Annotated in this window: 69 protein-coding genes and 3 pseudogenes; 17 read left to right on the top strand and 55 right to left on the bottom strand. The window is 37.1% G+C overall.

The window, feature by feature from the left end:
* The 5 genes from AC1W31_RS04750 to AC1W31_RS04730 all read left to right on the top strand — a co-directional run.
* Positions 1-1,392 (top strand): glycoside hydrolase family 43 protein (locus AC1W31_RS04750; protein WP_481733259.1); only part of this gene is annotated, 1,392 nt, incomplete at its 5' end.
* Positions 1,393-1,414: 22 nt separating this feature from the next.
* Complete coding sequence (locus AC1W31_RS04745; RefSeq protein WP_481733258.1) at positions 1,415-3,505, top strand: alpha-L-fucosidase; 2,091 nt, start codon at positions 1,415-1,417, stop codon at positions 3,503-3,505.
* Positions 3,506-3,581: 76 nt separating this feature from the next.
* Positions 3,582-4,745, top strand: a complete 1,164-nt coding sequence (locus AC1W31_RS04740; protein ID WP_481733257.1) for an esterase — start codon at positions 3,582-3,584, stop codon at positions 4,743-4,745.
* Between the two features lie 32 nt (positions 4,746-4,777).
* Complete coding sequence (locus tag AC1W31_RS04735; protein ID WP_481733256.1) at positions 4,778-5,890, top strand: alpha/beta hydrolase; 1,113 nt, start codon at positions 4,778-4,780, stop codon at positions 5,888-5,890.
* A gap of 76 nt (positions 5,891-5,966) precedes the next feature.
* Complete coding sequence (locus AC1W31_RS04730; protein ID WP_481733262.1) at positions 5,967-7,847, top strand: alpha/beta hydrolase-fold protein; 1,881 nt, start codon at positions 5,967-5,969, stop codon at positions 7,845-7,847.
* A gap of 209 nt (positions 7,848-8,056) precedes the next feature.
* Here AC1W31_RS04730 and AC1W31_RS04725 read toward each other — a convergent pair whose 3' ends face one another.
* From AC1W31_RS04725 to AC1W31_RS04705, 5 genes are all read right to left on the bottom strand, one after another.
* Complete coding sequence (locus tag AC1W31_RS04725) at positions 8,057-8,461, bottom strand: PepSY-like domain-containing protein (protein ID WP_481733255.1); 405 nt, start codon at positions 8,459-8,461, stop codon at positions 8,057-8,059.
* A gap of 75 nt (positions 8,462-8,536) precedes the next feature.
* A complete protein-coding gene (locus AC1W31_RS04720; protein ID WP_481733254.1) occupies positions 8,537-9,550 on the bottom strand; it encodes a YncE family protein in 1,014 nt (337 codons plus the stop codon).
* A gap of 92 nt (positions 9,551-9,642) precedes the next feature.
* On the bottom strand, positions 9,643-12,672 hold the full coding sequence (locus tag AC1W31_RS04715) for an efflux RND transporter permease subunit (protein WP_481733253.1): 3,030 nt from the start codon (positions 12,670-12,672) through the stop codon (positions 9,643-9,645).
* A 1-nt stretch (position 12,673) separates the two neighbouring features.
* Positions 12,674-13,606, bottom strand: coding sequence for an efflux RND transporter periplasmic adaptor subunit (locus AC1W31_RS04710; protein ID WP_481733252.1), 933 nt, complete (start codon positions 13,604-13,606; stop codon positions 12,674-12,676).
* Positions 13,603-14,853: a TolC family protein gene (locus AC1W31_RS04705; protein WP_481733251.1), complete on the bottom strand. Its 1,251-nt coding sequence runs from the start codon at positions 14,851-14,853 to the stop codon at positions 13,603-13,605. The genes AC1W31_RS04710 and AC1W31_RS04705 overlap by 4 nt, the downstream gene beginning before the upstream one ends.
* A gap of 237 nt (positions 14,854-15,090) precedes the next feature.
* Here AC1W31_RS04705 and AC1W31_RS04700 point away from each other — a divergent pair, with 237 nt between their 5' ends.
* Both AC1W31_RS04700 and AC1W31_RS04695 read left to right on the top strand, forming a co-directional pair.
* Positions 15,091-15,231: a hypothetical protein gene (locus AC1W31_RS04700; protein ID WP_481733250.1), complete on the top strand. Its 141-nt coding sequence runs from the start codon at positions 15,091-15,093 to the stop codon at positions 15,229-15,231.
* A 481-nt stretch (positions 15,232-15,712) separates the two neighbouring features.
* Positions 15,713-15,805, top strand: a pseudogene (locus AC1W31_RS04695) (hypothetical protein); the annotation flags it as partial.
* Positions 15,806-16,155: 350 nt separating this feature from the next.
* Here the strand turns inward: AC1W31_RS04695 and AC1W31_RS04690 are convergent.
* The 3 genes from AC1W31_RS04690 to AC1W31_RS04680 are packed head-to-tail and all read right to left on the bottom strand — an operon-like array spanning position 16,156 to position 16,779.
* Positions 16,156-16,443 carry an IS1 family transposase gene (locus AC1W31_RS04690; RefSeq protein WP_481733249.1) on the bottom strand — a complete coding sequence of 96 codons (288 nt, stop codon included), beginning with the start codon at positions 16,441-16,443 and terminating at the stop codon, positions 16,156-16,158.
* Between the two features lie 23 nt (positions 16,444-16,466).
* A complete protein-coding gene (locus tag AC1W31_RS04685; protein ID WP_481733248.1) occupies positions 16,467-16,655 on the bottom strand; it encodes a hypothetical protein in 189 nt (62 codons plus the stop codon).
* Positions 16,621-16,779 (bottom strand): transposase-like zinc-binding domain-containing protein, encoded by a 159-nt coding sequence (locus tag AC1W31_RS04680; protein WP_481733247.1) that lies wholly within the window; start codon positions 16,777-16,779, stop codon positions 16,621-16,623. Before AC1W31_RS04680 ends, AC1W31_RS04685 begins: the two co-directional genes overlap by 35 nt.
* A 109-nt stretch (positions 16,780-16,888) precedes the next feature.
* On the opposite strand from AC1W31_RS04680, the gene AC1W31_RS04675 reads away from it, so the two are divergent.
* Complete coding sequence (locus AC1W31_RS04675; RefSeq protein WP_481733261.1) at positions 16,889-17,653, top strand: SDR family oxidoreductase; 765 nt, start codon at positions 16,889-16,891, stop codon at positions 17,651-17,653.
* A gap of 249 nt (positions 17,654-17,902) precedes the next feature.
* Here the strand turns inward: AC1W31_RS04675 and AC1W31_RS04670 are convergent, their stop codons facing one another.
* The 5 genes from AC1W31_RS04670 to AC1W31_RS04650 form a co-directional block, all read right to left on the bottom strand.
* Positions 17,903-19,237 carry a TolC family protein gene (locus AC1W31_RS04670; RefSeq protein ID WP_481733246.1) on the bottom strand — a complete coding sequence of 445 codons (1,335 nt, stop codon included), beginning with the start codon at positions 19,235-19,237 and terminating at the stop codon, positions 17,903-17,905.
* A gap of 11 nt (positions 19,238-19,248) precedes the next feature.
* A complete protein-coding gene (locus AC1W31_RS04665) occupies positions 19,249-23,553 on the bottom strand; it encodes an efflux RND transporter permease subunit (RefSeq protein ID WP_481733245.1) in 4,305 nt (1,434 codons plus the stop codon).
* Between the two features lie 155 nt (positions 23,554-23,708).
* Positions 23,709-24,104, bottom strand: coding sequence for a hypothetical protein (locus tag AC1W31_RS04660; protein WP_481733244.1), 396 nt, complete (start codon positions 24,102-24,104; stop codon positions 23,709-23,711).
* A gap of 226 nt (positions 24,105-24,330) precedes the next feature.
* The gene (locus tag AC1W31_RS04655; protein ID WP_481733243.1) at positions 24,331-25,725 is read right to left on the bottom strand and encodes a chloride channel protein; all 1,395 of its coding nucleotides are present in this window, start codon (positions 25,723-25,725) and stop codon (positions 24,331-24,333) included.
* A 272-nt stretch (positions 25,726-25,997) separates the two neighbouring features.
* On the bottom strand, positions 25,998-26,936 hold the full coding sequence (locus tag AC1W31_RS04650) for a hypothetical protein (RefSeq protein WP_481733242.1): 939 nt from the start codon (positions 26,934-26,936) through the stop codon (positions 25,998-26,000).
* Positions 26,937-27,041: 105 nt separating this feature from the next.
* Between AC1W31_RS04650 and AC1W31_RS04645 the strand changes: the two genes are divergently transcribed.
* A complete protein-coding gene (locus AC1W31_RS04645; protein ID WP_481733241.1) occupies positions 27,042-27,719 on the top strand; it encodes a winged helix-turn-helix domain-containing protein in 678 nt (225 codons plus the stop codon).
* 1 nt (position 27,720) lies between these two features.
* Positions 27,721-29,091: a sensor histidine kinase gene (locus AC1W31_RS04640; protein ID WP_481733240.1), complete on the top strand. Its 1,371-nt coding sequence runs from the start codon at positions 27,721-27,723 to the stop codon at positions 29,089-29,091.
* A 1,067-nt stretch (positions 29,092-30,158) separates the two neighbouring features.
* Here the strand turns inward: AC1W31_RS04640 and AC1W31_RS04635 are convergent.
* Entirely contained in the window at positions 30,159-30,515 is a 357-nt protein-coding gene (locus tag AC1W31_RS04635) for a SnoaL-like domain-containing protein (protein ID WP_481733239.1), read from the bottom strand.
* Positions 30,516-31,358: 843 nt separating this feature from the next.
* Here AC1W31_RS04635 and AC1W31_RS04630 point away from each other — a divergent pair.
* Positions 31,359-32,420: an alpha/beta fold hydrolase gene (locus tag AC1W31_RS04630; protein WP_481733238.1), complete on the top strand. Its 1,062-nt coding sequence runs from the start codon at positions 31,359-31,361 to the stop codon at positions 32,418-32,420.
* 379 nt (positions 32,421-32,799) lie between these two features.
* Here the strand turns inward: AC1W31_RS04630 and AC1W31_RS04625 are convergent, their stop codons facing one another.
* The 14 genes and pseudogenes from AC1W31_RS04625 to hisD all read right to left on the bottom strand — a co-directional run bounded on the left by AC1W31_RS04625 (position 32,800) and on the right by hisD (position 44,605).
* Entirely contained in the window at positions 32,800-33,555 is a 756-nt protein-coding gene (locus tag AC1W31_RS04625; RefSeq protein ID WP_481733237.1) for a cyclase family protein, read from the bottom strand.
* A 12-nt stretch (positions 33,556-33,567) separates the two neighbouring features.
* Positions 33,568-34,521: a fumarylacetoacetate hydrolase family protein gene (locus AC1W31_RS04620; protein WP_481733236.1), complete on the bottom strand. Its 954-nt coding sequence runs from the start codon at positions 34,519-34,521 to the stop codon at positions 33,568-33,570.
* A gap of 102 nt (positions 34,522-34,623) precedes the next feature.
* Positions 34,624-35,760, bottom strand: coding sequence for an FAD-dependent monooxygenase (locus AC1W31_RS04615; RefSeq protein WP_481733235.1), 1,137 nt, complete (start codon positions 35,758-35,760; stop codon positions 34,624-34,626).
* A gap of 26 nt (positions 35,761-35,786) precedes the next feature.
* Positions 35,787-36,902 carry an alpha/beta hydrolase family protein gene (locus AC1W31_RS04610; RefSeq protein WP_481733234.1) on the bottom strand — a complete coding sequence of 372 codons (1,116 nt, stop codon included), beginning with the start codon at positions 36,900-36,902 and terminating at the stop codon, positions 35,787-35,789.
* A 97-nt stretch (positions 36,903-36,999) separates the two neighbouring features.
* Positions 37,000-37,986 carry a VOC family protein gene (locus AC1W31_RS04605; protein ID WP_481733233.1) on the bottom strand — a complete coding sequence of 329 codons (987 nt, stop codon included), beginning with the start codon at positions 37,984-37,986 and terminating at the stop codon, positions 37,000-37,002.
* Positions 37,987-38,096: 110 nt separating this feature from the next.
* Entirely contained in the window at positions 38,097-38,897 is an 801-nt protein-coding gene (locus tag AC1W31_RS04600; RefSeq protein ID WP_481733232.1) for an SDR family NAD(P)-dependent oxidoreductase, read from the bottom strand.
* On the bottom strand, positions 38,866-39,636 hold the full coding sequence (locus tag AC1W31_RS04595; RefSeq protein WP_481733231.1) for an SDR family NAD(P)-dependent oxidoreductase: 771 nt from the start codon (positions 39,634-39,636) through the stop codon (positions 38,866-38,868). The genes AC1W31_RS04600 and AC1W31_RS04595 overlap by 32 nt, the downstream gene beginning before the upstream one ends.
* Before the next feature lie 118 nt (positions 39,637-39,754).
* Positions 39,755-40,246, bottom strand: a complete 492-nt coding sequence (locus AC1W31_RS04590) for a cupin domain-containing protein (RefSeq protein ID WP_481733230.1) — start codon at positions 40,244-40,246, stop codon at positions 39,755-39,757.
* A gap of 12 nt (positions 40,247-40,258) precedes the next feature.
* On the bottom strand, positions 40,259-40,948 hold the full coding sequence (locus AC1W31_RS04585; protein ID WP_481733260.1) for a 3-oxoacid CoA-transferase subunit B: 690 nt from the start codon (positions 40,946-40,948) through the stop codon (positions 40,259-40,261).
* A 21-nt stretch (positions 40,949-40,969) separates the two neighbouring features.
* A pseudogene (locus tag AC1W31_RS04580) lies at positions 40,970-41,656 on the bottom strand (CoA transferase subunit A); the annotation flags it as partial.
* A 159-nt stretch (positions 41,657-41,815) separates the two neighbouring features.
* Entirely contained in the window at positions 41,816-42,274 is a 459-nt protein-coding gene (locus AC1W31_RS04575; RefSeq protein WP_481733229.1) for a hypothetical protein, read from the bottom strand.
* Between the two features lie 25 nt (positions 42,275-42,299).
* The gene (locus tag AC1W31_RS04570; protein ID WP_481733228.1) at positions 42,300-42,584 is read right to left on the bottom strand and encodes an antibiotic biosynthesis monooxygenase family protein; all 285 of its coding nucleotides are present in this window, start codon (positions 42,582-42,584) and stop codon (positions 42,300-42,302) included.
* A gap of 12 nt (positions 42,585-42,596) precedes the next feature.
* Positions 42,597-43,328 (bottom strand): SDR family NAD(P)-dependent oxidoreductase, encoded by a 732-nt coding sequence (locus AC1W31_RS04565; RefSeq protein ID WP_481733227.1) that lies wholly within the window; start codon positions 43,326-43,328, stop codon positions 42,597-42,599.
* A complete protein-coding gene (hisD, locus tag AC1W31_RS04560; RefSeq protein WP_481733226.1) occupies positions 43,328-44,605 on the bottom strand; it encodes a histidinol dehydrogenase in 1,278 nt (425 codons plus the stop codon). The genes AC1W31_RS04565 and hisD overlap by 1 nt, the downstream gene beginning before the upstream one ends.
* 226 nt (positions 44,606-44,831) lie before the next feature.
* Here hisD and AC1W31_RS04555 point away from each other — a divergent pair, with 226 nt between their 5' ends.
* Positions 44,832-45,962 carry an ATP-binding protein gene (locus AC1W31_RS04555; RefSeq protein WP_481733225.1) on the top strand — a complete coding sequence of 377 codons (1,131 nt, stop codon included), beginning with the start codon at positions 44,832-44,834 and terminating at the stop codon, positions 45,960-45,962.
* Positions 45,963-45,972: 10 nt separating this feature from the next.
* On the opposite strand, the gene AC1W31_RS04550 is transcribed toward AC1W31_RS04555, so the two are convergent.
* The 12 genes from AC1W31_RS04550 to AC1W31_RS04495 form a co-directional block, all read right to left on the bottom strand.
* Positions 45,973-47,448, bottom strand: a complete 1,476-nt coding sequence (locus AC1W31_RS04550) for a glycoside hydrolase family 1 protein (protein WP_481733224.1) — start codon at positions 47,446-47,448, stop codon at positions 45,973-45,975.
* A gap of 188 nt (positions 47,449-47,636) precedes the next feature.
* Entirely contained in the window at positions 47,637-50,513 is a 2,877-nt protein-coding gene (locus tag AC1W31_RS04545; RefSeq protein WP_481733223.1) for a TonB-dependent receptor, read from the bottom strand.
* A gap of 105 nt (positions 50,514-50,618) precedes the next feature.
* The gene (locus tag AC1W31_RS04540; RefSeq protein WP_481733222.1) at positions 50,619-51,527 is read right to left on the bottom strand and encodes a helix-turn-helix domain-containing protein; all 909 of its coding nucleotides are present in this window, start codon (positions 51,525-51,527) and stop codon (positions 50,619-50,621) included.
* Positions 51,528-51,674: 147 nt separating this feature from the next.
* Entirely contained in the window at positions 51,675-54,998 is a 3,324-nt protein-coding gene (locus AC1W31_RS04535; protein ID WP_481733221.1) for a glycosyl hydrolase, read from the bottom strand.
* Between the two features lie 16 nt (positions 54,999-55,014).
* Positions 55,015-55,308: a Dabb family protein gene (locus AC1W31_RS04530; RefSeq protein ID WP_481733220.1), complete on the bottom strand. Its 294-nt coding sequence runs from the start codon at positions 55,306-55,308 to the stop codon at positions 55,015-55,017.
* 414 nt (positions 55,309-55,722) lie between these two features.
* Positions 55,723-56,589 carry an amidohydrolase family protein gene (locus AC1W31_RS04525; RefSeq protein WP_481733219.1) on the bottom strand — a complete coding sequence of 289 codons (867 nt, stop codon included), beginning with the start codon at positions 56,587-56,589 and terminating at the stop codon, positions 55,723-55,725.
* Positions 56,590-56,603: 14 nt separating this feature from the next.
* Positions 56,604-57,716, bottom strand: a complete 1,113-nt coding sequence (locus AC1W31_RS04520) for an alpha/beta hydrolase family protein (RefSeq protein WP_481733218.1) — start codon at positions 57,714-57,716, stop codon at positions 56,604-56,606.
* A gap of 16 nt (positions 57,717-57,732) precedes the next feature.
* Complete coding sequence (locus AC1W31_RS04515; protein WP_481733217.1) at positions 57,733-59,058, bottom strand: spinster family MFS transporter; 1,326 nt, start codon at positions 59,056-59,058, stop codon at positions 57,733-57,735.
* Positions 59,059-59,089: 31 nt separating this feature from the next.
* Positions 59,090-59,857, bottom strand: a complete 768-nt coding sequence (locus tag AC1W31_RS04510) for a 3-hydroxyacyl-CoA dehydrogenase (protein ID WP_481733216.1) — start codon at positions 59,855-59,857, stop codon at positions 59,090-59,092.
* An 84-nt stretch (positions 59,858-59,941) separates the two neighbouring features.
* Complete coding sequence (locus AC1W31_RS04505; RefSeq protein ID WP_481733215.1) at positions 59,942-61,744, bottom strand: feruloyl-CoA synthase; 1,803 nt, start codon at positions 61,742-61,744, stop codon at positions 59,942-59,944.
* Between the two features lie 20 nt (positions 61,745-61,764).
* Positions 61,765-62,526, bottom strand: coding sequence for a crotonase/enoyl-CoA hydratase family protein (locus AC1W31_RS04500; protein ID WP_481733214.1), 762 nt, complete (start codon positions 62,524-62,526; stop codon positions 61,765-61,767).
* Positions 62,527-62,631: 105 nt separating this feature from the next.
* Positions 62,632-63,153, bottom strand: a complete 522-nt coding sequence (locus AC1W31_RS04495) for a DUF3237 domain-containing protein (protein ID WP_481733213.1) — start codon at positions 63,151-63,153, stop codon at positions 62,632-62,634.
* 128 nt (positions 63,154-63,281) lie between these two features.
* On the opposite strand from AC1W31_RS04495, the gene AC1W31_RS04490 reads away from it, so the two are divergent.
* Both AC1W31_RS04490 and AC1W31_RS04485 read left to right on the top strand, forming a co-directional pair.
* Positions 63,282-63,698, top strand: a complete 417-nt coding sequence (locus AC1W31_RS04490) for a MarR family winged helix-turn-helix transcriptional regulator (protein ID WP_481733212.1) — start codon at positions 63,282-63,284, stop codon at positions 63,696-63,698.
* A gap of 630 nt (positions 63,699-64,328) precedes the next feature.
* Positions 64,329-65,624, top strand: coding sequence for an MFS transporter (locus tag AC1W31_RS04485; RefSeq protein WP_481733211.1), 1,296 nt, complete (start codon positions 64,329-64,331; stop codon positions 65,622-65,624).
* Between the two features lie 60 nt (positions 65,625-65,684).
* Here AC1W31_RS04485 and AC1W31_RS04480 read toward each other — a convergent pair whose 3' ends face one another.
* From AC1W31_RS04480 to AC1W31_RS04465, 4 genes are all read right to left on the bottom strand, one after another.
* On the bottom strand, positions 65,685-67,370 hold the full coding sequence (locus AC1W31_RS04480) for a RagB/SusD family nutrient uptake outer membrane protein (RefSeq protein WP_481733210.1): 1,686 nt from the start codon (positions 67,368-67,370) through the stop codon (positions 65,685-65,687).
* Positions 67,371-67,411: 41 nt separating this feature from the next.
* Positions 67,412-70,402 carry a SusC/RagA family TonB-linked outer membrane protein gene (locus tag AC1W31_RS04475; protein ID WP_481733209.1) on the bottom strand — a complete coding sequence of 997 codons (2,991 nt, stop codon included), beginning with the start codon at positions 70,400-70,402 and terminating at the stop codon, positions 67,412-67,414.
* Positions 70,403-71,301: 899 nt separating this feature from the next.
* A complete protein-coding gene (locus tag AC1W31_RS04470) occupies positions 71,302-72,087 on the bottom strand; it encodes a hypothetical protein (protein WP_481733208.1) in 786 nt (261 codons plus the stop codon).
* Positions 72,088-72,124: 37 nt separating this feature from the next.
* Positions 72,125-72,865, bottom strand: a complete 741-nt coding sequence (locus AC1W31_RS04465; RefSeq protein ID WP_481733207.1) for a ParA family protein — start codon at positions 72,863-72,865, stop codon at positions 72,125-72,127.
* A 691-nt stretch (positions 72,866-73,556) separates the two neighbouring features.
* Between AC1W31_RS04465 and AC1W31_RS04460 the strand changes: the two genes are divergently transcribed.
* Positions 73,557-74,873, top strand: coding sequence for a prolyl oligopeptidase family serine peptidase (locus tag AC1W31_RS04460; protein WP_481733206.1), 1,317 nt, complete (start codon positions 73,557-73,559; stop codon positions 74,871-74,873).
* Between the two features lie 209 nt (positions 74,874-75,082).
* On the opposite strand, the gene AC1W31_RS04455 is transcribed toward AC1W31_RS04460, so the two are convergent.
* The 11 genes from AC1W31_RS04455 to AC1W31_RS04405 all read right to left on the bottom strand — a co-directional run bounded on the left by AC1W31_RS04455 (position 75,083) and on the right by AC1W31_RS04405 (position 88,733).
* On the bottom strand, positions 75,083-76,351 hold the full coding sequence (locus AC1W31_RS04455; RefSeq protein ID WP_481733205.1) for a PQQ-dependent sugar dehydrogenase: 1,269 nt from the start codon (positions 76,349-76,351) through the stop codon (positions 75,083-75,085).
* 50 nt (positions 76,352-76,401) lie between these two features.
* The gene (locus AC1W31_RS04450; protein WP_481733204.1) at positions 76,402-77,190 is read right to left on the bottom strand and encodes an NIPSNAP family protein; all 789 of its coding nucleotides are present in this window, start codon (positions 77,188-77,190) and stop codon (positions 76,402-76,404) included.
* A gap of 158 nt (positions 77,191-77,348) precedes the next feature.
* Positions 77,349-79,076, bottom strand: a complete 1,728-nt coding sequence (locus AC1W31_RS04445) for a HAMP domain-containing sensor histidine kinase (RefSeq protein WP_481733203.1) — start codon at positions 79,074-79,076, stop codon at positions 77,349-77,351.
* Between the two features lie 35 nt (positions 79,077-79,111).
* The gene (locus AC1W31_RS04440) at positions 79,112-80,236 is read right to left on the bottom strand and encodes a universal stress protein (RefSeq protein WP_481733202.1); all 1,125 of its coding nucleotides are present in this window, start codon (positions 80,234-80,236) and stop codon (positions 79,112-79,114) included.
* The gene (locus AC1W31_RS04435) at positions 80,237-81,316 is read right to left on the bottom strand and encodes a porin (protein ID WP_481733201.1); all 1,080 of its coding nucleotides are present in this window, start codon (positions 81,314-81,316) and stop codon (positions 80,237-80,239) included.
* A 56-nt stretch (positions 81,317-81,372) separates the two neighbouring features.
* The gene (locus AC1W31_RS04430; RefSeq protein WP_481733200.1) at positions 81,373-81,930 is read right to left on the bottom strand and encodes a K(+)-transporting ATPase subunit C; all 558 of its coding nucleotides are present in this window, start codon (positions 81,928-81,930) and stop codon (positions 81,373-81,375) included.
* 125 nt (positions 81,931-82,055) lie between these two features.
* Positions 82,056-84,095 (bottom strand): potassium-transporting ATPase subunit KdpB, encoded by a 2,040-nt coding sequence (kdpB, locus tag AC1W31_RS04425; protein ID WP_481733199.1) that lies wholly within the window; start codon positions 84,093-84,095, stop codon positions 82,056-82,058.
* A 73-nt stretch (positions 84,096-84,168) separates the two neighbouring features.
* A complete protein-coding gene (kdpA, locus tag AC1W31_RS04420; RefSeq protein ID WP_481733198.1) occupies positions 84,169-85,869 on the bottom strand; it encodes a potassium-transporting ATPase subunit KdpA in 1,701 nt (566 codons plus the stop codon).
* A 4-nt stretch (positions 85,870-85,873) separates the two neighbouring features.
* Complete coding sequence (gene kdpF / locus AC1W31_RS04415) at positions 85,874-85,951, bottom strand: K(+)-transporting ATPase subunit F (RefSeq protein ID WP_416233537.1); 78 nt, start codon at positions 85,949-85,951, stop codon at positions 85,874-85,876.
* Positions 85,952-86,218: 267 nt separating this feature from the next.
* Positions 86,219-87,559, bottom strand: a complete 1,341-nt coding sequence (locus tag AC1W31_RS04410; RefSeq protein ID WP_481733197.1) for a sigma-54-dependent transcriptional regulator — start codon at positions 87,557-87,559, stop codon at positions 86,219-86,221.
* A gap of 91 nt (positions 87,560-87,650) precedes the next feature.
* A complete protein-coding gene (locus AC1W31_RS04405; protein WP_481733196.1) occupies positions 87,651-88,733 on the bottom strand; it encodes a phosphoglyceromutase in 1,083 nt (360 codons plus the stop codon).
* 303 nt (positions 88,734-89,036) lie between these two features.
* On the opposite strand from AC1W31_RS04405, the gene AC1W31_RS04400 reads away from it, so the two are divergent.
* On the top strand, positions 89,037-89,468 hold the full coding sequence (locus AC1W31_RS04400) for a MarR family winged helix-turn-helix transcriptional regulator (protein ID WP_481733195.1): 432 nt from the start codon (positions 89,037-89,039) through the stop codon (positions 89,466-89,468).
* 67 nt (positions 89,469-89,535) lie between these two features.
* Positions 89,536-89,897 (top strand): annotated as a pseudogene (locus AC1W31_RS04395) (TolC family protein); the annotation flags it as partial.

The following is an 89,897-nucleotide window of genomic DNA, read 5'->3' as shown; positions in this document are numbered from 1 at the left end:
ATGCACATGAGTCCAGGATTGCCAATAATGAGTTCAAAAGACTTAGTAAACTGGAAACTGGAAAGCTATTGCTATGATAGATTGGTAGAAAACGATGCCATGAACCTGAATAATGGACAAAATACCTACGGTCGAGGCTCTTGGGCAAGTTGTATCCGCTACCACAATGGCGAATTTATAGTTAGCACTTTTGCGGCTACATCGGGTAAAACGCATATTTATACTTCAAAAAATATCAAAGGTCCTTGGAAAGAGCAATCATTTGCCCCTGCATACCACGACCACACAATATTTTTTGACGATGATGGTAAAACCTACCTGATTTATGGTGCTGGAAAACTCAAAATTCTGGAACTAAAATCAGATTTGAGTGGAAAAATGGAAGGTACAGAAGAAAAAGTGTTGATAGAAAACGCTTCTGCTCCTGTGGGTGATAAAATTATGCTGGGTGCGGAAGGCTCGCAATTATTTAAAATTAAAGGTAAATACTATCTTTTCAATATCTGTTGGCCTCGTGGTGGCATGAGAACGGTAATTATTCACCGAGCCGATAAAATCACTGGACCTTGGGAAGGTCGAATTGGCTTACAAGATTTAGGTGTGGCACAAGGCGGACTAATTGATACGCCAGATGGTCGTTGGTTTTCCTACCTTTTTCGTGACAATGGCGGCGTGGGTCGCATTCCGTATTTAGTACCTGTTGGGTGGAAAGATGGTTGGCCTGTTTTGGGCGAAAATGGAAAGGTTCCGATGAATTTAGATTTACCAGCCAATAAAAGTTTGAAGCCAAATCTCGTGAATTCGGATGAATTTACTCGCAAAAAAGGCGAAGCAAAACTTCCATTGGTTTGGCAATGGAATCATAATCCAGACAATAATCTTTGGTCAATTTCAGAACGAAAAGGATTTTTAAGACTCAAAACAGGTAGAGTTGATACCTCTTTTACGCAAGCTCGCAATACGTTAACGCAACGTACTTTTGGGCCTACTTGCTCAGGGGCTACCATGCTTGATGTCAGCAATATGAAAGATGGCGATTTTGCGGGAATTTGCGTTTTGCAGAAAAATTTTGGACAAGTTGGTGTGAAAATTGAAAACGGCAAAAAAACAATCGTTATGGTGAGTTCCAACACAGGGAAACCCCTTGGAATTCAAAAAATACCCTTGGAACAAAGCAAAATTTATCTAAAAATCAGTTGTGATTTTACGGATAAAAAAGATTTGGCAACTTTCTTTTATAGCCTTGATGGCAAAACTTGGACAAGTATTGGTGAGACGTTGAAAATGCCTTACACGCTCCCTCATTTTATGGGATACAGATTTGGGCTTTTCAATTACGCTACAATAAATATAGGTGGCTTTGCTGATTTTGATTGGTTTAGGATTAAGTAATTGAAATTCATTTATTAAAAATATGAAACTAAGATTTTCTTTAAAAGTATTGATTTTACTGGCTAATGCTTTTGCTGGTATTTCTCAAAATACGCCACCAAAACCGTTTGGACCGATTCCGACTGAAAATCAATTGCGATGGCAACAAATGGAATATTATGCTTTCGTGCATTATTCTATCAATACTTATACAGACATGGCTTGGGGATTGGGTAATGAAGACCCGAAAATTTTTAATCCTGAAAAATTAGATTGCCGACAGTGGGCAAGAATCTGCAAAGAAGCGGGAATGAAAGGCATCATTTTTACGGCTAAACACCACAGCGGTTTTTGTTTATGGCCTTCTAAATACACCGATTATCCCATTGAAAAAGCACCATGGAAAAATGGAAAAGGCGATATTGTACGAGAATTGTCCGATGCTTGTAAAGAGTTTGGGTTGAAATTTGGCGTTTATTTATCGCCTTGGGATAGAAATCATCCCGATTATGGCAAGCCTGAGTATATTACTTATTTCAGAAACCAATTGACCGAACTATTAACCAATTACGGAGATGTATTTGAAGTTTGGTTTGATGGTGCGAATGGCGGTTCTGGATATTATGGCGGTGCGAATGAAACCCGAAAAATTGATGCTAAAACGTATTACGACTGGAAAAATACTTACAAACTGGTTCGTAAACTACAACCCAAAATTGTCATCTGGAACGATGGTGGCGACCGTGCCGATTTGCGTTGGGTAGGTACCGAGGCAGGTTACGTGGGCGAAACTAATTGGAGTTTACTAAATTCCACGGGCGATGTTCCGGAAGATATGTTGAGACATGGCGTTGAAAATGGAAATGCTTGGGTACCAGGGGAGGTAAATACTTCTATTCGTCCTGAATGGTTTTATCACGAGCGTGAGGATAGGAAAGTGAAAACATTAACTCAATTGATGGATATTTATCATAATTCAGTGGGTAGAAATGGCACTTTGCTGATGAACTTTCCAATTATGCCAAATGGACTGATTCACGAAAAAGATGAAAAAGCCATTCAAGGACTTACCAAAGCCTTGAAGGAAGAATTTGCCCAAAATCTTGCCAAAAACACCGTAATTTCTTCTAATCAAACCCGTGGAAAAAGCATTCGTTTTGGAGCAAAAAATGCCATTGATAACGATGCTAAAACCTATTGGGCGACCGATGATAATATTACAACGGCATCGCTAACCTTAGATTTTGGAAAAGTTACTACATTCAATCGCTTTTTGGTGCAAGAACCAATTACATTGGGACAACGAGTGAAATCATTTAGTTTAGAGGTTTTTGTCAAAGGAAATTGGGTACAAATTGCCAAAGAAACTACCATTGGTTATAAACGAATTCTTAGATTTCCGACCGTGGAAGCTACAAAATTACGATTCAACGTGTTGGAGGCTAAAAGTAATCCGCTCATTTCTAATATCGAAATTTATAAAGCTCCCATTATTCTTACGCCACCTACTATTACCCGAGATAAAAATGGCTTAGTCAGTCTTGTTTCGGGAGACGCTGAGTCTGAAATTTATTATACAGTCGATGGAAATACGCCCACTGCCAAGTCAGACAAATACACTTCTCCAATAAAAACAAAGGATGGAAAAGTTGAGATAAAAGCAATTGCCTATAACCCTTTCACCAAACAAAGTAGCATTGCGAGCGAGGAAAAATTTGATATTTCTCGTAAAAACTGGAAAATCATCAATACGGAAAATGTAGCCGCTAATAAACTGCTCGATGGCAACCCGAATACTTCTTGGCATCAAAAAAGAAGTCATACCACGCCAGCGGAAGTGGTGATAGATTTGGGCAAAGTGGAGCAATTGGAAGGCTTCCGTTACTTGCCTGCACAAAATTGGTGGGAGGAATCAAGCATCATCACGCATTATCAATTTGAAGTTTCAGCCGATAATTCCAATTGGAAAATTATGAGTGAAGGTGAATTTTCAAACATTAAAAATAGTCCTTTTTGGCAAATCAAAAATTTTGCATCCGTTATGGCAAGGTACATCAAGTTTCGAGCCTTGAAAAATACGCAAGAAGGTTCTGACTCAGGTTTCGCTGAATTGGATGTCATTACGACGAAATAATATATGGTATTGCGTTAAAATAAATCTTTTGAATAACCCAAAAATAATCAATTTCAATCTTAAAAAACTATTCATTATGAAACCCAGAACAGTTATCCAATCATTTGGATTTTTCGCCCTACTGGCAATATTCCGTTTATCTGTTGCTCAAACGCCTCGCCCACCCTATGTGGTTTCACCCAAAGTAAACCCCGATAAAACGGTTACATTTTCCTGTTTGGCACCCAATGCTACTACCGTTTTGCTTGATGGCAATCAATTTGGTTCGACAAATGTACCGATGACAAAAAATGCAGAGGGAGTTTGGTCGGTAACTGTTGGACCCATAAAACCTGATATTTATCCATATGGTTTTAAAGTTGATGGTACTACGATAAACGACCCAGCCAATGTAAATCTCTTTCCCAACGAGCGTTTTAAGGCAAGTTTGGTAGAAATACCATCTGATTTACCGGCTATTTATGCCCTTAAAAGTGTTCCACACGGTACAATTTCGTATGAATATTATCCATCGGTAGAAGGTTCAACGGGTACAATAGTGGTTTATACACCAGCAGGTTATACCAAAGAAACTGCTAAAAAATATCCAGTTTATTATCTCATAAGCGGCACAACTGATACCGAAGAAACCTTCTGGAAAGTGGGAAAAGTAAACTTTATATTGGATAATATGATTGCGGAAGGCAAAGCCAAACCGATGATTGTAGTTATGCCTTATGGCAATCCTTTGGCTAAAATTGCTGAACAAACGGGTAAAGACAAACCATCAGATGTGATGAGCCGAGATGGTGAAGATGCTCTTCGTCGAATAAAATTATTTGAAACTGACCTCATAACTAATATAATTCCTTTTACAGAGAAGAATTATAGAACGCTCAATAACCGTGAAAACCGGGCGATTGGTGGTTTTTCACGTGGTGGCGGTCAAACGCTCAGAACCGCTTTCAACAACGTTGATAAATTTGCTTATGTATGCAGCTATGCCTCGTACATTTCTCCTGTCGAAATGGACAAAAGTTTCACAAATATTACCGTAAATTCTGCTAAAACTAACAAAGATTTTAAATTACTTTTTTCAGGAATTGGTACAGATGATTTTCTTTACAAAGGCACCACGGAATGGGAAAATTATCTAAAAGAAAAGAAAATCAATTTTAAAAGCTATGTAACTGATGGTGGTCATACGTGGATGAATGTGAAAAAATACCTCAATGAAACGCTGCCCGTACTTTTTAAATAATATTCAAGATAAATATATAATCTCATAAAAAAATGAAAAATATACTCGCAAAAATTGCCTTTTTCGCCACCATTTCAAGTGGTATTTGTTTCGCACAGCAACCCGCTGTTATTGAAGACTTTAAACCTTCTTCACTCAATCAGCCTCAGCAAGAATATCCCATGGTGAATTCGCAAGGTTTTGCACGATTCAAAATTGTTGCTCCTGCAGCCGACAGCGTTAGAGTAAGTTTAGGGCTTGGTGGAAAAGGTGGCACAAAACTCGCCAAAGGCAACGACGGAACTTGGGTGGGAACTACCGAAGGTGCGATGGACGAAGGTTTTCATTATTATAACGTAAATATTGACGGTGGAAAATTTAATGACCCTGGAACATTAAATTATTATGGCTCAACCCGTTGGGAAAGCGGCATTGAAATACCCGCTCATGACCAAGAATTTTACGCCATAAAAAACGTTCCTCACGGTAATGTGCAGCAGGTTCTTTTCCCATCACCAAGCACGAATACTTCACGCAGAGCCTTTGTTTATACGCCACCGAGTTATGATAAAAATACCAAAGAAAAATATGGAGTGCTGTATCTGCAGCACGGTTGGGGCGAAGACGAAACCGCCTGGATGAATCAGGGTCACGCTAATTTGATCATGGATAATTTGATTGCAGAAGGAAAAATCAAACCATTTATCATTGTGAATACTTACGGCATGACCAATGATGTGAAATGGGGTAAAATGAAGGACTTTAAAATTGAGCCTTTCCAAACCGTTTTGGTGGACGAACTCATTCCTTATGTAGATGCTAATTTCAGAACAATTGCCAAGCAATCACACAGAGCAATGGCGGGTTTGAGTATGGGCGGTATGGAAACAAAAACCATCACGGTAAATAAACCAGATACTTTTGCCTATTATGGCTTACTAAGTGGTGGCATTTACGCCCCAGAAGATATCAAGGACAAATCAAAAGTTAAACTAATTTTTTTGAGTGCTGGTAGTAAAGAAAAACCCGAGAGAATATTAGACGCTACTTCTAAATTGAAAGAAGCTGGATTTAATGCAGTGTCTTACGTTTCTGACAAAACTGGTCACGAGTTTCTTACTTGGAGACGTAGTTTACTGGAACTTGCCCCAATGCTTTTTAAATAATTATTTGAAGTCTTTTTTATCCCAAAATGTGAAAAAAATTATCTCAATACTTGCAATTCTATTGCTTTGCGGAAACATGACTTTTGCACAGAAAATGGAAAAAGAAATGCCCAAAGGCTATGAAAACGAAAAAATAGGCATAGCCAAAGGTAAGATTGATACTGTGCTTTATGACTCCAAAACGGTTGGAAATAAACGTAAAACATTGGTTTACACTCCACCAGGTTTCGACAATAAGAAAAAGTATCCCGTATTTTATCTACTTCACGGCATCGGTGGCGACCATTTAGAGTGGTTTAAAGGAGCAAATCCACAAAATATTTTGGATAACCTTTATGCCGAAGGCAAAATTCAGCCCATGATTGTGGTAATGCCAAACGGCCGTGCCATGAAAGATGACCGTTCGATAGGAAATATTATGGCTCCTGACAAAGTGAAGGCTTTTGCTACTTTTGAAAAGGATTTATTGGATGACCTAATTCCATTTATCGAAAAAAAATATCCTACGCTCACCGATAAAGACAATCGTGCCATTGCTGGTCTTTCGATGGGTGGCGGTCAGTCGCTTAATTTTGGTTTGGGAAATTTGGATAAATTTTCTTGGGTGGGAGGGTTTTCTTCCGCCCCAAATACCAAAACTCCACAGGAATTAGTACCCAATATTGAGGCAGCCAAGCAAAAATTAAAACTATTGTTTATCTCTTGTGGTGATGCTGATGGACTTATTGGTTTTAGCAAACGTACCCACGATTATTTGTACCAAAACGACGTTCCGCACATTTATTATGTAGAGGCTGGTGGACATGATTTTAAAGTTTGGAAAAACGGTTTGTATATGTTCTCGCAGTTTTTATTCAAACCAGTTGATAATACTTCTTTGGAGCAATTTACTGTTCTGGGAACGCCTGCCGTTACAAATATTCGAAATGGAAAATACCCTCAAATTTTGCCCGATAACCGAGTTATTTTCAAGGCTAAAGCCCCTGATGCTCAAAAAGTTCAGGTGGATTTGGGTAAAAAATACGATATGGTAAAAGACACCAGCGGTTTTTGGAATGTAACGACTGATGTTATTAGCCGAGGTTTTCATTATTACTCATTAATCGTTGATGGTGTGGCTTTGGCAGACCCAGCCAGTGAAACTTTCTATGGCATGAGTCGTCAAGCAAGCGGTATCGAAATTCCTTACAAAGAAGGTGGTTTTTATGCTTTGAAAGATCTGCCTCACGGAGATATTCGTATCAAAAAATATTTCTCAAAAGCAAGTAATTCATGGCGAGAAATGTATTTGTACACGCCAGCAGGTTATGATAAATCAACGGAAAAATATCCAGTGTTATATCTTCTGCACGGCGGTGGCGAAGACCAACGTGGCTGGGCTACCCAAGGGAAAACAGATTTGATTTTGGATAATCTTATCGTCGAACAAAAAGCCAAACCTATGATTATTGCTATGCTTGATGGCAATTTTTATGGCAACGGTGGCGGAGTGGCAGGCTTTGGCGAACCACAACTTAAAGCCTTTGAAAACGAACTCAAAAATGGAGCAATTCCATTTGTGGAGAGCAATTATAGAGTAGAAACTGATGCTAAAAACAGGGCCTTGGCAGGTCTTTCGATGGGTGGTTTGCAAACGCTTTATGCAGGCATGAAAAATACCAATATGTTTGCTTATTTGGGCGTATTTAGTTCGGGATGGTGGGCAAATAACACAACATTATCTGGTCCGCAGTATGAATTTATGGCAAAAAATAATACGACCATCAACGAAAACCTAAAAGAATTATGGATTTCGCAAGGCGGAAAAGAGGACATTGCTCACGCCAATTGCCAAATCATGATGAAAAAGTTTGATGATATAGGCATCAAATACAAATACAGCGAATATGCTGGTGGGCATTCATGGCCCGTTTGGCGACATGATTTACATATGTTTTCACAATTATTGTTTAAATAAAATAGAATTAGGGCATTGGAGTGCATCAAAAAGTGTGGGGCAATCTAAATCATGTCTTACATTAAGTAATCAGAACCATTCTGCATATACCAGTCAATGAGATTCTACGTAATAGACCTGCTATAGTGGCAATAAATGAGCCATATTGCCTTCGTTAATGGCATATTAAATAGTCATCCAAAATAAATTTGGATGACTATTCTTAAATTTTACATTTTCACCATTTTCCCATCTGCCTCAAAAAGCAAATCTTTTCCACCCACTTCGGCTTCGTAAAAAGTTTTACCGCCTTTCTTGATAATCGCCGCTTCTTTTACTTTTTTACCTTTCAAAGCCGTCTGAACTGGCATGGGTAATTCTGAAAATTTAATGTCGGTTTCTACTTCTTTTTCCATGCCTTTTCCATCAAAAACTGCTGACATATCTTTACCATCCATTTTAAAAGAAGCCTCATAATCAGCCCCTTCTTTATCCCATTTTGCTCCTTTTACGTTTGCATACTGTTTCGCAAAGTTCTCTTTTACTGCCGAGGGTACTTTATCGGCGGTCATTTTTTGAGCATTTACTTCAATTGTTGCCAAGGCAAAAATTGCCAAAATCAATAATTTTTTCATGGTATTGTTAATTAAATTGTTAAACATTGACCAAAGCTAATCCCTGATTTTGAAGGGAAATTGTAGTTCAAAAAACTATTTGCCAAACTCCATTACCATAAAAGTATTTGGGACAATTTTGGCTCGTGGACGTGGGTTATCGGTCGTAACGGGTGGTGTTTCACCGTACTGTGCCGATATGGTAAAAATATGGTGCGTTTTTTCATCGTAAGTTATCGTTCTCGCTCCAACTGCAGATTTTATGGTTTCTGTTACAGAAAATTTATTCGGTGAATCTTCGTGAACCGCCGTGATTGTACCTTCGCCATTTGAGGAGAAAGCCGTTTTTGAAGCTGGGTCATAGGCTACGCCATCGCAACGTCCACCAATACCGATTTCAGCGATTACTTTTCCATCTTTTGCATCCAAAATTATCATTTTTTTATTGCCACAAACGGTAAATAATCTTTCCGTTTTCAAATCAATTGCCAAACCCGTTGGTTCTTCACCGGCTCCTATTTTATAGTGTTTTTTAATAGCTAAACTCTTGGCATCAAAGGTTATAATTTCGTTCAAATCCTCCAAGTTTACGAAGATAGTTCCCTTGCCATCCGTAACCCCAGCTTCAGCAGCTTCACCACCTAATTTTATGGTTTCAATTGCTTTCAAGGTACTCGCATCAATGGCCGTTACACTGCCGCCTTTGTGGTTGAAAACGAACACTCGATTCGAGAATTTGTCGTACAAAAGTGCGTCAGGATTCTCTCCTGTGGGTATTTCCGAAAGTTTGGCTAAGGTTTTAAGGTCAAAGACAATCACTGAATTGGTCCGCCCAGAGGTGATAAAGCCTTTTCCAACGGCTGGGACAGCCTCTATACCGTGAACCCCTTTTGTATCAGGAATAATACCAATTTTTTCGTGAGTATCAACATTCAAAACCTCTACTTGGTTGCCATGAGAAAGATACAAACGGCGGTCTTCCGCACTAACCGAAAGATAATCCCAACCACCTTCACCCCCGATAACGGTTGATTTTATTAGGGTTGTTTGAGCAAATAAAATGCTTGAAAATGAGGCAATTATGCCTAAAATAAAGATGAATTTTTTCATTGTGTTGTATGTTATAAAAAGTGAAAATAGAAATATTTGCTAAAAAATAAAGACCAATTACCACCGATAATTCCACACCTCATTTTAGAGAATTAATTTTTATTTACCTTCCGATAAAATAATCTCAATAAACTTGGTAATACAATTAATAATAATGGTAAAGCCACTAAAAATCCTCCAATCACCGCAATGGCGAGTGGTTGATGCAATTGGGCTCCGGTGCCAATGCCCAACGCAATGGGCAAAAGCGCAATAATGGCTCCCAAAGCGGTCATCAATTTTGGGCGTAATCGGGTGGAAATCGCATAAATAATGGCATCGTGCGGACTGAGTTCATTGTGCAAGGATTCTTTGAATTGCAAGAAGGTAAAAATGGCATTTTCACCAATAATACCCACAATCATAATCAAGCCGGTGTAGCTACCAACATTCAAGGCAGTATGGGTAAAAAACAAGGCCATATAACTTCCCGAAATGCCCAAAACGGATACGACGAGGATGATAAAGGCAATTTTTAGCTCCTTAAATAAAAACAAAATCACGCCAAAAACTAATAAACTGGAGGTTATCAGAATCAATAATAACTCTTGAAAACTCTTTTGCTGGCTGGCATAAGCTCCTCCATATTGGATATGATAGCCATTTGGTAAACTCACATTGGAGGCAATTTTTTGTTGAATTTCTTTCATGGTACTTCCCAAATCTCGATTATCCAAACGAGCCGTCACTACGCCCATCGCTTGTAAATCTTGACGTTCAATTTCAGCATCGCCTTCACTCAGCGATACATCGGCGAGGGCAGTAATGGGTTGTAACTTACCATTTGGCAGAAATATTTTCGTATTGCCAATATCACTCACTGAATGATTCCGACTGTCGGGATATAACATTCTGACGCTCGTAATCCGTTCTTTTTCCAACACACTACCTACAATTGTTCCTTGCAAACCCAATTGAAGTTGATTTTGGAGATTCATGGGCGTAATCCCAAACTGTGCCAATTTCACATATTCTGGTTTAACGTTAATGGAAGGACCCGCAATGACGATGCCATCGAAGACATCGGCAACGCCCGAAACGCTTTCTAACTCCTTCGCAATTTTGCGAGAAAGTTCATGTAATTTTTGCTTATCATCCCCAAAAATTTTTATTTCAATGGGCTGTACAGAGGACATTAAATCGCCTAACATATCGCCAATGACTTGCCCAAAATCTATTCTAAGGGCGGGTTGAGAGGCTTCTACTTTCGTTCTAATTTCACTAATTACTTCATCTGTGCTACGATTTCTGGATTTTTTTAACTGAATCAAATAATCGCCTCGATTGGGTTCGGTAATGAAAAAACCCATCTGCGTACCCGTTCTGCGGGAATAGGTTTCCACTTCAGGAACTTTAACGATAATTTTCTCGACTTCTCGTAAAATTCTGTCCGTTTCTTCCAAGGATGTACCAGGCGGTGAGCTATAATCCAAGACCACACTTCCTTCATCCATTTCAGGTAAAAATCCTGTTTCTAATTTTGGAAAAATGATATAAACCGACACCATTAAACTAATTATAAATAAAATACTCAAAATGGGTTTGGTAATAAAAAAACCTACCCAACGCTGCGGCTTTACTTCGTGAATGATTTCTTTTTTCTTGGAAATGCTATCCCCCGACAGCAACAAATAAACCACTGGCAAGCCCAACCATGTAACGAAAAACGAGCAAATCAGCGTAATAATCATGGTATCGGTCATCACTTTGAAATAGGCTCCTGCCACACCTGTCATCAACACGAAGGGTAGAAAAATCACAATGGTACTGATGGACGACCCCAACATGGCGGGAAAAAGATATTGAATTGACCTTGGCAAAAGAGAAGCAGTTGGTTCGTCAGGGTGTTCTTCGTGGCTTCGGTGAATCTGTTCGACCACCACAATCGCATCATCAATAATCAACCCGATGGCGGCGGCAATTGCCCCCAAAGTCATAATATTGAAGGTATAACCAATCACTTTTAAGCAAATTAAGGTCATACAAAGCGTAATGGGTATGGTTATCAAAATGGTTAAACTCGCTTTGAGAGAACGTAAGAAAATAATGGCTACTACAATCGCCAATGCCAAACCAATCCACAAACTATCACTCACACTTTTCACGGATTCATTCACAAAATCGGCTTGCAAATAATACGGTTTTATCTGAACATTCTTAGGTAGCATTTTTCGTAATTCATTGACTTTCAAAGTCATTTCCTCCGAAAGTGATACCAAATTAGCGTTGGGTTGTTTGATAACGGCAATCAAAATGCCATCTTTGCCGTTGGCGTTTACCTTAATGTATTCCACGGCTTCGTTCACTTGCACATTTGCAATATCTTTCAAAACCACGATTCTTTTGCCATTATTACTCACCACAATATTCTCAATTTCAGTTTTCGTTTGGGCTTGGGCATCGGTTACGGTCAAATACAAAAGACGATAATCGGACAAATATCCGTTGGATTTGAGCATATTGGTCTGGCTCAAAGCTAAACTAACAATATCGGGCGTAATACCGAGTGTACTCATTTTTTGGGTTTGCAATTCCACCCAAAACTCCTTATTTTTCCCGCCAATAACCCGAATTTCTGACACCCCAGACACCTGCGAAAGAAATGGTTTTATCGTATAAGTGGCTAATTGTTTAAGTTCGATGGGCGATAAGTCGTGGCTTTCGAGGGTATAACCACTCACGGGAAGAATCGACGGATTCATCTTTTCAACCGTAATGGAAATATCAGGGGGGAGTACATTCCTAATTTGAGCAATTTTTGATTCTATCCGTTGCTGACTAAAATCTATGTTCGCATCCCAATCCATAAAAGCTGAGATTTCGCAGCTTCCCCGACTGGTTATACTTTTAATCATCTGCAAGTCAGGCACTTGCTTAATGGCATTTTCTAAGGGACGGGTTACCGTTACCATCATTTTATTGATGGGTTGCAGGCCAGCATCGGCAATTATTTTTATTTTTGGGAAAGTAATTTCTGGAAAAAGCGAAGTCTGCAATTTACTGTAAGCAAAAAAACCGCCCATAATGATGATTGCCATCATCACGGCAATTGGACTCTTGTAGGTCGAAAAGGGATTTTTCATATCAGTTTGCTTTCTCAATTTTCACGCTTGCCGTATCTGGCAAACCATAATTTCCTGATACCAAGATTTTATCGCTTCGTTGAAATTTTGGCGATAAAATCTCTACTCTTTCACCCAATTCTATGCCTTTCTGAATCGGAATTTTCACGGCGGTTGAAGCATTAATCATTTTCATTACCCAAAAATTCGACTGCGTTTCATCGGTTAGAATGGCTTTTTTAGGTAAGGATATGGCATTCATCTTCGTCTTTTTTACAATCCGTACTTTCGCAATCAAATTTTCTGGGATTTGGTGTTTCGAAATTACTTTAATCACTACACTTTCGGTTTGCGAAATGGCATCAACGGTTGGCATCATTTGGACGATTGTTCCTGCTAAAACTTCACCATCGGGCATCGTTAATTTCACTGATTTTTGATTCAAAATATAAGGTCGTAACTCGTAAGGCAAGTCCAATAAAAACACAAAACTATTGATTTCACTGATGGCCGCCAACTGTTCGCCATCCTGCACATAATCACCATTTTGATGATTCAATTGGGTGACGTAGCCACTTTGGGTTGCGGAGATTTTGGTGATTCCAGAAAATTTAAAAGTTGAATCTAAGCCATTCAAAATATTGCCTAAACCTTGGGTTTCCTTTGTTTTGATACTAAAAAGCACTTTATTGACCGCCACAAACTCGCCCAATTTTGTGGAAACACTTTGCAAATAACCGTTGGAAGTGGCTTTTACAAAACTTTTTTGTAAAAATGCCGAAGTGGCATTCAGTTCCAAATAATCTTGCATTTCACCTTCATTTACAGTCGTAATGGTTACGGGGGTACGGGAATCTACTGGGGTTTCTTCTACTGCTTTTTCAGTTTTATGACAAGCTGAAATACTTATAAAAACCAGTATAAAAAGCAAATATTTTTTTAGAGTTTGGCTCATTTATTCCAATAATTTAACTGATTTTTGATTTGTAAACGGTTTATTTCGTTCAACGTAATTTGATTTTTAGCATTTAAAAAATTGGTCGTTGCCAATAAATAATCCACAATTCTGACATCGCCCGTGGTGATTAAACGGCTATTTGCCTCAATTAATCGTTGTGAATATTTTGACTTGTCGAGCATTTCTATACTCAAATCTTCGTATAATTTCAATTGTTGAAACAGTTGGGAAGTTTGTTGCGTATATTGTTTTAGAAAGAAATTTCGATAATTCTGACGGTTCAGTTCTGCAATTTTGTTCCTGCTATGTTGTAAATTTTTTTGTCTGCCATCATATAAAAGTATGGTGGCATTAAAGCCAAAACTTGCCCCAAAATTATAGTATGGTTGCATCGAAAGTGAGGAAACAAATCCACCATCAGCAAAAACATTTCCCCTGATTTTATAGGCAAAATCAATTTGACGGTCACTATTTCTGATTTTTAAACTATCAAAAACGTAAGGACGGTAAAAAACAGAGGTTCTAACTTCGGGCAGTTGTGGAAAGGCAATATCGGGGGTGGGAATTTCAGTAATTTGAGTTTGCTGATTGTTTTCGGGAGCAATTCCGCAGAGATAATTTAACGTGCCAAAATCATTCAAAAACTGAATTTTCAAGCGTTTTAATTGCAATTCTTGTTGCTGAAGCGTTACTAAAAAAGTCAAGTATTCCGTTTGCTTATAGACGTTAGTTTGCGTAAGTTTTTTTAGAATTACTTCTTCATTTTTAAACAATTCTAATACTTCTTGATTGAATTTTATTTGTAAATAATCACCATAGGTAGTAACGTATTGGGTGGTAATAGTTCGACTCAAATCTTGCTGTGATATTTTTGTATTGGCTTGAATACCAGAAGATTGCAAGAAAATAGTTTCGAGTTGATTTGCCAAATTTCGCCTCGAAATCAAGGGTTTATTAACAAAAAGCTGAGCTGTATAATTACCCCCGTTAGAGATGGCATTATCGTAGCCAAATGAACCCAAAGCGGGATAATAATTATTGTTGGTAGCAGCAGTAATTTGTGGTTTGAAGCTGGCTAATAAACGCAAACTATCCAATTGATTTGACAGCACCTGATTTTTATAATCTTTCAAAAGCGGACTGTTGCTTTGAGCTTCGGACAGGTAAAAATCTAAACCTTCTTGGGCAAAAGATTGATTAAATAATAAAGTCGTAAGAAGACAAGAAAGCAAGAATTTTTGCATCAATATGATTTGTTTGGTCAAAGAAACGAATACATTTTGAAGGAAAGTTGAAGTTATAATCTTTCGCAGATTGTCTTAATAAGTGTAGGTCAAATGATTTTTGAAGTACTTAATATTTTATGTCCAGTCCTGAAAAACAATATAGGATATTTAAAGATGGCTCAACCCTTAAATTAGGCTGATGGATTGAAATGTGTATTTATGTACTAAAAAGCAAAGGTATGCAAATTCAATTACATGGAGATTTTAGATGTTGGCATACGTTACGACATACTCCGCAGTATTCGTTGGGACTCTGGCGTAAAATGTACTAATTGCCAAAGTGAAACCGTTGTAAAAAATGGTAAAGATTCAACGAATATTCATCTACAACGTTAACATTGTTATCGCTGTAAGCGCTATTTTGATGATTTAAGCGATACTATCGGGCTGCGTTCCGCTTTTAGTGGTAGCCACCAACCTTTACATCATTGGATAACCGTTTTGTATTTAATGAACTTGAATGCTTCTACCCTTCAGATAACCCAAGAATTAGAAGTGTCAGAAGATACAGCTCGTCATCTGTGTAGTGCGATACGTGAGGGTATCGTAAAAAAATCTGATATTATCCTTGACGGAGATGTTGAATCTGACTAATGTTATGTCATTGCTGGACACAAAGGACAACCCGAAAAGGTTAAAAAAGTGGGCAGAATGCCTCGTAGGAGGCGTTAAATGGTAAGCGTTGACGTGGAACAATTGAGGATGACAAATGCCCTGTCTTAGGTTTACTCCAGCGAGGGGGACTTATCAAACTGACGGTCGTACCCAATGTGTAACAAAAAACAATCAAGCCTATTATTGAAAAACGGTTACTAAATTCTCTACAATTTATACTGATGAGTATAACATTTATGCTAAACTCGAACAATGGGAATACGATCATAAAACCGTAAATCATTCTTTGGGTTAATATGCCAAAGATGAAGACGGGGATGGGATATATGAAGTTCACTGCAATACCCAAGAATGTTTTTGGTCTTTATTAAGACCTTAGCTGAGACCAAACAGGGGAGCCAGTCAAGAGAAATTGCCATTTTAGGTAAGGTATTTTGAGTTTTTACATCACCTCCGAAGGAGAGGCAAAAAGGCTTTGCAAGAAAATTTTGAGCTTCTTTCAAAGCCAGATTTAAGAAATTATCAACAATGTTTAATCATCAGCCCAATTTAAGGGTTGAGCCAACCTTAATAATCCCTTAGTGCCATCTTTCTTAGAAAAACAAACTGTCTCTCGATAAAGCCTTTTTAGATGCGTTCTGAAATCTATATTTCGTCATTCAATATGAGTAGTTTTAGCTTTGGTAATAATGCGTTTTTCTTTTGGGAAATGATTTTTGACAACGTTTCCCGATAAGATTTCCAATCATCAGTTCGATAAGAATCAATCGCTGTAGCGAACCGTCTGTAAATGGCTGATTTTTTCATCAAAGCTTTACAGGATGAATCATTGCGTTTTTCGATATGAAAAGCCAATATTTTACCAGATTCTGGGTAATAGGTATACCGTAGCCATCTTTTACCTTTTTTTCGATGTTTGAAAAACGTCCGCATTTCGTCGGGGATGCTCTATCGATTTAAACACGTTTAAAATGTCCTTCAACCAGAGGTTCTTCCGATGTTTTGAACCATAGACGTAATATGATTAGAATGCCAGCGATACTACCGCCTAATACTCGATGAATATCTCTGATGCCACTACCGTTGAAAGTCATACAACGTACTTGCCCTTTAATTCGAGGGTCCGCTCCTATATTGATATACAAATTGAATCTGTTTATGACAAGGGTGGCAAGAAAAGTTTTGCGTACCGTTGGCTTTTTTGCCATTTTTTTTGACATTTGTACCCTCACAATGAGGGCATTTCACTTGAAAGAGTATTTGAGACATACTAATTCAAGAAGATTTTGCCCTCTTTTGTTACTTAGGGCAATTTTAACACTGTTATTCCGGCATACATTTTAAATCAGTACTAAAAATAATTATACAAAAAATGAGCATTTTAAATAGTTTTAATTTACAAGGGAAAGTAGCACTTTTAACGGGTTGTAAAAGAGGAATTGGGAAAGCTATGGCCTTAGCGCTTGCAGAAGCGGGTGCAGATATTATTGGCGTTTCGGCTACCTTGGAATTAGAAAATAGTACCGTTGAAAATGAAGTAAAAGCATTAGGACGACAATTTTACGCTTATCAATGCGATTTCAAAAATCGTCCTGATTTATATAATTTTATTGAAAAAGTAAAGGCAGCGCATTCAATTGTTGATATTTTAGTAAATAACGCAGGAAATATTTTGCGTCAACCTGCGGCGGAACATTCAGATAAATATTGGGACGAAATCATTGAAATCAACCTGAATTCACAATTTATTTTAGCTCGTGAATTTGGTAAAGAAATGGTACGCCGTGGTAGAGGAAAAATCATTTTTACAGCTTCTTTATTAACCTTTCAAGGGGGAATTAATGTGCCAAGCTACGCCGCAAGTAAAGGTGCGATTGGCAGTTTGGTGAAAGCACTTGCCAACGAATGGGCGAGTAAAGGTGTGAATGTCAACGCAATTGCTCCTGGATATGTCAGTACTGACAATACGGAAGCACTTAGAAATGATCCAGACCGTAGCGCCTCGATTCTTTCAAGAATTCCAGCGGGAAGATGGGGAACGCCAGAAGACTTTAAAGGAATTACTTTGTTTTTAGCTTCTGATGCGGCCAATTACGTGAGTGGGACAATTGTAACCGTTGATGGTGGATGGATGGGCAGGTAATTTCATAAGCTCCGAAAACAGTATTTTTTTGCAGCCAAAACAAGATTTAAAATCATGGTTTGGCTGCACTTTATTTGTTAATTTAAATACGATCAATATAAGCTGTTTAAACTTTGGAGTGCATCAAAAAGTATGGGCAAAATATTTTTGATACAGTTAATCAGCAAAGTACACTATCTTAAATTGACTATTTTAAAGAAGACATGTAATTGCCCCACACTTTTTGATGCACTCAACCAAGTGCGTCAGCTATAATGTTTCCCCTTTGGCAACTTTTAAGGCAAACTGTGCCTTATTGTATTCATTAATCGCTTTAAAATAATCAATTCGGGCTTGAAGGAAAAACGCTTGTGCTTGAAATACTTCAAAGGGTTTTACAGTTCCTAATTTCTGCCGTTCAATGCTTTGATTTAATGCTTCGTCTGTCAATTCCAATCCTTCTTTTGCAAGCTGAATCTGTTCTTTCCCAATAATCAAAAGTTGATTTGCATTTGTAATTTCTTCATTGATTTGTGCGTTGAACTGGTCCGACTTTATCTCTTGAATTTTTATTTGACTGTTGTATTGTTTCAAGTCACCACCATACACCAAACGCCCAAGTGGAATATTCCAAGTTAAAGAAGCATTGAGCATTCCTGTGGGATACAATTGTTTAGTTTCGGGATATTGTGAAGGGAACATTGGACTTACTGCTCCGTTAATTCTTCCAAAGTATGACCCGTAAGTGCCAATGCTTAATGTTGGAATAAACAAACCCGTCGTTGTTATTTTTCTTTCTGTTTGTAAAGAAAGAATGGTATGATCAATGGACTTTATTTCTGGCCTGTTTTTATAGGTTATATCGCTAACCAATAAAAGTTCTTGCTGAAATTCCAAAGGCAACATTACATTATCAATGCTTATCAATCTTACTTTGCTGTCAAGATTGAGTAATCGAACTAACTCAGCAGATTTTTGATTATATTCCGATTGTGCATTCAGCATTTCAATTTTTAAATGACTTTGATTGCTTTTCGACAACAATAATTCCGATTGATAACGCAAGCCTGCTTCAACTTGAATGGCAATTTGCTGTGTGATGGTATCGGATTGTGCTACCAAATTTTTGAAAGCAATTAATTTCATTTGTGCCGTTTGCAAATTATAATACGATTTTATGGTTTCCAATAGCGTATTGTTTCTTTTGGCTTGTGTTTCGTAAAAAGATGCCTGAACTTTTAATTTGGCAGATTTGGTTTTATAAATTCCTTCCGCAAAATTCCAATTAGCATTTAATCCTAATCCTGCCCAAAGGGTTTGTCTGTTTACATCTAAAAAGAATCGTCCGTCTGCATTCATTGCAGCTCCCCAAAGTTGGTGCGTTTGTAAACCTGCATAAACATTAGGTAACCACCATTCTTTTGCTTTTAACAAATTGGCTGCTGCCAATTCTTGTTTTTCCTGAAACTCTTTAATGGTTAAATTATTTGCACCGCCTATTTCCAAAACCGTTTGTAAGTTGATTGGCAAAGTCTCTTGTGCATTTGCGGTAGATGTTGCTATCCTTAATAATGCAGCAACAAAATATTTTATTTTATTTTTCATTTTCGTTACTTTTATTTAGTGGTTAATTCTTTAGTTTGGACAGTTGCTCCATCCGAGCAAAATTCTTTTCCTTGAACTACGATTTTATCGGTGGGCTTGATTTCTCCGCTTAATAGTTCGGTGAATTTTTCATCTCGTATTCCTGTTTTTACTTCTACTTTACGAATCATTCCATTTTCTACAACATAAATAAAAGATTGTCCCTTTATATTTCCGATTGCTTCATTCGGAACAGATAAAGCATCTTGGTGTCCGCTTCTTTGTATTTCAACCTTCGCATACATTCCCGAACGAATTTTTAAGTCGGAATTGGGTAAATCAATTTCTGCTTTCATTGTTTTGGAATTTTCGTCTAAACCAAAGGCAATACGTGCAACTGTTGCTGAAAATTTCAAATCAGGCATTTCGGGAAACGTAATTTCTACTTTTGTGCCTTTATTTATCAGTGTTGCATCTGTTTCGGAAATTTCAATGGTTAAACGAATGGGCTGCACATCTTGAATTTCAAACAAAGGCATTCCGTTCGAGTTATTTAATCCGCTCTGTATTACTGCTCCTTTGTCCAAAAAGCGATTGACTATCACACCTGCAAAAGGTGCTTTTACATTCAGGTATCCTAATTGTATGTTTACTACCTGTAATTGTGCAATGAAACTTTGGTATTCGGCTTCTGTTCTGTCAGTTTCATAGGTAAGTAATGCTTTCAGCGTTTCATAATCAGCTTTTGCATTTTCTACATCGGTTACTGTCGTAAGTTGTGGTGTTTTTTCGTAAATACTTTTCAGCCTTTCGTAAATAGATTTTTTGCCCGTTAAATTTGCTCCAGTAGGCGTACTTAATGGATTGTTAGCATAACGGTTGTGTAAAATTCTCTTCTCCTTTAACAACGCCTCCAGCTTAGCCTTTTGGCTGTACAATTCAGGGTTTTGTAGTACGGCAAGTGTTTGTTCTGCTTTTACAAAATCGCCTATGTCAGCTTTGATTTGTTGCAAAAAGCCGTTAGTCATTGCAAATAATTTTACTTGCTGATTGGGTTTTGCTGTTCCTGAAATTTGCAGTGAGGCGTTAAACTGATGCAATTTGGGATTTGAAACTGTTACAACAGGAATATTTCTGTTTTGAATTGTGGTTTGTTTTTCTTCTTCATTATTTCCGCAAGAAGAGAGCAACAGAATTGCAAGCGGAATTATTATGATTGATTTTATCGATTTCATTTTGATTTGCGTTTTTTTGTTGAATAGATAAAATAAAATTGGCACTACGAACAGCGATAAAAATGTGGCTGCTATCACTCCACCAATAATTGCCCTTGCCAACGGAACATTTGCTTCTCCACCGGTTTCGTAACCCAATGCCATTGGGAACAAAGCCATGACGGCAACAATTGCGGTCATTAAAATGGGGCGGAAACGATTAGCGACACCTGCTTTAATGGCTTCTTCTAATGATTTACCTTCCTTGAAAAGATTATTCATTTTGTCCACCAATAAATTACTGTACGCAACCGTAATTCCCACCATCATTATTATACCCATCATTGACTGAATGTTTAGATAAGTGTTGGTGGCAAGTAACATTCCTGTAACCCCAATTAAACCAAGCGGAATTACCGTGATGATAATTAACGGTAGCTTGAATGAACGTAATAGCGGAACGATAACGAGATATACTAAAAGAATTGCCAGACCTAAACCTAAACCAAGATTGCTGAAACCTTCGTTCATACTCTGTATTTCACCCCTGATTTCAATTTTATAGCCTTCGGGTAAATTTTTACGAAGTATTTCTAATTTCTCTTCAATTTCTGCAGCTGCCGAACCAATGTCTCTGCCTTCTACATTGGAAAATACATCTGTAACACGTTGCAAATTCAAGTGATTGATTTCTATTGGTGCAGAAGTCAAAGAAGTTTTTGCAATATTTTTCAGCTGCGTTACTTGTCCGTTAGTTCCTTTGAGTGAAATATTTTCCACCGATTGTGGATTATCCAATTCTACTTCGGGATAGGTAACACCAACGAAGTAATGGTTGCCATTTTTTTCATCAATCCAAAAAGATGGTTTGAAATTAACCGATGAGTTTAGAGCCGAAACGGTATTTTTTACAATGTCGTCAGCATTTATGCCAACTTGTGCCGATTTGGTTCTGTCAATTTCTACCTTAATTTCGGGATGGTCGTAACGCTGATGAATACGCACATCTTCTGTTCCTTCTATATTTTGAATAATGCCTCTAACTTTCACAGCAATTTCGTGAGCCTTGTGCAAATCGTTTCCAATAATCTGAACATCAATAGGAGAGGGCAATCCAAAATTTAACGCACTGGTAACAATCCCACCTGTGTTGAAAATGAATTGAACACCTGGAAATTTCTCTTTTAATTTCGGTCGTAAACTTTGAACATAACCCGAAGTTTTAGTTTGATGCCCTTCTTTTAATTGAACATTAATGGTAGCATCCTGTGTGCCTGAATTGGTGGTGTAAGCTGCTGGCCAATCATTCAAAACACCCATATTTGAAACTATCAAATTTACATCATTACCAATTTCAGATTTCAAGAAATGTTCTATTTGAGTAACTGTTTTTTCAGATTTTTCAATTCGTGTTCCGCTTTCCATTCGCACATCCATTGAAATTTGACCAACATCCATTTGTGGAAATAATTCTCTGCCAATTCGCTGAAAACCGAACATCGAAACCACAAACAACAAGGCAACGCTTCCCAAAACCAACCAACGAAATTTCAAGGCTTTGTCAACTATTCGTACATAAAGATTGGTTAAGTTACTGATACCTCTATCAAACATTCCTAAAAAGCCTTTAGGTTTATTTTCCGCATTGTGTCCTTTGAAAAATGCGGCTGCCATTATCGGAACAAGCGTCATCGAGATAAATCGTGAACCAATCATCGCTAACGAAACCATAATTGCCAAAGGAGCAAAAAGAAATTTTGAAATACCTGTAAGAAAAACAATTGGAAAGAAAACGATAATGATGGTAAGCGTTGTTACCAAAACTGGTAATGCGACTTCCTTTGCTCCATCATAAGCGGCTTTTTCAGATGATTTTCCCATCTTCAAATGTTTATCAATGTTTTCCAACACAACAATACTATCGTCCACTAACAAACCGATTGCCAAAGCAATTCCACCCAATGTCATACTGTTGATGGTGTCACCTGTAAAATACAAACCGATAAAGGCAAACATTATCGAAAGCGGAATACTCAAAGCCACAATGAACGTGGAACGGAAATCTCCGAGAAATAAAAATAGCGCTACCGAAACTAATATCAGACCAATTATACCTTCTTTAATCAAACCGTCTATGCTATTTCGTACATAAGTAGATTGGTCGAGAATGACATCAAGGTTTACCGATTTTGGCAATCGTTTTTTTAGGTCGGCTAATTTTTCTTTTACAGCTTCTACTGATGCGATGGTGTTCGCTCCTGTTCGTTTGTAGATAGGAATATAAACTTGTCGCTTGCCGTTTATGTGAACCACATTGGTTTGAATGGCACTTGCATCTTTGGCGTAACCAATATCTTTCAAGAAAATTGGAGACCCATCAGTACTCATTTTTATTACAATGTTGTTAAAATCGTCCACCTTGGGTAGCATTCCGTTGGCGTTTACGCTATAATTCATATCGCCAATGTTTACATCGCCTGTCGGTATCATCACATTGTTTTTCTGCACGGCATCAACTATATCTGTTTGCGAAAGATTGTAAGCCTGTAATTTATCAGGATATACATACATAAAGATTCTCCGCAACTTTCCTCCATAAACCGCAGGGGCGATAACACCTTTTACAGAGCCTAATAAATTTCGTAACTCGAAATAGGCGATATCGTACAAATCTTTTTCGGTTAAGGTGTCGCTACTTACCGCAAGCAAGGCTAAAGGCGTTGATGCTGTTGGGTCATAAGGCATAACCATTGGGGGAACTGTGCCTGGGGGTAAGTAATACAAATCGGACATTGCCAATGAAGTAACTTGTGAAAGTGCTGCGTTTGGGTCGGTATCTTCCGTAAAAAAATCTTTTACAATACTTACCCCAATCATACTCTTACTTTCTTGGCTTGCTATTCCGTTTGCCTGTCCAGTCCACCGCTCTAAACGGCTGGTAATGTCTTTTTCCATCACTTCGGCAGGCATGCCGGGATAAAGTGTCAACACTTGCACGGCAGAGGTGTTGTAATTTGGTAGAATATCTACCGGTAGTCGTTCAATCACGACTATACTGATAACGGCTATCAATAATGATAGCACGATAATCAGGTATTTATTTTTGAATGCTAATTCTAACATATTTCTCCTTTTTAATTTTTATGAATATCCAAGTCAAGATAATACGATTGCTTTATAGCAATTGTCTCTTAACAGAATTGAAAATAGGTATAAACACCAAAGCCCGTTATCAAAGCAGGGGCGTGGTGAACTATACCAATCCGAGAAAGAAAGGTTTAAACCAAAGGAGGTCCACGAAGTGGGTTATCAGAAATTAAAGTTGCCGAACGGCAATGAGGGTCTGGCGAAAAGAAGAAAGGCTGTTTTTCAATGTTGCAATTGATAAAGCCAATCAAAATTGCAAACACCACGAAAGTATGGAAAGTTGGCACAACATTTTCAACCTGTGTGGGTTGAAAACCATCAATTAATGGTGAAATATGTCCACATTCCATAGGTGGCAAAATATGTTGCCCTTTTTGTTGTGACGCAATTCTATGAAGTTCGCAAGGGCTTGGTCCATTGTGATGATGGTGTTCGTGTCCAAATGGATGAGCAGGACAAATCACTTGCCACGGGAACAAAATTATTCCAATAATAAATAACAGCAATATGGATTTGATTTGTTGCATTCGTGGTAAAGATAGTCAGAAAATCGGTGCGTGGGAGATTTGCACTTTGGTTTGGAGTGCATCAATACCAATTCAAGGGAAAACGCTTTATTTCATAGTGTAACACTTGTAACAGCTTTTCCTTTGTTTCTAAATTCAATTAGTCCTACTTAATTTTTCATTATTATGCCCTTTAGTTTGTGTTGATCAATCAATACAAGTGAATTCAAAACAGCTTTCAACGGGGCTATGCTATTTCTACCTCTTTATCCCCTAAATCGGTATTTATTTGTTGTTTTTCTGATTTGTGTATTTCGTTAATGTATTGGTCTTTTAAGTAGTCGTAAAATGAGTGGCGGCTTACAACTGTTGCTATTAGGTTGGAAAATAACGCAGTAAGCAGGATGTAAAAAATGACATTGTGACTATTAGTCATTTCCAAAACGAGAATTGAAGAGGTGAATGGGCTTCGTGTAATGCTTGTTAAAAAACCAGTCATACCACATAGAATCATAAGGTTCGTTTCAGAATTTGACAAATGAAATAATTCGGCAAAAACGGCACCGATACTTGCTCCTGCACTTAGTGAAGGTGCGAAAATTCCGCCCGATGCTCCTGTGGAAAATGAAACGATTGAACCGATAACTCTTAAAATAGGTACATACCATTCCAAATGCTTTTGATTGGTAAACAAGGTAGAAATCATAATTTCTTTCCCCGAACCGAATGTTTTGCTATCAATTAAAATGGCTAACGCAGCAATTATTAGCCCACTAATTGCAACAAAAATCACTTTCTGATAATTTTTTTTTAACGCATTTTTCTTTTTGAAAATATATAAAATTACTATACCCATTCCACTGCCTGCAATTCCAGTTATGATTGCTAACGGAATTATGGCAACAATTACCCAAGTAGTAATACCGCCTAATTGAGGATAACCTAAATAGAAATATGGCCCCAAGAAAATTAATGCTGTTAGCCCTGCAATAATTACGCCTGTTAGAAGGGCTGATTTAAAAAAACTAAAATGGGTTTTCGTTAGTTCTTCAATGGCAAAAACGATTCCGCCCAAAGGTGTGTTAAATGCTGCCGCAAGTCCAGCTGCCGCACCTGTAACAATCATATTTCTTTTAGATATTTTGGGATACCAAGCCGGTAAAAGGTCATTTATTTTTTTAAAAATTGAAGCAGAAATTTGAATTGTAGGCCCTTCTCTGCCAATTACGCCACCGCCAAAAACCATAATTAAACTCGATAATATTTTTATAAAAACCACCCTTATACTGAGTAAAACATTTACCTTATAGTTATGTTTGGGGTTTGATAATTCAATCGCTGCGCTTACTTGCGGAATACCACTGCCTCTTGCAAAAGGTGCATATTTTGTAACAAGCCACCAAGCTAAAACAAAACAAGTTGGGGTAATCATGAAGAAAGTCCAATCTGCTTTTTCATAAATGAGATGAGTTCCTAACTCTGCCCAAGAAAACAATTTTGCATATAAGACTGCTACCGCTCCTGAAATAAAAGCCCCAATCCAAAAAGGTAGCGCATTTAGCAAGTTTTTTTTTAGTTTTTCATTGTCAAGTAAGTCAAAATTTGATTTTAGCGTTTTTCTAATCTCGTCTAATATATTCATTGTTTGTAAGAGTTGTTACTAACGAACAGAATTTTGCAGGGGGTGGAAATTAGCATTTTGTCTGAGTCTAATGATTGCAATATTGCTAAAGAATTATGAATTACATTGGGTGTAACTCCGTGGAAAATATGTCCATCTACTGACTAAATACATTCTCTATCATAGGATAGTTCTTCCACATGATCAATTAAATAAAAAAGGTGTACATTTTTCTGAAATTGAATGCCCACCTTTTTATTTAACTAATGCCCAGCAAGGGTCTCAACAGAATACTAAAAAAACCAAAAACTATCTCTTACACTAAATTCTACTGTTCCTAAATAATTATCAGAAGTATAAACTTTGGCATAATAAGTACCTGACTTTAACTTTTCTTTTAACGGGTATTCAAAACCAATTTTTTGTGGATTTTTTTGAAAATCAATGGTTTTAGTATCGTATACTGCCACTTTCATTTCTTGACCTTGTTCATCTTTTACCGAAACTTGTTTAGTCCAACCAGCGATAGGCTCATTTTTTTCGTTCGTAATATTAAGAAATACTGTATTATTTTTTGCCAGTACGGATTTCATAAATTCAGGTATTCTTAATGATACCTTTAAGATGTTGGCTTTTTTGGCCTTAGCAGTTACCTTATCGTTTGCTTTGATAACATCAACTCTAAAATTATCAGCGGTAGCTAAATATTTTATGTCACCCACATCCGATTTCAACGTTAAAATAACTTTTTCAAGTTCATTATTTTTATCTGTTAAAACTTTATTTGTATTGGTAAGTCTCGTGTTTTCATCTCCAAGTTGGTCAATTTGGGTAGATAATAATCTTTTCATGCCCTGCAATTCAAGTATTTGATTATTTAACAGAGCAACATTAGACTTTTGAGATTCCTCCAAAATTTGCAGTTTTTTATTAGCATTTTTTATAATAAGGTCTTTTCTATTTATTAATGAATTTTTATTATCTAACTTTGCTTCCAAGCCATCAACTGTTGTTTTTTCTAAAGTGAGTTGTTTAGCAAGCGTGAAAACTTCATTTTTTAGCTCATTCCTTACCACCGAGAGGGAGTCGATTGTTAGTGTCATGTGGTTTTTTGAAATATTCCAATCTTTACTCTTGTCAATATAAAACCACGTAAAAATTGATACTAATACAATGCCCAGTGCAGTTGTAATAGCTAAAAGCTTTTTATTTTCTCTATATCCGTAACTCATCGTCTTATTTGTTTAAGTTTAAATAATAATTTATACTTCAAATTTCTACTTTAGAAATTAGACAATTCTTAATAAGAAATTAGAAATTAATTAGAAATAAATTTTATGAAAATATTAGTCGTTGAAGATGAAATCAAAACCTTACAATCTATTCAACAGGGTTTGGAAGAGAGTGGATATGAAGTGGATATTGCTTATGATGGACTAATTGCCAAGCAGTTAGCACTACGAAATATTTATACCTGTATCATTACGGATGTCATTATTCCAGGAATCAACGGGCAAGTGCTTACCCGTGAACTCAGAGAGGCGGGGCTACAAACGCCAATTTTGATAATGTCGGCGTTGGGAGAATTAGATGATAAAGTGAATGGTTTTGATTCAGGAGCAGATCAGTATTTGGTAAAACCCTTTCAATTTACAGAATTATTGGCCAGAGTAAGATCATTAACTAAACGAGGCTCGAACGTATTGATGACAAGCCAGACACTCAAGTTTGCAGACCTTATGTTAAATTTAGATTCAAAAGAGGTTATCCGAGATAATACGCACATTGACCTTACAGCACTGGAGTATCGGCTTTTGGAATATCTCATGCGAAATCAAGGCAGAGTGCTTTCTAAGAATCAGATAGCTGAGAATGTCTGGGATGTCAATTTTGATAAAGGCACTAATTATATCGAAGTATATATAAATTACCTCCGTAGAAAAGTTGATAAAGATTTTGACAATAAACTGATACATACCGTTTTTGGGATGGGTTATGTTTTAAAGGAGAACTAAAATGACATTACAAAAAAAACAAACAATCAGATTTGTTTTAGTAGTTGGCTCTATTTTGGGAGTTGCTATGCTGACAATTTACTTTTTCACAACTTATTTTTTACATAAAAATTTTTACCGTAGGCTCAATAATAGGGCAGAAACGGTGGTATCGTGGTTATCTCAATCTATCGAAAAACATGAAGATATTGAAATTTTGAATCGCTACCTCAGTACCCGAAAAGACCATTTACCCTATGAGCAGATTTTGATTTACAACCTCCAAAATAAAATAATTTTTTCGTATAATAGTGGTGCTATCAAGTCCGTTGGAATGGATATTCTCAATAAAATAAGATTAGATGGACAAGGTGAATTTGAAGTAAAGGGTTTTGCCGTCGAGGGAATGCTTTATAAAACAGATACTCAAAGATATATGGTTTTGGCTTTTGCCAAGAATGAGTATGGGGATGTTTTCTTGCTACAAATGCGATGGCTGATGCTTGGTATAACTTTCGTTTCATTAGTTTTGATTACAATTATTGGATGGTTTCATGCAAAAAAAGCACTTGAACCCATCAAAAAAATTGGAAATGAGCTGAATGAAATTTTTCCTCGAAACTTAAATAGAAGATTACCTTATCAAGAAAATGAAATAGAAATAAGCCGTTTTTCAAAGACAATTAATCATCTTTTAGACAGGGTAGGCGAGGGTATCCAGTTTCAGCAGATGTTTATTGCTAATGTTTCGCATGAGCTCAAAAACCCACTTACTCGTATTTCTTCTCAATTGGAAGTAAGCCTGCTTAATGAAAGAAGCTCTGAAAGTTATAAGAAAACGATTATGTCGGTCTTTGAAGATATTTCCGAACTAATAATACTTACTCAAAATTTGCTACAACTGTCTCGTTCAAATGCTGAAAACGACATTGCATTAGTAGAGAATATTAGGATTGATGATATTTTTTGGGAAGTTCAAAAAACTATCAACAAGAATTATCCAAATTATTTAATAGATATCCATTTTTCAGCTCTTCCCGAAGACCCCAAACATCTCTGTATCATAGGGAATCATTCATTATTAGGTAATGCTATTCTAAATTTAGTTGAAAACGCTTGTAAATTTTCTGCTGATAATCGTTGCTTTTTAAGCCTTTGGGCAAGTCCTCAACAAAAAATTATATCTGTGAAAAACTTTGGGAAAGTAATAGCATTTGAAGAGATTTCTAAAATATTCCAACCCTTTTACCGTTCAGCTAATACAGCTGATATCAAAGGTTATGGTATTGGGTTATCGTTGGTTGATAGGATTATAAAAATTCATAATGGGCATATTGAAGTGAATTCAAGTATTGAGAATGGAACAGAATTTAAAATTACTTTCAATGCTTGAAGGTTTGATTTTGCTAATTTTTCAACTTTAATTAACTGGAGTGCATCAAAAAGTGTGGGATAAAATATTTTTGATACAGTTGATTTTTAAAAACTCAGTAAAAGTAGGTCAAACCATGCTAATTAGTTGATTTACTTGTTCTTGTGTTAATTTTTGTGGTTTGATAAATTCTTGAAATAGAATAAAATTTGCCAATATTTTCAATCCTTCGAGATAGAAATGTTTGGTAACTATTCCTTTACTTTTGGCTCCTTGACAAATCGAAATGACTTGCGGGTCTTTGACTTTTTCATGTTGATTTTCATAAAAGTACTCTGCGACGAAAAAACAGAGGGTTATAATATTATAATGACCATGAAATCGTTAACTTGGAAATCTTGCTAACCTAATTGTTCTTTCAAAAATTTAAAAACACCCGAGCGTAGGTGTGATTCTATTTTTAATTGCCTTAAATAGGCTTTGTAAATTTCAAAAGTGGATTCAACACTGTCGACCAATTCGTTGGTAATCAGCAACATTTGTTCTTTAAAATAGGGTTTTTTCTCGGTCAATTACTTGAATTTAGACTGCTGAATAAATCTTATTTTTAAGGGTTAATTTACCCAAAGTCACGGTCATTTTAGCCTGTTGGAAAACTTTATTTTTCCACACAAATTTCTCCATAATTCATTCTTGGCTCTCTTCAAGAGTGTTATTTATGAGTTTAATATATTGAGGTTTCTTTTTTTCATCAAAGACGAATTCGTTTGAGTTTCAATTGGATTTGACTCTAACAATGAAATCACTAACTAAGCCCTCAACATATTCAAATAACTGTTGGTCATCCTTTAATGGCAGGTGGGAACTAAAAATCGCTGATATGCTCTCAACGGCTTTTTTGCTGATTTTATGAAACTTAGAACGCTTTCTCCAAAGCGTGCTTCCGCAAGTGTTGTTTGACTGACATGCGTCCCAGAGTAAACTCGAACAACGGCGAAGGAAAGGGGGAACACCAACAAAGGCGAAAACAAGTCCAAGAATAAGTTAAGGTTTATTCTTGGACTTGTTTGATTGTGAGTCATTAAAGATTAGTAAAAGAACTGCTCCAAGGTTATTTTGCCCTCTTTAACTTGATAAACACATACTTCTTCAATTGTCATTCTTCCACGTCCTTTAAAGGTCGCATCCATAGTCCAAGTAATAGCAAAACTGTTTCCGCCTACAATTGGGTCAGAAATTGTAGCACTGTGAAATTCTTCTACACCTGACTGAAAAGCAATTGATTTTGCTTTTATGGCATCTAAGCCTGTTACGACTTTAGGTCCCATCATCTCGTTTGCTTCTATGCTTTGTGCATTGTCCGCAAATAATGTTTCTTGCACTTTGTCAATTTTTCCGTGGCGACAAAGTTCTACCAATTTGTTAGCTACTTCTGTTGTTGTCATCTTATTTATTTTTTAGTTAAAAGTTTAAATATAAAATCTATAGCCCTAATTTAATTCTTTTACCGTATTATTTCATTATTAAAATTCTCTTTGTCCACCATGTCGTTATAGGCTTGTAGCCAACGAAAAAGGCTTGACGATGTTGGGGAATTAGAATTCCGTCAGCCGATAGCTGAAGTTGATGATGGCAATGTTGCTGATGTTTTATTCATAAGTTAAATTTATAACGTCAAGCCCGAACTGAAGCACAATATTGAACAAATGTTGAGGCAATATTCGTCAAGCGCCAATAATGCCAAACCTTATGTTGAATAAATTTTTCGATAGCTAATCGCTCTTTAACTATCTGGCAGTGAGATATTTGTGCTTATTAATTAGTATATTTTAGTTTGTACATAAACAACAAAACGTCTTGACTAAAAAATGCCAGCCGATCAAATTGGACAGCATACTTTGCTTGCCAAAGCGTCTCGTAAAGTAAGTAGATTCTCGGAAGAAATCCAAAAATTAAAAGTCAATTTTCGGTAGATGGGGAGTCTAAAAGTACCTTTCAGAATTATAGGTGCAACTAAATAAAAGTATAAAATATTCAAACTTAAAACCGAAAATTCTGTTCAAGAATTAGGAGTTTACACCCATTCTTGTTTTTGGCACAAAAGTTCTAATGAGTAGGCGTTTATTTATCAAAAGGCAAGTTATTTTAAAATCAATAGTGAAAACAAAAAAGCACAAACTAAAACAGGTACTTCTTAGTATGGTGCAGTAAGTAAGTGGTTTACCAACAATAGCGAATTCTAATTAGCTTTAAAACATTTCTGAATGAAAAATATTTTAATATGTTTATTGTTATCGCAACAGGTATTTGCACAGAATACGTCACCTGTTGACAAAGTACCGAGGCACGATTTTTTGATTAAAAACTTTACCAATGAAGATGGTATTGTTTTACCCGAAGCTCATATTATTTACGGTACTTACGGACATCTGAATGCTTCACATAGCAATGCGGTATTATTGCCATCCCACTACATGGCTGACCGACATGGCTACGAATGGCTGATTGGTCCGGGTAAAACACTTGACACGAGCAAATTATTCTTGGTAACGACGGAGCTTTTCGGTAACGGACATTCTTCTTCGCCAAGTAATACCCCTGAACCATTTCATGGTCCACGTTTTCCACTTATGAAGATACGTGACAACGTAGAAGCGGTACACCGTTTACTGATGGAAGATTTAAAGATTTCCCACCTTCAGGCAATCATCGGTTTTTCGATGGGTGCACAACAGGCCTTTCAATGGGCGGTTAGCTACCCAAATTTTGCTGACCGAATTGTAGCCACTGCTGGTACTGCAAAAACTTATGGACACGGCGTGGTTCGGTTAGAGGGGCAGATTGCGGCACTTACCGCTGACGGGACTTTCAATAATGGAGACTATAATACTCCACCAGTTAAAGGAATCGAGGCATTTAGCGTTGTATGGACGGCCTGGCTATACTCACAGGAGTGGTGGCGTAAAGAATTATGGCGGGTACGTGCTAAACCTGGAACTACTTTTGAACAAGTGCTACATAATTATCGAACCAATTTTATTTCAGGTGCCGATGCTAATAATTTAATTTTACAGATGCGTAGCTGGGAATATCATAACGTTGGTGATACCAAGGGCTTTGAGGGTGATGTTGAAGCGGCATTACGTTCTATCAAAGTGCCTTTCTTATATATGCCTTCTACCACGGACTTGTATTTTCCCATTGGCGATGCGACTTACGAAGCAAAATTTATTAAAGATGTTACTTTTAAACCGATTCCGTCCTTATGGGGGCATACTGCGGGTGCAGCGAGTAACCCTGAGGATAATAAATTTTTGAATGAAACCATTGGGGACTTTTTGAAGCGTTAGGTTTCAAAATAGTTGGATTTTGTTTAGTTGCGATTTTATGAGCAAGTATATACTCCAGTTAAACAGCCTCATTTATAGACACATAGTCCCTAAGTGAGGCTGTTTCTTGATGGTTATATCCTATAAATCCTGTTTAAGGCTTTGGAGAAGAAGTCATGATTCACTTTTAATATTCCTATCCACTTTTCTTTAATTACAAACACCTTTCTCAGCCATAGATCATTTCCAATTTCCTGAAATTTCTGAACAAGAAGCCCATTATATTGATCATAGTTTCTCAATAAAATGTTTAACATAACAAGAATTATTATTTTGAACAGAAAATCCTTGTTACTTCAAATTCCCGCTTTGAAACTATGTCAAAGTAACATTAATAACTTTATTCAATGATGGCAACCGCCCGAGTCCAACCTGCACTTGCTCCCTTAATTTTGGCAGGGAAACAAGCCACTTTAAAGCCATAAGGAGGTAATTGGTCAAGATTTGCTAATTTTTCGATTTGGCAATATTCCTTTTCAATTCCTACATAATGCGCTTGCCAAATTACACCTGGTCTTGGGTTTGCTTTGTAATCTGCCGCCTGAATATGTAATGGAATATCCCATCCCCAACCGTCGGTTCCCATTACTTTTATGCCTTGGTCAATCAACCAATGCGTTGCTTTTGCCGATGAGCCTACGTGGATTTTTACAAATTCAGGGTCGTGCAAACGCTTGTCTGCATCGCAACGAATCAGTACAATGTCAAAGGGTTTTAAAGTATAATTGATAGCCGCCAATTTTCCAATTAAGTCCTCTGGCTCAAACATATAGCCATCGGGTTTATCCGTAAAATCAAGCACAACGCCATCGTGGAAAAACCAATCCAAAGGCATTTCGTCAATCGTTCTTGCGGGTTTTCCCTCGCAAGTCGGATAATAATGATAGGGTGCATCCACGTGCGTTCCGCAATGAGAAGTAACGGTCAAAACTTCACCAGCGGGTCCATTATCATTAATAAAACAATCGGTCATGCCCCCAAAAAGCATGGCTCCTATTTTTTTTGCGCCATCTTTATGTCCTTCATATTCTATTTTGGTGGACATTGGTTCTTTAATTTCTTCGGAAATGGTTACTGAAATATCTATTATTTTCATTTGAATTTAGTTTTAAACGACTGTGTTTCTCAAAATGCCAATTCCTTCAATTTCCAATTCCACCACATCACCAGGTTCGAGCGGACGATGAACGGTGAAATTATTCTCAATTAAACTACCCCAACCCACGGTTCCAGAACCTAATATATCGCCTGGCATAAGCGTTACATTATTTTCAGAAGCACGCTCAATCATTTGACCGAAATTGTAAAATGCAGTTTTATAATTTCCTTCACAAATGGTTTCTCCGTTGATTCGAGAGGTCATTTTTACATCAAATCTATTTCCTCGATACGTTGGAACTTGCAAAGGTGATTCAAAAAAATCATCTGAAAACGCACAAAGATATTGTTCCATTTCATCCGCTGTTACAATACAAGGCCCGATGGAATTGGCAAAATCTTTCCCTTTATGCGGCCCAAGTGGAATCATCATTTCACGTCTTTGAATAGCTCTTGCTGTCCAATCGTTGAAGATGGTGTAGCCAAAAATATAATTCTGGGCTTCGTCCGCTTTGATATCCTTCCCTTTTTTGCCGATAATACAAGCCATTTCTAACTCAATATCCAATTTTGCTTCTCCTACGGGACGTTTTATTTCGTCTTCTGGGCCATAAATCGCTTGGTGATTGGTAAAGTAAAAGATGGGCATTTCATACCATTCTTGCCCAATGGTATGCCCAAAAGATTTTGAAGCATTCAACATGTGCATTTCAAAACCAATGTAATCTCTGAAACTTCGGGGGTTGGGTAAAGGTGCAAGCAATTGGATTTCAGCGGTTTGATAATGTGGCTGTACATCGCCCAAAGCCTTGATTATCGCAAAATTTTCTTCGTGATTATCAATAAACGTGAGCATATCAGTCGGTAATTTTAAGCTTGCCAAATTCATATCCACAACGCCTTCGCCTTGAAGCCAACCTGTGCGACTTTCGCCTTTTGTATTTTTGAACGTAACTAATTTCATGTTTTCGATTTACGATTAAATTGATTTACGATTGGGCGACACTCCGATTACGATTTACATAAGTTATACTAACATTCATAAATCAAAAATCGCAAATGATTATTATATTTCTGCCGTCAATGCCATTCCAGTTTTGCCCATGAGCATACCCATGTTTGCACCTTCGGGTAATGGTTGACCATTATATTCGAGTAATTCCCAAGCACCTAAAGTTTCCGAAACATCAACAACCATCATGCAACGGTCATAACGGCGTTTCATGTAACTATCAAAAACTTCGTCAACTTCTCCTTCTTTTTGCAATTCTTCTATCAACACAACTGCATCTTCGATGGCTAAGGCAGCCCCCGACCCTAATTGTGGAATGGTAGTGTGGGCAGCATCTCCCAAAACTACGACTCGATTTTTGTACCAAGGTGCAGGCATTTTGAGGGTTTCTAATGCTCGATAATTGACCAATTTAGCATCGGTTACTTGTGATATTAGCTCCTGAATGAGAGGTACAGGATAAGCCGACATATAACTTTTTAATTTTTCAACCAACTGGTCTTCTGGAATGATTGGATTATCTCCTTCGGCAGAGTTTAAAAAAATGTAGCACAAATCAGTTGTCATCGGAATGATTCCAATTTTATGTTTTTTATTGAAAAATATATAGCCAGTATCTAAGTTTGCTGGGCGTTTGAAGGCATAACGCCAAACCGACAAACCAACATAAGTGGATTTAAATTCGCCAAAAATAAGATTTCTTACTTTTGAATTTGCCCCATCAGCTGCAATCACAATATCATAGCTACCCATTGTGCCATCTGTAAACGTTACATTTACTGTATCAGGTTGATTATCAATGGTTTCAACGGATACACCCATACGGTATTTTAAGCCAATTTTCTGTGCTTCATCAAATAAAACATCGTGCAAAATTCGTCGAGAAATACCATTATGACTTGGAAATCTACCGATTGGAGGCGTTCCTGCTTCTCCGATTTGAACACCGTGTGGCAAACATAATTTTACTTTTCCGTAAGGCGAACCTCTACGCATTGCTTCATCGGCTACCCCAATAGCATCTAAGGCTCTAAGGGCATTTGCTTGCTGGATGATGCCTACTCCATACACATTAAATTCTTTATGGAGTTCTATAATATCGACTTCAAAACCTGCCTTTTTTAAACCAATAGCAGCAGATTGTCCGCCAATACCAGCTCCAACAACTAAGACTTTTTTTACGTTACTCATTTTATATAGGGTTCAATATTAAATGATTATGCTTTTATTTTTTCTGCTATCCAATCATACATATCCAAGGTTGGCATAAAGTCATCTACTTGACAATGCTGGGCACCGCTTTCGCCTGATAGTACGATTTTCATTTTGTGTTCACAGGTCAAATGCTTTTCGAGCGAGATGGCGTGTTCTACAAAATTCTGTTTATCGTCTCCACCGTGCATAATGTAAGTAGGCATCGATATTTTTTCAGCAACACCATTTTCGAGTGTAAATCCTTTTAATTTCTCTAAAACCTCTTCATAACTATTGGCATCCATAATGTGCATGACGATTTCTGCCAAAGGATGCTTTCCGTTACGTCCAGCCCAAACCGCATAGTAAGACCAAACCGCACCATAAATCATACAAACCTTAAAACGAGGCTCAAATGCCGCACAACGTGCCGCCATGTATCCACCCATTGATACCCCAGCTATACCGATGCGTGTGGTATCAACTTCATCTTTTAAGTTTTCTACTACATATTCATACACTGCCGTACCTGCAACATTGTAATCATGGCGAGAATGGATATGATTTAAACGCAAAGCCGCTCCCTGACCAGGGCCATCAATTGCTAAAAGTGCGATTCCCCTTTCATTTAAATGATTTCCGATACCAAAATAGAGTTCTTCTGCAAGGCTGTCGAGTCCACCAAACATTACCATTACAGGTGGATTTTTAATTCCTTTTGGTTTGAATAAATATCCTGGTAAGAAAGAATTTTCAAAAGCAACTTCGATTTGAAGCGGTTTTTCGTCGAAATATTTTATTGCTCTTATGAACGCTTCACGTGCTTTTGTGTATGTTTCAAGTTTTCTATCGTCTTGCAGATTCATAAAAAACTCGGCAGTACGCAAATAATTAAATGCTCTCAGATAGGTGCGACGTGCAGATACGGGTGCATTATTTTTCTCAAAATCTTCTGCCCAACCAAAAACTTGATTCCCTTTTTCGAGCCATGCAATATTAAAACTTTCCCTGTTTTCAGGGTCAATTTTTTGTGCAACTTCTATAATTTCAGCAAACTCGCCACCGCCATAATGGGCTTGGCTCAATGCTCTATTTACTTGATAGGAGGGCATATATTGCCCAGGATAAAAATGCCACATTTTGATTTTGGATTTATGATTTATGATTTACTAATTTCGAGGATTGTCGAATGACATTACAAAATCGTAAATCGTCATTCAACAAATCGTAAATCAATTAAATATCCACTGGTTTAACGATACCGCCTACTTTCCCACTTTTTGCCGCTTCGGCAAACGGATTGGTAAGTCCCCAAGCATCATTTGGATTGTCTTTTAAATAATGTATATCTGGGCCGTGATCAGGAGCAAAAATTAGTCTGGCACAGGCATAAATTTCTAATAAAATCCCAGTGTGTGGTTCCATGATATAAAAGAAGAAACCTTCATCGGCTTTATGACGAGTTGGCGCTCCCCAAACGCTGGTATAACCATTTTCAACAAACCAATCTAAAGCCAAAAGTACCTCTTCACGACTGTCAACATTATAACAAATATGATTTAATATCCCCTGTCCTTCTGCTAAATTAGGGTCTGAGAATATGGCAATATCGTGTGAAAGATTACCAATTGTCCAAAGTCCACCAATCGCAGGAATATGGTCTTCCATTCTAATTTCATCGGGATTTTTCAAGCCCATTCCTTGCCAAAAAGGTTTTTCGTTAAAGGCATAACTTCCCTTGGCTACCAAGTAAGTAATATGGTCGAAACGGCGTGGACAAGCTCCTTTGCGGCGATTGCTTGCGTAACGGTCAACAAATTTGCTACCTTTTTCACCCGTTTCACGCAACCAAGTTACATCCCAAAAAATTTCGTGAGTAATCCCTTCGGTGGTTTTGAAACGGTAGGCTTTTCCTCTACCTTTATCAGCTTCTACCCAACCAATCCCATTGCCAGTGCTTTCTAAGTAAGCCACACAGTCGTTGAGCGCTTCGGCACTATCAGCACGCCAGCCAACTGTTCCCAAGCCTTTTTTATCAGATTGTGTGATTTTGAGGGTATATAAAAAATAGTCTCCCCAAGCTCTTAGATAGACAGAATTGTCATCTCGACCTGTTTCGTCCATGCCCACCATTTCGGTATAAAACCGAACAGTTTCACTCAAATTGGTACTTAATAACTCAACGTGTGCCATTTGAGATAAGTAGTGAGGATTTTTTGCCATTTTATGTAAAATTTTATTGAATTATTCCTTTAATTTATAATACAAAAATAAGTTAACTTTTATTGATATTTTAATCAGTTTTAATCTATTACCATTCAAAATCAATCCATTTATGTCAATGCTCCTCCATCGGCTTTAATCGAGCTTCCCGTTACAAAACTTGATTGGTCTGAACAAAGCCAAAGAACAATATCGGCAACCTCTTGTGGAGTCCCCATACGTTTCATCGCCTGAAAATTGATGGCTTGTTGAAGTGCTTCGGGATTCTGTGATAATTTTCTTCGCCCTTCCATAATCATTGGGGTTTCGATGGCGGTTGGACATATTGCGTTTACACGAATATTATCCGTGGCATATTCTCGAGCAGCCGTAGCCGTCAAACCTACTACACCATGCTTTGAAGCCGCATAAGGTGAGTTTTCGGGTTGGGCAATCAAACCCGCCGCCGATGAAAGATTAACGATATTCCCCCCTCCATTTTTCAACATTTGGGTAATTTGATATTTTAAGCAATACCAAGTGCCAGTGAGGTTGATATTGATTTGTTGATGCCAAAATTCTTCTGGATATTCATGGATTTTTTTTGAAATGGGGCCAGCAACTCCTGCACAATTGACAGCACAATCCAATCGGCCAAAATGTGCTACCGTTTGATTTACCATATTTTCGACTTCTTCCCGATTGGCAATGTTTACCACCAAACCGATAGCTTCGCCACCCAATTGGATGATTTCATCGATTGTGATTTTTATATTACTTTCGTTTACATCACAAACGACTACTTTTCCACCTTCACGGGCAAACGAAAGGGCTGTTGCTTTGCCAATGCCAGAGCCCGCACCCGTGACTAAGCATATCTTATTTTCAAATTTTTTCATATCAATTGCCATCGCTGATGGTTGTTCCACCATCAACAATAATATTTTGTCCTGTTATAAATCCTCCTGCTTTTGAAGCAAGCATTACCGCAATACCCGCAATTTCTTCAACCGTTCCCACTCTGCGAAGGGGTGTAAGGGCCATTCTTTTTTCCATAAAAGCATCGTTTGCCATCAGTGATTCAGAAAAAGGCGTATCAATCATCCCTGGTGAAATAGTATTGGCTCGGATATTATTTGGACCAAATTCCACGGCAATATTGCGGGCTAATTGTGCCAATCCGGCTTTTGAAATTCCGTATAAACCCAGACTTTTATTTCCTCTCACACTGGCAATACTCGCCAAATAAATAAGCACGCCTTCTTTCTGTTCAACCATTTTTGGGATGACTAATTTGGTCAAATAAATGGCAGATTGGAGATTAATTTGCATGGTTTTTTCAAAACTTTCACTATTGATTTCCAGCAATGAACCGACCTTTCCCAAACCAACACAACTTACTAAAATGTCAATTTTGCCTACTTTTTCAATAGCATTATGGTAAAGATTTTCAATATCTTCTTTCTTGGAAACATCGCAAGGGATGGCAAAGGTTTTGATCCCTTTTGCTTGAAATTCTGCCAATACAAGCTCGCAAGCCAGATTATCGTTACTCGAAATAATTACGGTTGCTCCGTGCTGCCCCATTGCTTCGGCAATTGCTTTGCCCATGCCCGAAGTTGAACCTGCGATTAGAGCGATTTTATTTGCTAAACTAAAAAGTTCTTTCATAAAATATTTGCGATTTATCCGATTTTAGATTGGGCGGCACTACGCTTACGATTTGTGGAGTGTGAGATAAAATCTGAAATCACATAAATCGTAAGCGTAGTGCCGCCCAATTAAAAATCTAATGCATCATTACTTCATCCAAAGGCACTCCATTTAATAGATAAGGTTTTGCGTCTATCAGGACAAACACAATTCGACAAATTTCCGTACTGCTTGGGTTTTTCCATCGGTGAATTGTACCCCTTTGAACAATAATATCCCCTTGGGTAAGCGTTTTAATTTCTTGATTTTCCAATTCCAATTCAATCGTACCACTCATCACAATGCCATAATCAATGCTACCGGTGCGGTGCATGGGTGATGAGGCATTTGGCAACATATCAACCACCCGAATTACTGAACCACCGTTTAGCGTTGTTCCTGCATCTCGTGTTCTTCCATCGGTTTCGTCGTTGCAATCGGCTGGTACTGTGGCGGTTGTCCATATCGTTGTCATGGCTGCATCTCCCGACGGAATCACAACTGTTTCAAAAGATTCATCCATTGAAACAGTAGCAATTCCTTCTTTTGAATGACCCGTTACAACTCTTCTAATTTGATTATTCATCATGATTAATTTCTATTAAAATTTCATTTCAAGAATCTCTCCTTCAATGATTAATTTCCCTTCGGTAGCCTTTTTTACATCCTCAACGGTAATGCCTGGGGCAGTTTCCAATAATTTAAAACCACCTTCGGGCAGCACTTCTAAAACTGCCAATTCGGTTACGATTTTCTTTACGCAGTTGATGCCCGTTATGGGTAAAGTGCAGGTTGTAAGCAACTTAGACTTGCCATCTTTGCTGACGTGCTGCATTGCGACGATAATATTTTTGGCAGATGCGACCAAATCCATTGCTCCACCCATACCTTTTACCATTTTGTTCGGGATTTTCCAATTGGCAATATCCCCGTTTTCGGAAACTTCCATGGCTCCCAAAATAGTCAAATCCACGTGTTCACCCCTAATCATCGCAAAACTTTCCGCAGAACTAAACAGGGATGAACCAGCTTGCATGGTTACGGTTTGTTTGCCTGCATTTATCAAATCAGCATCCACATTTTCTTCGGTTGGAAATGCTCCGATTCCCAATAAACCATTTTCGGATTGGAGGACAACATTGATGGTTTCGGGGATGTAATTGGCAACCAATGTAGGAATACCGATACCTAAGTTTACGTAGATTCCGTCTCTTAATTCTTGCGAAATACGTTTGGCAATACCAAATTTTGTCAGGCCTTTTCCATTTTCAAAATATTGATTATCAGACAATTCTGCATTTTTCTGCAAACTGACTGTTCTTTGCTCAATCCGTTTTTCGTAATTTTTTCCTTCAAAAATTCGCTGTACATAAATTCCAGAAACATGAATTTCATTGGGGTCGAGTTCTCCAATGGCGACTAATTCTTCAACTTCGGCAATGCAAATTTTACCTGCCGCTGCCATCATCGGATTAAAGTTTCGAGCCGTTCCCTTGAATACCAAATTGCCAGAAGGATCACCTTTCCATGCTTTTATGATGGAAAAATCAGCTTTGAGCCAGCTTTCTAATAAGTATTTTTTGCCATTAAATTCTCTTATCTCTTTGCCTTCTGCCACTTCCGTTCCGATGCCTGCGGGTGTGAAAAATGCAGGAATTCCCGCTCCACCCGCCCGAATACGTTCGGCGAGGGTGCCTTGTGGGATTAATTCAACTTCTAATTCACCCGATAATAGTTGGCGTTCAAATTCTTTATTTTCACCCACGTAAGACGAAATCATTTTTTTGACTTGACGAGTTTTTAACATCAAACCAATGCCAAAATCGTCCACGCCCGCATTGTTAGAAATACAAGTGAGGTTTTTAATACCGCTTTCAATCAAAGCGGCAATCGAATTTTCGGGAATTCCGCAAAGCCCAAAGCCTCCCAACATAAGAATTGCTCCATCTGGAATATCGGCTACTGCACCTTTTGCATCTTTTACTACTTTATTTATCATGTTTTTTGGAGAGATTTTTGGAAATTATTGTTTCCCAAATATAGCTTTTATTAACGCAATTCCCTTGGCTGAACGATATTTTGACTGGAGTAATTGAGTATAAAATGCAGATGCTAAATCACTTTTATGGATGGCTTCAGAAAATACCATTCAATCGTTTTATTGAATTTTAGCGGCTTCTTTTGTCGCTAAAAATGAGGATAAAAAAGCTACCACGCATCCAACAACTGCAGCCAACAAAACAGCGTTGTTTTTACTAATGGTGAAATTTTCAGTAAAAATTTGTAGAATTATTATCCATAAAATCACAGCAACTACAAAAGCCAATCCTATTATTACTCCTGATTTGAGACTTGGTAAAAACCATTGTACTTGAGGATTGATGGCTAAATTAATTTCTCTGCTTTTTCGTTTTTTAGTGAGCAGAAAAAAGGTAATGACGGTTGTCATCATGATCGAAAAGAAAACGGCAGGAAGTAAAATCGAAAATAGATTGGGCGTTTCGCCTTCCGAATTGACAAAATTATCTTTCAAAAGCACGACATAAGTAATTAATCCATTAATCGGAATGTTGACGATGCCTGAAATGATAGCATTTTCTTTCGTGAATTTTTTCATTTTTAAATAATTGTTTTGGGAGATTTTACCTTTTGAAATGCTGCACAAGAGGTGGGTTTTCAAAAAATGGGCCGATTAAAGCACGCCATTGCGTAAAGAGTTCGGAGTTTCTGAATCCTTCGGTGTGGTCTTGCAAAGTATCCCACTCAATAAATAGTACGTACCGATTTTCTACTTCGATGCAGTGTTGAACCTCAATACTTTGAAATCCTTTTGCTTGACTTATTACTGCCTTTGCTTGGGATAAATTCAATTCAAATTCGGCATTTTGCCCCTTTTTAATATCAATGGTTGCGAGTTCTAAAATCATTTTAGTTTTAAATTAAAGTAAAAGCCTTCCACCATCAACCGAGATAATTGAACCCGTGGTAAAGGTTAAATGCGTTGCCAAAGCCAAGACCGTATTGGCCACATCTTCTGCACTTGCCAAACGTCCCAAAGGCGTTTTATCAATTTGTATTTGTAAATATGCGGGGTCAATATTTTGGGTATAATCGCCCAAAACCCAACCTGGCGAAACCGAAACGACTCGTATTTTAGGCGCTAATGCCCTTGCCAAAGAACGAGTAATACTGTCAACTGCGGCTTTTGAAGCACAATAGGCAACATTACTACCGATTCCAGAAATGGCGGCAACTGATGAAATATTAACGACAAGAGAATTTTGAGTATTTTCAAGTAATGGTTTCATCGCCCGAATCATGGCAAAAGTTCCTCGTACATTAGTTTGAAAAATTTTATCAATCCATTCATCCGTCAGTCCATCCAAATCATCGTGTTTCACGGGCGTAGTGATGCCTGCATTATTGACCAAAACATCTAATTTTTCGTATTTCTCCGCAACAAATTCCGTTAATGCTTTCAGCTTCTCGGGATTTGTGGTTGGGGCTTGAAAAATAGCATGATTCCCTTCGGGTAAAGAAGCCAATAATTTTTCAGCTTTTGTTCTATCCGAATTGTAGGTAATAATCACGCAGTAGCCCGATTCGGCAAATTTTCTACAAATTGCCGAACCAATGCCCCCCGCTCCTCCTGTTATTAAAGCTGTTCTCATTATTTTTTATATCTTCTCACTCTCAAATCTGCTTGCTCTTGATGACCCGCAAAGTTTTCGATGGCACATAATCTCGAACAATATTCACCAATCATGGCACTGGCTTCATCGGTTTTTATTTCTTGATAGGTACAAGTTTTCAAGAATTTACCAACCCATAAACCACCCGTGTAGCGAGACGCTTCTTTGGTTGGCAAGGTATGATTTGTTCCAATTACTTTATCACCAAAAGCAACGTTGGTTCTTGCACCTAAGAATAATCCACCGTAATTGGTCATTTTCTCCAAAAATTCTCTTGGGTTTTCCGTCATTACTTGCACGTGTTCGCTGGCAATTCTATCGGCTTCCGAAATTAATTCTTCTACGGTATCTACCAAAATCACCTGACCGTAATCACGCCAAGAAACACTGGCAATATCCTCCGTTGGCAATACTTTTAATTGCTTTTGAATTTCATCTTCAAGACCCAAAGCGATTGATTTACTGGTTGTTAATAAAATAGTTGGTGAAGTGGGTCCATGTTCGGCTTGTCCCAAAAGGTCGGTTGCGCACATTTCAACATCGCAAGTATCGTCCGCAATAACCAACGTTTCAGTGGGTCCAGCGAATAAATCAATCCCCACTTTTCCGAATAATTGACGTTTGGCTTCTGCCACATACGCATTTCCCGGCCCAACCAACATATCCACCGATTTCACGGTTTCAGTTCCCAAAGCCATCATCGCAATTGCTTGAACACCGCCTAATAAATACATCTCATCGGCACCCGCCAAGTACATTGCCGCAATGGTTGCCTTCGGAATTTCTCCGTTAATGGGTGGCGTGCAGGCAATTACCCGCTTTACGCCCGCCACTTTTGCCGTCAAAACACTCATGTGAGCGGATGCAACCATTGGATAACGACCACCTGGCACGTAACAACCAACTGAATTTACGGGTATATTTTTATGCCCTAAAAATACACCTGGCAAAGTTTCAACTTCTACATCTTTGATGGATTCACGTTGAATTTTGGCAAAATTTCGGATTTGTGTTTGCGCAAATTTTATATCGTCAATTACCTGTTGCGGTAAGCTTGCGATAATTGCTTCGGCTTCTTCCGAAGATACTCTAAAACTTTCGGGCGACCATTTATCTAATTTTGTCGAATATTGACGGACTGCTTTGTCACCATTTTGGGTAACATTGTCCAACATCTCTTCTACCAAAGCCCGTACTTTCAAATCGGCTTCTTTGCTTTCGGCATAAGTAATGCCTTTTTTTATTTGAGTAATCATTTTTAATTCTATTTTTTCTAACAATGTACAATTCAACCAAATTATTATTGATTCTTTGGCGGGTAATTATCTTCAACATCCAGCTGATTTTATGTTGAAAGCATTTTTAATTATAAGCTTTCCCATTTTTCATGATTTTGAAATTCTTTCATAAAATTATGGTTAATGCCATAATTTGCGTTAATTTGTGTAGTTAACTATATAAATTAACGTTAATTTTGTTGTTATGATAAATCGAATACTTTTTTCTGAAATTAAAAGCAAGTTGCTTGACAGCACCAAAATTGTTGTTTTGTATGGAGCAAGGCAGGTTGGTAAAACAACCTTAGTCCAAGAAATTATAAAAGATTTAGACCTAAAATCTTTGTCAATAAATGCTGATGAACAAAAATATATTGACGTTTTTTCGCAATGTGATTTGAATAAAATGCTTTTAGTGGTTGAAGGTTATGATCTTCTTTTTATTGACGAAGCCCAACGAATAACTGACATTGGGATTAATCTAAAAATTTTACACGATGCCAAACCGAACCTGAAAATTATCGTTACTGGGTCTTCATCTTTTGAATTAGCCAATAAAACCAAAGAAGCCCTCACTGGTCGTACTTGGATTTTTACACTTTATCCAATTTCTATTTCTGAACTTAGACAAACACATAACTTATTTGAAATCAATGACTTGCTTGAACAAATATTACTTTATGGGTTGTATCCAGATGTTATCAACTTACCTAATCAGCAAGATAAAATTAGATTTTTGATTGAATTAACTAATGCTTATCTATACAAAGATGTATTTGAATTATCCACCATTAAATACCCTGAGAAATTAAAAAAACTTTTACAACTATTGGCTTTTCAAGCAGGCTCAGAGGTTTCTCTGAATGAAATTGCCAACAGTTTAGACATCAATAGAGTTACCGTAGAAAGCTATATTGATTTATTAGAAAAGGCTTTTGTAATTTTTCGTCTTTCGGGTTTTAGTCGAAACTTACGCAAGGAAATCAGTAAAATGGATAAAATTTATTTCTATGATTTGGGCGTTCGTAATGCCTTGATTAATAATTTTAATTCAATTGATATTCGTAATGATAATGGGGCATTATGGGAAAATTTCTTAGTAATTGAACGATTAAAAAATAATCATTATCAAAATCGTTTTGCTCAATCATACTTTTGGCGAACTTATACAGGTGCCGAATTAGATTACATTGAGGAACAAAACGGTCAAATCAGTGGCTTTGAATTTAAGTTCACTAAAAAAGTAATTAAGGCTCCTAAATCGTGGCAAGAAAATTATCCAACTGCCACTTTTGATTGTATAAATCGCTCGAACTATTGGGATTTTATACTTTAAATCTGTGCATTTATAAATCCTTATGGCTTTTGATTATCTTCTGATATTCATAAAAACTCTGCTTGGGTGTACGCTCTTGGGTGGCAAAATCCACATAAATCAAACCTAAACGTTTGGTATAACCCGAAACCCATTCAAAATTATCCCAACCACTCCAAACGATATATCCGTGTAAATTTGCTCCTTCTTTTTTGGCTTTCAACGCCCAATCAATGTGGCGTTTTAGGTAATCTGCTCGCAAAGGGTCATTGATTTTATTGTCCACTTTTACATCTTCTCCCTTAAAATTCGCCCCGTTTTCTGTGATGATTACACTTGGATTTCCGTATTCATTCTTTAAACGCATCAAAATTTTATAGAGATATTCTGGTTTCACGGGGCCAACACTTGATTTTACCGAATCGGCATCGGGATTATTGTCGAGCCATTTTAAAGACATCGCCGTATCTTCTCCCTTCACAACGGCAGGAGCATAAAAGTTAATCCCCAAGAAATCAGGCTTTTGCGAACCTATAAATGCCATATCTGGTTTACTCGGCTGAAAACTTGGATTGTACTTTGCCAAAGAATCCAAAGCCATTTTAGGGTATTTCCCTTTGTAAAGTGGACTTAAAAATAGGTCGTTTATCAACACTTCTTGAAATTCTGCTGCTTTTTGGTCAGCTGTACTTTTTTCATCCCAAGCTGCGGCAGGATTCAAATTGAGTACAATACCAATTTCGCCTTTCAGTTTTAAATCATGGTGGTATTTTATCACCTTCGCATTTGCCATCAATTGACGGTGAGCTTTTTGCATTTGACTCATGTAATATTCCTTCGCAGGTAATTGATTATTCTGGGCATTAATCATATTCTCGACCAAAAAGAATTCAATGTAAGGCTCGTTAAAAGTGATAAACTTTTTTACTTTTTTTCCGTAGCGATCAATCACAAGTTTTACATAATTAATATACCAATTTTCCATTTCAGGATTGCCCCATCCGCCTTTTTTCAATAATACCGCAGGATAATCGAAATGGTAAATAGTGACCAAAGGCTCAATGCCAGCCGCTAATAAATCATCAATTAAAACATCGTAATGTTTCAAGGCAACTTCATTCGGTTTACCCGTTCCATCTGGAATAATTCGGCTCCAATCCAGTGAAAAACGGTAGGCATTTACGCCCAATTCTTTCATTAACTGAATATCTTTGAGGTATTGAGTTCGGTCATACATATTGATTGATACATTTCCCGTTTGTTTTTCACCGATTGTAAATTGCGTGATACCCACATTATTGGTCAAAAAATCCCATTTTGATTCTCCTTTGCCATCGGTTTGATAGGCTCCTTCAACTTGATAGGCGGCGGTGGCAACTCCCCAAAGAAATGGAACTTTCGTTGTGGCAACATCCGTTGGGGCAACATCCGTTGGGGACGCTTTTTTCTGAGCTGTTGTTATTTCTGCCCAAAAGAATAGCGTTAAGAAATATATTAATCGTTTCATGATGTTTGATATATATTTAGGGAAATTGTAAAAATTAACATATCGCATTTGACTTGGCTTAACTTCCCGAAAGTTTAAAACTTTCGGGAAGTTCACCAACGAATAACTGGTACTTTTAAATTTATAATTTCCTTTATGATAAAACAGTTGTGAAATTGATAACTGCCTTACCAAAAAATTAATTAATCTTAAAATTTATAACTTGCCGTCAAAAAATACGCTCTTGGCATTGACCCCTGAGTGGCAAAAATAGCATTAGGGTTTGCCGCAATATAATCTTTCGTAAATCCTTGACGATTTAATGCCGCTGGAAACCCTCCTGGGCCAGACCAACCCAATACGCCATACGTATTCAATACATTATTAATATTTCCCTGTAAGCGTAATTTATTTGAAAACTCGTAACCCAAACTTAGATCTGCTTGCCCGAATGCTGGTAGTTTAAACGCATTTGGAATATTGGCTTGTCGGTCGCCCATGTAGGTATAATTTAGGGAGGTATTAAATTTACCAGTAACATAACTTGGCGTGATTCCAAACATCAATTGAGCATTATTGTCAGTTTCATTTCCTGAAAAATCTTGCAAAACATCCGATGCTAAACCTTTGCCACTCGAAATCCAAGTCTTGTAACTATCCACTTTTGAGCTTTGTACTGTTGCATGACCACGAACACTGAATTTTTGGGTGAAGGCATAACTTCCTTCTAATTCAACTCCGTAAGTAGTATATTTTGCGTATTGGATTGGAGGGTTATATGAATTACCATTGGCATCTAAAAACCCAAATTGTAGGTTGGCAACATTACTTAAATTACTGTAAAAAGGCGTAATATTTAACGACATATTGCTTTTCTTGATCTTCAAAGCGGCTTCTAATTGTTGGATATTCTGAGCGTCTGTATTCAGGCTATTAATCAAGTCTTGTGTAGTTGCCGAAAAGAAATTAGAAATTTCTGGGGCTTTATTACCGTTTGAATAACGAATGTAAACCGCCATTTCTTCCTTAATCCGATAGTTTAAACCTGCTGAATAAGAGAAAGTTTTCATCGTTCTGTCAAAAGCAAGCGGCGTTCCTACTGAACCACCTCCATTGTCATAAACCGTTAAAGGGTTGCCGTCTGTACCGCCCCAAGCTTGATTGTTTTCGTTGATATTTCTGGTAACGGGCGTATTTGAACCAGCAATATTTGTGGTTTCATAACGAATTCCCCAATCTAAGTTCAGAGCTGGCGTAATTGACCAGTTATGTCCCAAAAACAAAGCAAGTTGATTTTTTGTAGCGTTTGAAGTCGTGATTCCGCCTCTTCCCAAATCCATAAATCCGTTAGGGTCAGTGATTTGATACGTTTTTCCGTCTAAGCCTTGAAGTTTAATATCTACTAAGTGTGGTTGGTCTTGCAGTGTACCTACGCCCACACCCGAATCTTCCTGTCCACCTATTCTATTCACTTTTGAATTAGCATAAAATCCACCAAAATTAAAACTCATTTTTTCTAACTTTTTAGAGAAAGAGAATTGATCCATAAATTCGTTGATACTATTATCTTGATAGAATAAAGGCAAAAAGAAAAGAGAATTTTTCTGAATATTTGCCCCTGGGAAGTTATTGGTTGCCCCTGGGATAAACTTAAAGCCCGCAAAGTTTCCGTTGATGATGTTCGGTACGAAAGTCATTGTGCCTAATGAAGATCCCGTTACTTTATCGGTAAAACTATAAGTACCTAATTTACCCGTTTGTAATAAGTGAGGCAACGCATAGAAAACAATTCCGTCTGTTGCAAATGGCGTAACAACGGCAGGAGCGTTGCCCGTTACATTTTTAGCAGAATATTTTCCATCATTCTTGAATGTCCACCCTGTGCCTAAATCTTGTGTCCAATTTATACCAAAAGTTTTATCACGGTTATAATATTTATCTTTCGAATTGAAAGTGGTGGTTCCTGTATTGTTGATGGGAATTTGCATTGAGAACGCTGGCAAATTATAAGAATCTGTTGTCGAAAGCCCCGATAAAGTTTGTGGGTTATTCCAACCTTGGCTCGGGATAAATTCAGCTTGAGCGTTATGGTCATCCAACACTTTTGCATAAATTTTCACAGAACCAGAAGCATAGTTTTTAACAATATTTGCTTTGAGTTGTCCGCCATTATTACTGGCATAACCTGGATATCTTGCACCGTCTGAGACTCTATAAAAACCGCCAATGTTGTAAGTTACTGAACCGTCCTTACTCAAAGGGCCACCAAAATTGAGGTCAGTTCTGTAAAATGGATTTCTACCATTACCTTCTAAGCCAAATTTTACTCTTGCTTCCCCTTGGAAGGTACGTCCGCCTGTCTTAGAGACATAGTTAAAAATACCACCGGGGGCATTCGCTCCTAAAATGGAAGCAGTTCCGCCCCTTACTGCCTCTAAACGTTCCGTTGTGATATCGGCTCTCAAATAATTATCCGTTCCATAATTTACATTCATCAACGGTAAACCATCTTCTTGCATAGATACATAATAATACCCCGATGCGTTATCAATTGAGTTGGCTGAAATACCTCTTGAATAAACGGTATTGGCAATTTCACCACGGGCATTATTAACATAAACCCCCGGTATATTTCTCAGTAAATCCGCCGCCGATGTCGGAGCTAAAAGGCTCATTTGCTTGGCGTTGAGGGTGGAAATGGCAACCGAAGATTCCATTTTGGTACGTTTGTCAAAAACCCCCGTTACGATTACTTCATCTAAACCGTTAACGTCTTCATCAAGCGAAATATTTAAACTACCTGATTGCGGTACACTTACCGTAAATTCTTTGTTGGTATATCCGATAAAAGATACTTCCAATTTATAACTTCCTGTGGCTACATTTTCAAGGGAAAACACGCCATTTTTATCGGTTGAAGCCCCTTTATTTGAGCCTTTAATAATAACAGAAGCACCTGTTAATGATTCTCCTTTAGCATCAACTATTTTACCCGAAATTTTGCCGCCACTCTGGGCAAAAAGCGAGATACTTATAAAAGTCAGACACAAAACTGACCAAATTTTTTGGGTTAGTATTCTTTTCATCCTTGCTTGAATTTTGTTTTTGTAATATTTCAATAATAAACATTGCAAAATTGATATTTTTCAAGCAGTAAATGTGAATCAAAAACAAGCCAATACTATTCATAATCAATACAACGCTAAATACTCTTTGGGCGTTAATCCAGTTTGACTTTTGAAGAATCGGGCGAAATTACTGGGAGTTTGATCGCAAAGCTTTACGGCGATTTCAGCAATTTGTAAGTTTGAGAATTTCAAAAGCGTTTTTGCTTCCAAAATGAGCATTTCATTCAACAAATCCTGAGCGGTTCGATTGACACTATTTTTAACGCATTTGTTAAGATAATTGGGAGAAATATTCAACATCTGTGCGTATTCAGAAATACTCTGCTTTTGATAAATATGGAGGGATAAGGCATTTTTAAACTGTTCGGTAACTTGTGAAAAAGCATTTTTTGTATTTTTCTTGCCCATTTTCAAATCTTTTTTGATTTCTTCAAAAAGGGATAAAAGATACATTGCCACCAAATTGATGTCGGTTTCACGTTCTTCTTCATACAAAAAAAGTATTCGTTCCAGAATTGGCTCGATATAGCTTTGCGTTTCTTCGGTTAAAGAAATAACAGGATTTGATTGAATCTGGAAAAAAGAATAGTTATCATTCAGAAAGTTTTTGGGCAAAAAATGAAATATTTTTTCATCAAAATGGATATAAAAACCTTCGGTATCTTCGTCCATCATTTCGTGTTGCGTAATCTGAAAGGCGGGTAAAAAGAAAAGTTCGGATTCTTTGAAAGAATATTTATTTAGCCCTTTGCTCCGTTTGGAACTGCCTTTTTTAAGATAGATAAAATCATGAACCGTTTTTCTGTGCGGGGGTAAAGGAAAGGTGAGGTGCTGAACATAACTCTCAATCCGATTGATGTGATAATACTGATGTTTAGTCTGCGAAATTGTAGGCTGCCAGTGAATACTTTTATAATGAAACTCATCCAAATCGGCTGGTTTGAGAACGGGGATTTTTTCTTGTTTGTCCACTGTTTTGTATATTTAATTTGAACCAAATTTAATATACTTATGCTTCGTATTTTCAAAATCTTCCGATAATCTTTGGGAAGTCCATCGGAAGATAAGATGTGTTTGAATTTACTATTTGTACATCGATTTCTGTACTGCCATATTTTGCTACTCCTTCACCAAAATCCTAACAACACCCATCAAACCCGAAGGCAATAACGGAGAATTGGCATTATAAAAAGGCATGGTAGTATAAGCAATTTTAGTTTTTACATCAGGTTGTTCGTCACCAATTAAGCGATTTACCCAGAGATTAGTCACTTTTATTTCTAACGTATTTTCTCCGACTTTCAAGCCATCTTTCAAATTCACTTTAAAAGGCTGTTTCCAAACAATACCTTGAGATTTTCCATTTAAAATTATTTCGGCAATATTCTGAACTGCTCCTAAATCAAGCACAAAATTACCTTTTTCAACGAGAGTGTTGAAGGTAGTTTTGTAAGTTGCAGTTCCAGAAAAATATTTGATGCCATTATCCGAATTTTCAGTCCAAGATTTTAATTCGTTGAACGTTGCCGAAGCGGGCGCTCCCCGTTTTTCTTGAAATGATACTTGCCAAACATTACTAATTTTTAAAATTTCCCGCTCCGTTGATTTTTTCTGAGTGAATTGATTGGTTGTCGTTTTCTCTTTAAAAACGACAAAAAACGCATCCAAAGCCTCTAAATGAAGTGGTACGATGGTACGACCATTTTCAATTTTGTAAGAAAGTTTTTTTGTTTCTCCCGTTTGCGGGTTCCACAATTCGGCTACTTTACCGGTAATTCTGAAACTTGCTTCCAACTCTTCAACGCTATTTTTGCGATTATTCACCCAATAAATATCTTGGTCCGCTAATTTTCGATGCACAAAAAGCAATTGATTCTCAGCAATTGAAGAATTGATTATTTTAAAATCCTCTTCAATTTTCTGTCCTTTCAACACGTCAAGCAGAGAATTATTAGTTGAAACATTTTTGTAACTTCCATCCCAAACTTCCTTGATAATGGCTTTAAATTCATTGGCATTATCGGCTAAACTTGGTGAAAATTCAGGTTTAATTCCCGTTATTACCGCCCCAGCTCTTACCAAATCTCTCAGTTTTTTCAAGACATTCAACGACATTTTCTTAGCATTTTCATCTAAGATTAACACCCGATATTGCATTCCACTTGGCGTTTCAAATTTACCATTAACGAAGGTCAAAATGTTGATTAAAGCATCGGCATTGATAAAATCGTAACTAAATCCTGCGGGGATTTCGGGCAATTTTTTACCGAAAAGTGATGTGATATTATTGTCTTCACCATAATAATAAAGAATATCGGCCGCATATTTTCCTTGCTGTAACATAAAAGAACTACGGCTTAAATAATCCGTCCATACTTTGGCTTGTTCTCCCCATGTTTCGTGGCGATTAAACCATTGTCCAAAAGGTCCAAGTCCTAAACCTGGTGATTTTTCGTCGGAAGGTTGATGAACGGAAGTATGAATTACAAAACGATTGAGTCCACACGCTAACTCCAAATCAACCGTTGATTTTAGATTTTCGGGAGAATAAGACCACGCCATTCCGCCAATTCCGAAAGCAGTTAGCGATTCGGCAGCCACTAAATTTTGACCATAAATATGAGCAACCGAAGCTGATTCTCTAATGTCTGACTGATATTTTAATTGGCTAAAACCATTCACTGCATTTGGTGTCCACATGGCAGCCATCGGAACGGCAGCGGTGCGTTTTACCTCCATTCCATCCGCAATCATTACACGCCCATCCTCATGCGACTCTGAATATCGTTTCATGCCCCTTTTTTTCAATAATTTCGTCAATTGGTCGTAGTGATATTCTGTAACCATTTCGCCCAAAGTCTTGCGATAATCCCAAAGAAATTTATCACTTGCCTCGGAACTTTTCACGATATGACCCGTCAAAACTGGCATCCAAGGCGTTAGAGCGTATCCACGACGTTTTTCAAACTCTTGTTTCATGTTATTCGTCCAGTTCTGTACACCCGCTTCCCAACTATCCGTAACCATAAATTGCAGCCCACCTTTGTCGCCCATCAATCCGCCCGTGGCATCTTTATATTGGTCGAGGTAAGTTTCAAAATAGTTTTTAATCGCCGTTGGATTCAATTTATCTACCTCAAAACCAGTAGCTTCGGGAGAAGCAGGATGATTTTCTTTCCCCGTTAACGAATAACCAAAACGAATAATTTTCCAATTTCCCGCTGGTGTAATCCAGTTTAGAGTTCCATTTGCTTTGAAATTAGCCGTCAAATCAATTACTTCATTTATCGATATTGCATCCGTAGTTTCGGGAGTTGGCGTGTTATACGAGTTGTTTGAAATGGCGTAGGCCGCTTTTTCCTCGAAACGATTAATGCGAGTAGCAGGATGCAAAACCAATTCAGCAATATCGGTGCCTAAGGGGGCTTCTGGAGCTTCTCCTTTTCCACCGCCAATCATGGCACCCAAATCAGGAATTGCAGGAGGATTTTTAAAAGTTACTCTGAAAAAACGAGCGGTTGTGGCAGGAATTGCAATGGTTTGTTGCAACAAATTTCCCGCAGGGATAAAGCACACTTTTTTGAAATTCATGCCATCATCACTCACTTCAAGGCTTCGATTATCTTGTAATTCTCCAAATAAACCAAAAGGCCCTCTATCACCACCACCCATGATGGTCACGGCTTTAATGGTTGTTGGTTTTTCAAAAGTATATTGAATCCAAGCATAACCATTTTGGGTATCAGCAGGCAATAAATTAGTTTTTGAAAGAACGCCATCGGTTAATTGGGTCAATTCAAAACTGCCCCCACTCGATGAAATAATTGGGTTTAAATCGCTCAATAAAACCTCTGAATTTGGTAATTTATAAGCAATTACTGAAATATCTTGGTAATATTCGGGCAAAATGATAGCTTGACTTGCCCCTAATTCTGGTTGCAGACCCGTATCTTGAAATTTACCCGTTGTTATGGGTGGTTTTGGCAGATTACCCGTAAAAGTTTGTCCACCTTTTACGTTGGTTTCACTCCAAACAATTTTCTTCATGGCATCGGCAGGTTTTACCCAAGGCCCACCGCTTTCGCTCCATCCTGGGGAACCCGCAATCGCCATTTCCAAGCCTAATTTATGGGCTAAATTAGTCGTAAATTTAAAGGCATCTTTCCATTCGGGAGTCATATAAATCAGGCGTTTATCAATAATTTGTGGGGTTGCCAAAGCAGCATCAAAATTTTGAAAACCGCCAATACCAACCCTATTCATCCATTCGAGGTCTTTTTGGATGCCATCTTTACTAATATTTCCATTCATCCAATGCCACCAAACACGGGGTTTTGCGGCATTGGGTGGCGTTTGAAAACTTTGTTGTAAGTTCGTTTGGGCTTGACTCAGTATGGCATTTAATAAAAGTCCAAAAACGAGATATTTAGGTTGAAATTTCATTCTTATGAGATTGTTTTTAACTAATGATTACGGAATCTATTTCCAAAAAATCTTCGACATTATTTGCCCAGAAATTTTGCAGAAAATGAATATGACTCGGGTGATTTGAATAAATATCGTATTGTTCTTGGTTGTCAAATTCCATTGAAATACCGTATTCAAATTTGTTTTTTGTACTAATTTGCTTCAAAACCTCAAATTTTTGAACATCGGGTATCGTTGAAAGGGTATCAACCGCATCAAAAAATGCTTGTTTATCTTCGGCAGTAATTTGGCTTTTAAGTTTTAGAATTACGGAGTGTCGTATCATTATTTTATTGTTTTATAGTTCTGAATTAAGCGTTGATTTAACGCTTATACTCGTAAAAATATCAGCGGTAATTAATCGAACCGTCCTGTACTTTCCTTGTTTTTTAGGCACCTATTTTTTTGTAATATTTCATTAAAAAACATTACAAAATTACGATATACATAGCCATAAAAAGCAAATCAAAATCAATCCAATGCTATTCAGAATCAACTAATTTTACGCTTTAAATTACAATTATCAGTTTTGTAGGCTACAGGTAAATATTGCCGAGAGGAATAAATTATTGAGACACAAAAATAAATTTTTGACCATGTTAAAAACTTCTGTCAAAAATGTGGTGGAGTTAGTCAAGAAATTACAGGCGAAAAAGCAAAAAGGCTTCGTTGCAAAACGAAGCCTTTTATGAAATTTAAACTATTTCAATCCCAACAATCTGATGGCATTTTCCTTCAAAATCAGCGGTTTTACTTCTTCTTTAAAACCAGCCGATTCAAAATCTTTTAACCATCTTTCGGGTGTAATTAAAGGGAAATCCGTTCCAAATAAGATTCTTGTTTTAAGCTGCGTATTAGCATACTGAACTAATTGGGCCGGAAAATATTTGGGTGACCAACCGCTTAAATCAATATATACATTGGGTTTGTGCATCGCTACCGAAAGGGCTTCGTCTTGCCATGGCCAACTTGGATGAGCAATAATAATTGGGCAATCTGGAAAATCAATCGCCACATCATCCAAGTGCATTGGGTTTGAATATTCTAATCGTAAACCGCCACCGCCACGCACACCCGAGCCGAACCCTGAATGTCCCGAATGAAAAAGCATTGGCAATTTATACTCCGCAATGACTTCGTAAAGATGATACGCCATTTTATCATAAGGATAAAAACCTTGTACCGTTGGATGAAATTTAAAACCTTTTACGCCATAATTTTCGATTAAATCACGAGCTTCTCTCGCTCCCATTCGCCCTTTGTGTGGGTCAATGCTCGCAAAAGCAATCATCACGTCGTCATTTTTCAAAGCACATTCTGCCACCTCAATATTAGGAATCCGTTTTTTGCCCACTTCATGCTCCGAATCTATCGTAAACATCACCAAAGCCATATTGATATCTCGATAAAAATCGGCGGTTTCCTGCATTGTTGGGCGTTTATCCGATTTGAAATATTTGGCAAAAGCCACATCAAATTCTGGACGAAAATCATCGTGCGGTTGGCAACATGACACTTCAGCGTGCGTATGAACGTCAATGGCGGTAATTTTTTCAATATTAATCATAATCTTAAATTATTTTATTCAACAAATCCAGCTTTTGATTTCACCCCTGTTTTTACCCAATTTCTCAATTCATCAAAAGCTTTTCCAGTCTGGCTTAGAGTGAAATTGCAATGCCCTTGTCCGTTGGTATATTTTACCGTGAAAAATTGCTCTTTTGCTTGTTGACGAACCATGTTTTCAAAATTTACTACGCCATACATTGGCGGAATTAATTGGTCGTAAATGGTGTGCATCAACACAACGGGTTTATTGATATTTCCATTGCGTTCATATTTGCCAAAAAGTACATTAGCATCCTTCGTTGCAGGCAAACGTTCTGCTTTTTTATTTACTTCCAAATCATTCGGGAAGCCCGAATAAAGCGTATTTGTATTATCAAATGGATTTCCTTTTGCCTTTTGTGCAATGTCCCGTAAAACGTTTTCATTGAAAAATAAAGACATCGGTAAATCGTCAATTTTTAAATCAAAACGTTTGGCAAATGCCAAGGCAAGCAATGAATCTTTGGTAAAAATTGCCACTTTGATTTCCTTCGCTCTGCCAAACATTTTCCTTGAATCTTGGGCTTGATAAGGCTTTGATAAATCGAAAATTTCTGAAAGCGGTTTTACAACTCCTGGAAATAATCCATTGAAAGTGGCATAAATATCAAACTCCTTGCGGCATTGCAAATATGGACGACTCGATAACGGACACATTGGCAAAGCACCAACATAATTTTTATCAAAATTCTCCATGGTTGCCAAAGAAATTCCCCCACCCATCGAATGCCCAACCATAAAAGTTGAATCAGGTTTGCCGTATTTTTTGAAAAAATAGTCTCTTAAACCTTCCGTATCATCAACGCCTTGTGCAAGGGCAAAACCTTGAAATTGATAGTCAGAAGCGGCCACGGCAAATCCTCGCTCTAAAAATGGGGACATTCTTCTGATAAAATCGGGATTTTTACTTTGGCGTGGACTGCCCATAAACTCGTAGCCGTGAGCGTACATCACTAATTTCCCTTTCCAATTTTCGGGAAAAAGAATACGGTAATTTGTGCCATTTATTGCCCCTGTATCTATTTTAGCTACATTTTGAGCAAAAATTGAAAGACTAAAAAAGCATAAGATTAAGGTCTTTTTCATAGTAATATTTATTATATTAAATATTCAATTTATTTTGTGAAACATTTTCAATCGCTTTTTGATAGGGTTTTAAGGCAGCATACAAACACACAAATCCAAGAATTCCAGCAATTAAATACATTAATGACAGGGAATCTTTAATCGCTTTTTCGTCATGAAAAACGAAATCGGTAAACAAAGCAACCATCGTTGGCCCCATGCCTAAACCAATGATATTGAGGATGAATAGAAAGATGGAAGATGCCAAAGCACGAACTTGATTAGGCATAATTTCCTGCAAAGCCGCCGTGGCCGCACCCATTGGTGAAGACATAAAAAAACTTGGAATACCAAAACAGAGCAAGGCTATCTGTGGATTTGAAATTTGTGGAATAATGCTTGAAATTATCGCACCAAATGTTGCAATTACACCTACCCAAATTTTACCATTGACAACCCCTTTTTTGCACAAATAATCACCAAGCCATCCACCAAATAATACGCCCAAAATCGAAAAAGTTACTAAAACCATTCCAAAACCAACGCCTGCCTGTGGAACTGTCCAATCAAAGGTGCGTACAAAATAAGTAGGTATCCAAGCGTTGCCACCGTAGCTCACCATAGCAGTGAAAGCAATGCCAATGCTGATTAGAAGATAGGCTTTTTTATGCGTAAAAATAATTTTGATAGCCTCGGAAATTGAAAGTTGAGCAACTTCCGTTCCTTTCATTAATACGTCTTTTCGGACAGGCTCTTTCAAGGTAAACATTAGCAAAGCAATCAAAAGACCAGGTAAACCAATGTAAATAAAGATGATTTGCCAAGGATAGACCGTGCCAAGAATGGGTAAATCAATCATGCCCGAAGTAGGAAGTTTTGAGATTATTCCTGCCCCAACTACCAAGGCCAAACCCGAACCCAAAAAAATGCCCAACGTGAAAACACTCATGGCAGTTGCTAATTTGTTTTTTGGAAAACTATCGGCAATCATTGAATAAGCCGAAGGAGAAAGTGTGCCTTCGCCAACGCCTACACCCATACGCACCAAGAAAAACTGCCCGTAAGTTTTGATTCCACCGCATAAAGTAGTCATTAAACTCCATACGGTTATTCCCACCATAATTATATTTCGACGACTATATTTATCGGCAAGTCTTCCAATTATCATTCCAAAAATGGTATAAAATAGGGCAAAACTAATTCCCATTAATAAACTCATTTGTGTATCCGACAAATCTAAATCTCGCTTGATTGGCCCTACCAAAAGGCTTAAAATTTGCCGATCAATGAACGAAGAAATATTGGCGAGCATGAGTACAAATACGACGTACCAAGCGTATCGAGTTGTTGGTTTTGAATTCATGGGCTTATTGTTGTGGTTTAGTTTTTTTTCTTTATTTCGCAGCCATTCGGATAGCGCCATCCAAGCGAATTACCTCGCCATTAAGCATCTGATTTTCAATGATATGCTTCGCTAAATTAGCGTATTCAAATGGCTGTCCTAATCTCGAAGGAAAAGGAACTTGTTGTCCCAAAGAAATTCTGGCTTCTTCTGGTAAACCCGCCAAAAGCGGTGTTTCAAACAAACCTGGGGCAATTGTCATGACTCGGATTCCCATTTTTGCCAACTCACGAGCGATGGGTAATGTCATCGCCACAATTCCACCTTTTGAAGCCGAATACGCCGCTTGACCAATTTGTCCGTCAAAAGCGGCTACCGATGCCGTTGAAATTAATATGCCTCTTTCACCACTTTCCGAAGGTTCGTTGTTTTGTAAAACTTCCGTAACCAGACGAATTACATTAAATGAGCCAATTAAATTAACGGTTATTGTCTTCGTAAAACTTGCCAAAGAATGAGCGCTATTTCTACCCACTACTCTTTCGGCGGGTCCAATTCCTGCACAATTTATGGCCCCATTCAATCCGCCAAAAGTGCTCTGTACTACTGAAATGGCATTTTTTACGCTGTCTTCGTTACTCACATCCGTTTGAACGAATCGTGATTTTGCGCCTAATTTTGCTTCAGCTTCTTGCCCAGCCAATGCGTTAATATCCAGTAAAACGGCATTCCCGCCATTGTCAATAATCATTCGAGCGGTTGCCAAACCTAAGCCCGAAGCACCGCCCGTTACGATGAATGTTTTGTTTTGTATGTCCATTTTATACGTTTAATTGTTGGTAGTGGCGTATCGCATACGCCCAGTTATTCGGATTCGGGCGTATGCGATACGTCCCTACAATTTTTATGAATACATTTGTTCAACCAAATCCGCCCGATATTTTAAAATTGCTCTTTGGTTCAATGAACCTTTATCCGTTATTTCTCCTAAATCAATCGAAGGTGACTGTATTGCAATGACCGCTTTAGCAACTTTGGTGGCACTTCCCGTGGATTTTTCTCCTAACTTCTTTAATAAAACAGCCTTGAAATTCTGAATTTCAGGATGTTCAAAAGCCTCTTGATTTGAGGTTTCAGGCGGTAAATTGGCCATTTTTCTACAAGCATCAGGATTCAAAAATAGAATGGCACTCACAAACTCTCTATCCAATCCTGCAATGACAACATCCTGCACAATCGGGGAACCTTCGGCAATAACTTTTGCCTTCATAATCCCCACATTCACCCATGTACCCGTAGAAAGTTTAAAATCTTCGGCAATTCTTCCATCAAAAACTAAACCTTTACTGGCATCACTTTCATCCAAAAACTTGACGGCATCACCCGTTTTATAGAATCCGTCTTCATCAAAGGCATTTTTGGTAGCTTCTTCATTTCGCCAATAGCCAAGGGTTACGTTTGGGGCTTTATAACGAGCTTCCATCTTATCGCCGTCTTTTACCAACTTTACTTGCATACCCGCAACAGGCACGCCTAAAAGTCCTGAAAAACTGCCTTCCCAATTGGCAAACATGGCCGATGGCCCCGATTCAGTGCAACCCAAACCCGTAATAATTGGGATTTTCTTTCCAGTGGTTTCAATTGATAATTCTTCCAAACGATTCCAAATGGGTTGCGCTAAACTTGCGCCTGCATAGAAAATAAATTTTAAATTTTTAAAGAAATTCTTTCTTAAATCTGGTTCATTTTCTAAATACGGAATCAGCATTTCAAAACCTTTTGGTACATTAAAATAAATGCTTGGGGAAATTTCACGCAGATTTTGAACGGTATTTTCGATGCCTTTTGAGGTTGGTTTCCCTTCATCAATAAAAAGTGTTCCGCCGTTATATAGCGTTAATCCGAAGTTATGATTTCCCCCAAAAGTGTGATTCCAAGGCAGCCAGTCTATAAAAGTAGGAGGCGTTTTTTCCATAAAAGGAAACATTTGCCTAATCTGTTGGAGATTAGAACACCACATTTTATGCGTATTGATTACCCCCTTTGGTAAACCTGTTGAACCCGAAGTAAACAAAATCTTGGCAACCGAATCAGCTCCAACTTTATTAAAAGCCTGAGTAACCTTTTCCGTTGATTCTGTGTGTAATAATATTGAAAAACCTACCTCAAAATTATCTTCAACCGATACAATGATTGCTTCTGGAAACATCATTTTTGCAAAATGTAAAGCCTTTTCATAGACTTTCCCGCTTTGGGCAAAAATGAGTTTTGGAGTCATTAATTCCAAACAATGTTTCAATTTGCCAAAATCATCAGATACCAATGAATACGCCTGCGATATTGGCGAATATGGAATGCCTACGTGAGTAGCCGCCAAAGCCAAAAGTGCGTGTTCAATACTATTTTCAGAGAGAATAGCAATTGTTTCATTTTCCTTAAAATCTTGATTTAACAGAAACTGAGCAATATTTTTTACTTTTTGAAGTGTTTCTGCATAAGTAATGGCCGCCCAATCGCCCGAAGGTGAAATTCGCCGAGCAATAAAGGGTTTTTCGGGTGTTTTTTCAGCCCAATGAATTAATTTTTCTGTAATTTTTAGAGGAAAATAGGCCAAAGGTTGTTCCAATTCAAGCAAGATAGATGAATCAGCTAAAATGGTTTTCACGGTAGCATTTGGACCAAAAATATTTTCACTATTTATTTTCATGATATTTTGCGCTCAAGGGATTACATTTCGGTTACTTTCTTAGCTCTTCCTTCCAAAAAATCATTCAATCGTTGTTTAGCATCGGGTGAAGAAGACGCAATTGTTGCCATCATAGATTCCATCAATAAGCCTTCTGTCTGTCCAGAATCCACAATTCTTGGTAAAACGTGCATCAACGCAAAATTGGTCATTCCTGCATTTTGAGCAATTTTTTTGGCTAATTCTATCCCTTTTTCAAGACCATTTCCATCTTCAACCACGTATTGACTCATCCCAATTTTTTCTCCTTCTTCGGCAGAAATTACCCTTCCCGTCAGCATCATATCGGTCATACGAGCCAAACCGATTAATTTTGGCACTCGTACAGAAGCCCCACCACCCACAAAAATTCCTCTCTGACCTTCTGGTAAGGCATAAAAAGTGCTTTTTTCAGCCACTCTGATATGACAAGCAGCGGCTAATTCCAAACCACCGCCAACGCAAGCGCCGTGAATAACTGCTACCACTGGAACGGTGCCGAATTGTACTTTTTCCAAAGCACGATGCCACATTCTGGAATGATGTAATCCTTCAACAATATTCCGTTCTTTTAACTCAGAAAGGTCGAGACCGGCACTAAAATGTTTGCCTTCTGCGTGAATAATGGCACATTTTACTCCTTCGGGTATGTTAGAAAACACTTGTTCAAGCGCCAAAACGAGTTCATCGTTCATGGCATTTCGCTTTTCAGGTCTATTTATTTTTACGAATAAAATTTCGTCTTGTATTTCTGTTAGTAGCATTGGTAAAGTGTATTTATATCAAGAATCACGACCTATTTTTTGCAAAATATATGTCTCACAAATATAAGGATACCTGATATTTAAATCAAATTTTTATTGAAATAATTATAAAACTCGCCAAACTTGAATAACAACTCCATCCGGGTTACGAATTCCTCGACAAATAAAAATAGCATTATTCATCCATTCATATTTACTGCCTATGGGCGCATCAAATTTTGGAACAGCTCTGAAATAATAATCATTGGGTGAAACAACCTCTCCTCTGGCAATTTTAGTGGCAATTTCTGGTGTTGCAACTCTTAATCCAACATTTTTGATATAAATCACTACACCATCGTCCGTTTTTATTTGGTAATGAGCTTCCAATTCAGACACTCCGTCTTTTCTAACAATTTGCCAATCGGCACCACCGTCTAAAATTTCACCTTTTATGGTTGGTCCTTCAAAAGTTCCACCACTAATTGGAATTATTCTGCGAGTTCCATGAGGCGTCTCACCTACGATAATGGCTGGTTTTAACTTTACTTTTAATTCACAAACAAAGGCTAAACCTGGTGCATCAGGGAGGTTTTGGGCGAATAAATTATACGAAAAAAGGGACAAAATAACGAATAATTTTTTCATGCGTTTTTTTAATTTTATGGTATTATGACAATTTTTTTTAGACTATTTCAAAGACTATTTCACAATATAAAGCTCCCTGATATAATAAACAATTATAATATGTTGTATTTTTGAAAAAAGACCAAATTATGCCCGCACGAACTGTATATTTAATCAAAAGAATTGAGACTGAGGTGACAATAAGAATGAATAAATCATTGTCTGAATTTGACATAACTTTATCACAATTTATTGTGTTAAATTTTGTGAATGACAATCAAATAGACTTTTCATCTGCTCAACTTTCAAGACGCTTCAAGATGACTCCACAGTCAATGAATGAGACCGTTTCGAGTTTAAAACGGAAAGAGTTGATTGAAAAAAATGTTGATATTGAGAATAAAAGAATTTTGAGAATCAGCCTCACCGAAAAAGGTTTAGAAATTTTAAATGCTTGTAATTTAGCCATAAATGATGTTGAAACTGAATTGTTTAGAAAATTCACTCCAACTCAAATGGAGTCTTTCAGATCATTAATTGGGATTATTTTGTCTTCAACCAAATAGCAAGTATTGAGGTAAATAAACATTAACTTCGGGTCGAACATAACGGTATTTAAGAACGTCTTATGAGATGCTTTGTGTTTTTAATTTCATAATAACGATTTAGATATTTCCCATATTACTAATGATTAAAGTAGATTTTCAATTATTTTTGAAGAATATAAACATATTACATACTCTAACATAAATACTCCGTTACTTGGAAAAGGAATTAATAATACTTGGTAATCAAATGAGCATCGAATTCTACATCAGTAAAAGTTAAGAAAACATACTTATCTGTCTTTGTTTTAAATAATACTATCACTCCGGAATGTCTTCAAAATTAACAGCTTAAAGTTTTTGTATATAGATTATCAAATGAGAGCATCTTCATCTGAGTCTACCAATACTAATTTAGATCGACCTGAAATTCTGCTGGCCGCACAACGCTGGGCGGCATATTTGATAAATTCAATAGCTATTTTATGAATAAAATTTTAAATTATAGGATGATTAATTAGTACTAAAGGTGGTTTTTTGAGATAATTTTTAGCGTATCTTTGAACGAATAATTTATAATAGACCACTATTTTTTATTGAAAATAAATGCTATTCAATAACAAGCATTTTTATAACCTTAAGTAAATTAAAATGAAAAATAACGATACATTTTTTGATGATAGTAAGATATCCACTTTACAAATTAGTTCTATTCTGATATGTTTTTTGATGAACATGCTTGATGGTATGGACGTAATGGTAATTTCCTATGCAGCACCAGCAATTGCGGTAGAATGGGCAATCAGCCCACAAGCGCTTGGAGGTGTTTTTAGTGCGGGACTTTTGGGAATGACTTTTGGGTCGATGTTTTTAGCTCCTCGTGCTGATATAATGGGTCGTCGAACAATTATTATAATCTCCGCTTTGATAATGGGTATTCTTATATTTAGTACCTCTTTTGCTCAATCTGTAAGCCAACTGGTCTTTCTAAGGTTTCTCAGTGGATTGGGTATTGGCAGCATGTTGGCAAGTACGGCAACTTTAACGGCCGAATACGCACCCCAAAAAACAAAAGATTTTTGGGTAAGTTTCGTAATGAGTGGTTATCCACTTGGGGCAGTTTTATCAGGTTTGGTGGCAGCAAAAATTATTCCGAGCGAGGGTTGGCGAGTCATGTTTCAAACCGCAGGAATTATTACCCTTATCACGTTGCCGTTCATCTATTTTATGCTTTCCGAATCCCTTGATTTCTTGTTGAAATCACGACCAATCAATGCGCTGCAAAAAGCAAACATAATTTTAGGTAAATTAAATCGAAATAAACTGACTACTTTACCTCCTGTTGAGGAGTCAACCGAGCGAATATCTGTTACATCGCTTTTAACGCCCCAACGAAAAATGGCAACTATTTATCTATGGTTGGCACTTTTCATGGCTTTTGGTACTTTATATTTTTTAATTACCTGGCTTCCAAAATTAGCTTCGAGTGCAGGTTTATCCATGGAGTTGGCAATATATGCAGGCACAGTCTTGAATTTAGGGGCATTTTTGGGCATTATAATACAAGGTTATTTATCCAGTAAATTTGGTTTACGACGCACCATATTCGCTTTTCTATTGGCTTCCGCTATATTGATGCTTGTGTTTGGATATTTTACTGGCTCTAATATGGTCTTGGTTTTAGTAGGTCTGATAGGTTTTGGAATTCAAGGTGGTTTTGTTGGAATGTATGCAATGGCTACCCGATTTTATCCAACCAAGATACGCACCACAGGCGTAGGTTGGGCAATGAGCATAGGACGCATCGGGGGAATTGTAGGCCCTATTGGTGGTGGATTTCTCATCGCCTCGGGGTTTTCAATGACTACCAATTTCATTGTTTTCTCCATTCCCATATTGTTGGCAGGGGTCATTACCTTACTTATTTCTTCAAAAGATATTCGTTAAAACACTACATAAAGAATGTACGCAAGCCTTAAAACTTGTGTACATTCTTTATTTCATCAATTAATAGCTTTGATTCTGTTTCAAATAACCCGGTAAATTTGAGGCACCATCAATGGCTGTTTGCGGAATAGGGAAGATTCTTTTGGATTTATCTGTACTATTTTTCTCAGTCCAGGTACCTTCATATTTTCCAAAGCGAATCATGTCCGTACGTCTTTGATGTTCCCAATAAAATTCAAATCCACGTTCTTTGAATAAAATATCTAAAGACATATTTTTTAAAGCAGGTGGTGGATTTGTTCTTGATGCCCTTACCACATTTGCATCCGCCAAAGCACTTGAAATATCGTTGCTTTTACGCAATTTTGCTTCGGCACGCATCAAGTAAATATCCGCCAATCGAAGAATAACAATATCAGCATCTCCCAAGTTTCTACCACTCGCAGATTTTTTACTGAATTCATATTTTTCAACTCGGTAACCCGTAGAGTAATTACTTCCAGCAGTGGTGAAATCAACCTGTTCTGAAAAATCAACTGCTAAAGTTGGTTTATTTCTTGAGTCATTAAATAGTTTTCCTACTTTGAAATTTTTCCCATCTTTACATTTCAAAAATACCCCGTTTTTTCTGATTAATCCGTATTGCTGGCCTCTCAAAATTCCTCGGTTAATATTGTAATCGGTAGCAGAGACGCATGAATCACTTGGATTTGAGTAGATACTCATATTTTGTTTGTAAAATCTTGGATCTACACCTGCTGGGTCTTTGGGAGCGTATTCATTCGCCCAAGTTCGGTAAAAATCGGACGTTATTGCGGGGCCATCCGTACCATTTGCCGCAGGGAATTCAGTTAATGGAAACTGATCACCTGATAGTGAAAAATATGCTAAACGATTGTGGCCGTTCAACTCTGCTCGTTGATCTATCGCAAAAATTAGTTCTTTATTGGTGTGATTATCCGACCCAAATATTGAGAAATAGTCATTAGATAATTGGAATTGACCACCACTGAGTATCTTATCACAATATTCAATTGCTTTGTCCATCTCCTCCGTTTTGAAAGCTACTTTATCAGCGTAAATATCACGATAAACGCCTGCGTTCAGATACAAACGAGCCAATAATCCCCAAACGGCTGATTTTGTTAAACGCCCAGGCCCAACGGTATTATCCAAATTGGGTTCAACCGCTAAAAACTCATTTTTTATGTATTGATATGCCTCTTCGCCACGAATAATTTTTGAAGTTTCGCCTACATCTTCTTTCACAAAAGCAATTCCAAAAAGATCTAAATTCAGCATATTGTAATACGCTCGCATGCCTCTTGCTTCCGCCAAATACGTTTTAGCACTGGGGTCAGGATTATTTGGCAAAGTACTCATCGCTGTAATTGCTCTCGAAATCCCTTGCTGAATTAATAACCAAGCGTTTCTTAGATTGGGGTCAGTACTTTGATACGTATGTTGGTGCATGGCGAGATAAATACCATTATCACCCCAATCTGTACCACCTCGGTAAGGCAAAATGGCCTCATCCGTTGAGATTTCCTGTGCAGCAAACAAGACAGTGTGACTGAATAAATCTGGCAATCGAGCGTAGACAGGTACAATTATACCGTCTGCCGCTTGTTTAGCATTGAGATTGGATGAAGTTGTTTCATCTAAAATCTGCTCTTCTAATTTTGTACAACTTTCAATAAAGGAGATGCCAAACAGTAGCATTAATAAATATATTTTCTTTTTCATTTTTTTTAATTTTTGGGTTTGAAAATGATAATTTTCAAACATTAGAATGATACATTTAAACCGAATACGAATGATTTGGCTTTTGGATAACTCAAATAATCAATACCATAAGAAGCGATTCCATTGATAGTTCTGTCCGTGTTTACCTCCGGATCATAGCCTGTATATTTTGATGCAACAAACAAATTTTGTCCCGTTACTGATAACCTTAAGGCTGAAACCCAGCGATTGATTCCTAAGGCTTTTGTATTGAAATTATAGCCCAATGAAAGGTTATTTAATCTCAAAAACGAAGCATCTTTCAGATATCTTGTTGATACTGGCGCTGCGTTATTGATTGACTCAACACTCGATTCAACTGCTTCTGGCGTAGTATTTAAGCCCTTCGCAATTTTGTTTTTATAGAAATTTGAATTGGCGGTATTATCGTAAATTTTGTTGCCGCTTACACCATTAAAATTGGCAGAAACTTCAAAACCTTTGTAACCAGCATTCACATAAAAATTATACATTGTTGTTGGTAAGGCACTTCCTGCGGCAATTCTATCTTTGTCAGTAATCAATTTATCACCATCAATATCTCTGAAAGTGCTGATTCCCTTATCGTCAAATCCTGTGAATTCTTTCAAGAAAAAAGTACCGATTGGCTGTCCGTTTATGTAGCCATTAATCGTGGCAGAGGTCAAACCCGATCCAGAAGCACTTCCCGAAGGAATGACAGAATAAGGAGAATTATTAACGATATTACTGATAAAAGTTGAGTTTCCTCCTATTTCATAATTAATACCATTTCCAGATTTATGACGATAACTTAACTCCATTTCTAAACCTTTATTAGTGATAGTCATATCTTTTACATTCGTCCAAAAAGTACCTGCGGGTTGCACCGGGTCAGCGGGGATAACTTCTAATAAAATATTGCTGGAAATTTTATTGAAAATATCAATTGAACCCGTTAATGCACCTTTCAATAAGCCAAAATCAAGCCCAATATTGGTTTGATTTGATACTTCCCACTGAATATTTGGGTTAGCTAAACGAGTATAGGTTGTACCCGCTACGTAATTTGTACCATTATCGAGTGGATAACTTGTAGTGCCAGAAACCACCGATGAAAATAGCGCTTGAGTGATTTTTGAAGGAATTTCCTGATTACCTGTTTGTCCCCAACCTGCACGCAATTTCAAATTACTAACAGGCGAAAATTTCATAAAATCCTCTTCGGAAATTTTCCAACCTGCTGAGAATGAGGGAAAATAACCGTATTTATTGTTTGCGCCAAACTTTGAAGAACCATCCGCTCGAAGCGTTGCAGTCAATAAATATCGGTCTTTATACTGATAATTTACTCTGGTAAAAAATGATTGCAATTCATTCTTAATCGCTCCACCACCAGGTCTATTATTGGCTAAAGTCAAATCCTGTCCCAAACCTGGATTATATATTGGTTCAACACCCGTCAAAGGAAATTTGTTAATACTAAAGTTACGACTTTGAATAAAGATATTTTGGTACGAATGTCCCACCAAAACCGAGTAATTATGAAGATTTCCTTCGTGAGAATACGTTAGATAATTTTCAATCAAACTATTACTATTTTTTTGCGTATACGTTTCTAAACGACCATCCTGTAATGGAACTGCATTGGGTAAAGTTTCTAAATCCCTGGTTGAAGTAGAATAATCAACGGCATAATTCAATTTATAAACCAACCCTTTTGCAATTCTAAAGGAAGGAGAAATGTTACCGATTAACCGATTCGTATTGGTCAAATCCTTGTATAAATCTGTGCTAATTAATGGATTTACGAGGTTAGGATAAATAGCGGCCTTGCCATCAGGACCATAGGCAGGGTACGTAGGATTGGTAGAAATGCCACTGGCAATCATGCTTTCAATGGGCGGGCGGGTATTATCCGTGTACGAGCCGTTCAAATTTGCCTCAACAACTAATCTATCCTCTAAAAATTTCTGGGTGACATTAATTCTACCAGTATATCTATTCAAGCCACTTCCTTTCAAGATTCCTTCTTGGTTTTGTAAACCAAAAGAAGCGTAATAAGTAAGTTTGTCGGCTCCTCCAGCCAATGTCAGATTATGATTTTTAGTGTAAGCAGTTCTGGTGATTTCCTTCTGCCAATCGGTATTCCCTTTCAAATCTTCAAGTATGCCACCCGCACTTACCACTTGGGTCCGAAATTCATCTGCCGAAAATACGCCAATCGGTCTGGTAAGGTTAGAAATACTGATGGAAGTAGAATAACTTACCGTTGAAACGCCCGCTTTGCCTTTTTTGGTAGTAATTAAAATAACACCATTTGCACCCCTTGCCCCATAAATTGCGGTTGCCGAGGCATCTTTCAAAACATCCATAGACTCAATATCTTGTGGATTTAAAAATGTCAAAGGATTGGTTGCGCCACCCGTACTTGAATTATCCAAAGCCAAACCATCCACCACAAAAAGTGGCGTACTACCCGTTCTTACGCCTCCTGGGCCTCTAATCGTAATTCCTTGTATCGAACCAGGCTCACCACTGGCCGAAGTAACGTTTACGCCAGCCACTTTTCCTTGCAAAAGTTCTTGGGGAGAATTTACAATACCTTTGTTGAAAGCATCACTTTTTACTGATTTTACTGAACCCGTTAAATCAGATTTTTTTACCGAACCGTAACCCACCACAACCACTTCCGAAAGATTTTTTGTGTCTTGAATTAAGGATACATCTAATTTGGTTTGTGAACCAACGGCCACTTCTTTTGAAAGATAACCAACAAAACTAAATACCAAAATGGATCCCGAATTAGGGACAATAATGGTATAATTGCCATTTGCATCAGAATTCGTGCCTTTATTCGTGCCTTTGATTTTGATGCTTACACTCGGAATGACTTCCTTGGAATCAGAAGCAAATACTTTTCCTGAGACTGAAATATTTTCGAGTCTATTTTGAGAAAAGGCTGAATTTATGGATAATAAAAGCAGGAGTATCCATAAATTTTTTGGGGAATTGGGAAAGGAAAACTTGGTCATAATTATTTTGTTTATGTATGATGATAAAGAAATTTGGTTCTTAGATCACTTTAAAAAACAAAATTACCTCGCTTAAAGTAACTAAGTATTAACAAACAATAAAGATTAGATTAGCAAATTGTTTTGATATCCACACTTTTGATAGACTCCAACGAACAGACTTGTGGGTTGATAATAGCGTTTTCTGAAAGTTTAATAAGGTCGCTGTTCCGAGAATATTTTTTAGAAGTAATATTGATGCTACTAAAAAATCTTTGTTTTATCGCTGACTTATGAATTTGATAACACTTATGGATTGATTAAGGATATTAAGTTAATACTTTTTCCGAAAATTATAAAATAAATAATGCTTTTTTGCATAATTCAAAGACAAAATTCAAAATGAAGATGAGGGTAAATTACCCAAATAAATTGGGAAAAATCAATTCTCATCTCCTTCAAAGTTTTATTTTTTCATTACAAATATCTTGATGGTGGTAAATAATGAGATTTGGCCTCCAATACTTTCCAATTTATTGGATTATTTTCTACTGCCACCATCATTTTAAATTTGCGTAAAATTCTAACCGAGAATTTAGTTTAGCAATATTACTTACGATAAGGTTTAATTATCATAAGTAATTATTAAAATTTTTATCAACATAATTTATACGAACCCAATTTTAAAGCTTCGAGAATGAAATATTCTTGTCCGTGTGACACATTGTTTTGTTTTATTCAATTCTCAGGAGACTTATTATATATAAATCTTAACTGATATTGTTTCAACTAATTAATTATCAGTGACTTATGATAATTAATTAGGTACCCATAAAGTTTACTTTTAAATTGACTTTTTGGTCATTAATTTGGAAAATTTTATTTTTGAAGCAGAACTTAGTGTTCTCTTGTCTTAATCATTAAACTTTTCCTATTAATCCAAGAATTACTGCTTGTTCTACTGAAAGTGTAATCTTATCATTTTCTGAAATTTTGGTATAGTCATTTCTCAGTTTTTGCCAAATTTCTTCCAAATTATTTTCGATGATAAAAATGCCTTTCACTTCTACTGTTATGTATTCTAATTTTGCGTGCCTTACTTTTTCTCTGATTTTTTTTACTAATAAATCGTGTTCCTCTCTTTGTTTAATCTCCTCTGAATTTTCTGTTTTCTCCGTTTTTTGTTGTTCTGAATAAACCGTTTGAATGAATTTTGCAGTAATAGCTTTCCCAGAAGTTTGTTGCTTTTCAACTGCTTTTTGCCATACATCATTTCGTAATTCTTGTGGTATTTTTGCTAAAGCGGCGGCATGGGATTCTCTTATATTTAGGGTTATACTATTTGGGTCTTCACTGTTATTTTTGTCGGAAATTTCCGACAAACCGTTTACAATAGTGGCGGCTTCCATTAATTCATACGCTCTTTGTCGCTTTATTTGCCATTTTCCTTTGCAATATTCTTCAAAAGTTGAGTGTTTTTCACGGTAAAGTTTATTATTTCTAATCTCAAAAAGTGCATTTCCGACTTCAATAAAAGTGTTATACCCTTTTTCAATAATTTTTTCGCAAGCACTTAATTGTGCTTGTTCAGTTGAATCAAGGGGTGATAAATCAATTGGTTCATTGAAATTTGGTGTTAAATCTATGGTGAGGGATTCGCTGTGTAAATCTCCTAATAAGTCGTTACTGAAACTTTTCTTAGCCATTTGAAGGAAATAATGTTATTGATGAATGAAATTAATATTAGTTCTTTAAAAGTACTTCCTCACAAAAAGCTTTGAAGTCAGCGGCACCACGTGAGTCGGCTGAATAATCAAAAATACTTTCTGAAAATGCCGTACATTCCATTAAAGAAACATCTTGTCTGATACTTGATTTGTATAAGGTAATGTCGGAATTTTCCGACAATTTAGCGAAAACCATTTGGCTAAATTTTGTACGCATATCGTACTTATTCATGAGGACACCCCCAAGTTTTATATTGGGATTCATGCGTTTTCTTATTTTTGTACACAGTTGTAATATTTCATCTAAGCCTACATAAGCAAAGTTTTCCCCTTGAATTGGCACAATAAAAAAGTGACTCGCAACCAGCGCATTGATGGTTAACGTACCTAAACTTGGTGGACAATCAATCAGCACGTAGTCGTAATTTCTACCTTCTAATTGTTCTTTCAGAAAATAACCAGAGTCTGGTTCGATATTTAGGCGGTACTCAAAGCCGAGTAGTAAGCGACTTGAGGGTAAAATATCCATATTTTTACCCATCACAATCGTTTCTTCAAATGTTGCTTCGCCGACCAATAATTCTCCAATGTGATGAGCATTGGCTTTAATACCCGAGGCAATACTGAGATTACATTGGGCATCAAGGTCAATTAATAATACCTTAAATCCCTTTTGTGCTAAAGCCGCTCCTAAATTTAAAGTGGTGGTAGTTTTGCCCGTACCTCCTTTATTGTTGGTGATTGAAAATACCTTCATAGTGTAATAATTTCCTGAATGGATTATTTTAAGAGAAACTAAATGTTAATTCTTACGGACAAATTTACAATTTTATAGTTTAAATTATACGCTAATTCCTATAAATACAAAAAGCATTACCATTGCTGATAATGCTTTTTATAAAGTATTGTTATTGAGCAAATAAATTGTAGTACTCAATGGCCTTGTTAATTCAAATATCAGTACCTAATAACCAGTATTTTGCATTGCTTACTTTTCGGTTTGACTTAGCACCACACCATTGCCATAAATAGCATCAAGGAATGTTTGAGGGATTGGTCTCAGCAAATGGTAATCTTTAATATAGATTGCCGCCTAAGGATTATAAGCTTTTGATATTATTGCGATATCATTTTATCTATTTTGTAAAAGTAGTTACATCCAAAATCGTAACCGTCATGCACCATCCTGTAATATATTACTTATATTTTATTGCTTCAGTATTTTTAAAACAAATACTGAGTGACTTAGCTTTTAACTTTTTTAATTCATGAAGAAATTTTTAGTGTTAGAAATTAATCTTTTGCCTATATAAAAAAAGGTGAATTTTTAACCCGTCGAAGCTTATGAAACGTTTAAGAAAGCATATAATCTTCTGAGTAATAGTATATATTCACGAATATATGGTCATATTTGTATAATTCAAAAAATATAAAACCCAATAAAAACGATGAAAAAAAAATATGCGAATAAAATCCTGAATTTCTTGGTGATGAATATTCTTTTATTCAGTTTTACCTGTGTTGATGTGGTGGGAAAGCGTGTCCTTGCAACCAACGAATACACACTGGTGGTTGAAGGTTTCGACTGGGGGCCGGCCGTCAATAAAGTAATTCTTGAAATGGATGCACCAATTAGTGTGGTTGATTTCAAAAATTTTACGGTTTTGGTCGAAAGAACTCATAATTGCGTTGACATACCTGCTACTCAAGCAAAAGGTGACAGAACTGTGGTATATGCGTATCCTTCTGATAATAAAGGAAATAGAGTTAAAGAAGGCACATTTGTAACCTTGGTGCTGGCAGTTTCACCAAATTTACCGTTAGGCTCGCCTTTCCAATATTCGCAAAAAGAAGGTTGCAGGGGAAATCAGTGGGTAGATTATAAAATGACCATCACCGAAACTAAGACCAGTAAGATATGGAATAAACAGAAGGGTAAACTCATGCCACTTGTCGATGAATTTGACCTTTTAGGGAAATTTGACTATGGAGAAGGTAAATCATTGACGTATGCCGCTTTCACGCCTAAAGATAAAAATGGAAAATCTCCACTTATTATTTGGCTTCATGGCGGTGGCGAAGGTGGAACAGACCCTTCGATTCCATTGCTGGCAAATAAAGCAGCTAATTATGCTTCTAAAGAAATGCAAGCTTATTTTGGTAGTGCATACGTTTTATCTCCGCAATGTCCTGGGGCATGGATGCATAACAAAGAGGGAAAAACTTCGCACGGAGAAGTGGACGACGTATATAATAAAGCGTTAATGATGCTAATTAAAGATTTTGTAAAAAATCACCCAAATATTGATGCAACACGTATTTATGTAGGCGGTTGTTCAAACGGCGGATATATGTCCTTGAAGTTGATTTTGAATGAACCCAATTACTTTGCGGCGGGATACATTAGTGCTTTGGCATATCAATCGCAATACATAACTGATCAGCAAATTAATAGTATCAAGAATGTTCCGATTTGGTTTATTCATTCAAAAGATGATGGGACCACATTGCCCGAAAATACGGTTGTTCCTGTTTATAACCGATTGAAAGCAGTAGGAGCTAAGAACGTCCACTTTTCATTCTACGACCATGTAACCGACCTTTCTGGATTTTTTGGAGGAGAAAACTACTATTATACTGGTCATTGGTCTTGGATATATTCGCACGTGAATCATGCAAAAACCGAATTTGATGGCTCGCCAGTAAAGGTAAATGGCAAGCCTGTAACAATCATGGAATGGATGGCTTTACAAGCAATAAAGTAAAGCAAGCTTATAGAAATTTGTATTATTTAAACCTTTGCCTATGAAATAAGCTTAAAAGTAAATACTTAATTTTCAAAAGGTCAATTTAGTTTCGGCTCTCTCCATTATTACCTTGAGTAATTTTGGAGAGAGCAAAATCTAAAGTATCTGCATTTTTTTGGTGAGTATTCTTGTCGCTCAAAGTTTACATAATACTTAGTTTTAAAACCTCATTTCCCTTTTTTGTCGTATTCAATTTTGAAGATTGTTCCGTTTAAATCATCACTGACGTACAAAGAACCATCGATTCCTTGAGCCAAACCACAGGGACGATGCTGAATTGGGCCGGTGGGTTTTTCTAAATCTACTCCCGCAAAATTATCCGCAAAAATCTCCCATTTACCTGAAGGTTTGTTGTTTACAAAAGGAACAAATGCTACTAAATAACCTTTTTTCAATTCTGGCGATTGACCATGAAAGGCGATAAAAGCTCCGTTTTGGTATTTTTTGGGAAACATTTTTCCAGTATAAAATAATAATGCATTGGGCCCTAAATGAGCAGGAAAAGCAACTAAAGGATTAATAGTTTTTTCTCCAGCCGTTTTTTTGCCGTCTCCTCCGTATTCTGGTGCAAGTATTTTCTTCTTCTGAAATTGGTCGTAATAAACGTAAGGCCAGCCAGCATCATCATTTTTATGCAATTCGTACAACGTTTCAGCGGGCAATTCACCGCTTTGCTTTGGGGTATAATATTGCGGATAAAAATCATGAAATTTTCCTCTGCCGTGTTGTGTCGTAAAAAGAGAATTCGTGTTAGAGTTCCAAGCAATACCCACAGCGTTTTTCAATCCAGTTGCAAAACGAGTACCATCGGCAAAGGTTTGATTGAGTTTATCGGCATTAAATTGCCATATTCCTCCGGCTGAATCCAGAATTGAACACGGATTAATTCCTTTTCCGCTACCAATTTCTCTGCATGGGTCGTTGTAAGAACCGATGGTAACATAAATGTTATTTTGCTTGTCAACCACCAAAGGTTTAGCATTGTCTCGCTTTCTATCAACCAAACCACTAACGATTAACGCTGGTTTTTCGTAATCAATAACTTCGCCTTTTGTATTCATTTTGTAACGATAAACGCCTGAATTTGAGGAAGTGTACAAGTAGTCATCGTTAATAAAAATACCCGTTCCTGGATAATCTCCAAACAGTTTAGTCTCATCAATTATGCCGTCATTGTTGATATCTCGCAATAAATAAATGCCTTTACCATCTTTCAATTTAGAGAGTTTTGCGTATATATCCCCATTTTTTGCGACAGCAATATGGCGAGTTGCTCCCAAATCGGTGGCCATAATTTTAACCGAAAACCCATTTGGAAGTTTGATAGATGAACCGTTGTCTCCACCTTTTTTTATCTTGGGATTCGGCTTACAATGCGGAAATGCCTCGACCAAAACGAATAAAGAAAGAAGGAAAGTAATGAGTCGTTTTTTCATGTAATTGATTGCTAAAATTTCAAAAATGAATTCATAAAATGAGAAGATTTTTAAATATCTGAGTAATCGGCAGGATATAAAAAACGGGTATCATTTTTAGAAACATTATGTTGATATTCTGGCATAGCTACCAACTTTTTCCAGTACTCATCGGCCGAAAATGCCTTCCAATGCTCATCCCGTGAAGCCTTGTTTTCAAAGGTTGTCATGTACATGAGATTAGGCATTTGTCCGCCCGAAATAACTTCTGCGTAGAAAACCGCATTAAAACCTAATCGTTTGAACAAGGTAACCTCTCCACCTCGGTTGAACATATCCACTTTATTCAAATACAATTTTTCGGTTGGTCCTTCGTAGCTTCTCAATTCATAGACTCTCTCTGATTTCGCTGAATTTAAAGCGGGTAAATTGAAGATTGGGGCTTCTGTAAATGCCGAAAGTAAAATGGATTCAATACGGCTGTACGGAATATTATTGTACGGTGCATCAAGGTAATCTTTTCCGTCAATGGCGAATTGTTTATCTGCGAGTAGTTTTTTATCAAGTTTCAAAAACTCATCAGAAGATTTGAAAGGAATAAATACATAAACCAGCAAATCCGTTGGCTCTGGAGCATTAGGAGCAATTATTGGCTTAAATACCCCAACATTATTAATGCCCGTGCGATGAAGAGCGGGTAAATATGCTTTTTGTAAAAAAATATCAAGTCGAGCTTCTTGATCTTTCGTTTTAAGGTGATACACTTTAAACTGATAAAAATCTCTTCGAGCGGCAAAAGCCATGGAGGATAAACTCAACACAAATATTAGGGAAATGCCTGAAATGCGTTGGGCTTTCATTGTTAGATTGGTAAAAAAAATCATGAGAATTGGGGGATAAAGTAGTTAATGTAATTATGAAACGTGGTTGAACATATAGAATCAAGTTAATTTCTGAACGAATGTACTCCGAATAAAAATAACCATTACCATGTCTTATACTTAGTCAAATAATTAGCTTAAGCCTTCGCTAAAGCTATTGCAAATACACTGCCAGCACCAAAATCACTTTCCACAGAAATTTGTCCGCCTTGGGCTTCAATGAATTCTTTGCTGATGGCAAGCCCAAGCCCAGTGCCTTCTTTTTTGGTGCCTGGAACTCGGAAATATCGGTCAAAAACTTTGTCTTTATACTGCGGTGCAATGCCTTGTCCAGTGTCTTTTACTATAAATTTAACGTGCTGATTTTCAGTCACTATACTCAAATTTATAGTTGAATTATCGTGCGAATAACGAATGGCGTTTGAGATTAAATTTATCAAAACCCAAGCTGTTTTTTCACTATCCGCCAAGACTTGCGGGAGTTCTTCTGGGTAGTCAATTTTTAGCTGAATTTGCTTTTGTTCGGCTTGCGTTTTGTTTGCATCAACGGCATAAGTCAAAATGGCTATTGGATCAGCTGAAACAATGGCAAGCTGAATATTTCCTGTTTCTACTTGCGTGATATTGAGTAATTCACCTGTGGTATTGAGTAGTCGATTGGCATCGTCTTTAATGCTTTCTATTAAATTTTTTTGCTCCTCATTCAAAATTCCAACTCTTTCATTTTCAAGTAATTGCAAACTCATTTTTATCGAAGCAATTGGCGTTTTAAACTCATGGGAAACGGTTGCAATAAAGTTTGTTTTGGCAAAATCTAACTCTTTATACTCCGTTATATTCCGAAGAATCACCACAAAACCAATCGTTTTCTTTGTTTGTTCGCCTGTGGGTGTAATGGAAATTATGTGCGTTTCTTTCTCAAAATAACTCTCTTTCCCATCAGCAAATATCTTTACCGTTTGCGTTTTTTCCTTTCCACTAATGCTTTGTGTCACCTGAATATCTTGCATCAAGGAACGCAGTAAATCATTACGAATGGCAAGATTTTGAGCAAATTCGCCGACCATTTCCATTGCTGGCAATCCAACGGTTTTAGTGGCTTCTTCGTTGACAAAAAGGATTTTCATATTCTCATCTAAGCCAATTACTGGGTCGTGCATATTGCTGATGAGGGCTTCAATTCGCTTCTTTTCAATCATCAGCGTTGCCAAATTACTATCATTATATTCTTCCAATTTTTCCGCCATCGTATTAAACGAAGTCGCTAATTCGCCAAATTCGTTATTGCTCTCAAAATGAACTCTTTGCGAATAGTTTTTAGCCGCTATCTGCTTGATACTTTCCGATAATTCTTTGATGGGATTAGCAATATTGGAGGGCAAATTAATCAACAAAGTGAAGGCAATTAAAAAACAAATCACGCCCGAAAGCGCAATTCTAAGGGTTGCCACTTCTGCGGTTCGTTTAGCAAACTCACTTTTTCGCTGAATAGCCTGCATATTCAAATCCATAATTTTGAAAATCTCTTTGCGAATAAATTGATGGACTGTGAAATCGGACTGATTTTTGGAAAATTGATTGAAATAAATTCTCAAAGTTTGAGTTGCTTCTTTTTCACCAATTTCAGAAATATTATGTTCCTGTTTTTTTAAATTTTCCTCAAATTCGTGCAGCGATTTATCCGCATTTCCCTCAAGTGCCAACAACATTTTGCTCGAATATTTCAAGGAATTATAATTGGCAACCAAGATATTTTCGGTGTCACTTTTTAAGGCATTAATGTACATCGCCCCAACCGCACTGAGAAAAATAATCATTAAGAATAGAAGTCCTACGCCCAATGTTAATTTGGTTTTAATTTTCATTTAAATATTGTAATAACGAAAATTTAAGTGGATGTTTAAGACAAAATAACTAAGTCAATATTGTTTGAAGATAATTTATTTAGCAACTCATTAAAAACATTTGTTGCCAAAATAATTCTTATCAAACTCAAATGTGGTTTGCCCATGCAAACGGTTGAAATACCCAATTTCTCTGCTTGATCAACGATAGTTCGAGCGATTGAATCACTTTCAATTTTGATAATTTCTCCACCTAATTCGGTTGCTAATTTAAAATTATTAATCAAGTGTCTCTGCTTATCCAAAGCAATTCTGTCGGCACTTTCCGAAGGTTTCTGCACGTACAAAACGTACCATTTACTGTGATAATAATTAGCTAATCGGGCAGTTTTTCGAATAACTGTTTTAGCAGTAATATCGTTAGAACTAATGCAAGCCAAAAACCGTTCGTGCTTTAAATTATTCGTCTTAGGTACTTCCGATTCTACTTTTCGTTCCACTTGCGAGGCAACTTCCTTCAAAGCTAACTCACGCAATTGAAGAATCTGGTCACTTTTAAAGAAATTTTTGAGTGATATTTCAATTTTATCAGGCGTATAAATTTTACCTTCTTTCAATCGACTAATGAGTTCATCGGCCGTTAAATCTATGTTTACTACTTCATCGGCTTGTATAAGTACACTGTCAGGAATTCGTTCTTTTACTTCGATGCCCGTGATGATTTTTACTTCTTCGTTCAGACTTTCAATATGCTGAATATTGACGGCACTAATCACATTTATTCCTGCTGAAATGATGTCCATTACATCCTGCCAACGTTTTTCATTTTTACTGCCTTCAATATTGGTATGAGCCAATTCATCCACAATTACTACTTCGGGACGAGCGTTGATGATGGCTTGTACGTCCATTTCTTCCAATTCTTTGCCTTTATAAAATAGTTTTCGTCTTGGAATAATGGGTAAACCGTCCAACAATTCGTGCGTTTCTTTACGGTTGTGCGTTTCGATAAAACCGATTTTTACATCAATTCCGTTGCGTAAAAGTGAGTGTGCTTCTTGTAACATTCTGAAACTTTTTCCCACGCCCGCACTCATCCCGATGTAAATTTTAAATTTACCTTGCTTGGACTTTTTGATAAGGTCAAGAAAGTATTGGACGGTTTGGTCTTTTTCGGACATTTAGAAAGAAAGGGCTAAGGAGGTTGTCGTAAAATAATTCTGGCTACTCGGTTTATTTTCACTATTTATGAAAGATTGATCTTTGTTGTTAAATCCTCTTCCCTCAATCCGCCACATTAAATTATCAGCAATATTATAGTCCAGATTTACCGAATATCCCCAAGTTTGAAAGCCATTCGGTGTGCCTGTAGCTATAATTACCTGATTTTTATCTGAATAATATTCTCCCCTGAGGGATACATTTAGTTTATTGCTTGGTGAATATTTCAAAATTGCCACTGGCGAGTACCAAGTATCATATTCCGAACTTCCTTTGGCTTTTTGTTGCGTACCGATATCAAATCCGAGTATTAACCCAACCCTTTCATTTAATTGAAAAATACCATAAAAATTGTGAAAGTATCTCATTCTTTTGGTACTATCGGGTGTATCACTCCCGCTGAAAGAACTACTATTTAAGGTAACTTTCGATGATGGTTTATACGTTAATTGATGTCCAAAAGCAGGAGAATTATTACCAGCTATTCGCTGAATTCGTTGCCAACCGTTTAGAAATAGCCCACTTAGAAATAATTTCCCATTCTCTGAGCTATACGAAACTTTCGCACCGCTTTCATAGTATGGAGAGTTATCCGCCAAAATACTGCGGGTTAAATTCCAACAATCTTTTCCAATGGCACTTTCAAAACCAATGTGCGAGGCAAAGATACCCGTATCTACCCAAACAGTTTTAGTTTTTGATACTTTAAAACCAATATTTGCTTCATATATATTCTTCAAAACTCCTGGTTCTGCCGCAAAGTTTGCATTGGCGTAACTCCCCGTCATTAAAGTTAAATTCGCCCTTATGTTGTCCTTTTCATACGCTACTTTTATAAATCCTAAATTCAAACTTACTTCATTGTGCCGGTTATGTGAATAAACAAATCCTGGTCTGGTGTGGTTACTCGGATTCCCGAAGTCATAACTGTAATAAGTTTCCAAGTATCCACTAAATTTTAAGGGTGATTTTGTAGTGTCGGTTTGCGCATTTACAGACAAAGCAAAGGCAATTAATAAGGATAAAAATAAAGTTTTCATCGGAGTTTTATTTCTTTTTTGTTGGAATGCAGATAATACCTGTGGGTTCCAACTTTTTATATTTTCTCTAAGGCTAAATTTAATTTCAAAACATTAATTTTGGCAGTTCCCAATAAGCCAAACAATGGTTTTTCTATCTGACTATCAACGAGTTGCAATAATTTTTCTTCCGAGATATTACGAACTTTCGCAATTCTTTTTACTTGGACTATTGCTCCTTCTATGGAAATATTTGGGTCTAAACCGCTACCGCTTGCCGTTACTAAATCAGATGGAATTTCTGTTCTTTTAACACTTGGATTATGCACCATAAATGTGTCGATTCGGGCTTGAATTTCGGCTAAATGAGCGGGATTACTTGGTCCTTTATTACTTCCCGCTGATCCTGCAGCATTATAACCTACGGCGGATGGACGAGAATTGAAATATTTATCCTGCGTAAATGTCTGCCCGATATTACTGTAATACGTTTTGCCGTTTTGAGAAATTATTTCCCCTTTGCCACCGTTTGGCGCAAATTTAGCGATGCCTAAAAGACTGACTGTGTAAATTCCTGAAAAGAATAATGCACAAAATAAGGTTAATCTTATGGCTGAAAAAAGGTTGGTTTTCATTTTATTAAAGCTTTGAGTTGTGAGCTTTGAGCAAAGAGTATGATTAACGAGATTTAGAAAATTATGAAATTTAATTAGATTCACACTTTTATTCTCATTGCTCAAAGCTCATTGCCCAAAGCTAATTAAACGAATACTGACACTAAAATATCAATTAATTTTATCCCGATAAAAGGAACAATAACGCCTCCTAAACCATAAATCAATAGGTTTCTACGGAGTAATGCACTTGCACCAATGGGTTTGTATTCTACGCCACGCAATGCCAATGGAATCAAAAATGGAATGATGATGGCATTGAATATAACCGCCGACAATATCGCACTTTCGGGACTGTGTAAATTCATGATATTCAAGCCCTGCAATGATGGAATTGCCACAATAAATAAAGCAGGAATAATGGCAAAATACTTGGCAACATCATTGGCAATTGAGAATGTTGTGAGCGTCCCACGAGTCATTAATAATTGCTTTCCAATTTCCACAATTTCAATTAATTTAGTGGGGTCATTATCCAAATCCACCATATTCCCAGCCTCTTTTGCGGCTTGTGTTCCACTGTTCATGGCCACTCCCACATCCGCTTGGGCTAAGGCAGGGGCATCGTTTGTGCCATCGCCCATCATGGCCACTAATCGACCTGATTGTTGCTCTTTCTTGATATAATCCATTTTATCTTCGGGTTTTGCCTCGGCAATAAAATCATCAACACCCGCTTTTTCGGCGATAAATTTAGCCGTTAAAGGATTATCTCCCGTTACCATTACTGTCTTAATACCCATTTTTCTCAAACGCTCAAAACGCTCTTGAATTCCTGGTTTTATGATGTCTTGGAGTTCAATTACACCCAAAATTCGCTCATTTTCACAAACAACTAATGGCGTTCCGCCGTTACTCGAAATCATTGTTACTCTTCCATTAGTTTCAGCTGGGTAAAAATTTCCAGCATTTAAAGCTAAATTCTTAATTGCATCCGAAGCGCCTTTTCTAATTCTAATATTCCCAAAATCAACGCCTGAACTTCTGGTTTCTGCCGTGAATTTAATGAATCTTGGATTATCAACTTTTAAGGTATCGGGCTTAATTCCTGCCAATTCAATAATGGATTTTCCTTCGGGTGTTTCGTCTGACATTGAGCTCAAAACGGCACAATTAATGAAGTGTTTCTCGTTCACGCCGTTGGCAGGGTAAAAATTGGTCGCTTTTCTATTTCCAATAGTAATTGTTCCCGTTTTGTCCAATAATAAAACATCAATATCACCCGCTGTTTCTACCGCTTTACCACTTTTTGTGATAACATTTGCTCGTAGGGCTCTATCCATTCCTGCAATACCGATAGCAGACAATAAACCACCAATTGTGGTTGGAATTAAACACACAAATAACGAAATAAAAGCGGCAATCGTTATGGGCGTATGGGCGTAATCAGCAAAAGGTTTTAGCGTAACTGTTACGATGATAAAAACCAAGGTAAATCCTGCTAAAAGTATTGTCAACGCAATTTCATTGGGTGTTTTTTGGCGACTTGCTCCTTCTACTAAGGCAATCATTTTGTCCAAGAAACTCTCGCCAGGTTCAGTTGTAACGATGACTTTAATTTTGTCGGATAACACCTTCGTACCGCCCGTAACTGAACTTTTATCTCCGCCCGATTCCCGAATTACGGGAGCAGATTCTCCCGTAATGGCACTTTCATCAATGGTGGCTAAACCTTCAATAATTTCACCGTCTGTTGGAATTGTATCGCCCGTTTCGCAAACAAATACATCTCCCTTTTTTAGTTGAGAAGAAGGGATGATTTTGATATGATTTACGTACATATCGCCAATTGGTTCAATCCATTTAGCCGGTGTTTCTTCTCGAGTTTTACGTAAACTATCGGCTTGTGCTTTACCCCTTGCTTCGGCAATTGCTTCGGCAAAATTGGCAAAAATTAGGGTTAAAAATAAGACCAAAAACACGATAAAATTATAGGCAAAACTGCCTTGGGTGGTTTCGCCAGATAATATCCAGATACAAACTCCTAACATGATCGCTGTTCCAATTTCAACCGTAAACATGACGGGATTACGAAACATGATTTTTGGATTGAGTTTTACAAAAGACTGTTTAAACGCCTCTTGAATCAACTCTTTTTGAAATAATGATGTATTTTGAGCTTTCATTTTTTTAGTTTTTTATCCATTTAACGCTGACAGGGTTCAAAACCCTGCCAGCGTTGATTTCGATTTGTTATCCTTATTTCATCGAAAAATATTCCGCAATTGGTCCGAGTGTTAAGGCAGGGAAAAATGACAGAGCTGCCACAATTGCAATCACCGCAAATATCATTAAACCAAAAGTTGAAGTATCCGTTTTGAGTGTTCCCGCACTTTCTGGAATGAACTTTTTACCCGCTAAAATACCCGCAATGGCCACTGGGCCAATAATTGGTAAGTAACGAGCCAGTAGCATTACTACTCCACAAGCAATATTCCAAAACGGTGTATTGTCGCCCAAACCTTCAAAACCACTACCATTATTGGCACTTGATGAAGTGAATTCGTACAACATTTCACTGAATCCGTGATTGCCTGGATTAGCTAACCAACCCGCATATTCAGTTGGGTTACTGGTAAAAATATAACTTGATAAAGAGGTTGAAGCAAGAATTAGAAAAGGGTGCAACAAGGCAATAATCATGGCAATTTTCATTTCTTTGGCTTCTACTTTTTTACCGAGGAATTCGGGGGTTCTTCCCACCATCAAACTACTGATAAATACCGCCAAAATCATGAAAATATAGAAGTTCAAAAAGCCAACGCCTACCCCACCATAAAAACTATTGACCATCATGCCCAACATCGTAAACATTCCCGTTAGCGGAGTCATACTATCGTGCATGCCATTTACAGAACCGTTGCTCGTTACCGTCGTATTTATTGCCCAATAAGCCGAAGCCGCCGAACCAAATCGTACTTCTTTTCCTTCCATACTACCCAAATTTTGAGTAATTCCCATCTTCGCAATGGCAGGGTTTCCATTCATTTCACTGATGACTGAGGGAATGAGTAAGAGTAAAAAACCGATAGTCATCACGCCAAAAATAATGTGAGCTAATTTTTTCCGTTTCAAGACGTATCCTAAAGCAAAAATCATCGCAATTGGAATTAACATAATAGAAACAGTTTCAACAATATTTGTCAAATAGCTCGGGTTTTCAAAAGGATGAGCAGAGTTTGCTCCGAAAAAGCCGCCTCCATTTGTTCCTAATTGCTTTATGGCTAAGAAACCGGCTACAGGTCCACGACTTACTTGTACGGAATCTCCTTGCATCGAAATCATCGTGTCCTTGCCTTCTATTGTCATTGGAACGCCACTAAAAGCGTATAAAATAGCCGAAACGAACGCCAAAGGCAACAAAATTCTGGTACAGCTTCTGACAAAATATCGGTAGAAATTGCCCAAGGTTTCCGACGTTTTTTCTTTCATTGCCATAAAAACAACCGCAGCAATCGCAATACCGCACCCCGCACTAATGAACTGCCAAAGCATCAATACTAATTGTCCCAAATACGATAATCCACTTTCGCCAGAATAGTGTTGAAGATTAGTATTTGTTACAAAACTAACGGAAGTATTAAAAGCTAAATCACCCGTCATGGATGGATTTCCGTCAGGATTTAGCGGCAACCAACTCATATTGGTCAGCACAAACATACAGATGAGAAACCAAATGCCGTTGATGGTTAAAAGTGCCAATAAATGCTGTTTCCAAGTCATTTGTTGCTGAGAATCAATGCCGCTGATTTTGTAAAAAACCGTATCAAGTGGATTGAAAATTGGGTCGAGCCAAGTGTTTTCGTCATTGAAAGTCTTGCCGATGTAGCGACCGAGTGGTATGGCTAATGCTACGACCAACACATACATAAAAATAATGCCTACTATTTCAGTGTTCATAATGTTAAAATTTTTCGGGTTTGAGCAGTACGTAGCACATATAGCCGAAAACTGCGATGGCGATGATGAATAAAATGGTCATGATTCTATATTTTTTCGAAATAATTAATTGATTTGAAGAACAATGCGTAAAGGATTATTCCCGTGAATGTTAAAATGAGCGTTATCATATTTTTAGTTTTTATTTGTTATGCCAGAATATATTCCATTATCATTCCATTATTTGATTAGCATTTTTAACTATCTGATAAACAGTTAATTATGTTAATTTTAAAAATTTGGGCATAAAAAAACCCTATCGTTTTGATAGGGTTGGGCTGTTGTTTTGAAAGGGTAATTGGCACACGGATTACATTTTATACTCCTCCAATTTCCGATAAAGCGTCGTTAAAGCAATATTTAACAGTTTAGCAGTTTCGGTTTTATTACCATTGGCATAATTTAAAACCTTTTGAATATGGATTTTTTCGGCAGTTGTTAAGTCAAAAGTTGAGCGTGGTTTATCCGTATTTCCACTCGAAAAATTTTGTAAATCAAATGGTAAACTGTCCAAATCCAACACGTTATTATCCGTTAAAATAACACTTCGTTCAATCACATTTTTCAATTCTCGGATATTTCCTTTCCACGAATGTTGTTTGAGCGCTTCCAAAAATTCATTGGTAATTGACCTGATTTTTTTGTTCGTTTTATCTGAAAATAAATTCACAAAACTATTTGCCAATGCTTCAATATCAACCACTCGTTCACGCAAAGCGGGCAGTTTTATTTGAAAAATAGCAATTCTATAAAACAAATCTTCCCGAAAATTTCCCTGCTGAATTTCCTTTTCCAAATCTCGATTCGTAGCGGCAATTATTCGAACATTTACCTTCGTTGGCTTATTTTCTCCCACTTTTATAAACTCGCCAGTTTCCAATACTCGCAATAATTTAGCTTGTAATTCAATGGCCATTTCACCAATTTCATCCAAGAAAATGGTACCGTTATTGGCTTCTTCAAACAACCCTTTTTGGTCTTTGGTTGCCCCCGTAAATGAACCCGCTTTATGCCCGAACATTTCACTTTCCAATAAATCTTTCCCAAAAGCCGAGCAATTTATCGCCACAAAATTCTGATGAGTCCGATTACTTTCTTGATGAATCGCTTGGGCAAAAACTTCCTTTCCCGTACCCGTTTCGCCCGTCAATAATACGGTTGTGTCGGTTTTAGCGACTTTTATGGCTAAATCAATCGTTTGCAAAATGACTTTCGATTTCCCAATTATTTTATCAAAGGAATGTCTTTCGTTTAAACGCTGTTCCAGTTTCTGAACTCGTTTGGCCAAATCAACTTTTTCAATAGCACGGTGCAAAAGTGGAATGATTTTATTATTATCATCGCCTTTTATAATGTAGTCAAAAGCGCCATTTTTTATGGCTTGCACACCATCGGGAATATTTCCATAAGCTGTTAAAAGGATAATTTCGACGAGTGGAAATTTATCTTTTATCTTTTTAGTAAAGTCAACGCCATTGCCATCGGGCAGTTTTACATCGCAAAGCACGACGTCAAAATCTTCACGTTCCAGTTTATTGAAGCCCGTTTTGCAATCGCCCGCTTGCTGTACGTCAAAACCCTCCAAACCAATAATTCTGGACAAAAGGGTTCTGATTTTTTCTTCGTCGTCTATGATGAGTATTTTTTTCATTTTTAATCTATAATTGCAATAAATTGGGTGCAAACTTTCCACGATAGGGTTAACATTTAGCTTCTAAAAGCCTTGAAAAGAATCTTAAAAATTACTTCTTCATAGCGCTTTCAATCACATCACCAACGGGTTTTCCATTGTCAAAATCGTACCCTAAAAACTTGGCAACCGTCTTGGCAATTTGATTTTGAAAGAGTTGTCCTTCCGCTTTTACTTCTCCTAAAGCGGGCGTATCTGGCCCTAAAACCGCCATCCAAATTTGGTAACAATCGGCTATTTTTTGCCCGTGGCTTGTCCATTGCGACTTTATTTTATCACCTCTGCCGTGGTCGGTCGTAATTACAAATGTGGTTTTATCTTTATATTGCGGTTGCGATTGACAGTAATTCCATAAATCTTCAACGTATTTATCAAAAGAATTAGCGGCAAAAAGATATTCTTTATATTTGGCTTCATGTGCGAGTTCATCGGTTTCATCAAAAGATAGGAAAAATGCTTTTGGTTTATACTTATCAATATATTCTTTGGCTAAATAATACGTCAAAAAATCCTGTCTATCGCTCCCACTTGGCGGAATATTTTTTTGCATTTCGTTTAGTAAAACTTCTCGAACCGAAAGATTTTCTTTCACCAATTCAATCCCCGCATTCACAGGAATTCCACTTCTTTTTTCGTTAATAATGTACGGAATCACATCCCAAGTTGAATAGGCGGCAACTTTACCTTTTAATTTCGGCTGATTATTCAAAAATTCAAGCACCGTTTTATTTTCATTCTGATTTTTATCGTTGGAATTAATTTTATAATCGGCATAACCTGTTAAAATCTCATTGTACCCGGGATACGAAAACCAATAGGGATTTTTTACATTCATTTTATTTCCTACCGCACGATTTCCGTAAATTTGACCTTTTTGGGCGATTGTTTTCCAGAAAAATGGTAATAATTTTTTACGACTTTCTTGCGGCGTTTTTGCCCAAAATGTGCGAGCCACTTTCGCAGAATCATCGGTAAAAACTTTGTTATTCATGAGCGTAGAATCTACTCCACCAAACATTTCCTGCCAACGAAATCCATCGGTAGTAATGATGAAAATATTTTCTGTTTTGCCAGTTTTTTGTGCATAAGTCGTTGAAAAAAAGCACATTAAAATTAATAAGGTAATATTTTTCATTTGAAATTAACTTTTAATTAGGATTAAAAATATTCAGAGTTTTAACAAAAATCAGACAAGTTTAAGGGTTTATTTTCATATAGTATTTTAAAATTTGTTTGAACAAATCATTAATTACAATAGTAGCACCTACTAAAATGCGAATTCTTCCTAAACCAAGATCCGTGCTAAGTTAATTCGTAAACTTTCAAGTAATTTAACTTTTAAAGTTAAAAAAAAATTAAATTTTACTTGTATTCAAAAAAAATAGTTGTAATTTTGAATCGTTGATAAAGTCAACTATATTTAAAGTCAACAATTATCATGGAAATTAATAAAAATTCATTACCGTTTTTATTTGGGAATACCATAAGAGCCTTGATGAAACAATCGACTAAAGAGTTTGAAAATCAGGAAGTTAATATTTCTCCAGAGCAACATTTTTTGCTGAGAATTTTAACTTCGCAGGAAGAATCTATCCAGTCAGATTTAGCTGAAATTATGCAAAAAGATAAATCTGCGATAATGCGTCACGTTGACCAACTCGAAAAATTAGGCTTTGTCATCCGAGTAAATGATGCAATTGACCGTCGCAAAAAGCATATTGTCATTACAGAAACGGGTTCTGATGTTCTCAAAAAGTGTGAAGCAATTATTACAAACCTAATGGGAAAAAATATGGAAGAGATTTCAGAAGAAGAATTATCGACTTTCAAAAAAGTGCTTGTTAAATTAAAAGAAAACGCTGGAAAGTAGTTTTTTACCCTAATAGTTGATTTAGTCAACTATATCAAAATCAATAATATTTTTATCAACTATATACATGAAAAAGAATAAGATTATCTTTTATCTGATATTATTCGTTTTTGGCTATGACGTTCATGGACAACAAACAGTATCGCTAAAAGAATGCGTTGACTTTGCGCTCAAAAACCACTTGAGTAATACTTTATACGACAACGAAATTGCTTTGGCGAAGCAAAAATCAACTGAAGCATTGGCGGGTTATTTACCGCAAGTAGCCACAAATATTACGTTTGATGATAACTTAAAAAGACAAGTTTCGGTGATTCCAGCGGGCGCTTTTAGTCCTACCGAGCTTAGGATTCAGTTTGGTAATCAGTACAATACCAACGTAACCGCACAAGTTGATCAAGTGATTTACGACAAATCAATGTTGGTCGG

The organism is Arcicella sp. (genome assembly GCF_964672035.1).
Note: the sequence above shows the minus strand (reverse complement) of the source record. Positions and strands in the feature narration are given on the sequence as shown.

Coding starts and splice junctions, on each gene's coding strand:
- AC1W31_RS04745 (WP_481733258.1), top strand. CDS start 1,415: ATGAAACTAAGATTTTCTTTAAAAGTATTGATTTTACTGGCTAATGCT.
- AC1W31_RS04740 (WP_481733257.1), top strand. CDS start 3,582: ATGAAACCCAGAACAGTTATCCAATCATTTGGATTTTTCGCCCTACTG.
- AC1W31_RS04735 (WP_481733256.1), top strand. CDS start 4,778: ATGAAAAATATACTCGCAAAAATTGCCTTTTTCGCCACCATTTCAAGT.
- AC1W31_RS04730 (WP_481733262.1), top strand. CDS start 5,967: ATGACTTTTGCACAGAAAATGGAAAAAGAAATGCCCAAAGGCTATGAA.
- AC1W31_RS04725 (WP_481733255.1), bottom strand. CDS start 8,461: ATGAAAAAATTATTGATTTTGGCAATTTTTGCCTTGGCAACAATTGAA.
- AC1W31_RS04720 (WP_481733254.1), bottom strand. CDS start 9,550: ATGAAAAAATTCATCTTTATTTTAGGCATAATTGCCTCATTTTCAAGC.
- AC1W31_RS04715 (WP_481733253.1), bottom strand. CDS start 12,672: ATGAAAAATCCCTTTTCGACCTACAAGAGTCCAATTGCCGTGATGATG.
- AC1W31_RS04710 (WP_481733252.1), bottom strand. CDS start 13,606: ATGAGCCAAACTCTAAAAAAATATTTGCTTTTTATACTGGTTTTTATA.
- AC1W31_RS04705 (WP_481733251.1), bottom strand. CDS start 14,853: ATGCAAAAATTCTTGCTTTCTTGTCTTCTTACGACTTTATTATTTAAT.
- AC1W31_RS04700 (WP_481733250.1), top strand. CDS start 15,091: ATGGAGATTTTAGATGTTGGCATACGTTACGACATACTCCGCAGTATT.
- AC1W31_RS04690 (WP_481733249.1), bottom strand. CDS start 16,443: ATGCGGACGTTTTTCAAACATCGAAAAAAAGGTAAAAGATGGCTACGG.
- AC1W31_RS04680 (WP_481733247.1), bottom strand. CDS start 16,779: ATGTCTCAAATACTCTTTCAAGTGAAATGCCCTCATTGTGAGGGTACA.
- AC1W31_RS04670 (WP_481733246.1), bottom strand. CDS start 19,237: ATGAAAAATAAAATAAAATATTTTGTTGCTGCATTATTAAGGATAGCA.
- AC1W31_RS04665 (WP_481733245.1), bottom strand. CDS start 23,553: ATGTTAGAATTAGCATTCAAAAATAAATACCTGATTATCGTGCTATCA.
- AC1W31_RS04660 (WP_481733244.1), bottom strand. CDS start 24,104: ATGCAACAAATCAAATCCATATTGCTGTTATTTATTATTGGAATAATT.
- AC1W31_RS04655 (WP_481733243.1), bottom strand. CDS start 25,725: ATGAATATATTAGACGAGATTAGAAAAACGCTAAAATCAAATTTTGAC.
- AC1W31_RS04650 (WP_481733242.1), bottom strand. CDS start 26,936: ATGAGTTACGGATATAGAGAAAATAAAAAGCTTTTAGCTATTACAACT.
- AC1W31_RS04645 (WP_481733241.1), top strand. CDS start 27,042: ATGAAAATATTAGTCGTTGAAGATGAAATCAAAACCTTACAATCTATT.
- AC1W31_RS04640 (WP_481733240.1), top strand. CDS start 27,721: ATGACATTACAAAAAAAACAAACAATCAGATTTGTTTTAGTAGTTGGC.
- AC1W31_RS04635 (WP_481733239.1), bottom strand. CDS start 30,515: ATGACAACAACAGAAGTAGCTAACAAATTGGTAGAACTTTGTCGCCAC.
- AC1W31_RS04625 (WP_481733237.1), bottom strand. CDS start 33,555: ATGAAAATAATAGATATTTCAGTAACCATTTCCGAAGAAATTAAAGAA.
- AC1W31_RS04620 (WP_481733236.1), bottom strand. CDS start 34,521: ATGAAATTAGTTACGTTCAAAAATACAAAAGGCGAAAGTCGCACAGGT.
- AC1W31_RS04615 (WP_481733235.1), bottom strand. CDS start 35,760: ATGAGTAACGTAAAAAAAGTCTTAGTTGTTGGAGCTGGTATTGGCGGA.
- AC1W31_RS04610 (WP_481733234.1), bottom strand. CDS start 36,902: ATGTGGCATTTTTATCCTGGGCAATATATGCCCTCCTATCAAGTAAAT.
- AC1W31_RS04605 (WP_481733233.1), bottom strand. CDS start 37,986: ATGGCAAAAAATCCTCACTACTTATCTCAAATGGCACACGTTGAGTTA.
- AC1W31_RS04600 (WP_481733232.1), bottom strand. CDS start 38,897: ATGGTGGAACAACCATCAGCGATGGCAATTGATATGAAAAAATTTGAA.
- AC1W31_RS04595 (WP_481733231.1), bottom strand. CDS start 39,636: ATGAAAGAACTTTTTAGTTTAGCAAATAAAATCGCTCTAATCGCAGGT.
- AC1W31_RS04590 (WP_481733230.1), bottom strand. CDS start 40,246: ATGATGAATAATCAAATTAGAAGAGTTGTAACGGGTCATTCAAAAGAA.
- AC1W31_RS04575 (WP_481733229.1), bottom strand. CDS start 42,274: ATGAAAAAATTCACGAAAGAAAATGCTATCATTTCAGGCATCGTCAAC.
- AC1W31_RS04570 (WP_481733228.1), bottom strand. CDS start 42,584: ATGATTTTAGAACTCGCAACCATTGATATTAAAAAGGGGCAAAATGCC.
- AC1W31_RS04565 (WP_481733227.1), bottom strand. CDS start 43,328: ATGAGAACAGCTTTAATAACAGGAGGAGCGGGGGGCATTGGTTCGGCA.
- hisD (WP_481733226.1), bottom strand. CDS start 44,605: ATGATTACTCAAATAAAAAAAGGCATTACTTATGCCGAAAGCAAAGAA.
- AC1W31_RS04555 (WP_481733225.1), top strand. CDS start 44,832: ATGATAAATCGAATACTTTTTTCTGAAATTAAAAGCAAGTTGCTTGAC.
- AC1W31_RS04550 (WP_481733224.1), bottom strand. CDS start 47,448: ATGAAACGATTAATATATTTCTTAACGCTATTCTTTTGGGCAGAAATA.
- AC1W31_RS04545 (WP_481733223.1), bottom strand. CDS start 50,513: ATGAAAAGAATACTAACCCAAAAAATTTGGTCAGTTTTGTGTCTGACT.
- AC1W31_RS04535 (WP_481733221.1), bottom strand. CDS start 54,998: ATGAAATTTCAACCTAAATATCTCGTTTTTGGACTTTTATTAAATGCC.
- AC1W31_RS04530 (WP_481733220.1), bottom strand. CDS start 55,308: ATGATACGACACTCCGTAATTCTAAAACTTAAAAGCCAAATTACTGCC.
- AC1W31_RS04525 (WP_481733219.1), bottom strand. CDS start 56,589: ATGATTAATATTGAAAAAATTACCGCCATTGACGTTCATACGCACGCT.
- AC1W31_RS04520 (WP_481733218.1), bottom strand. CDS start 57,716: ATGAAAAAGACCTTAATCTTATGCTTTTTTAGTCTTTCAATTTTTGCT.
- AC1W31_RS04515 (WP_481733217.1), bottom strand. CDS start 59,058: ATGAATTCAAAACCAACAACTCGATACGCTTGGTACGTCGTATTTGTA.
- AC1W31_RS04510 (WP_481733216.1), bottom strand. CDS start 59,857: ATGGACATACAAAACAAAACATTCATCGTAACGGGCGGTGCTTCGGGC.
- AC1W31_RS04505 (WP_481733215.1), bottom strand. CDS start 61,744: ATGAAAATAAATAGTGAAAATATTTTTGGTCCAAATGCTACCGTGAAA.
- AC1W31_RS04500 (WP_481733214.1), bottom strand. CDS start 62,526: ATGCTACTAACAGAAATACAAGACGAAATTTTATTCGTAAAAATAAAT.
- AC1W31_RS04495 (WP_481733213.1), bottom strand. CDS start 63,153: ATGAAAAAATTATTCGTTATTTTGTCCCTTTTTTCGTATAATTTATTC.
- AC1W31_RS04490 (WP_481733212.1), top strand. CDS start 63,282: ATGCCCGCACGAACTGTATATTTAATCAAAAGAATTGAGACTGAGGTG.
- AC1W31_RS04485 (WP_481733211.1), top strand. CDS start 64,329: ATGAAAAATAACGATACATTTTTTGATGATAGTAAGATATCCACTTTA.
- AC1W31_RS04480 (WP_481733210.1), bottom strand. CDS start 67,370: ATGAAAAAGAAAATATATTTATTAATGCTACTGTTTGGCATCTCCTTT.
- AC1W31_RS04475 (WP_481733209.1), bottom strand. CDS start 70,402: ATGACCAAGTTTTCCTTTCCCAATTCCCCAAAAAATTTATGGATACTC.
- AC1W31_RS04470 (WP_481733208.1), bottom strand. CDS start 72,087: ATGGCTAAGAAAAGTTTCAGTAACGACTTATTAGGAGATTTACACAGC.
- AC1W31_RS04465 (WP_481733207.1), bottom strand. CDS start 72,865: ATGAAGGTATTTTCAATCACCAACAATAAAGGAGGTACGGGCAAAACT.
- AC1W31_RS04460 (WP_481733206.1), top strand. CDS start 73,557: ATGAAAAAAAAATATGCGAATAAAATCCTGAATTTCTTGGTGATGAAT.
- AC1W31_RS04455 (WP_481733205.1), bottom strand. CDS start 76,351: ATGAAAAAACGACTCATTACTTTCCTTCTTTCTTTATTCGTTTTGGTC.
- AC1W31_RS04450 (WP_481733204.1), bottom strand. CDS start 77,190: ATGAAAGCCCAACGCATTTCAGGCATTTCCCTAATATTTGTGTTGAGT.
- AC1W31_RS04445 (WP_481733203.1), bottom strand. CDS start 79,076: ATGAAAATTAAAACCAAATTAACATTGGGCGTAGGACTTCTATTCTTA.
- AC1W31_RS04440 (WP_481733202.1), bottom strand. CDS start 80,236: ATGTCCGAAAAAGACCAAACCGTCCAATACTTTCTTGACCTTATCAAA.
- AC1W31_RS04435 (WP_481733201.1), bottom strand. CDS start 81,316: ATGAAAACTTTATTTTTATCCTTATTAATTGCCTTTGCTTTGTCTGTA.
- AC1W31_RS04430 (WP_481733200.1), bottom strand. CDS start 81,930: ATGAAAACCAACCTTTTTTCAGCCATAAGATTAACCTTATTTTGTGCA.
- kdpB (WP_481733199.1), bottom strand. CDS start 84,095: ATGAAAGCTCAAAATACATCATTATTTCAAAAAGAGTTGATTCAAGAG.
- kdpA (WP_481733198.1), bottom strand. CDS start 85,869: ATGAACACTGAAATAGTAGGCATTATTTTTATGTATGTGTTGGTCGTA.
- kdpF (WP_416233537.1), bottom strand. CDS start 85,951: ATGACCATTTTATTCATCATCGCCATCGCAGTTTTCGGCTATATGTGC.
- AC1W31_RS04410 (WP_481733197.1), bottom strand. CDS start 87,559: ATGAAAAAAATACTCATCATAGACGACGAAGAAAAAATCAGAACCCTT.
- AC1W31_RS04405 (WP_481733196.1), bottom strand. CDS start 88,733: ATGAAAAATATTACCTTATTAATTTTAATGTGCTTTTTTTCAACGACT.
- AC1W31_RS04400 (WP_481733195.1), top strand. CDS start 89,037: ATGGAAATTAATAAAAATTCATTACCGTTTTTATTTGGGAATACCATA.